The sequence below is a fragment of the Paractinoplanes lichenicola genome (assembly GCF_016785085.1).
Lineage (GTDB): Bacteria > Actinomycetota > Actinomycetes > Mycobacteriales > Micromonosporaceae > Actinoplanes > Actinoplanes lichenicola.
Genome location: NZ_JAENHO010000005.1, coordinates 1 through 114,149, shown reverse-complemented (window position 1 = coordinate 114,149; position 114,149 = coordinate 1). Strand labels below are relative to the sequence as shown.

Sequence of the window (114,149 nt, the reverse complement as noted above, 5' to 3'; positions counted from 1 at the left end):
TCGAGGACGACCACGGGCGGGTCGCCCAGCAGCGCGCCGGCGATCCCGAGCCGCTGGCGCATGCCCATCGAGTAGGCGCCGGCCCGCTTACGGGCGGATCCGCCCAGCCCGGCCAGCTCCAGCACCTCGTCCACCCGGCGTACGGGAATCGCATTGCTCCTGGCCATGGCGAGCAGGTGATTGCGCCCGGTGCGCCCCGGATGCACCGCCCCCGCCTCGAGCAGCGCGCCGACGTGGCGCAGGGGCCACTCGTACGCGGAATAGGATCGTCCATCGAGGAGCGCGCGCCCGGACGTCGGCCGGTCCAGGTCGAGGATCATCCGCATGGTCGTCGACTTGCCGGCGCCGTTGGGCCCGAGGAAGCCGGTGACCCGGCCCGGCCGGATCTCGACGTCGAGCCCGTCGACGGCCACCGTGGCGCCGAACCGCTTCGTCAGTTTCTCCAGTGTCATCAACACGCTGAGAGACGCTAGATGCGCAGGTGGTGCTCGCGCCCGACCCGAACGGCAGCCGCCCGTACTGACGAAAGTAAGGCTTGGTACATGCACTGTTGATCTATCGCGACGAATGTGTGCCCGAGTACGCATGCATCCATCTGTGGGAGATCACCGATATGGGTCACGGTCACGACCATCATCACGACCACGCGCACGAGTCCGCCGGCGGCGACGTTCCCGCGGCTCTCGACCTGAGCATCCCGGACAGCGAACTGTCGCCGTCCGACGTCTCGCGGCGTGGCTTCCTTCGCGGCGCGGGCCTGCTCGGCGCGGGCGCTGCCGCCTCTGTGCTGGCCACCCCGACCGCCGCTCAGGCCGCGGGTCTGCCGCACAGCCACGGCCCGGCCGGTGGCGGCACCGACAAGGGCGGGTTCACCTGGCTCGCCGGCGACCACCACATCCACACGCAGTACAGCTCGGACGCCCAGTACCGGGTGATCGACCAGGCCAAGCACGGCCGCGCGTTCGGTCTCGACTGGGTCGTCATCACCGACCACGGCAGCGTCGCGCACGCCAAGATCGGCGTGGAGAAGGTGAACCCGGACATCCGGGCCACCCGCGAGGAGCTCAAGGACCTGCTCACGTTCCAGGGCCTGGAGTGGAACATCCCGGCCGCCGAGCACGCGACCGTCTTCGTGGCCCCGAGCAAGCACGAGGTCGAGGTTCTCAAGCAGTTCGAGAACAACTACGACGGCAACCTGCTGCCCACCACCAACACCCCGGAGCAGAACGAGGCCGCCGCGATCGCCGGCATCAAGTTCCTCGGCTCCCAGGTGCGGGCCCGCAAGGTCGAGGCCGCCCTGTTCCTGGCCAACCACCCGGCCCGGCGCGGCATCGACTCGCCGCACGAGATCCGCAACTGGCGCGACGCCGACCCGTCGGTCGCCGTCGGCTTCGAGGGCGCGCCCGGCCACCAGGCCGCCGGCATCCCCGCCCCGAACGGCCGGGGCGGCGCGCGCGGCTACTACGACAACAACCCGTCGGCCGCCTCGTTCCCGGGCTACCCGCCGGAGAGCTACCGCACTTGGGGTGGCTTCGACTGGATGACGTCGACCGTCGGCGGCCTCTGGGACAGCCTGCTCGCCGAGGGCAAGGCCTGGTGGATCACGGTCAACTCGGACTCGCACGTCAACTACCTGGACCAGTCGGACCGGGGCCCGGGCAGCGACTTCGAGGCCAACGGCAAATACAACGACCCGGTCTACACCGGCAAGACGCTGACCACGGCGGGTGACTTCTGGCCCGGCTTCTACGGCCGCACCAACGTCGGCGCGTCGTCGTGGGGCTACAAGCAGGTCATGGACGGCCTGCGCGCCGGCCGCGTCTGGGTCGACCACGGCCGCCTGATCAAGGGCCTGGACGCCCGGGTCCGGGTCGGCGGGGACCGCCGCTGGTCGTCCGGCACCCCGCTCGGCGGCGTGCTGCACGTCAAGCGTGGCACCTCGACCGAGATCACCCTCGACATCGACCTGCAGGACGTGCCGAACTGGGCGCAGTTCATCCCGGTGCTCAAGCGCGTCGACGTCATCGTCGGCACGGTCACCGGCCCGGTCGCCGACAAGGACGCCTTCACCGCCCCCAACACCAAGGTGGTCAAGTCGTTCGAGGTCAGCAAGACGTCGGGCAAGCTGTCGCTGACCTACTCGTTCGGCCGACTCGACAAGCCGTTCTACGTGCGCGTCCGCGGCACCGACGCCAAGCGCACCCAGGCCGGCCTGATGGGCGCCGCGGTCGACCCGGTGGGCCCGAAGCTCGACGTGCTCGGCGACGCCGACCCGTGGGGCGACCTGTGGTTCTACACCAACCCGATCTGGGTCCTTCCCAAGTGACCTTGACGGGGGTCAGCTTCGGTCACCGGCAGGTGGCCGAAGCCGACCACTGGATCCTCGCGCTGGATCCGGCGCCCTCCCTTGCCTGTACGCACCTGGTGCAGACGCCGTTCCCGCACGTCGCGATCAGCGTGACGTCGTCCCGGTCCTACGAGACGGCGGATGATCTTCAAGAGGGCGCCGACGCCGCCGCGACGGGGAAGTTCGGGCGAGCCGTGATCTTCCCGGGCTCGGCGGATCTGACCGGTCGGCTCACGGTTGCCGAGCTGCTCGAGCGCACCGCGATCGACCGGGTCGAGGTGCTCGGCTCGGGCGTGGCCGACGACGACGCCGTCGTGGACACCCGCGATTTCGTACGCCCCCAGTACCGCGGCGGCGATCTCGTGCTGGTGACCATGCCGGCCGCCGGCGGGGTGCTCGTGCCGTTCGAAACGCGGGATCCGACCCCCTGCTGCGCCGACCACAAGTAGGCCCTTCTCTACGCTGGGCCCGTGTCACGTAACTCGCTGCAGTCGAAAATCGCCGAAGCACAGGGCGGGGTGATGCTCTTCAGCATCACTCCGCCTCGCCGCGCCACCGCCCCCGAGCGGGTCAAGGAGATAGCCGAGGTCACCGTGCGCCGCCTGGCCGGCCTCGATCTCGACGGCCTGATCCTCTACGACATCGACGACGAGTCGGACCGCAATCCCGACGAGCGCCCGTTCCCCTATCTGCCGACGCTCGACCCGGCGTCGTTCCACACCGACCACCTCGGCGACTGGGACAAGCCCACGATCGTCTACCGCAGCGTCGGCAAATACACCGAGCAGGATCTGCGCGGCTGGCTGTCCACAGCCACCGACGGGGTTCTCACTGTGCTCGTCGGCTCGTCGTCGGGCGCCAAGCCCGTCCGGACGTCGTTGCGCCGCGCGCAGCAACTGCACCGCGAGGTGAGCCCGGGCCTGCCGCTGGGCGCCGTGGTGATCGGCGAGCGGCACGCTCGTCACGGCGACGAGCACCTGCGCATGCTGACCAAACAGGAGCGCGGCTGCACGTTCTTCGTCTCGCAGGTGATCTATGACTTGAACGAGACGAAGAACCTGGTCTCCGACTATTTCTACGCCTGCCGCGAGGCGGAGATCACGCCCCGCCCGCTCATCTTCACGCTCTCGGTCTGCGGCTCCCCGAAGACCCTCGAATTCCTGGCCTGGCTGGGCGTCGAGGTGCCCCCGTGGCTGGCCACCGAGCTGCGCGAATCCGCCGACCCGCTGGCCGATTCCCGCCGCGAATGCCTGGCCATCGCCCGCGACCTCAAGGCCTATTGCGAGCGCCTCGGCATGCCGTACGGCTTCAATGTGGAAAGCGTGTCGATCCGCAAGGCCGAGATCGAGGCCTCCACCGCATTGGCCCGCGACGTCTGCACGCTGCTCCGCTCATAACTCATTCGAGCCGGGCCAACTCCTCGGCGGTCAGTTTCAGCGCACCGGCGGCGATGTTCTGCTCCAGATGGGCCTCGTCGCCGGTGCCGGGAATGGCGAGAACGTTCTCGCCCTGATGAAGCGTCCACGCCAGACGAATCTGATGCGGGGTCACCCCACGCGCCTCGGCCAGGCTGTTCACGGCGGCGTCGGTCACGGCCGTGGCGCCGTCCTCGCGGCTGGGGCCGGCGATGGCGAAGAAAGGCACAAAGGCGATTCCCCGTACGGCCAATGCCCGCGGGAGGTCATCATCGCGGCGCAGGTCGAGGGCGTAGCTGTTCTGGACGCACACGACCGGTGCGATCGCCGAAGCCTCGTCCACGTGCGCCGGCGTCGCGTTGGACAGGCCCAGATGCCGGATCAGGCCCTCGTCGCGCAGGGCGGCCAGGGCCGCGAACCGGTCGGCGATCGGGCCGTCGCGCCGGGTCAGGCGCAGGTTGACCAGGTCGAGCCGGTCCACGCCGAGGCGGCGGAGGTTCTCCTCGACCTGGGCCCGCAGTCGCGCGGGGGTCTCGGCGGTCTCGAACTCGCCCGACGGCAGGATTCCCGGGCCCACCTTCGTGGCGAGGAACAGGCGGGGATCGTACGGGGAAAGGGCTTCTCGGATGAGCTCGGTGGCGAACCTGGCCGCGCCGGTGCCGACCCCGAGAATGCCGCCGGGGGAAACGTAGAAAGCGGCGGTGTCGATGTGGTTGACGCCCAACTCGACCGCCCGGCGCAGCACGCGCACGGCCACGCTCCGGTCGGGACGGGGCGTGAGCCGCATCGAGCCGAAACCCATCCGGTTGACGACCTGATCGCCGAGGGTCCACGTGCCGGCTGCTTCTGCGGTAATCACGGCGCGAACGCTAGTGCCGTCGCTGGCCACGGGCACTCCGCCGCCTGCCCGATACCGGTTTATACGTGTCGTTGCTAACTTGTAAATCACGGAATCCCGTTGTTCCCGGCCGGGTTGTCGCGGTCATGACGACGATCGGTTTTATCGGAAGCGGGAACATCGGCGGCACGGTGGCACGGCTCGCGGTCGCGGCCGGTTACGACGTGGTGGTCAGCAATTCCCGCGGGCCCGAGACCCTGCAGGAATTCGTGGGCGAGCTGGGGCCGAAGGCGCGCGCGGCCACCGCGACCGAGGCTGCCGCGGCCGGTGACCTGGTGGTGGTGAGCGTGCCGTTCAAGGCGCACCCGCAGCTGCCGGTGGGCGAGCTGGCCGGCAAGGTCGTGCTCGACACGAACAACTACTACCCGGAGCGGGACGGGCAGTTCGCGGCGATCGACAAGGGCGAGCTGACCAGCGCCGAGGTCGAGCAGCGGGCGCTCGGTTCGGCTCAGGTCGTGAAGGTCTTCAACAACATCTGGTCGGGTCACCTCGGTGCCCTGGCCCAGCCGAGCGGCGCCGCCGATCGTTCGGCCCTGCCGATCGCCGGGGACGACGCGGCCGCCAAGCAGAGGGTGACGGAGTTCCTCGACACGATCGGTTACGACGCGGTGGACGCCGGCACGCTCGCGGACAGCTGGCGGCAGGAGCCGGGCACCCCGGTCTACGGCCCGCCCTACGGCTCGTACGGCGAACTGCCCGGCACCCCGGCCCCGGCGGCGACGATCCGCGAGGCCCTGGACGCGGCGAAACGCTGAGAGCGCGATCCGCTTTCACGTTCACTCTGCGTACGCGTCGGCGTCGTCACCAGGGGGAACGCGACCTGAGAGCGCTCTCGCGGCCGTTGTCCACAGGCTTGCCTTCGTACGGGGAGGGCCTGCGACGATGGGCGGGTGCTGGTTGCTTTCTCTGTGACACCCCTCGGGGTGGGTGATTCCGTCGGCGATCTGGTCGCCGAGGCGGTGCGTGTGGTGCGTGCCTCCGGGCTGCCCCATCGCACCGACGCCATGTTCACCACGGTCGAGGGCGAATGGGACGAGGTGATGGCCGTCGTCAAGGCGGCCGTCGACGCGGTGGCGGCCAAGGCGCCGCGGGTCAGCGTCTCGATCAAGGCGGACGTGCGCCCCGGGGTGACCGGGGCGCTCACCGCCAAGGTGGAGCACATCGAGCGGGTGTTGCGCGAGTGAGACGCCTGGTGATGTGGGACATCGACTACACGCTGCTGCGGGCCGGCGGCGCGGCCACCGTTGCCTGGCGGGCGGCCTTCGCCGAGCTGACCGGGGTGCCCTGGCGGGCGACGCCGAACTTCGGCGGGCGTACGGACATGGACATCTGCGCCGAGGTCTTCGCGACGCACGGGATCACCGACTGCACGCCCGAGCGGTTCTTCCTGCGCTACGTGGCCGAGGTGGAGCGCGTCAAACACCTGTTCGCCGAGGAGGGTGCGCTGATGCCGGGCGTCCGCGAGGTGCTGGCCCGCCTCGGTGACGACCCGCAGGTCGTGCAGACGCTGGTCACCGGAAACGTGCCCGAGGTGGCGGCGGCCAAGGTCGCGGCGTTCGGGCTCAGCGACGCGTTCGACGCCGGGGTCGGCGGCTACGGCACCGACGACAGCGTGCGCGCCACCCTGGTGCGGCGCAGCCTGGAACGGGCCGAGGCCAAATACGGCGAACGGTTCGATCCCGTCGTCATCGGCGACACCGAGCACGACGTGACGGCGGCGCTGGCGAACGGCGCCTTCGCCGTGGCCGTGGCGACGGGCCGGACCAAGATGGCCGACCTCGTGCTGGCGGGCGCCCACGCCGTGCTGCCCGACCTCTCCGACGTCGACGCGGCCGTCCGCATCCTCACCACCGATGGCCTGACCGCCTCCACACCGCCGGCCTGACCGCTCCTGTATCGCCCGCCCGCTTGCGTCTTTATCTTTACCGCCGGCCCGCTTACGGCACGCTGAGCTCCGGCGGGAAGCCTGTCCAGCGCAGCTCGGGCGGCAAGTGGGAAACGTCGTTGAAGACCAGCGGCGTCGCCCCCGGCCGGCCCGGCCGCCACTGCAGCACGGTGACGCCGGTGTTGCAGGAGTTGAGGCCGAGCCAGCGCTCGGGCGGCGACTGGAGCGCGGCCCGCAGGAACCAGCCGATCTGGAAGTTGTGCGTGATGCAGAGCTCGTCGGCCGCCGGGTTCGCGAACCGGGCCACCATCGCCTCGGCGGCCGCGGGATCCTCCGACGGCTCGGAGTCGTCGAGCTCCGCGGCGACCTCGACCGGCACGCCGGGCAGGGCCGCGGCGACGATCTCGGCCGTCTCGACGGCGCGGGCCAGCGGGCTGTGGCTGATCCGGGTGAGGCCGGCGTTGATCAGCCGCTGCCCCAGCAGCTCGGCCTGACGCCGTCCGGCCGCGGTCAGCCCCGACTCGTCGATAGTCGCCTCGGCGTGCCGGGCCAGCCAAAGCCGTCTCACGTTGAGCTCCGCGGGCCACGGCCGGCCCCGGGCCGCTGGCCGCGGGCGGCTGGCCGGCTCATGTCGGGCTCACCGGGTTGGGGATCGCGCCGCCGAAGCGCCGGTCGCGGCTCGCATACAGCTCGCAGGCATACCACAGGTGGCGGCGGTCGAAGTCGGGCCACAGGGTGTCGAGGAAGACCATCTCCGCGTACGCCGACTGCCAGAGCAGGAAGTTCGACGTGCGCTGCTCGCCCGACGGCCGCAGGAACAGATCGACCGCGGGCACCTCGGGGTGATACAGGTATTTCTCGATCGTCTTCTCGTTGACCCGGTCGGCCTTGAGCTTGCCCGCCGCGACGTCGCGCGCGATCGCGGCCGTGGCGTCGGCGATCTCGGCCTGGCCGCCGTAGTTGACGCAGAACTGCAGGGTCAGCGTCTTGTTGTGCTTCGACATCTCCTGCGCCGTCTCGAGCTCGGAGATCACGCTCTTCCACAGCCGGCCCCGGCGCCCCGACCACACCACCCGCACGCCCAGGTCGACCAGCTGGTCGCGGCGGCGGCGGATCACGTCGCGGTTGAAGCCCATGAGGAAGCGCACCTCCTCGGGCGAGCGCTTCCAGTTCTCGGTGGAGAACGCATATGCCGAGAGGTAGGGGATGCCCAGCTCGATGGCGCCCTCGATGGTGTCGAACAGCGAGAACTCGCCCTGCTCGTGCCCCTTGGTGCGGGACAGCCCGCGCTCCTTGGCCCAGCGGCCGTTGCCGTCCATGACCATCGCCACATGCTTGGGCAGCGCCGCCTTGGGCAGCTCGGGCGGGGTCGCGCCGGACAGGTGCGGGGTGGGCGGACGCGGCGTCATGGGTTCTCCCGTCGATCGACCAGCGGGAGCGAGCGCAGCGCCCGCTCCATGTGCCATTGCAGGTGGGCGGCGACCAGGCCGCTGCACTCGCGGCGCACCGGCGGCTCGCTCGCGTCGGCCACGACCCAGTCGCCCACGGTCAGCGCGTTCATCAGGCCGAGCGTGGCCGGGGCCGGGTGGGCCGCGCCGGGCGGGCGGCAGTCGGGGCAGACCGCGCCGCCGGCCGGCACCGAGAAGGCGGCATGCTGGCCGGCCGTGCCGCAGACCGCGCACTCGGCGATCGCGGGCGCCCAGCCGGCCGTGGCCATCGCGCGCAGCAGATAGGCGTCGAGCACCAGGCTGCTCGAGTGCTCGCCGATCGACAGCGCCTTCAGCGCGCCCAGGGTGAGCTGGAACAACCGCAGCGAGGGCTCGCGCTCGACCGGGGTGAGCCGCTCGGCGGTCTCGGCGATCGCGCTGGCCGCCGTGTAGCGCGGATAGTCGGTGAGGAACTGCTTGCCGTAGAGCGCGACCGCCTCGACCTGGCTCACCGAATGCAGCGAGCTGCCCACCCCCTCGGGCGAGCCGGCGAGCTGCAGGTCGATGTGGCCGAACGGCTCGAGCCGGGCCCCGAAGCGCGACGACGTGCGCCGGACGCCGCGGGCCACCGCCCGCAGCCGGCCGTGGCGGCGGGTGAGCAATGTGATGATGCGGTCGCTCTCGCCGAGCTTCTGCACACGCAGCACGACCGCGTCGTCGCGGTAGAGGTGGCGGCGGTATCCGGCGGCTGGCACCCCGTCATTCTGCCCCCTGGGTGCGACAAGACCGGCTTCCGGGTACGGCCGACCCTGAGCCGGTCTCAGGGTCATCTCGGGGGTCGGTCAGTGACAGGACCGATGGTGCCCGCACCGGGCCGGGTCATAGCGTCATCACCATGACCGCGACACTCGCCCGGCGCGCCGGAGTCATCACCCTGATCGCCGCCACGGCGGCCGCGACCCTGACGGGGTGTGCCGGAGTGATCGGGGCCCGGATGACCTTCGACGACACCGAGAAGACCAAGATCACCGAGATCCGGCTCGACGGTGGCGCCGGCAACGTCGCGATCCGCACCGCCGACGTGACCGAGACGAACATCAAGCGCATCATCCGGCGCAGCACCAGCGACCCCGGCGAGTCCTACCGCCTCGACGGCAGCAAGCTGCTCATCGACAGCTCCTGCGGGCACGACTGCTTCGTGTCGTACGAGATCGTGGCTCCGGCCGGCGTGAAGGTGAGCGGCGAGTTCCGGTCGGGCGACATCTCGCTCGAGGCCGTGGGCGACACCGACGTCAAGATGACCTCGGGCGACGTCAACGTCATGGACCCGGCCGGCAAGGTCAAGATCAGGGCCGGCTCGGGCGACATGCGGGTGATGAACGCCAAGAGCGCCGTCGACATCCAGTCCACGTCCGGCGACATCAACGTGATCGACTCGGCCGGCCCGCTGACCCTCAAGGTCACCTCGGGCGACATCAGCGCGGGGCTTAGCGCGCCGGCCTCGGTGACGGCCCAGACGACCAGCGGCGACGTGCAGGTGCGGGTGCCCACGGGCAGCTATCGGATCGAGACCCGCACCGGCTCGGGCGACGCCAACGTCAGCGGCCTGGTCAGCGACCCCGACGCCAAGAACGTGCTCAATCTGCGCACCGCCAGTGGGGACGCGATGGTCAGCGCGGCATGATCGGGGCATGAGCTTCTATCTGCCCCTCGGCGACGACCAGTTCCGGCCCACCCGCTCGACCGAGAGCCCGTGGGACACCGAGATGCAGCACGGCGGCCCGCCCGCCGCGCTTCTCGGCCGGCTGCTCGCGGTCGAGGGGCAGCGGCTGGCGCGCATCTCGGTCGACTTCCTCGGCCCGATCCCGCGCCGCGACTTGCGGGTCGAGGTCTCCCCGCTCAAGCCGGGCCGGCTGACGACGCTGAACGAGGCCCGCATGGTGATCGACGGCCGGGTCGCGGTGACCGCCCGCGCCTGGCATCTCGCCCCCGGCCCGACCCCGCCGGTGACGACCCCGGCCGACCACGCCGACCCGCTGCCCGAGGGCGAGAACGTCTTCCCCGGCATGGCGGAGTGGGGCTACGGGCTGGCCACCGAGTGGCGGGTGTCGAAGGGCGAGCTGGGCCGGGCCGACAGCGAGACCCACGTCTGGACCCGGGTGCGGATGCCGCTGATCGACGGTCACGAGCTCGACGGCCAGGACCGGGCGCTGATCGTGGCCGACTCGGCGAACGGGCTGTCGGCGGTGCTGCCGATGGACAAGTGGCTCTCGATTCCGCCGACCATGACCACCACGCTGCTGCGCCCGGCCGCAGGCGAGTGGGTGCACCTGGCCTGCCGGACGGCGCTCAGCGACGACGGGCTGGGGCTGACGTCGGGCGAGCTCTACGACTTCGACGGCGCGATCGGGCAGGTCTCGCAGCCCCTCGTCGTGCGGGCCCGCTAGGAGGTGGTGGCGCGGGGCCGCGTGAGGTCGCCGGCGCCCGCGGGGGCCGGGGAGACGGGCGCGACGCGGCGGGTGCGGCCCGGGATCAGCGTGGGGCGGCGGCCGGCCGAGATGTCCTCGACCCAGCCCACGGCCAGCACCACCAGGCCCAGCAGCGCGGCCACCACGGCCAGCCGCCACGAGATGCCGACCCAGCCCTGCACGGGCAGGCCGGTCGCCTCGGCCAGGCGGACCACGGCGATGATCAGCGGGACGTGCCACAGATAGATCGTGAGCGCCCGGGCGTTGAGCACGGTGAGGATCCGGCGCGGGGCGACCTGCGGGGAGACGCCCAGCACGACCAGGATGAACGCGGCCGACCAGAGGGCGTTGGCCAGCGGGATGTCGTTGAGGTCGAGCCCGCGCGGGCCGGGATGGGTCAGCGCCCAGGCCGCACCGGTCGCGGCGAAGACCCCGGCGATCCACCAGCGGTAGCGGGCCAGCGCCGCGCCGCGACCGGTGGCGGCCGCCGCGGGCTGCGCGGGCCGGCGGCGGGCCAGCAATCCGTCGTGGTGGGCGAAGCCGAGCAGCCAGGCCGCGCCGTAGAGGGCCAGGTCACGCACGATCACCGGCGGGGTCAGGCCGGCGAAGGTGATCACGGCCAGGGCCCCGTACGGGAAAGCCAGGGTGGTCAGCGGGAACCGGCGGAACAGGGGCAGGAGCAGCGGCGAGAGCAGGACGAACCACAGGAAATCGCGCAAATACCACATCGCGGCGAGGCCCTGGAGCCAGAAGCCCTCGGCGGGCGGATCGACGATCGGGAACGCCCACAGCAGCACCTGCCAGTCCCACGCCATGCCGACCGCGAGCATCGTGGGGACGGCGACCGCGGCCAGCACCCACAGCGCCGGCAGCAGGCGGTGAAGCCGGCGCTCGACCGCGAACGGGCCGTAACGGTCGAGCGACGCCGCCATCATCGAACCGGCCAGCGCGAACATCACCGACATGGCCGGGAAGACGATCGTGAGGGCCGCCCAGCCGGTCGAGTGATAGACCACGACCCGGACGGTTGCGACTGCTCGCAGCAGATCCAGGTACCGGTTGCGCATGGAACTCGTTGTTACCCAGTCCGAACTAAACCCGCAAACCAGCGTGAATTATCCCATAATCGACGCATTACCAGGTTTAAATTCTCGCCACCTGCATTCGCGAATGATCAAAAACCGAGCTTACGCAGCTGACGGGGGTCACGCTGCCACTCTTTCGCTACCCGGACATGAAGATCGAGATACACCCGGGTGCCCAGCAATTGTTCGATCTCCGCACGGGCGCGACTGCCGACCTCTTTCAACCTGACGCCGCGCGACCCGATCACGATCGACTTCTGGCTGTCGCGCTCCACATAGAGATCGGCATAGATCTTGGTGAGGCCGCCCTCGACCATCATCTCCTCGACGAGCACCGCGATCGAATGCGGCAGCTCGTCGCGCACCCCCTCGAGCGCCGACTCGCGGATCAGCTCGGCGATCAGCACCTGCTCGGGCTCGTCGGTCAGCACGTCGTCCGGGTAGAGCTGCGGCGACTCCGGCAGATGCTTGACCAGCACATCGACCAGCGTCTGGACCTGATGCCCGGAGACCGCGCTCACCGGCACGATCTCGGCGAAGTCGTAGAGCTCGCTGACGGCCAGCAGATGCTTGGCCAGCGTGCCCGGGTCGACCAGGTCGACCTTCGTCACCACCGCGATCACGGTCGCCTTGAGCTCGGCCAGCTCGGACGAGATGAACCGGTCGCCCCGCCCCACCGGCTCGTCGGCCGGGAAGCAGACCCCGATCACGTCGGTCTCGCTCCACACCTCGCGCACCAGATCGTTGAGCCGCTCGCCCAGCAACGTGCGGGGCCGGTGCAGACCCGGCGTGTCGACCAGCACGAGCTGCGCGTTCTCGCGATGCACGATGCCCCGGATGACGTGCCGGGTCGTTTGCGGCTTGTTCGACGTGATAGCGATCTTCTGTCCGATGATCGCGTTGGTCAGCGTGCTCTTGCCGGCATTCGGCCGCCCGACAAAACACGCGAATCCCGCGCGATAAACGTCATCCTGAACAACCCGCCCCGCCTCACGGTGACGATGAGTGCGCGCCGTCCCATTCCCATTTCCCGTACGCGGCGTGACTCCCTCACCGGATGCGTCCCGTGCGGCGCCCTTCGCGCGCCCGTCGCGCCCCCGCTCCCCACCGGCCCGCGGCTTGCGCCCCGGCTCACTCGCGCTTGGGAAGCCGGCCGCCCGACCGCGACCCTGCCCATCCCCGGCCCCGCCGCGCCCACCGGCACCGCTCCGCGCCCCGGCCCCGGCACTCCGACCACCACCGGCTCCACCGCGCCCGCCGCCGGCTGCGCCCCGGCCACCGGCAGCACCGCGCGCGGCCCCGGCTCCGCCCCGGCCACCGGCCGCGTCCTCGGCCCGCCGGGCAGCACGCCGCTCCTGCCGACGGAGCTCGTTGCGCTCCCCCGCAGTCAACCGCCGCCCCTCCCCGGACGAGCCGGAAGCAGAGCTGTCAGAAGAGGAACGCGAACCTCGCTCCCCCGCCGAGCCCGAAAACGACGCTCGGTCACCGGCCAACCGCGAGGAAGAAGCCGAACGCGACGCTCGGTCAGCCACCGAACGCGAAGCCGAACCCGAACGCGACCCCCGATCACCCGTCGAACGCGCCGACCGATCATCCGCCGAACGCGACACCGAACCCGAACGCGAGGCCAGATCACCCGTCGAGCGGGAGGTGGAGGAGGAGCGGGAGGTGGCGGGGTTGGAGGGGGTGGAGCGGGGCTTGCTGTCGTCGTCGGTCATGCCACGCCGATCCCGTTCGTCGCGACAACGGCGAAGTGAATGCCGGGCCTCATGCGGTGACCGTGCCGCGGAGGGCGCCCGTCGGGTCGGCCACGTGGATCGGGGACGTCGGCGCCAGGTCGCGCACCGCGGCGTGCCCCTCGTTCTCCAGTTCGGCCGCCTCGGTGACCACCGCCGCCGCCTCGATCAGGGTGGCGCCGGACGACGCGGCCGACGCCACCGCCAGCTGCAGCGCGCTGACCGACAGGCTGGGCAGCGCCACCGTGGCCGCCGCATAGGTGCGGCCGTCCTGGTCGCGGACCGCCGCGCCCTCGGCCGCACCCACCCGGGCGCGGGCGCTCCGCGCCAGGGTGACCAGCTTGGTGTCCTCAGCGCTCAAGGCGGTGTCGGTCTCAGGCATCAGCGTGCTGTCTTTCCTCTGTCTCGGTGTCGGTGTCGTCAGTCGTGTCGGGCGTCTCGACCGGCTCGATCCGGCGCACCAGCACCGAGTCGATCCGGTTGCGGCGGCCGGTCGTGCCCTCGGCCACCAGGTGCAGACCGCCGACGTCGACCTGGGCGCCGGGGATCGGCACCCGGCCCAGCGTCTGCGCGAGCAGGCCGCCGACCGTCTCGACCTCGTCGGCCGGCAGCTCCACCCCGTAGATCTCGCCGAGATCCTCGATCGGGAGCCGGGCCGTGACCCGGACGGCGCCGTCCTCCAGGTGCTCGACCGGCGGGCGCTCGACGTCGTACTCGTCGGTGATCTCGCCGACGATCTCCTCGAGGATGTCCTCGATGGTGACCAGGCCGGCCGTGCCACCGTACTCGTCCACGACGATCACCACGTGGCTGCGGGCCGCCTGCATCTCGGAGAGCAGGTCGTCGACGGGCTTCGACTCGGGCACGAACGTCGCCGGGCGCATCAGGTCGGCCACCGCCTGCGCCGTCGACGCCGGGTCGCCGTTCTGCGTACGCCTGATGACGTCCTTGAGGTAGAGCACGCCGAGCACGTCGTCGACGCTCTCGCCGATCACCGGGATGCGCGAGAAGCCGGACCGCAGGAACAGGTAGAGCCCCTGCTGCAGCGTCTTCGGGGCCTCGATCCACACCATCTCGGTGCGCGGCACCATCACCTCGCGGGCGATCGTGTCACCCAGCGCGAACACCGAGTGGATCATCTCGCGCTCGCCGTGCTCGACGACGCCGCGCTGCTCGGCCAGGTCGACCAGCTCGCGCAGCTCGACCTGGCTGCCGAACGGCCCCTCGGGGAAGCCCTTGCCCGGCGTCACCGCGTTGCCGATGAGGATCAGCAGCGACGCCAGCGGGTTGAGCACCTTGCCGAGCCAGCGCACCAGCGGCGCGGCGGCACGACCCACCGCGTACGCGTGCTGGCGCCCCACTGTGCGCGGCGCGACACCGACCACGACGAAGCTGACCACGGTCATCGTGCCCGCGGTGACCAGCGCCGCCGTCCAGCCGATGCCCCAGCTGTCGACGGCCACCAGCGCGATCAGCGTCGTCGCGGTGAGCTCGCACAGCAGGCGCAGCAGCAGGAGCAGGTTGAGGTGGCGGACGACGTCGGAGGCGATCGCGGCCAGCGCCGAGGCGCCCCGCTCGCCCTCGCGGGCCATCTCGGCCGCGCGGGCCGTGGAGACCGAGCCCAAGGCGGCGTCGGCCATCGAGGCCAGGCCGGCCAGGAAGACCAGCGCGACGGCGACGACGATCAGCTGCACGTCCGGCAGGCCGGCGGAGGCCGCACCTGCCGCGAATGTATTGGCGGGGTCCACGGCTAGCCGGCCCGTCCGGCCCGCCAGCTCTGGAGGAGCCTGTTCTGCAGGGCGAACATCTCGCGCTCCTCCTCGGGTTCGGCGTGGTCGTAACCGAGCAGGTGCAGCGCACCGTGCACGGTCAGCAGGTGCAGCTCGTCGGCAGCCGAGTGACCGGCCGCGGCGGCCTGCTTCGCGGCCACCTCGGGGGCGAGCACGATGTCGCCGAGCAGCGCCGGCTCCCCCGTGCCCGCCTCGCCGGGACCGTGGTCGACGCTGCCCTCGTCCATCGGGAACGCGAGCACGTCGGTCGGGCCGTCACCACCCATCCAGCGATGGTTGAGCTCGGCCATGTAGTCGATGTCGACGAGCAGGATCGACAGCTCGGCGAGCGGGTTGACCCCCATCTCGTCGAGGGCGTGCCGGGCCACCGCGAGGATCGCGTCGGTGTCGACCTCGACTCCCGACTCGTTGGCGATCTCGATGGACATAGCGGTGCGATTACCCCTTGATTCAGCGCCTACGCCCGGGACGGCCACCGCTGGCGGCACGACCGGGGACGGCGTGGACGGATTGTGTGGCGGCCTGCTCCTGATCGGCGTCGTACCGCGCGTACGCATCGACGATCTCGGCGACCAGCCGGTGACGGACGACGTCGGAGCTGGACAGCTCGGCGAAGTGCACGTCCTCGACATTCTGCAGGATCTCACGAACGATCTTGAGACCGCTGGTCGTGCCGCCCGGCAGGTCGACCTGCGTGACGTCACCGGTGACCACGATCTTGGCCCCGAACCCCAGCCGCGTCAGAAACATCTTCATCTGCTCGGGAGTCGTGTTCTGCGCCTCGTCAAGAATGATGAACGCGTCGTTGAGGGTGTTGTGGGTGACGATCAGGTCGTCGGTCACGTAGAGCGAGTCCTCGGCCGCGACCTGGATGCAGACGGTCTCGGTCTCGCCCTCGGGCTCGATCGAGTGGATGAACCGCATCGGACGCCCGCTGCCGGCCAGGGCGTACGTCTCGCGCTTGCGCTCCAGCCGGAACGGCTCCACGGTCTCGGGCAGCCGGATCTCCAGCACGTACGCATCGTGCCGGTATTCGACCGGACGCCCCTTGGCCAGGCCCGGCTTGCGACCGGCGGCCGGCCTCGCCCGCCAGGTGACTGTGCCGCCGAGTGAGCGGACCAGGAAGATCACGTCGTCGCGGAGCCGCTCGGAGCAGGTCGTGTATTGCACGCGGCACGTGCGACCGGCCTGCGTGACCGGCCCGCCGTCGTTGTCGAGCAGGCCCTGCAGCATTGCGAGGCGCACCGCGGCGCTGTTCATCAGGTAGCGCTCCGGTACGAACTTGGTGTCCGACCGGGTACCGGCCAGTTCCAGCTCGCGGAGCACGGCGGTGACCGGGTTGGCGGTGATCACCCCGCCGCGGCCGCCTTCCGACCGCCGCAGGATGTAGTCGACCTCCGTCTTCCGGGACAACGTGATCCCGGGCAGGGCCGCGTCGAGCGCCTCGGCCAGCTCGGGGTCGTTGGTCGCGAACGACGGCGTGGTCGCCGTAGTCAGGCAGCCGTCACCGAGTAACAGACCCAGCGCGTACGGGTCCATCGGCACGTCCTGCGGAACGAACTCCACCGCGTCGACCAGCGGAAGCTGATACCGGTGGACGGCGCCGCGGCGCAGCTTGCCGATCATGTCCTGCGTCTGCAGCACCCGCGCGGGACGACCGTGGCTCCGGTCGTCGACTGTGCGAACCGTCCAGAGGTGCTCGCCGCAGGCCAGCGTCGACGCACCGTCCTGCGTCGTCACCCGATAGACCTGCTTCTTCCCCTGGGGGAAGACGCCGAGCACGGGTGTGGGCAGTCCGTCCGAGCCCACGACCAGGTCGCCGACTTGCAGCTCGCCGATCTGCCGCCAGCCGTCCGGAGTCAGCACGTTGGCCGTGAGTGGTTGCGCGCGACCCCGCATGTAGGCCAGGGGGGCGACCTCGATCGTGCCCGCGGCCATCAGGCGGGGGATCGACTCGGGGTCGAGCATGTCGTGCAGCGCGTCGTAGAGCGGGCGCAGGTAGGGGTCGATCTTTTCGTTGAGCGTGCCGGGCAGGAAGCCCAGCCGCTCGCCGGCCTCGACCGCGGGGCGGGTCAGGATGATGCGGCTGACCTGCTTGGCCGTCAGGGCCTGGACGGCCTTGGCCATCGCCAGATACGTCTTGCCCGTGCCCGCGGGGCCGATGCCGAAGACGATCGTGTTCTCGTCGATGGCGTCGACGTAGCGCTTCTGACCCAGGGTCTTGGGCCGGATCGTCTTGCCGCGCCGGGACAGGATGTTGAGGGTGAGGACCTCGGCGGGCCGTTCGGCCGTCGCGTCCTCGAGCATGGCCGCGGTGCGGCGCACGGAGTCGACGCTGAGCGTCTCGCCCCGCTCGATGAGCTCGATCAGCTCGGAGAAGAGGCGTTCGGCGGTGGCGTTCTCGGCCGGGTCACCGGTGATGGTGATCTCGTTGCCGCGCACGTGCACGTCACTGGCGAGAGTTCGCTCGATGAGCCGCAGGATCTCGTCCTTGGCACCCAGCAGGTTCACCATGATCTTCGGGTCGGAAACCGAGATCTTGGTCTGCACCCGCGCCGCGCCGTCGGAGCCTGCGCTGGAAGGGTTCGGCGTACCGGTCATAGGGCGGCCCTGAGGGCCTCCGCCACCTGCTCTCACACTCTTCGTCGCCCGGGGTGGACGGCGTACTGAAGGATCGGCCCATCGTATCCGCTCCGCCGTCCCAACGCCGATGCCATTATCGCCGGAAATGGGACGGCCTCACTCACGCGTGATTCATGAATAACCGTCGGAGGCCAAGCCACCGTCGAAGCCCTCCTGCGCCCGGGTCACGCGATAGGTCGCCCAGTGCATCCGGACGACGGCACCCGACTCGTCGCGGGTCAGCCGCAGCAGCTCCCCCGTCTCGCGCCCGCTGACCGTACGCAGCACGTCCGCCTGCCCCGGGACCGGCTCGAAGATCGACGGCGGCGAGTCGACCGGCAGCTCGGCCAGCTTGGCCCGCAGCGCCCCGTCGTGCCAGGAGAAGACGAACGGGGTGCCTTCGCTGTACCAGTGGCCCAGGATCGACCGGTACTCCCGCGGCGCCGGAGCGGCGATCGTCCACGGCTTGATGTCGGCCGGGTCCAGCTCGACGGCGAGCCGGAGCAGCTCGTGCACGACGTCGCCGATCACCCGCGAGGTGCCGGACGACCCGAGCACCGCCGCGCCGAGCCCGTCCGGCACGCCTTCCCCACCCCGCCGCCCGTACGCGGAGGCCAGGAACCCCGGCATCGCGCCGTCGTGCCCGACGTGGGTGGCCCAGCGCGACTGCGGCTCGATGATCAGGCCGAGCCCGAAGCCGGCCTGCCAGACCGAGTCGTGCGTCACCGTGGCCGGGAAGCGCATCTCGTCGACGGTCGACGCGCCCAGCACCTTGCCGTCCGGGTCGACGGTGGCCGGGTGGGCCAGGAAGGCGCCCCAGGTGGCCATGTCGCCCGCGGTGCTCCACAGCTGGGCGGCCGGGCCGACCCCGCCCAGGTCGGTTTGCGGCTCGGGGCGGGCCGCGTCGGAGAAGTCGTCCACCACGTAGCCGACCGCGGACTGCGCCGGCGGGTTCAGCGTGGTCGCGGTCAGCCCCAGCGGCCCCAGCACCCGGTCGGCCACGATCTCGGCCCAGGTGCCGCCGCGCAGCTTGGCGACGAGCTGGCCGAGCACGGCGAACCCGAGGTTGGAGTAGTGGTAGCGGCGGGCGTTGGGCAGCACCCGCTCGGCCCGGTCGAGCTGCGCCAGCACCTCGGTGGCGTCGGGCGCCCGCAGCGTGTCCCAGATGTCCCCGTACGGCTCCCGCTGGAACCCGGAGGTGTGCGACAGCAGCCGCCGGATCAGGGCGTCGCCGTGCGCCGGCACGGGCAGGTGCTTGGCGATCGGGTCGTCGAGGTCGAGCAGCCCCTCGTCGCGGCACTGCAGCACGAGCACGGCGGTGAAGGTCTTGGTGATCGACCCGATCCGGAACCGGGTGTCGGCGCCCAGCGGATGATCGGGGTTGCCGGAGTCACCGACGGTGAACACCCACGGCTCACGGTCGGCCCGGTGCAGGGCCACCGAGATCGCCGGGACGCGACCGTCGGCCTGGGCCTTGCGGACGACCCGCTCGTAGCGGGCGGAGGCGGTCACCGGACGGCCGGGGTCAGGCAGTGGTTCTCCATCCTGGCGATCTTAAGGTGGGCACCGACAGGCATTGAGGATGGGAGCGCTTCCATGACGGATGTCGAGCACCTGATCGCGCGGTTGACCCTCGAGGAGAAGGTGTCACTGCTCGCCGGCCAGGACTTCTGGTCGTTGCCGGCGATCGAGCGGATCGGGTTGCGCTCGCTGGTGATGTCGGACGGGCCGATCGGCGTACGGGGGGTGGGTTGGGCTCCCGACGACCCGTCGATCGCGCTGCCGAGCCCGACCGCGCTCGCGGCGGCGTGGGACGTGGAGCTGGCCGAGCGGGCCGGGCAGCTGCTGGGGCAGGAGTCGCGCCGCAAGGGTGTGCACCTGCTGCTCGGGCCCACGGTGAACCTGCAGCGCACCCCGCTGGGCGGCCGCCACTTCGAGTGCTACTCCGAGGACCCGCTGCTCAGCGGCGAGATCGCGGTCGGTTTCGTGCGCGGGGTGCAGCGGCACGGCGTCGGCACGACGGTCAAGCACCTGGTCGGCAACGACTTCGAGACCGACCGGATGGAGGTCGACGTCCGGATCGGCGAGCGGGCGCTGCGCGAGATCTATCTGGCGCCGTTCGAGCGGGTCGTCGAGTCGGGCGGCTGGGGCGTGATGAGCGCCTACAACGGGGTGAACGGGCACTCGATGGCCCAGAACGGCCGGATCCAGGACGAGATCCTCAAGCGCGAGTGGGGCTTCGACGGGGTGGTGGTGTCGGACTGGCGGGCCGCGCGCTCGACGACCGGCGCCGCGCTGGGCGGGCTGGACATCGCGATGCCGGCGCTGGAGAGCCCGTGGGGCGAGAAGCTTGTCTCCGCCGTACGGGCTGGGGAAGTGCCCGAGGAATCGATCGACGACAAGGTGCGCCGGGTGCTGCGCCTGGCTCAGCGGGTCGGCGTGCTCGACGGTGGCCCGGCCGTGACACCCCCGGCGGAGCTGGACGGTGACGCGATCGCCCGCGAGGTCGCGGCCCGGTCGTTCGTGCTGGTGCGCAACGAGAACTACACGCTTCCGCTGGAGCCGGCCGCGCTGACCAAGGTGGCCGTGATCGGCGCGCTGGCGACCGACGCCCGGGTGCTCGGCGGCGGCAGCGCCCAGGTCTCCCCGCCGCACGTGATCTCCCCGCTGACCGGGCTCGAGCTGGCGCTGTCGGGTGTGGACGTCGAATACGCGGTCGGCGCCGACCCGCGCCCGTTCCTGCCCGCCGCGCACGGCCCCGGCTGGGCCCCCACCACGGCGACCGTCGGCAGTCACACCCTCGAGCTCGAGACGACCGCGCTGCGCTGGATCGGCTCGCTGCCCGGCGGTCTCGACCCGGCCGACGTCGAGGAGATCCGCCTCGAGACCACGTTCACCCCGCTCGAGGGCGGCGAGCACACGTTCGCGGTCTCCGGATTCGGCACCTTCGAGCTGCTTGTCAACGGCACCTCGCTGTACGAGGGCACCCTGCACCCGCCGGGCGCCACCCGCGCCGACCTGCTGCTGTCCCCGCGCGAGCAGCGGGTCACGGCGACGCTGGAGGCCGGCGTGGCGGTGCCGGTCGTGCTGCGGCAGACGATCGCCCGCGGCCTGGCCCACACGGTGTCGAGCACGCTGGGTCACCGCCCGCCCGGCCCCGACGCCGACGGCCTGATCGCCGAGGCGGTCGAGCTGGCCGCGGGCGCCGACGTGGCCGTGATCGTCGTGGGCACCACCGAGCAGGTCGAGTCCGAAGGCTTCGACCGTACGTCGCTGGCCCTGCCCGGCCGCCAGGACGAGCTGGTGTCGAGGGTCGCCGCGGCCAACCCCCGTACGGTCGTGGTCGTCAACGCCGGCTCCCCCGTGCTCATGCCCTGGTCGGACGAGGTCGCCGCGACGCTGCTGACCTGGTTCCCCGGCCAGGAGGCGGGGGCCGCCCTGGCCGACGTGCTGCTCGGAACAACCGAACCCGGCGGCCGGCTGCCCACCACGTGGCCCCGCCGCGAGGAGGACTGCCCGGTGCTCGCGATCGAGCCGCGCGACGGCGTGGTGACGTACGAGGAAGGGGTCTTTGTGGGTTATCGGGGGTGGCTGCGCTCGGGGGTCGCGCCGCTCTACGCGTTCGGCCACGGCCACGGCTACACGACGTGGCAGTACGACGAGATGACCGTCACCGAGACCGAGGCCGTGATCACGCTGACCAACACGGGCGCCCGGTCCGGTCGCGAGGTCGTGCAGCTCTACGTCGGACCGTCGCCGGTAGACCCGTCGCGGCCGGAACGCTGGCTGGCCGGCTTCGAGAACGTCGAGGCCCTGCCTTCGGAGACGGTGACCGTCCGGATCCCGCTGCCGCCCCGCACGTTCGAGATCTGGGAGAACGACAGCTGGGCGCGCCGCCCGGGCGACTACCGCGTAATCGCCGCCCACGCCCTCGACGACCCCCGCCTCACCGCCAAGCTGACCGTATAGAACCTGGACGGTCGCGAGATCGGCCCTGCCTCACCGCAGGGCCGATCGACCGCCTCGGCGGCCTTCCGAACCGCCTCAACTCTGCTCGAAGATCGCCTCCACACGTTCCAGCAACACCCGCCACTCGCGGTCCAGAAACGTACCGAGCTGCCGTTCGAGCTCTTGCCTGGACGTCTCCTCGAACCAGGCCCGGTTTCGCTGCAAGACACGCTTGACGTAGCCGGAGCCACCGCCCCACTCGTTGGCGTTGTCGATCCAGAACTGCGCAGCCGTACGAAGCTGGTTCCGGTAGAGACTCAGACCGTTGAGTTGCACCTTTCGCAGCAGATCCTCGTAGGCCGCAGCCATCAGCCGGTTCGCCTGGAACAGCAGCTCGCGCGCCTCGGGCATGGACTCCGACAACGTGTCGCACACGCCGGAGAACTCGGTGACCGACTCTTGCAGAGAGAGGACCGCGAGCCTCCGAGCGCCGTGACCGAGCTGGTGCGAGTAGCTCAGGGAGCGCCACTCACCGTTGCGGCGGATCGTCGCGTTGACCGTGCTCGCATGGGCCCGGCTGATCTCGCCGAGCAGCGCATCGTGGATGTGGCCGGCAATCGGCTTCGGTGACGGGTGGAGCTTGATCCAGCTCGCCATGTGCTTTCCGGCCGCACGCTGCACCGCGCGCACCTGCTCACGGGCGGCGTTGTCCAGCAACGACTGTGTCCGCGCAAGCACCTCGTTCAGCTGACTGCGAAACTCGGCTCGCGTACGACGAACTTGCTCACGCAAGAAATCTCGCAGCAGATCGGCGTCGTCCTCGCGGGAGTTGAAGAACAGCGTGGGGGCGTCGCCGAGACGGTACGGCGCCAGCGCGGTGCTGACCTGCTCACCCTTCAGCTCGTACCCTTCCTCGCTTGTCATGACGCCGACGCCGGTCTCGTCCTTGACTGCCATCGCCTCGTCCGGCCGGGCAAGGACCAGCAGGCCCGCATTTGTGTCGATCTGCGGGTTATTGATCTCCCGAGCCCGCCGCAGCAGGTGCTGGATCGATTGGGACGGCGCGTCATTGAATCCCGAGCAAAGGATCGACACAGTGTGCGGATCCTCGAGCAGCGCCTCAAGGTCTGCCCGGGCCAGGGGTTGGTCGATACCGCGAGTGTCGATGATTCCGATGTCGAGATCGTCGATCTCGATCAAGGCGGGAACGACGATGTCGATCCGGCTCGGTAGTGAGAACTCAGGATGCCGACCGTTGTTGATGGCCTCGAAGGTCTGACGCAGCCATTCGAGCGGCGTCGCCGAAGTCGACGCGCTGTGCCACGCGTCGCGCCGGTCGCGCCGGTGCAGGGCCATACGTGCCAGCACCTCCACCGCGAGATCACGCCGGTCGGGGAACTCGGCAGCTAGTTCCTTCGCCGGGTCGGTCCGGATCGACTTGCCATCGGGCCCCTTTGTGCGCTTCTGCGTCAGGCCGGCCATGTTGCGGATCGCCCGCTCCAACTCCCGAGGGACGGCCGCGGTGATCTCCTCTTCCTCGGCCGGCGCGCTGCCTTGCAGTATCTGGTCGACGAAGTCGTCGACGTCGGAGCGGATCTCGTCCAGCGGCCGGGGCTCGACCTTGATGCCGTAACCCGGTCCGCGACCCAGCCCCACCTCGCACAGCGTGATGCCACCGGCGCCCGTCTCCAATACCGAAAACGTGCGACCCTGCGCATTTGTGACCTCGAGGCCGGTCGACCGGCAGATCGCGGTCGACTTGCCGATGCCAATGCTGCCGATGAACGCGATTTGGTGCTCGCGGCGCAGGAGGAGCTGCGCCAGCCGCTCCACGTCCTTGACGTACTCGTCGAGGCGGGCGCGGAATGCGGGATGCGCCTCGGCCCCCGAGCCGGCGGTGACCAGCCCGGCCACCATCTCCTCGGCGCGCCAGAGCAGCTGCTGGTCCGGGTGGTCAAGCGGCGGCCGCGGCAGGTGCCGCCAGTTACGCGCGAGGACCGCGGCGAGTTCTGCTGCGTCGTCGGTGCCGATCGCCGCCAGCAGCGCCTTCAGCTCATCATCGGACACGGTACGGTCGCCGGCCTCGACCCGCGACAGAACGGCCTGACTCCAAGTCACTCTGCGAGCCAGGTCGGCCTGCTTCAGCCCGACTCGCTCGCGCAGCTGCGCGAGGCGATGCCCCACCTCAACATCGCCGACATCCTCGCTGCCCATGGCTACCCCTCTCCGCTGCCCAAGACAAGCTTGCGGCAACGTTTCCGGAATAACAAGAATGCATTCTGCGCGTAGGCGAATTCATTCCATCTTTCTCGTGAGTATCCTGATGTGGGGCCGCACGGCCGGCCGAACCCCTCCGTAACGCGGCTCCTCTAGGAGCGGGACTGCCACGCCGTCCAGAGCGTCGCGTAGCGACCGCCCGCTCCCACCAGCTGCTCGTGCGTCCCCTCCTCCAACACCGCCCCGTGCTCGAGCACCACGATCCGATCCGCCCCCGCCGCCTGCGTCAGCCGGTGGGCCACCAGCAGTGTCGTCCGCCCCTTGGTAGCCGCCAGCGCCGACTCTTCCAAATCCCGAGCCCCCGCGCTCCCCGCCTCCGCCGTAGCTTCGTCCAGCACCGCCACCGCCGGGTCGAGCAGCACCAGCCGCGCCAGCGCCAGTTGCTGGGCCTGGGCCGCCGTCAGCGGATGCCCTCCCTCGCCCACCACCGTGTCCAGCCCGTTCGGCAACCCCCGAGCCCAGTCCAGCGCCCCCACCCTTTCCAACGCCCCTTCCGCCGCCTCGACCGTCGCCCCCGGGTCGGCCAGCCGCAGGTCTTCGATCAGCGGCCCGGCGAACACGTGCGTCTCCTGGCTGATGATGGCCACGATCCCCGGCGCGAGCTGGTCGACCGGCACCCCGCCCACGGTGGCCGTTCCGCTCGCGGGGCGCAGGATCCCGGCCGCGATCGAGGCGACCGTCGTCTTGCCGGCCCCGGTCGAGCCGACCAGCGCGACCCGCTCCCCCGGCTCGACCCGCAGGTTGATGCCGCGCAGCACGGGCACCTCGTCGTCGTAGCCGAAGGTCACCTCGCGCAACGCCAGGTCGGCGCGCGTGGGCGTACGGGTGCCTGCCGGGGGCACCGGGAGCGTGCCCACGCCGACCAGCCGGGCCAGTCCGGCGCCGGCCGCCTGGATCTCGTCGAGCGTGAACAGGATCATCGAGACGGGGTTGAACAGCCGGTGGAACAGCACCGCGGCCGCGGCCGTCTCGCCGACCGTGACACCCGAGCCCGTACGCACGTAGCAGAACCCGGCGACCAGGATCGTCGCCAGGCCCAGCAGCTCGGCCCGGCTGATCCGGCCGACGAACCGGGTGAACAGCGCGAACACGCCGACCGAGAGGTCCCGGGCGCGGGCCGAGGCGTCGTCGATGGCGTCCAGGTGCCGGCCCTCCAGCCGATACGCGTGGACCGTGCGCACGCCCTGCAGGCTCTCCATCAGCAGCTGGGAGCGGGCGCCGACCGCGGCCCGCTCGGCGGCGTAGATCGGCGCCGATCGGGGCAGATACCAGCGCAGCGCGAGCAGGTAGGTGGGCATGACGGCGAGCCCGGCCACGCCGAGCCGCCAGTCCAGGCCGAACATCGCGGTCACGCTGAGCACGGCCAGGAACAGCGCCGAGATGACGGTCGGCAACACCTCGGCCGCGGCCGCGCCGACCGCGGCCACGTCGGCGCCGACCCGGGCCAGCAGGTCGCCGCGCCCGGCCCGGTCGAGGGTGTGTGCGGGCAGCCGCAGCGCGACCCCGACGGTCTGTTCGCGCAGGCTGGCCAGGATCCGTTCGCCGAGCCGGGTCACCAGGGTGGTGGTGGCGCCGGCGGCGACCCCGCCGAGCAGGGCGATCGCGGTGACGAGCACGCTGATCGGCAGCAGCGCGGCCGAGGCGGCGCCGTCGCGCACGAGGTCGACGAGCATCCCGAGCGCGGTGACCGGCACGACCGAGGCCCCGGCCGCGCCGAGCCCGGTGGCGACGGTGAACGCGACCTCGGCCCGGCGCGATCGCAGCTGCCGGCACAGCCAGCCCCACGTCTGCCGCGGGGTCGCCACCGGTAACGCATGGCTCACCGCAGCACCGCCGTCCGGTAGTTCTCGTCGGTCGCGGCCAGCGAGGCGTGCGTGCCGGTGGCCACGACCTCGCCGTCGCGCAGCACGACGACCCGGTCGGTGATCGCCAGCAGGGCCGGCGAGGTGGTGACCAGCAGGGTGCCCAGGGTCGAGCCGGGGCCGTGCCGCAGGGCGCGGATGCCGCGCGCGATGGCCTGTTCGGTCACCGCGTCGACCGCCGTGGTCGGCTCGTGCAGCACCAGCAGCCGGGGGCAGGCGAGCAGGGCGCGGGCCAGGGCGAGCCGTTGCCGTTGCCCGCCCGAGAGGGCCGCGCCGCGGTCGGCGATCGCGTGGTCCAGCCCGTCCGGGTGGGCCGCCACCACGTCGTCGGCCGCGGCGGCGCGCAGCACCGCGGGCAGCGACTCCTCGGCCGCGTCGATCAGGTTGTCCCGTATCGTGCCGGTGAACAGCTCGGGCAGGTGCGGCGCGACCAGCACGTCGGGCGAGCCGTCGTCGAACAGGGCCACCAGGGCGCCGGCGTCCGGCGCGGCCACCACTCCGACACACTCACCCCGTACGGGGGGAATGGGGTTGTCGCCCGTGGGTGGCTCGGCGGGCACCAGGTCGAGCACGGCCTGGATGCGTCCGGCCGACGCGCGGGACGAGGCGAACCAGCCCGCCGCGGCCGAGAGGGTGGCGAACGGCTCGCCCAGGAAAGCGGCCAGGCCGATCACGGTCACCAGCTCACCCGCGGAGATCCGGCCGGTCAGCGCGAACCAGCCCGCCAGGATCGCGATGCCGCAGGCCACCAGCGTGCTGACGGTGTCGGAGGCGGCCTGGAACCAGCCCAGCGTCTTCGCGGCCCGCAGGGTGGCGCCGAGCGACTCGCGGCTGACCTCGCGATAGCGGCGGGCGGCGGCCTCCTGCGCCCCGATCCCCCGCAGCGGCCGCAGCCCGGTGACCAGGTCGGTGGCGACTGACGCGGCCCGGCCCGCGACCTCCTGCCGGGTGGTGATCCGCCGGGTGATCCGGGGGGCCGCGCGTTGCAGGCCGACCAGCACGACCGGGGTGCCGATCAGCACGACCAGGCCCAGCGGCACCGAGATGACGAACAGCCCGACCGCGCTGATGGCCGTGGCGACCAGCGCGCCGAACAGCCGCGGCAGATAGTCGAGCAGATACGAGGTGGTGTCGGCGTCGGTGGCCGAGATCGTGAGCACGTCGCCGGTGCGCACCTCGGTCCGCGGGTCGAGCACCTTGGCCGCCACCTCGAGCCGCAGCCGGTGGGCCTCGTCGGCGATCGCGCGCATGAGCTGCCGGGCGCCGGTGCGGTAGGCCACCGTGAGGAGCAGGAAGAGGGCGCCCAGGACGCCGACCCAGAGGACCAGCATGCACAGGTCCTGGGTGGCGACCGCGCGGTCGACGATGACGCCGATCAGGATCGGGACGACCGCCTCGCAGCCCTGATGCACCCCGCTCAGCAGGCTGCCGGACACGACTCGGCGATGGCTGCGGCGCAGCGCCCGCCAGAGAAGATTCACGCCCGGCCCGCGTGCATCGACAGTCATCAACTACCGACCTTGGCGTGCGGAAACCGTGGGATCAAGACCCGTGACTCTGTGTGATATACGCCATTCTCACGGATAGTAATTTCAGACTACAGTGTGATCCGTCCGATTCTCCCGGTTCGCCCGCCAGGGCTTCCCGGAATGTCACCGAGAGTAGCTGATCCATGACCTACGACCTCGAGGCTTCCGTCCTGCGGCGCCGGACCGCGGCCGCGCTGGCCGCGCACCCCGGCACAGGCCGGTTCGCCGCCCTCGCCGTCGCCTCGTCCGACCCGCTGGCCGACGTCGCCCGCACCGTCGAGCGCCAACTTCGCGAGACCGCGAACGACTACGAGAGCCAGAGCCTGTTCCTCCTCGTGCTCGACCGCGAGACGGGCCTGCCCGCCGGGGTCGGCCGGGTCGTCGAGGGCGGCGGCCGGACGCTCGACGACGCCCCCGACCGCATCGGCCGCGACCTGTCGGTCATCGTCGAGGCCCACGGCCTGCACGACGGCGGCAAGCTCTGGGAGCTGGCCACCCTCGCGGCGCTCGACGACACCGCGGGCCCGCTGCTCCACCGCACCCTGCTGCAGGCCGGGCAGCGCGCCGGCGTCCGGCACGTGGTCGCCCTGCTCGACGAGCGCACCCACGCCGACCTCACGCTGCTCGGCATCCCGTTCGAAGCGCTGGCCGGGTCCGAGCCGGCCGCGCGGGCCGTATACGTGCCGTTCGCCGCACTGGAGCCTGCGATCGCGGCCCAGGCCCGCCGCCTGAGCCGCCCGGTCGGCCCGTTCGCCGGCGAGCTCAAGGCCCGGGGCCTGCGCCGCCTGCTGACCCGCCGGGCCGCCGCCCGCGTCTGCGACCAGGTCGCCACCGGCGCCGGCCTCGACGAGCACATCCAGCTGCCGGGCCTGGAGCGCCGCCGCTACCGCAGCCTCAAGACCAAGCGCTGATCACCAGCGACCCAGCCGGGCCGACAGCACCGACAACGCCGCCACGCCCGCCGTCGAGGTGCGCAGAACCTCGCGCCCCAGCCGGACCGGCGTCGCCCGATCGAAGGCGGCCAGCTCGGCGTCGCTGATCCCGCCCTCCGGCCCCACCACCAGCACGATCTCCCCCGATGCGGGCAGCGGCACCGTGGTCAGCCGCTCGGTCGCCTCCTCGTGCAGCACGAAGGCGGACGCCCCGAGCCGCGCCGCCACCTGCTTGGTCGAGCAGTCCGGATCGCCGCCGACCACCGGCAGCCAGGGCCGCCGGGCCTGCTTGGCCGCCTCGCGCGCGGTCGCGGCCCACTTGTCGCGCGCCTTGAACCCGCGGTCGCCGCGCCACTGGGCCACCGACCGCGACGCCGCCCAGGGCAGGATCTCGTCCACACCGATCTCGGTCATCGCCTGCACGGCCAGCTCGCCCCGGTCGCCCTTGGCGATGCCCTGCACGACCACCAGCCGCGGGTCGGGCGCGGGCACCACCGACCGGGCGCCGAGCGAGACCGAGACTGTGCCCTTGCCGACCGAGTCGACCTGGCCGGTGGCGAGCGTGCCCCGGCCGTCGCTCAGCAGCAGGGTCTCGCCGGCGCGCAGGCGCTGCACGGTGGCGGCGTGATGCCCCTCGGGGCCGTCGAGCACGAACGAGTCGCCGGCGGGCAGGGCGTCGACCAGGAACATCGGGGCGGACACCCCCGCACGCTATCGAACCGGCGGAGTGCCCGGCACGACCAGCCCGCTCTCGTACGCCGCCACCACCGCCTGGGCCCGGCTCGACAGCCCGAGCTTGCCCATCAGCCGCTTCACGTGCGTCTTCACCGTGGCCTCGCTGAGCACGAGCCGCCCGGCGATCTGGGCGTTGCTCAGCCCGTTGCCGACCAGCCGCAGCACCTCGGTCTCGCGCGCGGTCAGCTCGTCCAGCCGCGAGGTGTCGAAAGACCTCTGCCCGTACGTCTCCACGAGCCGCTGGGTGATCCGAGGGGCGAGCAGGATGTCGCCGTCGACGATGGTGCGCACGGCCGTGATGATCCGCTGGGGTGGCGTGTCCTTGAGCAGGAACCCCGACGCGCCGTCGCTCAGCGCCGTGTAGACGTACTCGTCGAGGTCGAAGGTGGTCAGCACGATCACCTTGGGCGGCGGCAGGGCCGCCGACGCGAGGATCCGGCGGGTCGCGGCCAGCCCGTCCAGGCCCGGCATGCGAATGTCCATCAGCACCACGTCCGGCCGTGTCTCGCCGGCCAGCGCGACCGCCTGCTCCCCGTCCGCGGCCTCACCCACCACCTCGAGCCCGTCGGCCGCGCGGAACAGGGCGACCAGCCCGGCCCGGATCAGCGGCTGGTCGTCCACGACAAGCACCCGGATGCTCATGCCGGCAACCTCAGCAGCACCTCGAACCCGGTGATGGCCGGCCCCGCCGAGAGCACCCCGCCGTAGAGCGCGGCCCGCTCCCGCATGCCGCGGATGCCATGACCGGCCTGGAACGAGCCGCCTACGCCGTCGTCGCTGATCCGCATGGTCAGAGTGTCCTCCCCGTAGTCGAGCGCGACCCGGGCCTGCGCGTCCGGTCCCGCGTGTTTGAGCACGTTCGTCAGCGATTCCTGCACGGTTCGATAGGCGCACAGGTCGGGGCCGGGCGGCAGCGGCCGGCTCTCCCCGGTCACGGCGAGCTCGATCGCCAGCCCGGCGTCCCGCATCCGCGCCACGAGGTCGGGCAGCAGCTCCAGGCCCGGCTGCGGCCGCAGGTCGGCCTCGTCGTCGTGGTCGATCCGCAGCACGTCGAGCAGCCGCCGCATCTCGAGCATGGCGTCGCGCCCGGCGTCGCCGACCGTGGCCATCGCGGCCTTGGCCGTCGGCGGATCGGTGTCGACGACGAACTCGGCCAGCCCGGCCTGCAGCGTGATCACCGACATGTGATGGGCCACGACGTCGTGCAGCTCGCGGGCGATCCGGACGCGCTCCTCGGCCACCGCCCGGGCCGCCTCCGCCGCGGCCAGCTCGGCCCGCCGGCTCCAGCGGCGGGTGGCCTCGCCCAGCGCCCACGCGCCCACCAGCACCAGGCCCGACTGCATGACCTGGGGCCACGCCATCTCGTCGCGCTGCGCCACCCAGGTGACCATGAGCAGGGCCACGGTCGCCCCGAGACACAGCGCCGCCACGGAGCGGGGACGCAGCATCGCCACCGAGAACATGGCGACCAGCAGGCCGATCCCGCCGCTCGGGAAACCTTCGCCGCCGACCAGGCCGGCCACGCCCAGCGCGGCCGCGATCACGGCCAGGGTGAGCACGGGGGCCACCTGGCGCAGGGCGATCGGGGCGACCGACAGCACCGCGAGCACGATCAGCGCGACGCTTGGCGGGCCGGTGCTCCAGCCGTACAGGGTGGCCAGGGTCAGCCCGGTGAACAGCGCCGCGAGCAGCACGTCCACGAGCAACGGTCTTCGCACGCGGCCCACGCTAGCCAGGGCCGCCCCTAGGGGCATCGACCGGCGGGGGTATCCGCGTCTACCCCCACGGGGGTAACCGGAGTTCCCGTCCTCGGGGGACGAGATCGGTCGATGTCTTCCCTAGCGTCGTCGGCATGATGAACTTGCTGGCAACGACGATGGTGGCGGCGACGCTGACGGTCCCCGGCGGCGGCCCGGCCGCGACCCTGCAGCGGCAGGCCGACGAGCTGCGCCGCCAGGGCGCCCCGGCGGTGCTGCTCGAGGTGGACACCGACCGGCGCGACATCCGGGTGCGCAGCGGTGACGTGCCGTGGCGGGCGCATTTCCGGATCGGCAGCTTCACCAAGACGTACGTGGCCGCGACGCTGCTGCAGCTGGTCGGCGAGGGCAGGCTGAGCCTCGAGGACAAGGTCGACAAGTGGCTGCCCGGGCTGGTGCGCGGCAACGGCAACGACGGGCGGCAGATCACCGTGCGCCAGCTCCTGCAGCACACGAGCGGCCTGCCCGACTACCTCGCGGGCATGCCCTACCTGTTCGACCAGAAGCTCTTCGAAGAGCACCGGTACGAGGGGATCACCAGTCTCGAAGCCGTCAAGTTGGCCATGACGTTCCCGCGCGAGTTCGCGCCCGGCACGAGTTGGAACTACTCCAACACCAACTACATGCTGGCCGGTCTGATCATCGAGAAGGTCACCGGCCACACCTGGCGCGCCGAGGTCCGCGACCGGATCGTGCGCCCGCTCGGGCTGACCGAGACCACCCTGCCCGGCAACAACCCGAACGTGCCGAATCCGCATGCGACCGGCTACGAGCGCTTCCCCGGCCCGGACGCGACGCCCGAGGACCCGGACTACGGCGAGCCGATCGACGCGACCCGGCTCAACCCGACGTGGGGCGGCGCGGCCGGCGAGATCATCAGCACGGTCGACGACGGCAACACGTTCCTGCGCGCGCTGATGCGGGGCCGGGTGCTCAAGCCCGCCCAGCTGGCCGAGATGAAGCGTACGGTCGCCGTCAGCGACGAGTTCCGGGCGAACTGGCCGGGCGCCCGTTACGGGCTGGGGCTGGTCTTCGTGCCCAACTCGTGCGGCGGCTCGTGGTCGCACGGCGGCGACATCCACGGCTACAAGACCCGCAACGGCGTCAAGCCCGACGGCTCCCGCAGCGTCGTCGTCACCATCAACACCGACTCGCTCAAGCGCGACGCGGGCGTGCCCAAGCCGGCCCATGATGTCACGCTCGACATCATCGACACAGCTCTCTGCAAGTAACCCGATCGGTGGGTCGCCCCGGGCCGGGAGCTCTGCTTAGCCTGGCCTCATGCGGTTGCATGTCGCGGTAATCGACGACCACGACCTGGTCCGGGGCACGCTCGGCGCCGACCCGCGGCTGCGGGTGCTCGACCCCGGGGCGACCCAGGGCGACGTACGGCTGCTCGACCCGCTCGGCGCGGGGCCGCCGGAACGCGTACGGGAAATGCTCGCCGACGATGTGCCCACAGTGGTGCACACAGCCGGCGCGGACGCCCGGGCCAAGGTCGCGGCGTGGGCGAGCGGGGCCAACGACGTGGTCGCCAAGGGCCTGGGCGCCACCCACCTGGCCGACACCCTCTGCACCGCCGTGACCCACCCCTTCCATCTCGGCGCCGGGCTGGCGCAGGCGATCGTCGAGGTGACCGGCCGCGACGGGCTCCCGGTCGAGGCGCGGCTGGGCGAGGTGCTCGGCCAGGTCAGGCGGGGCCGGCGGCTCACCGCGGCGATGCGGCACGCCGGGCTCAGCGGCTCCCAGTACGAGGCGGAGATCCGGGCCCTGCGCGACATGATGCGCCGGACCGGGCTCGAGCTGACGCCGGCCCCGACTCCACGCGACGCGCTCGTCCTCTACGCCGAGGGGTGCGGCCTGCCGGAGATCCAGCAGCGCCTCGGCGTCGGCCCGGACACGCTGGCCGCCCTGCTCGGCCCCGTCCCCGACCGGCTGCGCGCCGACCTGAACGCCCTCAACCCCGATCGCTAGGCTTCCGGTTGGCGCGAATCCGGGCGATCGCGTCGTCCCACTCGTCGGGCTCGTCGGGCTTGCCCGAGCGCACCACGAAGTAGTCCGCGTCGGAGATCACCGCCCACACCAGCGTCAGCACCACCCCGAACGCGACCGCCGTGCCCACGCCCTGCGCGACGTCCTCGAACCACGAGTAGAACGCCGGATAGAGCGCCGCCTGCACCTGCTGGACGCGGTCGCCGATGGTCGCGGCGGTCATCGTCTCGAAGTAGTCGCGCAGATATTTGGGCTGGCTCGCGTCGGCCCCGATCGTCATCAGCCCGACCAAAAAGATCCCGAAGGCGCCGCCCAGGGCCCAGCTGCGCGCCCACCGCACTCCCTTGAGGATCAAAGGCGCGAGCCCACCGTACGCGAGACCGGCCGCACCCAGGACGATCAGCGTGACCGCGCCCCGCCCGTCCCGGATCAGGGCGGGCGGGATGATGCCGTACTCGGTCTCGATGTCTTGCAGCAGGGACCGGAGCCGATCCGCCTCGGGCGAGGCCCACCAGACGAGATCGAGAACTCCGGCCGTGATCAGCAGTGCGCCGGCCGGCACCATGAGCCAGGCCAGCAGGGTCGCCGTCCGCACAGTGCGGGGCGCTTGACTCCCCGTCATGCCCCGGATGCTAGACCCTTCAGCCCCAGTTCTGGGGGGCCTGCTGGCGCGTGGTCACATTGATGCGGTTGAAGAAGTTGGTCACCGCGATCCACAGCACGATCGCGGCCAGCTGCGGCTCGTCGAAGTGCTTGGCGGCCTCGTCCCAGATCGCGTCGGGCACCGCGTCCGGGTTGTCGGCCAGCCGGGTGGCGTGCTCCGCGAGGGCCAGCGCGGCCCGCTCGGCGTCGCTGAACCACGGCGTCTCGCGCCACACGGCCACCGTCATCAGCCGCTCGTCGGTCTCGCCGTTCTTGCGGGCGTTGCGGGCGCCCGACTCGACGCAGGGCGCGCAGCCGTTGATCTGACTGCCCCGCAGGTGCACCAGCTCGAGGATCGCCGGGTCGACACCGGCCGAGTGGGCCGACTTGTAGAGCAGGTTGATCGCCTTGATCGAGTCGGGCAGAAAGGAAGCGGGGTTCGCCATCCGAGCCTGCATGATTCTCTCCTCCGAGATTTTCGCGGCGACGCGTCACATCGGCGCGTTCCGGTCCGTCGGAGGTGCGACGAACCGGCCCGGCCCGATGTGACCGATGTGACGCAGGCCACAAACCAGGAGGCGACGATGACCCCGTACGAGCGTTTCGAGGCGAACCGGCCCCGGCTGCGCGCGGTGGCGTACCGGATGCTCGGCTCGGCGGCCGAGGCCGAGGACGCCGTGCAGGAGGCGTGGCTGCGCCTCGACCGGACCGGCGCCGGCCACATCGACAACCTGGACGCGTGGCTCACCACCGTCGTCGGCCGGGTGTGCCTGGACATGCTCCGCTCCCGCGGCTCGCGGCGTGAGTCTGTCCTGCCCGAAACCGAACCCGCCCGCACAACCGGCCCCGAGGACGAGGCGATGCTGGCCGACTCGGTCGGGCTGGCGCTGCTGGTCGTCCTGGAGACGCTCACCCCCGCCGAACGGCTCGCCTTCGTGCTGCACGACCTGTTCGCCGTGCCGTTCGAGGAGGTCGCCCCCATCGTCGGCCGCACCCCCGACGCCGCCCGCCAACTCGCCAGCCGGGCCCGCCGCCGCGTCCGCGCCCAGCCCGAACCCCCGGAACGCCCAGCCGGCCGCGAAATAGTCGAAGCCTTCCTCACCGCCTCCCGCGACGGCGACTTCGAGACCCTGCTGAGCCTGCTGGACCCCGACGTCCGCCTGCGCATGGACGAGCAGTTCCACAACCTGCCCACCGAACTGCACGGCGCCCGAACCGTGGCCCAGTTCTACGTCGGCCGCGCCCAGGGCGCCTTCCCCGCCCTCATCGACGGCACGCTGGGCTTCCGAGTAGCCCCGAACGACGACACGATGCTGGTCGTCACCCTCACCGTCACCGACGGCCGCATCACGTCCTTCGAGGCCACCACCAACCAGGACCGCCTGCGCGAGATGGAGATCCTGCCCCTCTGACCCGCCACGCTCTTTTCTCAAGAAGATCAAGAGCCTGATGTCCCAGCGGGGTGGCGGGTGACGGACCGTCGCTCCCGCGGGGACCGCGGCGGCTTTCGCTGGCCGCTGACGCGTCCAAACCACGAAACCCACCCCGGCGACGTGAGTGAGTGGCCACGCCCAAAAGCCAACCCCGGCGTGAACTGCCACTCGCCGCAAACCCGTTCCCACCGACGGGCTGCCGATCCGACAGTGTTCGCCGCGGTCGAGCGGCCCGTCCGACGACGCGGTGATTGCCGGCCGACGCGCATGCCGGGTCTCGTCGATCAACGGCTCGGGTCATCGCCGGCCACCGAACTCAGCGTGGGCCAGCACTGGCCTGCCGCCGACTTCGCGCCTTTCACCAGCGAGCGAGCCGGGTTGGGGTATGGCGTGACCACTCACGCACGTCGCCCGGGTGGGTTTCGCGTTCTGGACGCGTCAGCGGCCAGCGAAGCCCGCCCGGGTCCCCGCGGGAGCGACGGTCCGTCACCCACCACCCAGCCGGGACATCCGGCTCTTGATCTTTGTGAAGGGGCTCAGCCGTCGCCCGGGAAGAGGAGCATGCGGCCGCTCTTGATCTTTGTGAGGGGGCTCAGTCGTCGCTGGGGAAGAGGAGCATGTCGGCGACGAAGGCGGTGATCCGGTTTTCGTGGTCGCGGCCGATCCATGTGGGGTAGGCGCCGTCGCCCCAGCCGCTGGACCAGGCGATCATCTCGCCCGCGGCTACTGAGGCGAAGCGGGGGTTGCGCAGTTCGAGGGACTCCCATTCCTCGCTGAGGCGTTCGCGGTTGGCCTCGTCGACGAAGCAGGCCATGCCCGCGTCGACGCCGAAGCCGAAGAACTCGCCGTAGCCGAGGTCGAGCGGGTCCTGTCCTTCGCGCAGCGCCAGCTCCCAGCGGACCGGGCGGCGGTCGCTGACGTCGAGGCGGGCCGCGGCGACCCGGCTGTGGTTCTCGTCGTCGGTGAACGTGGCCAGGCTGATCGTGACCGGGTAGGTGCCGGGCGAGACCGTCATCAGGAACGGCTCCTCGCCGTAGTCCAGCGAGGACGGGTCGGCCGCCACCAGTTGCCCGGAGGGCAGGTTGAGTTTGCCGGCCGGGTGGGTCGAGATGCGCATGCGGCGTTCGCCGACCGTGCGTTCGGCCCCGTCGCGGAAGAGGGTGCTCAGCGCGCGGGGCTGCAGCGGGCGGGGCGGGAACCAGGGGCGCTCGGCCGAGGTGCGGCTGGGCAGGCTGTGTGCGGTCGCTTCGGTGATCCGGTGACGGTCGCCGGGTTCGCGGGGCAGGACGCAGACCTCGTTGAACGGCGCCACGCAGGCCTCGGCGTGCACCCGGGAGGCGCGGTCGAGCAGGGCGCTCCAGCGGCCGAAGGCGGGCAGCGGCAGCCGCGGCGGGGTGAAGCCGTCGTCGCTGAAGGTGCTGCGGCCGCCCCGCTGACCGGCCGGCTCGATGTCGTCGCTGCGGCGGCCGCCGATCTGCCAGGTCGTGCGGTGCCGGGCCGAGGAGTCGTCGGCGGGGCTGGCCCACGTCGTCGACTCGCGCAGGAACAGGTCGCCCTCGGGGGCGCGGCGCAGCTCGTGGGAGACGACCCGGTGACCGCCCGCGTCATATCTGAGCACCGCGCAGTAACCCTCGGTCCATGAAATGTTCAGCACGGTGTGTAAGCGATCGCCGGCGAGCAGCACCACGGAGTACGGCTCGCCGGCGGAGTCGCGGGACTCGGCCTGATCCTGGGTCAGCGGGTTGACCAACCCGTTGTCCCAGCCCTCGCAGTACGCCGCCGCCAACGTCGTCTCCATGAGGCGCGATCTTATTCAGGAACGGCGGGGTTTATCTGCCCCTTGACCGCGTACGAGAGCGTGGCGAGAGCGAATTGAGAGAACAACCGTGCGTCAGCGGGACGCCAGGGATCGACCCGCGTGAGTAGCGGCCTCGTGCGCGGCCTTCTTCAGCAGCTCGGCGGTGTCGCGCAGCGACTCCATGGCCGGGTTCACGGCGGCCAGGGTGAGCTCGCGCTCGATCAGGGTGAGGTCGCCGCCCCAGATGTCCTCGACGACCCGGCGCAGGTATGCGGTGTTGTGGTCCCAGCCCTCGCGCGGGGTGCCGGGGCCGTAGCCGCCGCCGCGGGTGGTGAGCACGATGACCGGCTTGCCGTCCAGCAGCCGCTCGTCGGGGCTGGTGGCCCCGGCCATGACCAGGTCGATCCAGGCCTTCACGTGCTGCGAGATCCCGTAGTTGTAGAGCGGCAGGGCGAGGATCGCGGCCTCGGCGTCGCGGACCTCGGCGGCCAGCTGGTCGGCCAGGGCGGTCGCCTCGCGCTGCGCCTCGGTGCGCTGCTCCGCGGGGGTGAACTTGGCGTGGATGGCGTTCGCCCAGGCGTCGGCCGGCAGGGGCGAGGCGCCGAGATGCCGGCGGACGAACGCGGCGCCGGGGCGGACGGCGGTCCACTCCGCCTCGGCCACGTCGGCCAGCTCGCTCGAGGCCGACACGGGGCCCTGGATGCTCGAGTCGATGCGCAGAACGGTCATGATGCCTACTCCCTAGCGGGTTGAATGTTCAATGACGATGCTGACACCTCGGTGTTGAACATTCAAGTGCGCGGGGGCGGTATTCTTCCGGTCGTGAGCACCGACACGTCCGACGAGCGGGTGGCCCAGGAGGCGCCCTGGCTCGACAGTGAGGAACGCGCGGCGTGGATGACGCTGATGGCGATGGTGATGACCCTGCCCACCGCCATCGAGGCCCAGCTCAAACGCGACTCGGGCATCAACTTCTTCGAGTATTCGATCCTGTCGTCGCTGTCCCGGCCGCAGGAGCACGCGGTGCAGATGAGCAACCTGGCGCACATGTCCGGCGGCTCGCTGTCCCGGCTGTCGCACGCGGTGAGCCGGCTCGAGAAGCAGGGCTACGTGCGCCGCCGCACCAACGAGGCGGGCGAGGGCCGATGCATCGAGGCCGTGCTCACCCCGGAGGGCTACGCCGCGCTCGTGGCGGCCGCGCCGGGCCACGTACGGGAGGCTCGTCGCCTGGTCTTCGACAATCTGACCCCGGCTCAGGTGCGTCAGTTGCAGCGCATCGCGCACGAGATCACCGCGGTCGCCGCGCCCGCCACGAGCCGGCACATCGACTCCGAGATCGAGGCGGCCGACCGGGCCGAGCAGGGACGCCCGATCCCAGGCTGCTGAGAAAAGGCTGCTGAGAAAAGGCTGCTGAGAAAGCTAACCGTCGAGGCGGCTGCGGGCGCGGTCGACCAGGGTGGGCAGCAGCTCGGCCCGCCACATCTCCAGGTGGACGCTGCCGTCCGACATCCCGGCGCCGTGGGCGAACTCCTCGCGGAACACCCAGGGCGCGGTCTCGGTGGCCAGGTCGCAGCGGGCCACCCGGTCGAAGGTCGCGATCAGCAGCCGCTCCACCTCGCCCACCGACGGCGGCAGGGCCAGGCCGGTGAGCTGCTCGCACATGGCGCGCCAGACCCACGGGTCGCCGCGCAGACCCCACCGCACGGGTTCGGGGTCGAAGAGATCGGTCACCAGCCTCACCGGATCAGCGTGGCACGACCGGAGGGTAACCGCACCGCGAGAAATTCTCAGACTGTGACGGTGGGGACGGCTGCGGTCAGTGACCAGTCGTGGCCGATGTCGGCCGCCGTGCGCAGCAGCCGGGGCAGGTGCTCCTCGACCAGGGTCTCGAGCGTCGTCTCGGCCGCGTGCACGGTCACGTTGATCGCGGCCACCACCCGCCCGTCCCCACCCCGTACGCCGGTGGCGATCGACCGGATGCCTGGCGCGAGATCCTGATCGGCCAGCGCCCACCCCTTGGCCCGCACCTCGCGCAGCGACGCGTCGAGCTCGGCCGGCGCCGGCTCCCAGCGCGCGGTGATGCCCGAGCGGGACGGCTCGGCCAGCACGGCGGCCAGCTCCTCGGCGGGCAGCGCGGCCAGCAGCACCTTGCCCATCGAGGTGGCCGGGGCCGGGAACCGGGTGCCGATCGTGACCGCCAGCGTGACGATCTTCGGCACGGCCACCCGGGCCACGTAGACGATGTCGCCCCCGTCGAGCTGGGCCATCGACGTCGACTCGTTGGTCAGCGCGACCAGCTTCTCCATGTGCGGCCGGGCCACGTCCCACATGTTCTGCGCGTTCACGTACGCCATCCCGAGCTCGAGCACGCGCGGGGTGAGCGCGTACCCCCGGCCGTCGGCCCGCACGTAGCCCAGCGCCTCCAGCGTGATCAGGATGCGGCGCACGGTGGGCCGGGCCAGCCCCGTGTGACCGGCGATCTCGCTGAGCGTCATGGCCGGCGTGCCCGGACGGAAGGAGCGCAGGACGTCGAGGCCGCGGGCCAGCGCCTCGATGAAGTCGGGTCCGGCGCCCCTTCCGATGTCCGTCATGGAACGGGACCCTACTTGGTGTACTGATACGGGTTGTGCAGGATCCGGGCCTCGGGGATGTCCGGGTTCATGCCCTGCTTCCAGGCGTCCTCGCCCAGCGTCGCGCGCAGGTGGTCGATCGTCGCGGTCACCTTGCCCCGGGCGGCGGCCAGGTCGGCGTCCACGAGCTTGCCGTCGCGCTTGACCGTCCGGCCGCCGATCACGACAGTGTGCACGTCACCGCGGGCCGCCTGGAAGACCACATGCCCGTACGGGTTGAGCAGGGGGAACATGACCGGGGAGGCGTCGTTCTTGATCAGCACGACGTCGGCCTGACGGCCCGGGGTGAGCGCCCCGATCGCCGAGTCCAGCCCCAGCGCCTTCGCCCCGCCGCGGGTGGCCCAGTCGACGACCTGCCCGGCCCGCAGGTGGTGGTGGGTGACCGTCTCCTGCTTGCCGTGCGCTTCGAGGTGCTCGCGGGCCCGGTCGGCGCTGAGCGTGCTGCGCATGGCCGAGAACAGGTCGCCGCTCCACCACACGCTGGTGTCCATCGACAGCGACACCGGAATGCCGTGGCGCCGCAGCTGCCAGGTGGGCGGGTAGCCCTGACCGGCGCTCTGCTCGCTCTCGGTCGACACCGACACCGAGCCGCCGGTGGCCGCGATCCGGTGGTAGGAGTCGCTGGAGAGCGTGGCCGCGTGCACGTAGACGTGGCCGGGGCTCATGAAGCCGCTGTCGTGCATGAGCCGGATGCCGTCGTCGTTGGTGGCGCCCCACACGCCGGCGTGCGTCGTGACCGGCACCCCGAGCTCGCGCGCGACCTCGAAGGCGGCCTTCTCGGGGAAGGCGGGGTCGCCGGTGACGTCGAACGCCAGCTGGAACCCGGCCAGCTTGCCCCCGTCGACGCGGCGGCGGTAGAAGTCCTGGAACTCGGCCGACGTCGCCCACTCCCACGGACCCTGCTGAATGTTCCCGTACGCCAGCACGAACCGGCCCGGCACGGCCTCGAGCGCGTCGACCGCGGCGTCGGCGTGGTCGACGCTCTGCAGGCCGTGCGACCAGTCGACGGTCGTGGTGACGCCGGAGTCGATCGCCTCGAGCGCGCCGAGCAGGTTGCCGGCGTAGATGTCCTCGGGCCGGAAGTGTTTGCCCGACTCGAGGTAGTACCAGACGAAATACTGCGTGAGGGTCCAGTCGGCGCCGTAGCCGCGCATCGCGGTCTGCCACAGGTGCCGGTGGGTGTCGACCATGCCGGGCATGAGGATGCCGCCGGAGGCGTCGATCTCCTCGTGGCCGTCGGGGGCGGTCAGGTTCGGCCCGATCTCGGCGATCTTGTCGTCGACGATCAGCACATCGGCGTTCTCGAGCACGGTATGCGAGTCGTCCATCGTCAGAACCAGGCCATTACGGAAGATCATCGCGCATCCTCTCCTGGATTTCCGGACTGGTGTCCGCTCAGCGGTCAGCCGGAGTGGCGTCAGTGTGCTCCCGGCCACTTGCGCGGTCAATAGTTTGTTTCGGCTTTATGAAGCGCCCGTTGACACGCGGGGTGCGCCGGAGCAAGCTGTCCGGGCGGACGAGTGTCCGCAGAACGGGCGGTACGCATGACTGAGCACGGACCTCTGGCCGGCCTCCTGGTCGCGGACTTCTCCCGGATCCTCGCCGGGCCGTACGCGACGATGCTGCTGGCCGACCTCGGCGCACAGGTGATCAAGGTGGAGGGCCCGGGCGGCGACGACACCCGCACCTGGATGCCGCCGGTCCGCGACGACGTGTCGACGTACTACCTCGGCATCAATCGCAACAAGCGGTCGATCGCGCTCGACCTCAAGAACGAGGCCGACCTGGCCGACGCGCGCGAGCTGGCCCGCCGGGCCGACGTCATGATCGAGAATTTCCGGCCGGGCGGGCTCGCGCGGTTCGGGCTCGACTACGACACCGTGGCCGCGGCCAACGAAAAGATCGTCTACGCCAGCATCAGCGGCTTCGGCACCGGCGCGGGCGCTGGCCTGCCCGGTTACGACCTGATGGTGCAGGCCATCTCCGGGCTGATGAGCCTCACCGGCGATCCGGACGGCTCGCCCTACCGGGCCGGCATCTCGGTCTTCGACGTCATGGCGGGCATGCACGCCAACATCGGCATCCTGGCCGCCCTTCACCACCGCGCGGCCACCGGGCGCGGCCAGCACGTCGAGGTCAACCTGCTCAGCTCGGCGCTGTCCGGGCTGGTCAACCACTCCAGCGGGTTCGTCGCCGGGGGCACGATCCCGTTCCGCATGGGCAACGCGCACCCCAGCCTCTTTCCGTACGAGCCACTGCCCACCGCCGACGGCGAGCTGATCGTGATCGCGGGCAACGACGGGCAGTTCCGCAAGCTGTGCCAGGTGCTCGACCTGCCCGGCCTGCCCGACGACCCGCGGTTCGGCCGCAACCAGGACCGTACGGCGAATCGCGAGGCCCTGCGCCCGATTCTCGTCGAGCGGCTGGCCACCCGGACGAAGGACGAATGGTTCCGCGACCTGCTCGCGGCGGGCGTCCCGTGCGCCCCGATCAACACGATCGACGGCGGCGTCGCGTTCGCCGAGGAGGTCGGGCTCGACCCCGTGGTCACCACCCGCGGCGTGCCCGGCATCCGCAACCCCATCACCTTCAGCGAGACCCGGCCGCGGTACGAATTGGCGCCGCCCGGGCTTGACGAACACGGCGAGGAGATCCGCAAGTGGCTGAGGAGCTGAGCTTTCCGACCGGCCTCGGCACGTCGACCCCCGAGACCATCTCGCTGCTCGGGCAGGACCTGGCGGCCGACCTGATGGGCCAGGTGGGCTTCGGCGAGCTGGCCTTCTGGCTGGTCGCCGGGCGCCGGCCCACGGCGGGCGAGGTCCGCGTCTTCGAGGCGGTGCTGGTGGCGCTGGCCGATCACGGGTTCACGCCCACCGCGATCGCGGCCCGGCTGACCTATTTGTCCGCTCCCGACTCGCTGCAGGGCGCCATGGCCGCCGGGCTGCTCGGCGGCGGGTCGCGCTTTCTCGGCGTGACCGAAGACTGCGGGCAGTTCCTGGCGGCCACTCTGGTCGGCGCCGGCGTGGAACGGGACTACGACGTGATCGCACTGGAGGCGGTCCGTCAGGCCAAGGCTTCAAAACGTTTCATTCCCGGCCTGGGTCACCCCGTGCACAAAGATCTCGACCCGCGGACCCCGGTGCTGATTCGGATCGCTACCGAGGAGGGCGTCTACGGGCCCCACCTGCGATTGTTCGAGGCGATCGGACGGGTGCACCCCGAGGTGCTGGGGAAACGGTTGCCACTCAACGGGGCCGGGGTGTGCGGCGCGGCGCTGGCCGACCTGGGTCTGCCCACCGACCTGCTGCGGGGGTTCGCGTTGCTGGCCAGGGCGGCCGGACTTTTGGGACAGATCGCTGAGGAGCGGCGTAATCCCATCGCGATGGATATCTACCGAACTGTCGACCGAAATGCCGTCTACGAGCCCCGGAAGGATTGAGGCATGGCCAGCATCGTCGCGGTCATCGCGTCCACCCACCACCCGTTCTACTATCGCGCCAGCACGGCCACCGGCGAGGACCGCCCGCCGTTCGCCGACGAGTGGACGCGCAAGATCCTGGCCTTCCGCGAGACCCTGACCAGGGCCAACCCGGACGTGCTGGTGATGGTCGGCTCCGACCACTTCCACCAGCTCTGGCTCGACAACATGCCGCAGTTCCTGGTGGGCAAGGCGCCCTTCTACGACGCCAACTGGTACAACGAGGAGCGCGAGTTCGGCCTGCCCAGGATGCTGCTCAAGGGCCAGGAAGACCTCTCGGCGCACATCCTGCGGGCCGGGCTCGACGACGGCTTCGACCTGGCGTTCAGCAACGAGCTGCGGATCGACCACAGCATCACCTGCCCGATCATCACGCTGCGGCCCGAGGCCGACCTGCCGATCGTGCCGATCTACACGAACATCTTCGCGCCGCCGCTGCCCCAGCCGTCGCGCTTCGTCAAGCTGGGCGAGTCGATCCGGCGCATCATCGAGAGCTGGCCGTCGCACCTGCGGGTCGCCGTCATCGGCACCGGGCACCTCTCGCTCGAGCTGGGCGGGCCCCGGCAGTTCGGGCCGCACGGTCCCGACCCGGAGTTCGACCGGCGCGCGGTCGAGTGGATCGCGACGGGCGACCTCGACAGTTGCCTGCGCGAGGTGACGCTGGACAGCCTGCACTCGCCGGGCAACGCCACCCACGGGTTCATGGACTTCATGCTCATGATGGGCGTGGCCGGGGCCGGCGCGAAGGCCGACTACGTCGACACCCTTGACCTGTTCCACACGATGGAGGCCTACTTCACCTGGTATCCCTCAGCCGGAGGCGCGCTGTGAGCAAATATCTGCTCAACAAGTTTCTCTACACCGTGGACCGGGATCCCGACCTGGTCGAGCGGTATCGCTCCGAGCCGCGCGAGCTGGTCACCTGGTGGGAGGACGCGCGGGCAAACACGGTGCTGAACTGCATCAACGGCGAGTCCAGCACCTGGCTGCGGTTCACCGACGACGAGCGGGCGGCCCTGATCGCCCATGACCACGTGCGCCTGTTCGAGCTCGGCGCCCACCCGTTCCTCACGCTCACGCTGTTCATCGCGATGTTCGAGCGCGACAACACCGAGCCGCTGGAATATCAGAAGGCGTTCGGGGCCCGCCTCGCGCACTTCGACATGCCGTACCCGGACATCGCCACATGATCCCGGCGGCCGTGCTGCGGGTGTGCGGCCGGCCGCCGTCGATCGAGGAGCGGCGGCCGCCCGTCCCGCATGCGGGCGAGGTGCCGATCCGCGTGGCGGCGGCCCCGATCACCCCGCTCGACCTGCTCTGCGCGTCGGGCACCAGCTACTTCGGACAACCCGCGACCCCGTACGTTCCCGGCGTGCAGGGGGTCGGCCGGCGCGACGACGGCACCCCGGTGTGGTTCGCGACGTCGGCCGGCATGCGACCGGGCGACGGCAGCATGGCCGCCGAGGTCGCGATTCCGTACGTGGATGTCGTGCCCCTGCCACCGGCGGCGCCGCTGACCCTGATCGCCGCGCTGGGCCTGTCGGCCGTGGCCGCGCACGCCGCCCTGACCCGCACCGGCGGGCTGGCCGAGGGCGAAGTGGTCGTGGTGCTCGGCGCGGGCGGGGTCGTCGGCCAGGCCGCGATCCAGCTCGCCCTGCTCGGCGGCGCGTCCCGGGTGATCGCCGTGTCCCGCTCCGCCGACGCCCTCGACCGGGCCCTCTCGCTGGGCGCCGCCGATGCCGTCGCCCTGCGGCCCGACGACGACGCCACCTCCCTCGCCGAGCGCCTGCGCGCCGTGGCGGGGCTGGTCGACCTCGTGCTCGACCCGGTCTTCGGCGTGCCCGCCGCGGCCGCGCTGCGCGTGCTGCGCCCCGGCGGCCGCATGGTCAACCTGGGCAGCTCGGCCGGCGCCACCGCCCCGCTCGACTCGGCCACGCTGCGCAGCGGCTCGCTCAAGATCCTCGGCTACACCAACAACGGCCTGTCGGTCGGCGAGCGTGCCGACTCGCTGGGCGTGGTGGCCGAGCACGCCACGGCCGGGCGGCTCACCGTCGCCCACGAGGTGGTGCCGTTCGGCGAGGTGACCGAGGCGTGGTCGCGCCAGGGCTCCGGACGCGCCGTGCTCTCCTTCAGTGCTCCTTCTTGATCACGAAGTAGGACCCGCGGATAGTGCCGGCCAGCTTCGACTTCTGCCGGGCGAACTTGAACGAGCCCAGCTCCTCGGGCACGTCCATGCCGTCCGACAGCTTGAACCCGACCGCCCGCTTCCCACCCTCCGCCAGCCCGTACATCACGTTGATCGACAGCCCGCTCTCGTAGAACACGTACGCCATCCGCGTGTTGTCGACCTCGAACGCGGTCGCCTCGAGCGGCTTGGACGCGATGACCAGGCCGCGCTCCTCCTCGAGGATCCGGCTCACCCACTCGACGGTCGCCGCGGCCTCGGCAGCGGGCTCGACCGTGAACACGTGGTCGAACTTGTTCTTGAAGTACCGGGCCTCGTTCGCCCGCAGCCCCGCCAGCGCGGGCGCAACCGGCGACGACTCCAGCCCGACGGTCGACACGGTGGTGAAATCCACGATGTAAGCCATGACAGGTGTCCTCACGCACATGCCGTCCCCCTCGTGGGAACGCCTCTACTCCTCTGACGGATTCTGCGCGCAAGGTGTGACGGCGGTCCCCGATTCGCTGGTCAACCGCTGGTGAGAGTGCGGACACGGCCTTCGCGGCCGAGCGCCCGGAACCAGCGGGCGGCGTCACCCACCCCGGCCGAGCCGCCCAGCCCGGCCGCGGCCAGCCCGGCCGGTCGCCACCCGGTGGCCAGCAACTCGGTCCACTGACGGCCGCTGAGGGTCAGCACCTTCAGCGCGGGCAACGTGGCGATCACGCCGATGTCCGGCACGGTCGCCCCGGACAGATCCAGGCGGACGAGGCCGGGCAGCGTGGCCAGGCCGGCGATCGGTGCGGGTTCGGCGTTGCCGCTCAGCACGAGATCGACAATCGTCGGCGGCAACGCGGTGAGATCCCACCGTGCCGCCTGGACGTCCAGGTGTTCCAGGGGCAGCCCCGGGGGCAGCGTCAGCTTGGCCTTCCCGCGAACGACCATCGAGCGGAGGCTGGTGAAGGGCGCGAGGTCGGCGGGGCGGATCCGGGCATCGGTGCGCAGCACCACCCCCTGGGCCGTGAGCGGCAGGTCCCGGAGCCGGTCCACCCTGATCTCGGGGTCGGGCGGTGACGGGCGCTCGTCACCCAGCGTCGTGATCGCCCGGCGCAGCAGGTCGGTGATCGAGGCGGCGACGTAGGCGACCGGCGCCCACACGTCGCGCCCGTGCGTGACGACCTGGCCGGCGCGACCCCGCGGCCCCGGGTCGAGGTCGACGGCCGCGAAGTTCATGCCGTAGTCGCGGGCGAACGTCACCCAGCCGCTGCTCGACGACACCCGGCGCACATGCCCGGCCGGTACGCAATCGAAGATCACTGCGTCGTCGAACGGGCCGTCCTGGTAGCCGGGATGGTTCTGCCGGTTCCACTCGACGACCACGTGCAGCGGCGCGAGCACGAACGGGTCGAGCAGCCCCGACTCGTCCCGGTCGTCACCGACCAGCCGGTAGAGGGCCCGCAGATCCTCCGGCAGCCGCACCCCCAGCTCCCGTTCGGCGGCGACGATCTGCTCCTCGGCGTGGCCGGGCGCATACCCCCGCGGATGGTGGCGCGCGGTGAACTCCCCGACCAGCCGCCCGACCTCGGCCAGCACGGCCGGGTCGGTGCCGCGGGTGCCGGCGACGCCGGGTTGCCGGGCCGGCGGCCGCTCATGCCCCGGCAGGCGGAACTCCTCGTCCAGCACGATCCGGGCCGGCAACGACGGCACGTCCCGCGACCAGTGGATCGTGTACGTCCCGTCCGGATCACCGATCATCTCGAGAACCAGACGACCGGCGGCCACCCCGCGCAGCGCCTCCTCGGCGTGGTTGAGGTCCAGATTGTTCCAGCGGCCGAGCAGGGCCGGCTCGCCCGCCAGCGTGTAGGTCTGGCTCTGGCTGCCGTGCGAGTGCACGGTGGCCAGCTGATAGCCGGGCTGCCGCAGGCCCGCTACGAACGCCCGGCCCAGGCGGTGCAAAGCAGCGTCGATCTCGGTCACCGCGGGGTTGGCCTTTCGGGGCGTAACCACTCACTCAGGTCGCCGGGGCGGGTTTCGCGTTTTGGACGCGTAGCGGCCAGCGAAAGCCGCCCCGGTCCCCGCGGGAGCGACGGTCCGTCACCCACCACCCCGCTGGGACATCAGGCTCTTGATCTTTTTAATGGCCGTTGAAGGCGTCCCGCATGCGGCTGAAGAACCCGCCCTGCTTGCTCAGCTCGGCGATGTCCTCGCCGCGGGTCTTGGCGAAGTCACGCAGCATGCGTTCCTGATCGCCGGTGAGCTTGGTCGGCGTCTTGACGTCGAGGTGCACGAAGAGGTCGCCGCGGCCCTGGCCCCGCAGGTGGGGCACGCCCTTGCCGCGGATGCGCAGCGTGGACGCGGGCTGGGTGCCGGCCTTGACCTCGATGCCCTCCTCGCTGTCGAGCGTCTTGATCGTCAGGCGGGTGCCGAGCGCGGCCGCGGTCATCGGGAGCGTGACGCGGCAGTGCAGGTCGTCGCCCTTGCGCGAATAGACGTCGTGCGGGCGCTCGTGGATCTCGACGTAGAGGTCGCCGGGGGTGCCGCCGCCGGGGCCGACCTCGCCCTGCTGGGCCAGGCGGATGCGCATGCCGTCCTCGACACCGGCCGGGATCTTGACGGTGAGCGAGCGGCGGGTGCGCACGCGGCCGTCGCCGGCGCAGGTCGGGCAGGGGTGCGGGATGACCGTGCCGTGACCCTGGCAGGTCGCGCACGGGCGGGACGAGACGACCTGGCCCAGGAACGTGCGCTGCACGCTCTGCACCTCGCCCCGGCCGCCGCAGGTGTCGCAGGTGGCCAGGTGGGTGCCGGGGGCCGTGCCGGCGCCGGAGCACTGGGTGCACAGCACCGCGGTATCGACGGTGATCGGGGCCTCGACACCGAACGCCGTCTCGACCAGGTCGAGCTCGAGCCGCAGGATCGCGTCGGCCCCGGGACGGGTGCGCGGGCGCGGGCCGCGGGCGTTGCCGCCGGCAGCCGTGCCGAAGAACGCGTCCATGATGTCCTGGAAGCCGACGAACGGGCCGCCCGCTCCGCCGGGCCCACCGGCTCCGCCGCCACCGCCGGGGGCGAGCGGGTCGCCGCCGAGGTCGACGATCTGCCGCTTCTGGTCGTCCGAGAGCACCTCGTACGCCGCGTTGATGTCTTTGAACTTCTCGTGCGCTTCCGGATCGGGGTTGACGTCCGGGTGGTACTGCCGAGCCAGTTTGCGGTAGGCGCGCTTGATGTCGTCGTCGGTGGCTTCCCGGCTCACACCGAGAATGCCGTAGTAGTCCTTGGCCACGGGCTCCGCAATCCTCGTCAGTTCTGTGCTAGAAGGTCGCCCACGTAGCGGGCCACCGCGCGCACGGTCGCGATGGTGCCGGGGTAATCCATCCGGGTGGGACCGAGCACGCCGAGCCCACCGACGATCGTCGCACCGGGCCCATACCCCGTGCTGACGACGGACGCCGACCGCAGGTTGTCGATCTGGTTCTCGTCGCCGATCCGGACCCGGGTGGTGCTCGGTTCCAAGTCGCCGATGAGCTTGAGCAGGATGACCTCTTCCTCGAGGGCCTCGAGGACGGGGCGCAGCGTGCCCTGGAAGTCCAGCACGCCCCCACGTGTCAGATTAGCCGTGCCCGCCAAGGCGAGGCGTTCCTCACTGCGCTCGACGAGCGTCTCGAGCAACACTGAGGCCAGACAGGCCATGGTGGCGCGGCTGTCGGGGCTGCAATCGTCGACCAAACCTTGCACGAGCGGCGGCGTGTCGGCCAGCTTCTGCCCGGCCAGTTTCTCGTTGACCCGCCGGCGCAGGTCGGTCACGTCGTCGGGCGGGACGGGCGAGGGCAGCTCGACCAGGCGCTGCTCGACGCGGCCGGTGTCGGCGATCATCACGAGCATGAGCCGCGTGGTCGAGATCGGCACCAGCTCGAGGTGGCGCACCGACGAGCGGGCCAGCGACGGATATTGCACGACGGCGACCTGGCGGGTCAGCTGGGCCAGCAGGCGCACCGTGCGGTGCACCACGTCGTCGAGGTCGACCGCGCCGATCAGGAAGCGCTCGATGGCCCGGCGCTCGGCCGGGCTGAGCGCCTTGACCTTGGAGAGCCGGTCGACGAAGAGCCGATAGCCGGCGTCGGTGGGCACCCGGCCGGCGCTCGTGTGCGGCTGGCGGATGTATCCTTCCTCCTCCAGCACGGCCATGTCATTACGCACCGTAGCCGGGGAGACGCCGAGCTGATGCCGCTCGACCAGGGATTTCGACCCGACGGGCTCCTGCGTCTCGACGTAGTCCTCGACGATCGCCCGCAGCACCTCGAGCTTGCGGTCATCCAGACTCACAATGACCCCTCCCTCTCTGGCACTCGTAACGACAGAGTGCCAGTCTACGTCGCCGCCGTCGGGAGCGCGATGATCGAGTGGAGTGTCTATTCGCCGACTCGATCAGCGAGTCGCTCTCGACCGCATTGAACTGCGGCTCTACGGTGTCAGCCATGACTGAACCACCTCGCCCGCCCGGTGAAGGTAATCCGTACGACCCGACCACACCGTTCAACCCATATGCGGCTAACGACCCGACTTCCGGTTCGACACCGCCTCCGCCGCCTCCGTACGGCTCTCCGCCGCCGACCTCGGGTGGCCCCTATGGCGCGCCCTACGGTTCGCCGCCGCCCTCATCGGGTGGTCCTTATGGAGCGCCCCCGCCCACTTCGGGCGGCCCCGGCTATGGTGGCCCGCCCCCGCAGTACGGCTATCAGCAGCCGCCCACCGGCTACGGCCCCGCGCAGAACCAGGACGACAAGACCTGGATCATGATCGCTCACTTCGGCGGCGCGCTGGGCGCCCTCGTCGGCGGCGGGCTGTCCGGCTGGATCGTGCCGCTGATCGCGATGCTGGCCAAGGGCAACCAGTCGCCCGCCGTACGGGCCGAGGCGGTCAAGGCGCTCAACTTCCAGATCGTGTGGTCGGTCGTCACGCTGATCGGCTGGGCCACCGCCTGCGCCGTCATCGGCTTCGTGATCATCCCGATCGCCGCGCTGATCGCCATCATCTTCGGCGTGATCGCGGGCGTGAAGGCCAGCAACAACGAGCCGTACAACTACCCGCTCTCCATCAACCTGATCAAGTAAAGAGCGTCACACCACGTCTCTGATCACGGCATCGGCCAGCAGCCGGCCCCGCAGCGTCAGGATCAAAAGCCCTTCCTCGTACGCGGCGGGGTCGAGCAGCCCGTTGGCCAGCGCCTGCTTGGCCCCGACGGCGTCGACCCGGTCGAGCCCGATGCCCTCACGCAGCCGCACCCGCAGCATCACGTCCTCGACGTGCCTGTCCTCGTCCGTGAGCAGCTCACGCCCCTGGCCCGGCGAGAGACCCTGCAGAAGCCTTCCCGCGTACGCCGCCGGATGCTTGACGTTCCACCAGCGCACCCCGCCGACGTGGCTGTGCGCGCCCGGCCCGAGCCCCCACCAGTCGGCGCCGGTCCAATAGAGCAGGTTGTGCCGGCAGCGGGCGTCGTCGCTCGTGGCCCAGTTGGAGACCTCGTACCACTGGAAACCGGCCTCGCTCAGGGCGGCCTCGGCAGCCAGATAGCGATCGGCGGCCACGTCGTCGGACGGGTACGGAATCTCCCCGCGCCGCATCCGGGCGGCCATCCGCGTGCCGTCCTCCACGATCAGGGCGTACGCGCTGACGTGGTCCACGCCCGAGTCGATCACCGCCCGCAGCGAGGTCGCGAAGTCGTCGGCCGTCTCGCCCGGGGTGCCGTAGATGAGGTCGAGGTTGACATGCTCGAACCCGGCCTCCCTCGCCTCCGCGGCAGCCTGCGGCGCCCGGCCGGCGGTGTGCTGCCGATCGAGGATCCGCAACACCCCCGGCGCGGCCGACTGCATGCCCAACGAGATCCGGTTGAAGCCGTGCCCACGCAGCCGCCGCAGATATTCGGGATTGACTGACTCGGGATTGGCCTCCGTAGTGACCTCGGCGTCGCTCGCCAGCCCCCACGTCTTGTCGATCCCCTCGAGAATCCGCCCGAGATCGTCAGCACTCAACAGCGTCGGCGTGCCCCCACCGAAGAACACGGTGTCGACAGCCCCACCACCAGCGCTCGCGGCACTTGAGCCCGCGCGCAGACCCGCCACGCCCTGGCCCGCGCCACCCCCGACATCCCAGCCCGCACCAGCCGCGCCGCCCCGGCCCGCACTGCCTGAGCCCACACCGCCCGCGCTGCCCCGGACCGCGTTGCCCTGGAAGCCCCAATGCTTGCCCGATTTATCCGGATTTATCACGCCCCGGGCGAGCTTGAGCTCCTGCAGCACCGTATCGGCGTACGTATCGCGCGAAACGCCGCCACCCAGCTCGGTCGCCGTGTACGTGTTGAAGTCGCAGTATCCGCAGCGGCTCGCGCAGAACGGCACATGCACGTACACCGCGAATCCGTTTTTTCCGACCTGCGCCGTCGCCGAGTCGGGTAGCGACCCGTCCTGCGGTACGGGTTCGCCATCGGGAAGTGCGCCGGCCATCCATCAAGTGTGCACGCTCCCCGTTAGGGTTCCGCCATGGCTCTGGTCCGTACCGTCACCGACGCCGGGGTGACCACCATGACCCTGGACTCCCCCGCGAACCGCAACGCCCTGTCCACTCCCCTGATGCGCGAGCTGCTCGACGCGCTCGCCGCGGCGGTCACCGACACGTCCGTACGGGCGATCGTGCTGACTCATACGGGCAAGGTTTTCTGCTCCGGCGCCGACCTCAAGGAGACCGCCGAGGCCCGCGAGAACGGCCGCGTCCCGGCCGAGATGATCGCCGACGTGCTGGCCGCGCTGTGGGAGTTCCCCAAGCCGGTCGTCGCGCGCGTCGGCGGTCCGGCCCGCGCGGGCGGTCTCGGCCTGATCGCGGCGGCCGACATCGCCGTCTGCGCGCGCGAGGCCACGTTCGCCTTCTCCGAGGTGCGCCTGGGCGTGATCCCGGCCGTGATCAGCGCCACCGTGCTGCCCCGGCTGTCCCCACGCGCGGCGGCCGAGCTCTATCTGACCGGCGACGTCTTCGACGGTGTCCGCGCGGCCGAGATCGGGCTGGTCAGCGCGGCCGTGGCAGCCGAAGACCTCGACGACGCCGTACGCCGCTATTGCGCCAGCCTCGTGCTGGGCGGCCCGCTCGCCCTCGCCGGCGCCAAACAACTGCTCCGCCGTACGCCGATCCGGGCCGAACTGGCCGAGCTGGCCTCGCGGTCGGCGGGTTACTTCAAGTCGGCCGAGGGGCGCGAGGGTGTGTCCGCGCTGCGCGAGAAGAGGCCCGCGAGCTGGGTTCCCGCCGCTCCCGCAGCCGACGGGTGACGCGGATCGGGTGACTTCGTTGACTACTCTTGTCGCCTACCTACTACGCCTGGGGGTGTGAGTGCGCAAGTCACCGATCGTGGCGCTCGCGATCGTCGCGCTCATCGGTGCGCTCGGCGTCTTCGTCGTCGTGAACACCTTCTCCGACGGCATCAAGCTCCCGAAAATCGGCCCCGAGTGCACCGTACGGGCCGAGGGCGAGGTCACGCTCGACTACGTGCAGATGGCCAACGCCGCCACCATCACCGCCGTGGGCCTGCGCCGGGGCATGCCCGAGCGGGCCGTGGTGATCGCGCTGGCCACCGCGTTCCAGGAGTCGAAGCTGGAGAACCTCGACGACGGCGACCGCGACTCGGTCGGCCTCTTCCAGCAGCGGCCCAGTCAGGGCTGGGGCACGATCGAGCAGATCAAGGACCCGCGGTACGCGGCCAACAAGTTCTACGCGTCGCTCAAGAAGGTCAAGGGCTACGAGAAGATGCGGGTCACCGACGCCGCGCAGAAGGTGCAGCGTTCGGCGTACCCCAACGCGTACGAGAAATGGGCCGACGAGTCCGCGGTGCTGGCCCGCGCCCTCACCGGCGGCGCGACCGGGGCCGTGGAGTGCAGCGTGAGCGGCACCCCGGTGCTGCGCGGAGCCGAGGCGGCGGCCGCGCTGATGGACGGGCTGCGGCTCGACTGGGGCAAGGGCCTGCCCGAGTCGGCGGCCGCCAAGCAGGACGGCGGGCTCACGGTCAAGGTCGCCAATCCCAAATCGGGCTGGCGGTATGCCCACTGGCTGGTCGCGCACGCCTCGGCCACGGGTCTCGAACGGGTACGTTTCGGCGATCTCGAGTGGCACGCCCCCGACGGCAAGTGGCAGGCGGTAACCGCGGAAAGTGCCGCCGGCACGGGCCGGGTCGTCGCCGAAGTCTTCAACTGACGTCGTGTTTTTCGGCGATGGCCCGAAACTTCCGGCCCCGGTCTTGGTTACCCGCGGTGATGACGGGCGATTCGGGTGCGCAGTTGCGTAGCGTATACATCGACATGGACAGACAGCTACCACCCTGGTACTAAGTAGGACGTGTCAAGGGCGATCGAGTGGATACTCCTGGGTGCCGGCAGCTGCACGGCGATCATCGTGGGCCTGCGCTGGCATCGCCCGGCGCGGGTCGTGCCGTGGCTGCTGCTGGCGGGTGCGATCGCCGCGCTGGCAATCGGCGACGTTTTCTACGCATTTGACGAGATGCCCTTCGCGACGGGCTTCTACCTCGCCATGTTCGTGCTCGTAGCGGGCGCGTTACTGCAGTTCACGCAGGGCGGCTCGGTGCTGGTCGACCGGGCCCGGCTGATCGACCTGCTGGCCTTCGCCTGCGCGGCGCTGCTGATCGTGTGGGTGTTCGTGATCGGCGACAACGGCTTCGCGGGCGAGATCGCGGCGTCCGACGTGATCGGCTCGCTGCTGCTCATCGCCGTCGCGATCCGGCTCAACCTGGCCGTGCCCGGCAACGTCGCCGCGATGCTGCTGCTGGCCGGCTCGGTCGGGTTGCTGGCCGGTGACGTGCTGTACCCATTGTTCCCCGGTGAGGCCGCCGAGTCGGGTTACCGTGTGCTCTACGTAGCCTGGGGCCTGGCCGCGCTGCACCCGTCGATGGTCCGCCTGACCCAGCCGATGACCCCGAGCACACCCCGCTGGCGCGGCCGCTGGGCGGCCCTGCTGGGCGCGTCGGTGGCCACCCCGCCGATCGTGCTGCTGATCGAGGCGCTGCAGGGCGAGGTCAACGACGGCGTCCCGATCGCGATCGCCGGCGCCATCACGCTCACGCTGACGATCACCCGCCTGGCCGACTCGGCCACCCTCAACAGCCTGGCCCTGGGCCGCGAACAGGGCCTGCGCGGCGCCAGCACGGCCCTGGTCGCCGCGGCCGACGTCCCCGCGGTCGACGAGGCCGTACGCCGGGCCGTCGCCGCCCTGCTCCCCCACGACGCCGTCGGCCGCGTCGTCTTCGCCCCCGACGACCGCCGACTGGCCGCCGAGGCCCTGCCGCCCGCCCCACCCGGCCGCCGCCGCACGTGGTGGGTCGACGGATCCGCGCCCGTAGAAGCCTCGTCCTCGGTCGTCATCGACGCCGGCATGCCTTTCTGGCGTCGAGGCCGCGATTTGTTGAATCGCCGCTTCGGCGGCTGGTTCCGCTCGGGATCGGCCGGCCAGGCCGGCGAGGAGGCGACACTCGTCTGCCCGCTCTGGCTCGAACCACTCGCCGTGGCCCGCCCCAGCGGCGGCGCGCTGGTGCTGACCGGCCGCCGGGACGCTCTCACCGCCGCCCACGACGCGCTCGAGGTGCTGGCCGGACAGGCCGCCCTGGCCCTCGACCGGATCAGCCTGGTCGAGGCCGTGGGCCGCCGCGACAGCGACCTCTACCTGCGCGCAGTCATCAGCAACACCGCCGACCTGATGCTCGTGCTGGACGAGGACCAGCGCATCCGCTACGCCAGCCCCGCCCTGCACGACCTGCTGGGCGAAGACAACATCTCCCCCCTGGCCACCCTGGAAGATTTGGTCCACCCCGACGACCGCGGCCAGATCCGCCGCGCCTTCACCACCGGCGGCGACGGCACGATCTTCTGCGCCCTCCGCCGCCCCGACCACAGCCAAACCCTGGTCGAAGCCACCTACCGCGACCTCCGCGGCGACCGATTGGTGCAGGGCTTCGTGGTCACAATGCGCAACGCCGGCGACCCACAAGACACCATCGACCGCATCCCCCACCGCGACCAACTCGACGAGCTCCCAGCCTGGATCAACCGCCGCAGCGCCCAACACAAGTTCCGCTACTGACGGCCCCATCGCCCGGCACAGATCCAGCCGCCCCAAGACGCCGCAAGCCCGACTTCACCCACCCTCGCTCCGCCGTGCCATCGCTCCGCCCTGTGCCGGTCTGCCCCTCGCCCCGCCCTCGCCATCACCCCGACCCTTGCCTCGCTCCGCCCTGTGCCGGTCTGCCCCTCGCCCCGCCCTCGCCATCACCCCGACCCTTGCCTCGCTCCGCCCCTGCCTCGCCGCGCTCTGGCCTCGCTCCGCCCTGCCTTCGCCCGGCCTGGCCGCGCTCCGCCCCGTGCGTGCCCACCGCACACACACTCGCCTCGCCCCGGCCCTCGCCCGCCCCCACCCACGGCCTCTCTTGTAAGTGAGTACTCACAAACCTCGGACACCAGCCTCGTAAGTGAGTACTCACAAACCACCAGTTCGAGCAGACCGAACATAAGTAAGCGCTCACAACCTCCGGCCGGAACTGCATCTTATGTAAGTGAGTACTCACAAACTTCGATCTGAACTTCGACCCCGCGCCGCCAGCCAAGCCCGCGCCGCTCGATCCATGTAAGTGAGTACTCACAAACACAGCAGGTGGAACAGCCCGCGGAAGCGCCCAAAGCCCGCCCTGCTTCGAAAGCGACGAAGCGCCGGACCATACGGTCCGGCGCTTCGTTTTGGTCAGCGATCGTCGATCGCCCGTCGTCAGCGGTGGATGCGACGGCGACCGCCGTAGCCGGCGACCAGAGCCACACCGATCGCGGCCAGCACGACCTGGAACAGGATCTCGATCCAGTCGACACCCGCGGTGTCGGCCACGCCGGTGGCGCGAGCCAGCACGGTGCCCAGCAGCGCCGCGACAACGCCGATGACCAGGGTCAGCCAGATCGGGATGTTCTGCTTGCCCGGTACGACCAGGCGGCCCAGGGCGCCGATGATGAGACCGACGATGAGGGCGGTGATGATGCCGGTGACAGTCATTGGGGGTTCCTCTCGGGGGTGAAGCAGTTGTTGCGTCCGTCGAGCCCCAGAGTTCCCGAGTGGCCGAAAACCCAAACCGCCTTATTTTTTGTTTGCTCCCTTGGTGTCCGGACCGTCAGATGTCGACAGGGCGGCGATGAACGCCTCCTGCGGCACCTCGACCCGGCCGACCATCTTCATCCGCTTCTTGCCTTCCTTCTGCTTCTCGAGCAGCTTGCGCTTGCGGCTGATGTCACCGCCGTAGCACTTGGCGAGCACGTCCTTGCGGATGGCGCGAATCGTCTCGCGCGCGATGATGCGGCTGCCGATGGCGGCCTGGATCGGCACCTCGAACTGCTGCCTCGGGATGAGTTTCTGCAGCTTCGAGGCGATGGTGACCCCGTACGAGTAGGCCTTGTCCTTGTGGACGATCGCGCTGAAAGCGTCGACGGGCTCACCGTGCAGCAGGATGTCCACCTTGACCAGGTCGGCCACCTGTTCGCCGGAGGGCTCGTAGTCGAGTGACGCGTAGCCCTTCGTCTTGCTCTTCAGCTGGTCGAAGAAGTCGAAGATGATCTCGGCGAGGGGCAGTGTGTAGCGCAGCTCGACCCGCTCGGACGAGAGGTATTCCATGCCGAGCAGGCTGCCGCGCCGGCTCTGGCAGAGCTCCATGACCGCGCCCACGTAGTCGTTGGGCACCAGCACCGTGGCCCGCACGACCGGCTCGTGGATCTCCGAGATCTTGCCGTCGGGGAACTCGCTCGGGTTGGTGACGACCCGCTCCTCGGCGTCCTCGGTGTAGACGCGATAGACCACGTTGGGCGCCGTGGAGATCAGGTCGAGGCCGAACTCGCGTTCCAGCCGCTCACCGATGATCTCGAGGTGGAGCAGGCCGAGATAGCCGACGCGGAAGCCGAAGCCGAGCGCGGCCGACGTCTCGGGCTCGTACGTGAGCGCGGCGTCGTTGAGCTTGAGCTTGTCGAGCGCGTCGCGCAGCGCCGGGTAGTCGGAGCCGTCGATCGGGTAGAGACCCGAATAGACCATCGGCTTCGGGTCTTTGTAGCCGCCGAGCGCCTCCTGAGCCGGGCGGGCGTTGCCGGTCACGGTGTCACCGACGCGGGACTGGCGGACGTCCTTCACGCCGGTGATCAGATAACCCACCTCGCCCACGCCGAGCGCGCCGGCCTTCTCCATCTCGGGCGAGACGACGCCGATCTCGAGCAGCTCGTGCACGGCCCCGGTCGACATCATCTTGATGCGGTCGCGGGCCTCGATGCGGCCGTCGATGACCCGGACGTACGTCACCACGCCGCGGTAGACGTCGTAGACGGAGTCGAAAATCATCGCGCGGGCCGGGGCATCGGCCTCGCCGACGGGCGCCTGGAACTGGCGGACGATCTCGTCGAGCAGGTGGTCGACGCCGACGCCGGTCTTGCCGGACACCCGCAGCACGTCGTCGGGCTCGCAGCCGATCAGCTTCGCAAGCTCCTCGGCGTACTTCTCGGGCTGCGCGGCCGGCAGGTCGATCTTGTTGAGCACCGGGATGATGTGGAGGTCGTTCTCCATCGCCAGATACAGGTTGGCCAGCGTCTGCGCCTCGATGCCCTGCGCGGCGTCGACCAGCAGCACCGCGCCCTCGCAGGCGGCGAGTGAGCGGGAGACCTCGTACGTGAAGTCGACGTGGCCCGGGGTGTCGATCATGTTGAGAACGGCGGTCTCACCCTGTTGGCCGCCCTCGCGCACCGTCCACGGCATGCGGACGGCCTGCGACTTGATCGTGATGCCGCGTTCCCGCTCGATGTCCATGCGGTCGAGATATTGCGCACGCATCTGACGCGGGTCGACGACCCCGGTGATCTGCAGCATGCGGTCGGCCAGGGTCGACTTGCCGTGGTCGATGTGGGCGATGATGCAGAAGTTGCGGATGCGACCGGGGTCGGTGGCACCGATCACGTTCACGCCGGGGTCGAGCGGTCCAGGCACGATCTTCCGTTCTTGTCAGGATCATCGGGGGCCGGTCATCCCACCGGCGGCATCTATCGTCCCACGCCCGCGGCGATGCCCGGTTGTCACCCGCACAAGCGGCACTCAGACCCGCTCGAGCGGCGCATGCGGAGCCGGCGGCAACTCGGCCGTGATCAGGTCGCCCGGCCGCACCGGGCCGCCCCGCAGGACGACCGTCATGATGCCGCCCTTGCGTACGACGTTGCCGTCGGCATCCTGCCCGATCAGCTCCTTGAGCAGGCCCTGCCGCAGCCCGTTGATCTGCGCGCACGGGTTCCGCAGGCCGGCCACGATGAGCGCCGGTCGCGGGTCGTCGCCCGGCTCCCGCTCGACCGCGGCCCGCACCGCCGCGGCCGCCCGCGCGGTCGCGTCGTCGAGCGTCGCCGCCTCGGCCGCCGCCAGCACCGCATCGAGCACCTCACCCGAGGACCCACCCACGCCGTCAGCGAAAGAAGTGCCGGGTGAACCGAAGCGCAGGATCGTGCCAACCGGCAACCCGAGCAGGTCGATCCCCCGGGTCGTCACGTTCTCGCCCAGATTGCCCGGCCGGACCTCGTAGCCTTTGGTCTCGACCTCGTCGAACAGCTCCTCGTGGATCAGGTGCACCTGCCGCAGATTGGGCTGGGTCGGATCGGCCCGCACCCGCGATTGATGCCGCACGTGCACCCCGGAGTGCGAGTCGCCCTCGATGCCCAGCCCCGCCACCAGCACGATCTCGTCATGCACCGGCTTGGTGAACGAATACGTCTCGTTGCGGCTGACCGACGACACCGATCCTCGAGAAGTCTCCATGTCCCGAAGTCTCGCCAACCTCGCTCCCCCGGATCGACCGATTTTCCCACCGCGACCCGCCGACCGGGGCGGGCTAGAAGGGGGGCGGCAGGTGGAAGGGGCGGCAGGTCAGGCAGCGGCGGCGGGGGCGGCTCCGGCAGCGGGCCAGCAGTCAGCTCGGGCAGCAGGCAGCAGGTCAGTCGGGTGGGGCCAGGAACAACGCCGACAACTTGGGGAGGCGGCGCTGCATCTCCTCCTCGTTGTCGAAATCCCACAGGTCGCCCACCTCGGGCCGGGTCACCGGCCGATCGCCCTCGGGCAGCGGCGACCCGGTGGCCTGCTCATAAGCGTCGGCCGCGATCGAGAGCACCTCCTCCGCCTCGAACACGGCGCCGGTGTCGGCCGCGGCCTGCACAACGGCCACGTCGGCCAGCGAGTCGGGTGACTTCACCGAGCGAGCCACCGCGTCGCGACCGTGCGCGATCAGCCAGCCGCGGAAGCTGTCGAAGCCCTCCTCACCGCAGCCACCGTTGATCAGATAGGCCGCGGCCCACAGATCCTGGGTGCCGGAGGCGACCATGACCTTGTCGAGATGCCGCCCCCAGGCCACGATCTCTTCGGGATCGCGGGTCGCCAGGTCGGCCGCGGCGCGTTTGGCCACATCGGCGGGCGAGGCGGGCCGATCGGCGGTCGCGCGGCTGATGACCGCCCAGAAGTCATCGGTTCTCATGACGACGATCCTGCCAGTGGGGTACGACAAAACCGGGAAAGGCAGGATGGGACGGTGCGGTCGATTTCGCTTCCCGAAGTGCCGTACGGCGCCACCGCCGTACGGCCGGACTGGTCCGATCTTCCGGAGAGCCTGCGCCGGGCCGTCGCGTCACGCCTGGGCGCCCCGGTCGAGGCGGCACGCAGCGCCGGCGGCGGCTTCACCAGGGCCTTCGCGGCCGTCCTGACGACCTCGTCGGGCCTGACCGCCTTCGTCAAGGCCGCCCCGCTGCGGGACCCCACCTCCGAGTGGTATTCCCGTGAGGCCTACATCACGTCCCGCCTGCCCGCCGAGGTGGCCGCGCCCCGGCCGCTCTGGACGATGGTCGAGTCGGACTACTTCGTCCTCTGCCTGGAGCCGATCAACGGTCACGTCCCGGCGCTGCCGTGGTCGCCGCCCGAGCTGGAGGCGGCGCTGTCCGCCTGGTCGGAGGCCGCGGCCGCCCTGGCCACCCCGAGCCGCGAGCTGCTCGAGGCCGGCGTGCCCCCGCTGCCCGAGATCCTGCGCCGCGAATACTCCTGGTGGACCGAGATCGCCGCCGGTCGCGAGCCGATGCCGCGCACCGCCCACGGCACTGTCGCGCCGACCCGGCTGGCCCACCTGGCCCGGCTCGAGCAGGAGCTGCCCGAGCTGGTCGCCGGTGACGCGCTGATGCACGGCGACCTGCGGGTGGACAACGTCCTGATCGACCGGTCGGGCCGGGCCCGCCTCTGCGACTGGACCTGGCCGACCCGGGGCGCGGCCTGGTTCGACACGGTGACGCTGCTGGTCACGGCTTTCGCGAGCGGGCTCGACGCGGACGCGTACCTGGCGGGCTGGGACGCCCCGGCCGAGGGCGTGGACGGGGCGCTGGCCGCGCTGGCCGGCTATTGGCTGGTGCGGGCGGACGGCGGGCCGAGCAGCGCGTCGCCGCACAGCCGGCAGCATCAGCGGTTCAGCGGGGAGCAGGCGCTGGCCTGGCTGGCCGAGCGCCGCGGCTGGTGACTCGGGGCCGCCGAGGTCGGCGCACGATGGCTCGTTTTGGCGGCTCGTGAGCGTGCTGGTAGGCTGGCTAATCGCGTGTGGTGAGGTCTTTGCCGCCGCGGAGACCATTTTTCCGAACACCTAGTCAGGACAAGGCTGTCGCGTGGCGAACATCAAGTCCCAGATCAAGCGCAACCGGCAGAACGAGAAGGCCCGGCTGCGCAACAAGTCGGTCAAGTCGTCGCTGAAGACCGTGATTCGCAAGCTTCACGAGGCGAGCGCGGCCGGCGACACGCAGACCGCGACGACGCTGCTGCGTGACGCCTCTCGTCAGCTGGACAAGGCCGCGAGCAAGGGCGTCATCCACAAGAACCAGGCGGCGAACCGCAAGTCGGCCATCGCCAAGCGCGTCGCCGCGCTGTCTGCCTGACGTTCCGCAGTCGCACCCCGGGCATCGCCGGGCCATTCGTGGTCCGCTGCGGTGCCCGGTGTTGTTTGCCGTCGGTGTTACCTTGGTACCGTGGTAAGCATCGAGAGGACCCAGACCGGCGTGCGGCTCGAACGCAACACGCTCAAGGTGCTCAAGGCCCTGGCCGAATACCTCGACATGTCGCTCGGGGAGCTGCTGGAGGGCATGACCCTGCACGCCTTCGAGGGCAAGGCGCCGTTCACCCCGGAGACCCTCGCCAAGATCGACCAGCTCAAGGCCGTGTACGGCCTGAGTCTGACCGCGTCCGACGCCCACCGGCTCAAGGAGCGACAGTGACCAGCGCGACCGGCAGTTTCACCGTCCCGCTCACCCCGAGCGAGGCCTTCGTCCTGTTCACGCCGCGAGGCGAGCGCGCCTGGGCCGAGGGCTGGGACCCCCGCTTCCCGGCCCCGGTCGACGACGACACCACGCCCGGCACGGTCTTCACCACCGACGCCGGCGGCCGCCGTACGACCTGGGTGGTGACGGGCCGGACGGCGGGGCAGGCGATCAGCTACGCCCGTGTGGCGCACGGCGCGACGGCCGGCACGGTCGCGGTCACCCTGCGCCCCTCGACGGGCGGCACGGAGGTGACAGTGACCTACGACCTGACCGCCTTGACCGCCGAGGCCGAGCCGGCCGCCCGCGACTTCTTCGACGGATACGCCGCCTATCTCGAGTCGTGGCGCGTCGCGATCGACGCCCACCTGACCTATTCGTAGCGGCGCGTCGCCGACTGCCGGATCCACTGCTGCTGTGCCTCGGCCCGCTCCACCCACGGCCGCTTGATCGGGGCGCCCCGCTCCCGGCTGATCATGCCGGGCAGGCGAGTGGTGGCGTCGTCGGACGAGCGGCGCTCCTCCTGGGGGATCGACGCGTGCTCGACCAGCGGCCGCACGCCCACCGGGGCCGCGACCGGGGCCGGGGTCAGCGCGCCGGCGATCAGGTCGTTGAGCTTGACCATGATGGCGACCGTGATCGGCAACACGATCACGCCCCACCAGCTCACCAGCTCGGCCAGCGCCAGCAGGATGCCCAGCGCGACCGCCCCCTCGAGAAACACGAAGCAGAGAAAGCCGTTGGGCGTCAGGAACCGGAGCCGCAGCATCCGGGCATACATCGGCCGGTGCACGTCGGGCTGCCCGGGGCGGCTCATCGCGCCCCACCCGCGCGCCGGGCGGCGGCCACCGCGAAGACGGCCTGCTCGAGCGCGAAGCCGCGATCTTCCGCGCCGCCCTTGACCGCGGCGTTGCAGGCGGCCGCGGCCTGCATGGCGTCGACCAGCCCCTCGGGCGTCCAGCCGCGGCTGCGCTCCTGGGCCCGCTGGATCTTCCACGCGGGCATGCCGAGCGAGCTGGCCATCTGATAAGGGTTCCCGCGTCCGGCCGAGGCAACCCGGGCCACCGTACGCACCCCGTCGGCGATCGCGTCGGCGATGGGCACCGGGTCGACGCCCACGTGCAGCGCCCACCGCAGGGCCTCGAGCGCCCCGGGCACGTCGCCGATCATCGCCGCGTCGGCCACCGTGAACCCGCTCACCTCGGCCTGGCCCTTGTAATACCGCGCGACGACCGCCTCGGTGATCCTGCCGTCGGTGTCGGCCATCAGCTGCGAGCAGGCGGCAGCGATCTCGCGCAGGTCGTTGCCCACGGAGGCGAGCAGCGCGGACGCGGCCGCCTCGTCACACTTGCCCCCGTTGCGGCGGAACTCGTCGCGCACGAACGCTATCCGCTCCCGATCGCCCTTGAGCTTGGCCGCGGGCACGACGGTGGCGCCGGCCGAGCGCAGCCCGTCGGCCAGGGCCTTGCCCTTGGCGCCACCCAGGTGGGTGACGATCAGCGAGACCTCGGGGTCGGGATTTTTGGCGTAGGCCAGCAGGGCCGTGATCAGGTCCTTCTTGGCATCCTGACCGCTGCGGAGGACCAGAACGCGCCGCCCGCCGAAAAGTGACGGGCTCAGCATCTCGGCGATTTCGCCTGGCAGCAGGGTGCCCGCCTCGTATTCCCGGACGTCGGCGCCGGGCTCCGCGGCCCGGGCGTCGTCGACCGCGGCCGTGACCGCGCGCGCGACGAGCAACTCCTCATCGCCTTGGACGAGCAGCAGCGGGGCGGGAGGGGCGGTGTTCACGCCCAACATCGTTGCACGAAGGGCTGACGTTTCCGCGAGGCTCACTCCTTAGCGCAGAGTCGTGGATCAGGGAATGCGAAAGCAGACATATCGGCGCCCGGCCATGCTCCGGGACTGCCGATCAAGGCTCGATCAGGCTGGATGTCTGATCAGCGGGACAAGTCGGACCGATCGGCCATCGACCGGCATCGTCCGTGACAAGGACGACCTGAACGGCCTAACCCGGGCGTGTCGGCAATTCCGCGGGCAGCATCGACCCGACCCAGGCGTCCACCCGTACGCCGCGATGCACCAGCCGCCCCCGGAGGATCGCCTCGACCCGGAACCCGGCCTTCTCCGCCACCCGCCGGGACGCGTGGTTACCCACCTCGGCCCGCCACTCGATCAGCCCGAGCCCGAGCGTGTCGAAGCCCCACCCGCACAACGCCCGCAACGCCTCCGTGGCCACGCCCCGCCCGCGCGCCGCCGGATCCATCCAGTAGCCGACCTGCGCCGCCCCGGCCCCGTCGAGCCCGAACCCGACCCGCCCGAGCCGCGTCTCCCCGTCGACGACGACAAACTCCGCCCGGGTCCCCGCGTCCCACCCCGCGACCGCCATCTCGCGGACGAAGAACGCGGCGTCCGGCCGCCGATACGGCACCGGGATCTGCACGAACTTCTGCACGAGCGGGTCCAGCGAAACCTCGTACACCCAGGGAATGTCGCTCTCCTCGAACGGCCGCAACCGAAGGCCACCCGCGATGATCGTCTCGCGCCTCATCCCGGCATTGTCCGTCAGGGCACCTGCGGATCGCCGCGCGCGACGACGGCCAGCCCGCGTCCCGTGACCACGGCGGCCAGGTCACCCAATTGATCCGTACGCAGGACGCGTGCCCCGCCCCGGGCCAGCCGGGCCAGCAGCGGCCCGTTCGGATGGCCGTAGTCGTTGTCCGCGCCGACCGACACCAGGGCCACCGACGGCCGGATCTCGTCGAGGAACCGCGGGCTCTGATAGCTGCTGCCGTGGTGCGCGACCTTGAGCACGTCCGCGCGCAGAGCGTCGGCACCCAGGTGGGCGAGCATGTCCTCCTGCTCCTCGGTCTCGGCGTCACCGGGCAGCAAGACCGTCCGGCCGTCCACTTCGGCCCGCAGCACCAGCGAGTTGTTGTTGGGGTCCGAGTTCGTGCCGCGCATCGGCTCGACGGGCCCGAGCACCCTCAACCGCACATTCCCGACCCCGTACGTCCACCCGGGCCCCACGGCGTGCACGGCCACCCGCCCGGCGGCGCTCGCGACGGCAGCTCGGCCCGCGGGCGGGTCCGGCCAGTCCGGCCCGACCAATCCGCCCACCTCCCGCCCGCGGAAGACGCCCGTGACGCCGCCGATGTGGTCGACGTGGAAGTGGCTGACCACGAACAACACCACCTGCCGGATCCCGAGCCGGCGCAGGCAGTGATCGACGGCGTTCGGCTCGGGCCCGGCGTCGACCACGACCGCGCGGCCGGTTCCCGCGGGCAGGACGATCGCGTCGCCCTGGCCCACCGCGCACGCCACGACCAGCCAGCCCGGCGGGGGCCAGCCCGAGGCCAGAAGCCGTACGGGCAACGCGCCCAGCACTCCCCCGAGCGCCACTACCGTGACCAGCTTGCGGATGAGCGGCCGTCGGGTGGCCACCAGCAGCCCCACGGTGATCACGGCCAGCAGCAGCGCGCCGGTGAGCCCGCCCGGCCACGGCAGCGCCCCCGCCGGCACCCGGGCGCCGTAGGTCGCGACCAGCACCAGCCATTGTGCCGGCCAGTGCCCGAGCCACGCGGCGAACTCGGCGCCGGCCGGCCACACCGGCGAGATCACGGCCGCGGCCACCCCCAGCAGCGTCGCCGGGGCGATCGCGGGCACGGCCAGCAGGTTCGCCGGGACGGCGACGATGCTGATCGCCCCGGACAGCCCCGCCACGACCGGCCCGCACACCACCTGCGCCGCCGCGGGCACCGCGAGCGCCTCGGCCAGCCCCGGCGGCCAGCCCCGGGCCCGCAACCCGTCCCGCCACACCGGCGCGAGCAGCAGCAGACCCGACGTGGCCAGCACCGACAGCGCGAACCCGACGTCCGAGGCCAGCTCGGGGTCGTACAGGATCAGCACGGCCACACCCGCCGCCAGCGCCGGCAGGGCCGCCCGCCGCCGCCCCGACGCGAGCCCGATCAGCCCGATCGCCCCCATCGCCGCGGCCCGCACCACGCTCGGCGAGGGCCGCGCCAGAATGACGAACCCCACGAGCGCCACCGCACACACCACCGCGGTGATCACCGGCCCGGCCCGGGTCCGCCGCACCGCGAACAGCACCACCCCCAGCACGATCGCCACGTTCGCGCCCGACACGGCGTTCAGATGCGTCATCCCGGTCGCCCGGAAGTCCTCCTCGAGCGCCGGATCGAGCCGGCTCGTGTCGCCCACGATCAGCCCCGGCAGCAGCCCGCCCGGCCGATCGGGCAGCGGCTCGCAGGCCCGCTGCAACCCGGCCCGCAACGCCCCCGCCGCCCGCTGCGCCCACGACGGCCGCCCGATCACCTGGGGGGCCTTGCGCACCGAGGCCACCACGGCCCGGAGATCCCCGCCGCGGGGCGGCATCAGCTTGCCCTCGGCCGCGACGCGCTGCCCCGGCAACAGCCCCCGCCACCCCGGATCGCTGCCCAGCACGAGGGCCCGGGCCGACATTCGCAGCGTCACCCCGTCCTCCGCCCGCACGGACAGAAGATCAACGGCCACGATGTACGTCGGAGGCATCGCCGAGGAGCTCTTCAAGGCCCGCGGATCGTCCCTGACCACGAGCTCCATCCACACCGGATCGCCCGCCCGGATCAACTCCACGAGCGGCCCGGCCTCCCGCACACTCACCCGGGCCCCGGTCGCCACCGCCCCGCAGGCGACCCCCAGCAGCACAGCCAGCCCCACCCAACGCCCGGCCCGTGGTCGGGCCTCGCCACGCCGCATCCAGACGATCAGCACAACGGCGAGCCCGGCCGCGCCCGCCCCGATCAGGATGCCCGTGCGCGCGGACAGGTAGAGAGCAGCCAGCGCCGACATCCACACCGCCACGGCGAACCCGGCCAGCCGAAGATCGGGAGCCTTGTCCGCCTTGCGGTCCTCGGCCTGGCCCGTCATACCGTGACCAGGTCTTTCAGTTGCTCGTAGCGGGCGTCGCCGATGCCGTCGACCTTGCGCAGGTCGGTGACTGCCTTGAAGCCGCCCTGGGCGTCGCGGGCGTCGAGGATCCGCTGGGCCAGCACCGGGCCCACGCCCGGCAGACCGTCCAGGTCGGCCAGGGTCGCCGTGTTGAGATTGACCAGGCCGCCCGGGTTTCCACCGGCCGGGGCGGCCGGACCGGTCGGCAGCGTGACGCCCGGCGGGGGTGTCACGCCGACCATGATGAGCTCGCCGTCCACGACCTTGCGGGCGAGGTTGAGCACGGAGACGTCCACTCCCGGCTCGGCGCCGCCCGCCGCGGTCAGCGCGTCGGCCACCCGGGCGCCGGGCGCGAGCTTCACGAGACCGGGCTTGCGCACCTTGCCACCGACCGCGACCACGACCTCGGCGGCCGCCGACGCCGACCCCCGGCCGGAGACCGGCACATTCGCGGCGTCCGACTCGGCCACGTTCAGCGGGGGCGGCGCCACCGGATCGACCCGCGGCCGGGACCGCCAGGCCAGCACGGCCGCGATCAGCACCACGACGGCGGCGACCGCGGCCAGCGCCCGAACCCCGCGCCGCCCGGGATCGAACGCGCCCATCCCGAACCGCCGCCCGCCCTCACCGGACCCGCCGCCGAAGGCCCCCGCCGCGCTCAACTCCGGCGGCTCCTCCGGCTCCGGCAGAGTCGACGACGTGAAGGCGAACCGATCCCGCTCCGGATCGAACACGTAGTTCTCCGACGCCGGCTCCGGCAGTGTCCAACCAGGCGGCGGAAGCGGCCGCCCGGCGGCCGGCGGGTAGGGCTCGCTCTCGGGCATCACATCACCCAGATGCGATTCCCGGAGGCCACCCACCACACGCTGCGCTCCGGTAACGCCACGCAGAGCCACCACAACCGGCGGCGGTGAGACAACCCCGGGCACACCAACCGTCGGCGGTCCCGCGACTTGCCGCACCCCGAACGCACTCTCGCCACCCTCCGGACCAACGTCCCCCGACAACGCCAGGCCGGCCCGGCTCCCAAGACCAGCCTGGATCGGGAAAGCGGCCTGGCCGCCGGGAACGGTTTGACCGGTCGAGGCAGGCGGCGCGGTGGGGACGGCCGGCGAAGCGAGAACGCCCGGCGGAGTGGGGACGGCGGGTGAAGTAGAAACACCCGGCGGAGCCGGAATGACGGGCGACGCAGAAGCACCCGGCGGACCAGGAACGACCGGCGACACAGGAACACCCGCCAGAACAGGAACGGCCGGTGAAGGCAGTAAGACCGACGGAGAAGGATCGGCGGGTCGGGTAGGAACGACCGGCGGATGGGGAACGGCCGACGGCGAGAAGGCCGACGAAACAGACGTGGTTGCCGCGGGCGTCATCGGTGTCTCCGTGGAGGGGGCTGGCGCAGGGCGCGCAGGCGGCGGCGTGGACCACGGGGTGCCTGGGCGATAGGCGTCCGCCTGCGCCGGGACAGGCGGCGGGCCGCCCGGCTCAGGAGGGCTCTCAGCCGCGGCGGGACCGGGTGGGTGAAATACGGCGCTGGGCGCCGCCTCCAGGTCTACGTCGTCGGGCCAGGCCGGGATGATGTCCGACCACTCCAGCGGGTCGCCGACCTCGGCCAGCCCGGCCAGACCCTCCGCATATGAGGAGGGCGCCGGATCATGCACGCCGGCCGAGGCGTGGACGGGCCAAGCAGGGAGAGCTTCAGCCGGGTGGGTGGCTGAAGGAGGGGCCGGAAAGCCGGCGGCCGATACAGGGCGGGTGGCCGAGGGATGAACCGCCGCGGGCTGGGCAGGGAAGGTGGGGTGGGAGGGTGTGGCGTGGGTGGGGAAGGATGGGACGGCGTGTGGAGTGGCGGGGGCTGGAGGGGCGGCTGCCGCAGCCGGCAGCACTGTCCGCAGCCTCTGCGCTATGGCTTCGTCTGTGGGGTTCCGCTCTCGCACGTTCAGGAAGCTAGGCAAAACGGCGGGATCTTGCCCCGGCCCCTGTGGACAGAGGTGCATTGTGGATAACTCGGCGATCTTGGCCACGCGTGATATGGCGGACCGGCTGAGACAGGCCGGTTGTGTGTTCGCCGAGGAGGAGGCCGCCGTCATCGCCGAGGCCACTTCGGATCCTCTGACCAGGCAAGACATGGTGGAGCGCCGGGCCCTCGGGGAGCCGCTGGAGCAGGTCGTGGGTTACGCCGATTTCGCCGGGGTCCGCGTACGGCTGAGGCCCGGTGTCTTTGTGCCCCGCGTCCGGAGCGAGCTGCTGGTGCGCCTGGCCGCCGAGCACGGTCCGCGGCTGGTCGTGGATCTCTGCTGCGGTTCGGGCGCCCTCGGCCTAGCCGTCGAGCGGCTCCGCCCGGGGATCGAGCTGCACGCCGCCGACCTCGACCCCAACGCCACCCGGTGCGCCCGCGACAACGGCATCGGCCGCGTCCACGAGGGTGACCTCTTCGACCCGCTCCCCCACACTCTGCACGGCCGCGTCGACGTGCTCATCGCCAACGTGCCCTATGTCGCCACCGCGCATCTTCCGCTGCTGCCGGCCGAGGCCCGCGATCACGAGCCCTCGATGGCCCTCGACGGCGGCGAGGATGGCCTTGATATCTTTCGCCGGGTAACCGGGAGCGCTCCCAAATGGCTCGCCCCGGGCGGCCTGCTGCTCTCCGAAATCACGGAAGCGCAGCAAATGGCCGCTCTGGCGGCGATACGGGGCTCGGGCCTGGACGGCGACGTCATCTACGACGAAGATCTCGATGCGCGAGTGGCCAGGGCCCGCAGAAGCTGAGCAGAGAGGACGCCGGAGTGGGAAGGATTGCCCGAGCCAGGCTGGCCGCTCAGGTGATGCGGCGCCTGCGGCGGGCCGGCTGCACGGAGGTCCGCTACGACTCGCGAGCGTTCCAGGTCCGGTTCACCCCGAATGTAGAGAAGCAGCCGGCCATCCTCGACCTGGCACCCCTGCTCCGCGGCCCCAGGAAGGGCCGCAAGAGGCGCATCCAGGCGTACATCTCCGGCCTGAGCCCCGACCCCATCCCGCGGGACTGGCAGGCCGCCCGCCCGCTGCTCCGCCCGGTCCTCAGGGGAGCCACCCCGGGCAACCCGATCAAGCGGCCGGCCCTGCCCTATCTGTCCGAGTACGTCGTCATCGATCACCCCCAGGCGATGACCTACGTGACCGACGACCAGCTGCAGACCTGGCACGTACGGGCGGATGAGGTCTTCAAATCGGCCCGCGACAACCTCGAGGGGGCCACCCTCCAGGGCACCCCCACCGAGCTCATCCGCTTCGTCGACGACGGCGACGCGTACTGGACCTCGCATCTTCTCCTGGAGCACTGGCTCCAGCGCCTCGAGCCCCAGGTCGGCGGCCCGCCCGTGGCCTTTGCCCCCGAGCGCGGCACCCTCCTGGTCACCTCGGCCGACGGCCCCCACCTCCGGGCCGTCTTCGCCCAGGCCGAGGAGCTCTACGCGCGATCGTCGAGGCCCATCACCCCGGTGGCGTACGTCAGTGACGCCCAGGGCTGCACGGTCCCGTTCACGGTGGCCGAGGACGACCCGCTGCACCACACGGTCCAGCGGGCCGAACGCATCCTGGCCGTCCAGGAGTACGCACGTCAGGCCACCCACCTGACCGAGCCCGCCGCCGAACTGGTCCTGGTCGGCGACGACGAGACGGGCTGGCGCACGCAGGCCGTCTGGGACGAGAAGGCCCTGCTCCCCACGGCCGACGAGGTGCGGATCGGCGACCGGACGATCCCCTGGCCCGAGCTGGACGTGGAACCGGTGCCCGGGCTGGAGCCGATCAGGTGGCAGGCCGCCGGTGCACCACAATCCCCGCCACCCCAGGGCCCACATGCGCGGCGACGACCGCGCCGATCTCGGTGATGTAGCAGTCCCGCAGCCTGTCGCCCAGCCGCATCGCCACATGGTCGGCCAGCGCGGCCGCCCGGTCCGGTGACTGCAGGTGATGGACGGCGATGTCGACCAGCCCGTCCCCCGACGCCTCCACCGCGAAGTCCACCAGCTTCGCGAGCGCCCGCCCGGCCGTACGCACCCGGTCCTTGACGACGATCGCACCGTCGGCCACGTGCAGGATCGGCTTGACCGACAGGGCCGTGCCGACCAGGGCCGAGGCCGCGTTGATGCGCCCGCCCCGCCGCAGGAACTCGAGCGTGTCGACGTAGAACAGCGTGCTCACCCGTTCGGCGTGGGTGACGGCCTCACCCCGTACGGCGGAAAGGTCTTGACCCTGACCCGCCGCGGTGGCCGCGGCCAGGGCGGCGAACCCGAGACCCATGCCCGTCGTGCCGCTGTCGACCACCTCGACGCGGGACCCGAACTCGGCCGCGGCCAGCGCGGCGGCCTCGTGCGTGCCGGAGAGCCGGGCCGACAGGTGGATCGAGACGATGCCGTCGGCGCCCGCGTCCAGCAGCTCACGATAGGCGGCCGCGAACTGGGAGGGAGCGGGCCGGGACGTGCTCACGGCGGCCCGCCGCTCACCCAGGGCCCGCGCGACCTCGGCCGGTTGGATCTCGATGCCCTCGAGCCCGTCGGCGCCGTTGATGACCACCGTGAGGGGCACGACGGTCAGCTCATACGAACCCGCGAGCTCGACGGGCAGGTACGCGGTGGAGTCGGTGACGACCGCGACGGGCATGCGGGCACGGTAGCCGATCGAAACATGCCCAGGTGAGCGCGGGGGTCACCCCTTCTCGACGGACGTCACGATGAACGGCACACCCTGCTGGCAGGTCGACATCATGCCGGGCTCGGAACGACCGGAGATCTTGACCTTGCTGCCCACGGCGGCGTCGGTGCGCATCGCCGGGTCGTCGAAGATCAGCAGGTGGGAGCCCTCGGCGTCGCTGAGGAGCAGGCAGTTCGGCTCGACTCCGGCGGTCACCGTGCCGGTGATGGTCTTGGCGCCGGCGTTGGGCCGCCCCGAGGGCTCGCCGGCCGGGCCGGTGGTCTTGGCGGTGGGCACGGGCAGGTCGACCACGTCCGACGCCGAGGGCGAGGGCGCCGGGGCGGCGGCGCCGGTCTCGCTCGCGTTGTTGGCGCAGCCGGCCGCGACGAGCAGCAGGAGCAATACGGCGGGAACGGTACGAGTCACCATGATGCTTGGACGCTACCGGATCATCGGCGGTTCCCCCGCGCGAAGGATTCAGCGGGCCGGAGGGGTTCAGACGGGCGGCGGCACCGGCCGGTCGCTGAACGGGCCCACGTTGTAGGCCGCGACCTGCCAGCCACGCTTGTCGTCCAGGGTGAGCTCGACCCAGTGACAATTCTGCAGGGCACGCAGGGTGCGCAGCTGCTCGATCGGCCAGCCGAGCAGGTGCCCGATGCCCTGCCGGGCGCCGGCGCCGTGCGTCGCGACCACGACCGTGCCCCCGGGCGCCTGGGCGGCCGCGTCACGCAGCCCGTCGGCCACCCGCCGGCCCAGCTCCTCGAGGGTCTCGACGTCGCCGCCGACCTCGTGACCGGCCGTCCAGCGGGCGTGCTGCTCGGGGAACGTCGCGGCGACCTCGGGCATGGTCAGCCCCTGCCAGGCGCCGAAATAGCGCTCGCGGAGGCGTTTGTCGTAGCTGATCGACAGCCCGGTGAGCGCGCCGAGGGCCGCGGCCGTGTCGGACGCGCGCTTGAGGTCGCTCGAGACGAGCGCGTCGGGTTTCAGCTTGACCAGGATCTCGGCCGCGTCGACGGCCTGCTGGCGGCCGAGCGCGTTGAGCTCGACGTCGGTCTGCCCCTGGACGCGGTTGGCGGCGTTCCAATCGGTGTTGCCGTGCCGCCAGACGATCAAGCGCGTCACGACGCGTCGGCCTCGACCATGTCGCGGTCGACGAACGGGACCGTGGGGCAGTCCTTCCAGAGCTTGTCGAGGGCGTAGAACTCGCGCTCCTCGACGTGCTGGATGTGGACGACGATGTCGACGTAGTCGAGCAGCACCCACCGGCCCTGGCGCTCGCCCTCACGACGCACGGGCTTGGCCTTCTCGGGCAGGTTGAGCAGGGCTTCCTCGATGGCGTCGACGATCGCGATGACCTGGCGCTCGTTGGACGCCGAGGCGATCACGAACGCGTCGGTGATGTAGAGCTGGTCGCCGACATCGATCACGACGATGTCTTGCGCCTTCTTGTCGGCGGCGGCCTGTGCGGCCGTCATCGCCAGTTCAAGAGCGCGTTCGCTGACGGGCAAGAGTGTCCCCTCGGTAGGGTTTCTGGTCCTTCAAGCCTCTCACACCGGTGTGACATTCCCCGAGCCCCGATAGAGGCCCCGCTTGTTGATGTATTGCACGACACCGTCGGGCACCAGATACCACACCGGTTCGCCCTTGGCCACGCGCTCGCGGCAGGCCGTAGACGAAATGGCCATGGCCGGCACCTCGATCAGGGTGACGCTGTCCTCCGGGAGGTGATCGTCGGTGAGCTCGAACCCCGGGCGGGTCACCCCGACGAAGTGCGCGGCGGCGAACATCTCGAGCGCGTCCTTCCAGCCCAGGATGCGGTTGAGCGCGTCCGCGCCGGTGATGAAGAACAGCGACGCGTCGGCGCCGTAGACCGCCCGCATGTCGCGCAGGGTGTCGATGGTGTAGGTGGGACCGTCGCGGTCGATGTCGGCCCGGCTGACGTGGAAGCGCGGGTTCGACGCGGTGGCGATGACCGTCATCAGATAGCGGTCCTCGGCCGGCGAGACCCGGCCCTTCTCGTACGGGGAGCCGGTGGGCACGAAGACGACCTCGTCGAGGTCGAAGCGGGCCTGCACCTCGCTCGCGGCGACGAGGTGACCGTGGTGGATGGGGTCGAACGTCCCACCCATGATCCCGATCCGGCGTTGTGGCACGAGACGAATATAGATCAACCGTCGAGGCGTTTACGGACGGCTGTGAGCAGATCATCCGCGGTGAACGGCTTCTCGAGCAGCGCCACCCCCGGCTCGAGCGTGCCCTCGGAGTGCAGGACAGGCTGGGCGTAACCGGACATGTAGAGCACCCGTGTGTCCGGCCGGGCGATCACCAGCCGCTCGGCCAGGTCCTTGCCCAGCATTCCGGGCATCACCACGTCGCTGAGCAGCAGGTCGATCGAGCCCTCGTGCCGGGCCGCCAGCGCCAGCGCCTCAGTGCCGCCCTCGGCCGCGATCACGCGGTAGCCGGCGCCGGAGAGGATCCGCCCGGCCACGTCGCGCAGGCCCGCCTCGTCGTCGACGACCAGCAGCGTCTCGCCGCGCCCGTCGGTGATGATCGGGTCTGCGACGACGCGGGCGGAATCCCCCAAAGCCGGCGGCAGCAGCACGGTGACGGTGGTGCCCAGCCCCGGCGACGACGAGATGCCGACCTCGCCCCCGGCCTGGGTGACGATGCCGTAGACCATGGCCAGGCCCAGCCCGGTCGCCTCGCCGCTGGGCTTGGTGGTGAAGAACGGCTCGAACGCCCGGTCGGCGACGTCGGCGCTCATCCCCCGGCCCGAGTCGCTGACCCGCAGCCGCACCCGGCCGTCGTCGCAGCCGGTGTCGATCACCAGATTGCCGCCCGCGGGCATCGCGTCGCGGGCGTTGTGCGCGAGGTTGACCAGCAGCTGCTCGATCTGGGCGGGGTCGCAGTGCACCGGCGGCAGGCCCGCGCCGGGCCGGACGATCAAGGCCACGCGCTCCCCGATCGTGCGGCGCAGCGTCTCCTCGAGCCCGGCCACGAACTCGTTGAGGTCGAGCCGCTCGGGCCGCACGACCTCGCGCCGGGCGAACGCGAGCAGCTGGTGCGTGAGGTGGGTGGCCCGCTCGCCGGCCCGGATGACCTGCCGGGCGTCGGCCGCGATCATCTGCACGTCGGGCCGCTCGGACTCCGCCTCCTCGACGACGAAGCTCGCGTAGTTGACGATCACGCCGAGGATGTTGTTGAAGTCGTGCGCGACCCCGCCGGCCAGCTGCCCCAGGCTCTCCAGCCGCTGGTTGCGCACATCCTCGGTCTGCTCCACGCCCCACCCTAACGGGGGAAACCCGGACCAAAGGTCAGAAGCGCGCAGCCAGGGCCCTCCGCAGGTCGTCGTCGGCGTCGAGCACCACGCGCCGCAGGATCGGGTCGAGGTCGTCGTCGGCCAGCAGCCGGGCCGCCAGCTCCCGCGTCTCCGGCTCGACGACCACGTTCGGGTAGGCCGCCCCGGCCGTCCGCTCGGCGCTCATGCCGTTGCGGATCCGCAGCATCTCGGGCATCTCGGCGAAGTAGCGGGCCACGTACGGCCGGACCAGGTCGATCTGCTCGGCCTGCCAGAAGCCGGAGGCGGTCATCTCGACGAGCCGGTTCGACAGCTTGGCGTCCGAGATGATCGACGCCCACGCGGCCGCCTTGGCCTCGGCGTCCGGGCGGGCGGCCCGGCAACGGGCGGCCCACTGCTCGCCGGTCGCGCTGCGGTCGCGGGCGAACTCGGCGTCGATCACGTCGGGACCGGCCGCGCCCAGCACCGCCAGGCGATAGACGATCAGCCAGCGCAGGTCGGCGTCGACGGCCAGCGCCTCGGGCACGTCGCGCCCGGCCAGCCAGTCGTGCAGGCGGGCGGCGTCGACGGTGGCGCCGATCAGGCCGCGGGCGGCGGCCAGCTGGCGCGACCCGCCCGGCTCGGAGGCGGCGAGCAGCCGGTCGGCGGCCTGCGCCACCAGTTCGAGAGCGGCCGGGCGGGTCTCGGGGGTGGAGTAGCGGTCGACCAGGCTGCGGGTGGCCCGCAGCACGTCCTCGACGATGACGACCTCGGACTCCACCGGCAGCGCGGCCAGCACGAGCGTGACCAGCTCGGCCACCGGGCGCTCGCCGTCGACGACCGCGTCGAGCGTGGCCGCCCAGAGCACCGCCCGGGCCAGCGAGTCGCCCAGCAGCGGCAGCAGGGCGGGGACGGCGGCCTCCGACTTCTCGTCCAGCCGGATCTTCGCGTAGGTGAGGTCACCGTCGTTGAGCAGCAGCAGGTCGGCCACCGGCTCGCCGGTCAGCTCGGGCACCTCCGTACGGCCGGTGGCCGCCACCTCGACCTCGACCAGCTTGCGCCGGTGCACCGTGCCGTCGGGGCGGCGATCCCACAGGCCGATGCCGAGCCGGTGCGGACGCAGCGTCGGGTGCGCGTCGGGCGCGGTCTGGAGCACCGCCACCGAGGCGTAGGCGCCCCCGGAATCCGAGACCGTCAGCCGCAGCGTGTTGACCTGGGCCCGGCGCAGCCACACGTCGGCCCAGGCGGTCAGGTCGCGCCCGCTCGCCTCGGAGAGCGCGCCCAGCAGGTCGGCCAGCGTCGCGTTGCCGTACGCGTGCGCCGCGAAGTGCGCGTTCACCCCGGCCCGGAACGCCTCGTCGCCCACCCACGCCACCAGCTGTTTGAGCACGGCAGCGCCCTTGGCGTACGAGATGCCGTCGAAGTTGAGCAGCGCCTGGTCGGTGTCGGCGACCTCGGCCGGCGCCACCGGGTGGGTCGAGGGGTGCTGGTCGGCCCGCAGCCCCCACGCCTTGCGGTGCATGGCGAAGGTCGTCCACGTGCCCGGGAAGCGGGTCGCCTCGGCCGCGATCCGGGTGCCCATGTATTCCGCGAACGACTCGTTCAGCCACAGGTCGTCCCACCAGGCCATGGTGACCAGGTCGCCGAACCACATGTGGGCCATCTCGTGGGCGATCACGTTGGCCCGGTGCTCGCGCTCGGCCTCGGTGACCGCCGAGCGGTGGATGAACTCGTCGCGGAACACCACGAGCCCCGGATACTCCATCGCGCCGAAGTTGAACTCGGGGGCGAACGCCTGCTGGTAGTGCCCGAACGGGTAGCGGATGTCGAAGATCTCGTGGAAGCGGTCGAGGCACTGCTTGGTGATCTCGAAGATCTCGGCGGCGTCGGCCTCGAGCGCCTCGGCCAGCGCGGCCCGCGCGTACAGGGCCAGCGGGATGCCGTCGTGCGAGTCGGTGACCTCGTGATACGGCCCCGCGATGAGCGAGCACAGATAGGTCGGGATCGGCTTGGTCGGCGCGAACTCCCAGCGCCCGTCCCGGCTCGACACCAGCGGCCCGTTCGCCGCGACCCGCCAGCCGGCCGGCGCGGTGACGCTGATCCGGTACGACGCCTTGAGGTCGGGCTGGTCGAACGCGGGCAGGATCCGGCCCGCATTGTTGATGAACATGTGCTGGTAGAGATACGTCGAGCCGTCCGCCGGGTCGGCGTATTTGTGCAGGCCCTCGCCGGTGTTCGAGTAGCGCATGACGGCCTCGACGGCGAGCTCGTTGGCCGCGGCCAGGCCGGTCAGCTCGATCCGCCCGTCGGTCAGCACCGACTCGGGCAGCGGCGAGCCGTTGAGCGTCATCTTGGTCACCGAGACGGGCTCGAACTCGAGGAACGTCGAGGATCCCTCCCGGGCGGCGAAGCGCACCACCGTTCGCGCGCCGAAGGTGTCCCCCTCGGCGGTCAGGTCGAGGTCGACCTCGTACTCGTGGACAGCGACGGTGGCGGCCCGGGCGGTAGCCTCGGCGCGGGTCAAGCTCGGCATCCGACCATCATCCGATATGCGCCGGATCGCTGCTATCGTGGGTTCCATGCGCATCGCGAATCTCGCTTGGTGGCTGCCCTGACGGGCGGCTCACCCACACGCGCATTCATCTTCGCGGCCGCCCCTCCCGGGCGGCCGTTGTCATGTCCCGGGCAAGGGCGTCCCTGACCCCGGAGGACAGTCATGACTCGTCGGCTCACCGGCTTCCAGCCCACCGGCAACCTGCACCTCGGCAACTTGATCGGCGCCATGCGTCCGCTGGTGGCGGCGCAGGACAGACCCTCGATCGCGATGATCGCCGATCTTCACGCGCTCACGATGGAGCACGATCCCGAGACCGTACGGGCGAACACGCTCACCGTCGCCACCGTGCTGCTCGCCGCGGGGGTCGACCCGCAGCGCACCGCGATCATCGCCAACTCCCAGGTGCCCGAGCACACCGAACTGCACTACCTGCTCGAATGCGTGACCGGCTACGGCGAGGCGGCCCGCATGATCCAGTTCAAGGAGAAGTCCGGGGCGGGCGGCACCGTGCGGCTGAGCCTGCTCACCTATCCCGTGCTGATGGCGGCCGACATCCTGGTCCACGACGTCGACCAGGTCCCGGTCGGCGAGGATCAAAGTCAACACCTCGAGCTCGCCCGTACGATCGCCACCCGCTTCAACGCACGCTACGGCGCGACCTTCGTGGTGCCCGAGGGCATCCGCCCCGAGTCGGCCGCGCGGATCATGGACCTGGCCGACCCCGCCCGCAAGATGAGCAAGAGCGCGCCCTCCCCCGCCGGCCGGATCGGGCTGCTCGACCCGCCCGAGACGATCCGTAAGGTCATCTCGCGGGCGGTCACCGACACCGCGGGCGTTGTGCGGCACGACCGGGAGGGCCAGCCCGGCGTCACCAACCTGCTGGAGATCCTGCGGGCCTGTTCCGGCCGCGAGCCCGGCGAGCTCACGTCCTACGGCGCGCTCAAGCGGGAGGTGACCGACGCCGTCGAGGCGGTGCTCGCGCCGATCAGGGCCCGCTACGCCGAGCTGTCCGAAGACCCTTCCCACGTACGCGAGGTGCTCGCCAAGGGCAAGGCGTCCGTGCAGCCGCGGGCGACCGAAACCGTACGTCGTACCCGCGCCGCCATTGGCCTATTGGACTAACGCCACCAGGCGCTTCTCGAGCACGTCGCGGCCGGCCACCAGGTGGTAGCCGGACGACTGGAACAGGGCGATCGCCGCGGGCGACAGGGCGGCCGTCAGGCGCATGACGGGCCGGCTCGCGGCGAGCGCCTCCTCCTCGATCGTCACGATCATCTGCCGGGCCAGCCCGCGGCCCCGGAAGGACGGGCGCACGTAGAGGCGGTTGAGCTCGGCCACGTCCGATTCCGGCAGCGGCTGCCAGGCTCCGCAGGCCACGGCGCGGCCGTCGACGAGCCCGACGAAATACGCGGCGCGGTCGTCGGGCCGGAACGCCGAACCACCCTCGTGCTGCTGAGCCGCGACGAGGGCGGCCAGCTCGGGGTCCAGGGGCGGCCTGGCTTCGATCAACACGCCCGTGACCCTAAGCAACCTCCCTTTCCGGATGGTTGCGTGAAGCTGGCCTACGCCCTATTCGTCGGTGTCGTCCTCATCAGTAACCAGGACGGGACGTTGCGCGTTCGACACCGTCGTGACCGTGCCGTCGGGCGCCATGTGCAGCAATTCGTCGTCCGAGCGGACCCGGCGGGCCTTGCGGGCGGCGAGCCGGTCGGCGGCCGAGGCGCGGTGGTTCTCGTCCTCGAGGCGGATGTCGGTGCCGCGCGGGCCCGACACGTACTCGCCGGCGTTGGGCTGCCAGTCGAACTCGCGCTCGCCGATCCGCACCGGGTCGCCGGCCTGGGCGCCCTTCTTGCCCAAAGCCTCCTCGACGCCGAGCCGGTCGAGCCGGTCGGCCAGGAAGCCCACGGCCTCGTCGTTGTCGAAGTTCGTCTGGCGGACCCAGCGCTCGACCTTGGCCCCGCGCACCACGAAGACGCCCGCCTCGTCCTGTTCGATCGTGAAGCCGGAGTCGTCGACCGCCTTGGGCCGCACGATGGTCCGGCTCGGCTCGGGCGCGGGCTTCTCGAGGCGGTGCTGGGCGACCGTCTCGGCCAGCGCGTAGACCAGCTCCTTGAGACCCTCGCGGGTGACCGCGCTGACCTCGAAGACGCGATAGCCCCGGGCCTCGAGGTCGGGCTTGACCATGTCGGCCAGGTCGCGGCCGTCCGGGATGTCGATCTTGTTGAGCACCACGAGCCGGGGCCGTTCCTCCAGCCCCCCGTACGCCGCGAGCTCCGCCTCGATCGCGTCGAGGTCGGCCAGCGGGTCGCGCTCGATCTCGGGCGCCGCGGCGTCGAGCACGTGCACCAGCACCGACGTGCGCTCGATGTGCCGCAGGAACTGCATGCCCAGGCCCTTGCCGGTGGCCGCGCCCGGGATCAGGCCGGGCACGTCGGCCACGGTGAAGGTCTCGTCGCCGGCCTGCACCACGCCCAGGTTGGGCACCAGCGTCGTGAACGGGTAGTCGGCGATCTTCGGCTTGGCCGCGGAGATGACCGAGATCAGCGACGACTTGCCGGCCGAGGGGAAGCCGACCAGGCCCACGTCGGCCACGCTCTTGAGCTCGAGCACGGCGTCGAGGCCGTCGCCCGGCTCGCCCAGCTCGGCGAAGCCCGGCACCTTGCGGCGGGTGTTGGCCAGCGAGGCGTTGCCCCGGCCGCCCCGGCCGCCGCGGGCCACCTCGAACGTGGTGCCGGCGCCGATCAGGTCGGCCAGCACCTCGCCGTCGGCGGTCAGCACGACCGTGCCGTCGGGCACCTTGAGCACCAGATCTTTGCCGTTGGCGCCGTCGCGGTTGGCGCCCGCGCCGCCGCCGCCGTTGGACGCCTTGACGTGCGGGTGGAAGTGGAAGTCGAGCAGCGTGTGGATCTGCGGGTCGACCACCAGCGTGATCCCGCCGCCGTGCCCGCCGTTGCCGCCGTCGGGACCGCCGAGCGGCTTGAACTTCTCGCGGCGGACCGAGACGCAACCATGCCCGCCGTCACCGGCCTGCAGGTGCAGCACGACGCGATCGACGAACGTGGTCACTGCGCAACTCCTTGAGGAAGAAAAAGCAAAGCGGGCCGCGGACCCGGAGGTCCGCGGCCCGCTCAGAGCAAACTTACTCCGCAGCCGGAACGATGCTGACGGTCTTGCGACCGCGCTTCGTGCCGAACAGCACATTGCCGGTCGCGAGCGCGAACAGCGTGTCGTCGCCGCCGCGGCCGACCAGGTCGCCCGGGTGGAACTTCGTGCCGCGCTGGCGGATCAGGATCTCGCCGGCGCTGACCAGCTGGCCACCGAAACGCTTGACACCGAGCCGCTGAGCGGCGGAGTCACGACCGTTGCGGGAGCTGGATGCACCCTTTTTGTGAGCCATGAGTGGTCCTACTTCCCGCTCTTGATGCCGGTGACCTTGATCTTCGTCAGCGGCTGACGGTGCCCCTGGCGCTTGTGGTAACCGGTCTTGTTCTTGAACTTGTGGATCCGGATCTTCGGACCCTTGGTGTGCTCGGCGATCTCGCCGGACACCGTCACCTTGGCAAGCTTGGCCGCGTCGGTCACCAGGTTGTCACCGTCGACGAGGAGGACTGCGGCGAGCGTCAGCGAGTCGCCGGGAACACCCGCGAGCTTCTCGACCTCGATCACGTCGCCCTCGGCAACCTTGTACTGCTTGCCGCCGGTCTTGACGATCGCGTACATCGGACGCGGACTCCCTGAGACTTACGCAGCGCGGAACGCTGCTTGGCGGATGGTGCAAGTTTTCGGCACACGCCCCGCAGGGGCCGGCACGAGAACATGGCGCACAGAAAAGCGCCGTCCGAAAGCGTACTTCATGAGTGGGGCCGATCCCAAACCGGGGCCACACGCAGGCCCAGGTCAGGCCTTGCCGCAGGCCTTGTCCAGCTTAGCGGTCAGCCCGGCCATCCGGTCGGTGTCGAGCTTGGCGACGTCGCCCTTCAACGCCTTGACCTCCGCACTCATCGCGGTCAGGGCCTTCTTGAGCGGCGCGTCGGTGGTCAGCCCGGCCATGTCGGCCAGCGCGAACGAGAAGTTCTCGACGTCCCGCGCGATCTTCTTGTCGGCCTGCTGCTTGGCCGCCGTGCCGTCGGCCGCCGCGTCGATCTTCAGCTTCATGTCGGCCACGAAGAGCTCGCCGAAGCTGACGGTCGCCCGCTCGGCCTGGGCGCAGATCTGCTTGGTGTCGGCGGAGAGCGCCGCGTCGGCCGCGGCCGCGACGGAGGGGTCGACCGGCGCCGGCGGGACGGCGGAGGCGCCGGTGGCCGGGACAGCGGCCGGAGCGGCGGCGTCGGAGCTCGCGTCGCCGGAACAGGCGGCGGTGAAGGTCAGGGCGCTCAGGGCGACGCACACGGCGAGGCCCTTGCGCGGGGAGATGCGGCGCATGGGGGGTCGGTCTCCTCGGGGAAAGGGGGGATCCCGAGAGAGTAACCGACATCACGACAAGAGCGGCCCGGTCAGTTAACTTTCTTTACCGAACCGCTCCCCGTCGATCAGCCTTCGATCAGGGTCGCGTACGCCTGCGCGCGCCACCCCGCCGCGAGCGGCGCCGTCCCCCGGCGCCCGCACCCACGGGCTCGTCGTCGTCCTCGTCGTCCTCGTCGTCGTCGGCCGCGTCCGGGTCGTCCGCGCCGGTCAGCCGCAACGGCTCCGGCTCGGGCGCGGGCGGGGCGGCCGACTCGTACCGGGACAGGTCGTACCCGCTGATGTCGTAGTCGTCGGCGGGGTCGGCCTTGGTCAGCGCCGGGCGACCGGTCACGATGCCCGAGCCGGCCACCGGAGGCAGCCCGGCGGTCTCGGCCACCGGGTCGTCGCCCTCCGGCTGCCGTGCGGGCTCGGGCGTGGCCTCCACCGCGAGCGCCGGCTCGGCCTCGACGACGACGGTCTCCTCGACGACCGGCTCGGTCACCGCGGTCTCGCCGCCACCGCCACCGCCGCGCCGCCGCCGTGACTTGCCCGCCGGCTGCTGCTGCTGCGCCGGAGCCTGCTCCGTCCGCGCCGCCGCCGCGACCGCCTTGACCTGGTTGCCCGCGCCGCCGCCGTTGGTCCGCTTCTCCGGCACCGGCTCGGTGTGGATCAGCACGCCGCGGCCCTTGCAGTGGTCACAGGTCTCGCTGAACGCCTCGAGCAGCCCCGACCCGATCCGCTTGCGGGTCATCTGCACCAGGCCGAGCGAGGTGATCTCGGTGACCTGGTGCTTGGTGCGGTCGCGGCCCAGGCATTCGGTCAGCCGCCGCAGCACCAGCTCGCGGTTGCTCTCGAGCACCATGTCGATGAAGTCGATGACCACGATGCCGCCGAGGTCGCGCAGCCGCAGCTGCCGGACGATCTCCTCCGCCGCCTCGAGGTTGTTGCGGGTCACCGTCTCCTCGAGGTTGCCGCCGGCCCCGGTGTACTTACCGGTGTTGACGTCGACCACCGTCATCGCCTCGGTGCGGTCGAAGACCAGGTGGCCGCCCGAGGGCAGGAACACCTTGCGGTCCAGGCCCTTGAGGATCTGCTCGTCGATCCGCTGGTCGGCGAAGACGTCCCCGCCGCCGGTGTAGCGGTGCATGCGCTCCAGCAGGTCGGGCGAGACCGAGTTGAGATAGTTCTCCAGCTCGCCGTACGCCGTGTCGCCCTGCACCACGAGCTCGCGGAAGTCCTCGTTGAAGAGGTCACGCACGACCCGGATGACCAGGTCGGGCTCCTCCGAGAGGGCGACCGGCGCGTGGCCCTCGGCCGACTTGCGCTGGATCTCCTCCCACTGCGCCTGCAGCCGCTTGACGTCGCGGGCCAGGTCGTCCTCGCTGGCGCCCTCGGCCGCCGTACGCACGATGACGCCGGCGCCGTCGGGCACGAGCTTCTTGAGCACGTCCCGCAGGCGCTTGCGCTCGTTGTCGGGCAGCTTGCGGCTGATCCCGGAGGCGTTGCCGTTGGGCACGTAGACCAGGTGCCGGCCGGAGAGCGCGATGTGGCTGCTCAGCCGGGCGCCCTTGTGCCCGATCGGGTCCTTGGTCACCTGCACCAGCACCGAGTCGCCCGAGCGCAGCGCCTGCTCGATCGAGCGGGCCCGCCCCTCGAGCCCGGTGGCGTCCCAGTTGACCTCGCCCGCGTAGAGCACGGCGTTGCGGCCCCGGCCGATGTCGACGAACGCCGCCTCCATGCTGGGCAGCACGTTCTGCACCTTGCCGAGGTAGACGTTGCCGACCATGGTGCCGGAGGTGCTGCGCGACACGTAGTGCTCGACCAGGATGCCGTCCTCGAGCACGGCGATCTGGGTGCGGTCGGGCTTCTGGCGCACGACCATCACCCGGTCGACCGCCTCGCGACGGGCCAGGAACTCCGACTCGCTCAGGATCGGCGGCCGGGTGCGGCGCTGCTCACGGCCGTCGCGGCGGCGCTGGCGCTTGGCCTCGAGCCGGGTCGAGCCCGAGACGCCCTGCACCTCGTCCGTACGCCGGGGCTCGCGCACCCGCACGACGGTGTGCACGCCGTCCTCGATGCCCCCGGTCTCGGCGTCGGAGCCCGAGCCCTTGCGGCGGCGGCGACGGCGACGACGGGTCACGCCCTCGCCGTCCTCCGACTCCTCCTCGTCCTCGGACTCCTCGTCCGCGGACGCCTCGGCGCCGTCCTCGTTCTCGTCCTGCTCGCCGTCCTCGGCCGGGCCCTTGCCCCGGCCGCGGCCACGGCGGCCCCGGCGACGGCGGCGACGGCCCGCGGCCGCGTCGTCGTCATCCTCGTCATCGCCCTCGGCGCCGTCCTCGACGTCGTCGGCGCTCTCGTCGGCCTCGTCCACCGTCTCCTCGGCGGGCGGGGCGGTCACCTCGGCGACCTCGGCCTCGGCGGGCTCCTCGGCCGCACCGCGCCGGCGACGCCGGCCCCGGCGGGGCGCCTCGGCCGGCTCCTCGACGGCGATCGGCAGCTCGGCCACCTCGGCCTCGGGCGCGGACACGGCCTCGAGGGTCTCGGCGGGCTCGGCGGCCGCGGGTGGCTGGGTGGCGCCGCGGCGGGAGCGGCGGGCCGGAGCCGGGGCCGACTCGGTGGCCTCCGGCGGCATGAACAGCACGGCGGGCGGGAGGGCGGCCGCGCGGCGTCCGCGACGCGGGGCGGGCTTCTCCTCCTCGACGAAGTCGGCGTCCAGCGGGATCACGCCGATGATCGGCGTGCCCTCCGCGGTGGCCTCCTCCTCGGCGGTCTCGTCCTCGACCGTGGGCTCCTCGCCCTCGACCAGGGCCTCGACCCGCACGGGCGGGGCGGGCGGCTCGGCGATCGGTGTGGTCTCGGCCGGCGCCTCGGCGGGCTCTTCCGCCACGACGGGCGCGGCGGCCTTCTTGCGGCTGCGGGTGGCCTTCTTGACCGGCGGCGCGACCTCGGCCTCGCCCTCCTCGGGCGGAGCGGCGGGCGCGGCGGCCGGGGCGGCCTTCTTCCGGCTGCGGGTCGCCTTCTTCACCGGCGCGGCCGGCGCCTCCTCGGCGGCCGGCGACGAGGCCGCGGCCTCGTCGGCCTGGCCCGGCTCCGCAGCGGCGGCCGGCGCCGCGGCTTTACGACGCGGGGCCCGCTTGCGCGCGGGGGTGGTGGTGGCGGCGGTCTCGGGCGGAGTGGAAGCTCCGGCCCCTTCGCCGCCCTGGTCTCCCAAGTTGTCTTGGGGCTCGTTATCGAGCATGGGGCGCTCTCCAGTTCTGGCGGCCCCGGGCGCGTTTGAGCGCTGCCACGCAGGGTCGCCGCAAGTTTTTCGGTCCCACCGGGTGAGCGGAGGGCTGCCGAAGTCTGTCAACCGGACGCCGGCTGCGGCCAGCGCCCTCCGACGAAGCGTGCCTTAAACCGGAAGGGCCGGATCACGATCCGCGTCCAACGGATCGATGATCTCCCCCTGTGCGGTGAGCGTGCCCTGGGCCAGCCGGGTCACCCGTGGGGGCACCGGCGGCTCCAGGCCCGCCGCTACGCGCAGGCCGGAAAGGACGTCATCGGGTCGCACGGCGGGCGTCACCTGTCGTACGACAAGGTCGATTATCGCACACGGTGCGCCGTCCGCCTCGGAAGGTATGGCGGACTGCTCGGTCACATCGATGCTCGTCACTGCCTGACGGGCGTCGAACGAGCGCCGGCCCTGCTTGGTCATGCGCTCGACCAGCACCTCGTCGAGATCGGTGAACGCCTTGACGGCCGCCGCGGCGTCCGCCGGATCGACCCCGGGCAGCTCCAGGAGCCACCGCGAGGCGTCGATCCGGTCGGCCAGGCTGCCCGCCCCGGCCACCACCGCGTCGAGGATGTCGAGCCCGGGCGAGAGCGCGGCGTCGAGGGCCAGGCGGAGCTGCTCGGGGTCGACCTCGCGCTGCAGGCCGATCTCGAGGTATTCCGCCTCGCTGCCGACGCCGGTGGGCGCCGCGCTCGCATACGAGATCTTGGGGTGGGGGGTGAAGCCCTGGGAGAAGGCGATGGGCACGGCCCCGCGCCGCAGCGCCCGCTCGAACGCCCGTGCGAAGTCGCGATGCGAGGTGAACCGCAACGGGCCGCGCTTGGCGTAACGGAGACGGATGCGCTGGACGATCGGGGCCTGCCCGCCGACGGGCTGATTCTTCGCCATGTCAGGCCGGCACCCGCAGATTGTTCACCGGGGTCAGCGGGAGCAGCTTCTTGCCGGTGGGGCCGATCTGGATCTCGGTGTCCATCGACGGGCAGACGCCGCAGTCGAAGCACGGGGTCCACCGGCAGTCGTCCTGCTCGTACTCGCTCTTGGAGTCCTGCCAGTCCTGCCAGAGCCAGTCCTTGTCGAGGCCCGAGTCGAGGTGATCCCAGGGCAGCACCTCGGCCTGCTCGCGCTCGCGGGTCGTGAACCAGTCGAGGTCGACCCCGAACTGCGGGAGCACCTCGGCGCAGGCCTCGACCCACCGGGCGTACGAGAAGTGCTCGCTCCAGCCGTCGAAGCGGCCGCCCTTCTCCCAGACCCGGCGGATGACCGCGCCGACCCGCCGGTCGCCGCGCGAGAGCAGGCCCTCGATCAGCGACGGCTCGCCGTCGTGATAGCGGTAGCCGATGGCCCGGCCGAGCGACCGGTCGGAGTTGATCTCCTGCTTGAGCAGCTGGAGGCGGGCGTCGATCACCTCGGGACGCTCCATCGGCGCCCACTGGAACGGGGTGTGCGGCTTGGGCACGAACCCGCCGATCGACACCGTGCAGCGGATGTCTTTGGTGCCCGCGGCGATCCGGCCGGCCTTGATCACCTCGTGGGCCATCCGGCCGATCTGCAGCACGTCGTCGTCGGTCTCGGTGGGCAGGCCGCACATGAAGTAGAGCTTGACCTGCCGCCAGCCGTTGGAATAGGCGGTGACGACCGTGCGGAGCAGATCCTCCTCGGTCACCATCTTGTTGATGACCTTGCGGATGCGCTCGGAGCCGCCCTCGGGCGCGAAGGTCAGGCCCGTCCGGCGGCCGTTCTTCGACAGCTCCTGGGCCAGGTCGATGTTGAAGGCGTCGACGCGGGTGGACGGCAGCGACAGCGAGACGTTGGTGCCCTCGTATTGCTCGGCCAGGCCGGAGCACATGTCGCCGATCTCGGAGTGGTCGGCGCTGGACAGCGAGAGCAGGCCGACCTCGCTGAAGCCGGAGAACTCGAGGCCCTCCTTGATCATCTGGCCGACCGTGGTGATCGACCGCTCCCGCACCGGGCGGGTGATCATGCCGGCCTGGCAGAACCGGCAGCCCCGCGTGCAGCCGCGGAAGATCTCCACCGCATACCGCTCGTGGACCGTCTCGGCCAGCGGGACCAGGGGCTTCTTGGGGTAGGGCCAGGCGTCGAGATCCATGGTCGTGCGCTTGGCCACGCGGAACGGGACGTCGGGGCGGTTGGGCACCACACGCTGGATGCGGCCGTCGGCGAGGTAGTCGACGTCGTAGAAGCGGGGGACGTAGATGCTCTCGGTGCGGGCGAGACGCAGCAGCAGCTCGTCGCGGCCACCCGGGCGGCCCTCGGCCTTCCACTCCCGGATGATGCCGGTGATCTCGAGGACGGCCTCCTCGCCGTCGCCGAGCACGGCGGCGTCGATGAAGTCGGCGATCGGCTCCGGATTGAAGCTGGCGTGGCCGCCGGCGAGGACGATCGGGTCGTCGTCACCACGGTCGGCGCTGTCCAGCGGGATGCCCGCCAGCTCGAGCGCGGAGAGCATGTTGGTGTAGCCGAGCTCGGTCGCGAACGAGAGCCCCAGCACGTCGAACGCCTTGACCGGGCGATGCGCGTCGACGGTGAACTGCGGGACGCCGTGCTCCTTCATCAGAGCCTCGAGGTCGGGCCACACCGCGTAGGTGCGCTCGGCCAGCACGTCGTCCTGCTCGTTGAGCACCTCGTAGAGGATCTGGACGCCCTGGTTGGGCAGACCCACCTCGTACGCGTCGGGATACATCAGCGCCCACCGGACCGTGGTGGCGTCCCAGTCCTTGACGACGGCGCCGAGCTCGCCGCCCACGTACTGGATCGGCTTGCTGACCCGGGGCAGCAGCTGCTCGAGCTGCGGGAAGACGGAACGTACGCTCATGGGCCTCTAGGGTACGCGGGCTAACCCGTAAGATCCGCCGCGGCCCTGTCGAGATCGGTGGCCAGCACGTCCTCGCGGAAGGCGCACAGCTGGAGGGTCATCCGGGCGGCGCCGGTCTCCCCCACCACCAGCCGGGCCGGGATCGCATGGTCGTGGCAGTCGCCGATCAGCGCGTCGAGCAGGCGGACCCCGGCGCTGTCGAGGAACGAGACGGTGGTCAGGTCGATCAGCACCTTCCCGGCCTTCTCGATCCGCTCGATGATCGCCTTGCCGATCTCGGGCGCGTTGGCCAGGTCGATCTCGCCGGTCAGCGAGACCAGCTCGGCATCGCCGAACGTCGAGAACGTGACCCAGCGCTCCAGCTGCCCCATGGGCACCGGACGCCCGCCACGCGTGAACTCCATTACGACGCCTCCCGGCGGCCCCGTCGCATCGTGACCGTGGTGCCGTCGCTGCGGTCGAACAGCACCTGATCCATGGATTCCCTGATCAGCTGCAGGCCCCGGCCGCGAGACACGTCGCTGACCGGGCCACGCCACGTGCCCCGATCGGTGACCCGAACCTCGACCGCATCGTCAGTCACTGTCGCCACGACATCGATCATCCCGAACGGGTCGTCACGATAGCCGTGCTCGATCGCGTTCGCCACCGCCTCGGAGCAAGCGAGCAGCACGGCGTCGCGGCACTCCGGTTCGACCTCGTGGGCGACCAGCCAGGCCCGCAGGTCGGCGCGGAGCAGGGCGATCTGCAGGCGGTCGGCGCCGATGGAGCGCTCGATGCGCTCCTCGGTGCCCAGCGTCACGCAGAGCATGCAGACGTCGTCGGTGTGGTCGCGCCCGACCAGGGTGTCGGCCAGCCCGGCCGCGAGCCCCTGCAGCGGCGCGTCCCGGCGCCTCGCGTACTCGCGGGCCAGCAGCTCGAAGCCCTTCTCGATGGACCGGCTGCGCCGCTCGATCAGGCCGTCGGTGTAGAGCAGCAGGCGACTGCCGGCGGGCAGCTTGCGGCGGTGCTCCGTGCGCACCCGGTTGCCGGCCTTGGAGCCGAGCGCGGCCGAGCGGGCCTGCAGCAGGTATTCCGGTGATCCGGCCGGCTCCTGCAGCAGCGGCGGAAGATGGCCGGCGCACGAATACGCCACCTCGCCGGAGGTCAGGTCGAGCTCCACGTACGCCACCGTGGCCATGCGGGCCGCCTCGACCCGCTCGACGAATCGGTCCAGCCCCTCGATCAGCCGCGCCGGGCCGGCCTCGTTCGACGCCAGGGCCCGTACGGCGCTGCGCAGCTGGCCCATCGTGGTGGCGGCCTCTATTCCCCGGCCGACCACGTCGCCGACCACCAGGGCCAGCTTGTCGCGGGTGATCAGGAAGGCGTCGAACCAGTCGCCGCCGACCTCCAGATCCTGCGCGGCCGCCTGATAGTGGGTCTCGACGGCGAACCGGGGGTCGCCGCCCGGCAGGTCACCGGCGAGCAGGCTGCGCTGCAGCGTCCGGGCGATCTGCCGCTCCTGCTCGTAGAGCCGGGCGTTCTCGAGCGCGAGCCCGGCCCGGTCGGCCAGCTCGACGAGGAACGCGCGCTCGGCCGCGAGGCCCCGCCGGTCGGGCGCCATCCGCAGGGCCAGCGTGCCCAGCACGAGCCCGCGGGCGGTCAGCGGCAGCACCGAGCAGTCCAGCTGGTCGCCGTCGGCCGGGAACTTCGGCTCGCCGCTCGCCGCCACCTTGCCCAGGCGCTGGGTGAGCAGCTCCTCGTCGGGGCGCGGGCCGCCGCCGGTCTCGACGACCGGGTTCGCGCCCACCTGCAGCCGCACCTCGGCCCAGTCGGCGATCTCGGGCACCACCCGGTCGATCAGGCGCCGGGTGCGCGGCAGCAGCCGGTGCAGCTCGTCGAGCGAGCGGGTGGTCTCGGCCAGGAAGATCGACCGTTCCTCGCGGCGGCGGACGTCGTCGTAGAGCCGGGCCCGGTCGAGCGCCTGGCCCGCCTGCTGGCCGAGCAGGCGGACGACCCGCAGCTCGCCGTCGGTCAGGACGCGCTCGCCCTTGAAGCTGAACGCGAGCACACCCAGCGTCTCGAGCCCGGCGTGCTCGTCGGCCGGGCCGGTGGTCAGCGGCAGCAGCACCACGGTGTTGCGGCCCGAGCGGCGCATGCTCTCGACCAGGTCGGGAAAGTGCTCGCGGGCCTCGGCGACCGACGCGACGACGTGCAGGTCACCGCGCTCGGCGACCCGGGCCACCGCCCGCGCCGAGGTGCGGGCCATGTCGTCCCAGTTGCCGGTGGTCGGGTCGGTCGAGGCGACGGCGTAGATCGTGTCGCGCTCGGGGTCGACCAGATAGATGCTGCTGCTGGCCGCGCCGAAGGCGGACTCGGGCGCGCGCACCACGGCCTCGGCCACCTCGGCCTCGGTCGGCGCGGCGGCCAGGTCGGCCACGATCTGCTGCAGCACCCGGACCCGGCGCTCGGAGGCCTCGGCGACCTGCCGCGCCAGCAGCAGCTCCTTCTCGTACTGCCGGCGCTCGCTCGCGTTGAAGACCGTCGTGCGGATGGCCCGGGGCTGCCCCGCGGCGTCGCGGCCCAGCACCGAGTTGACCAGGGCGGGCAGCTGCCGGCCGTCGGCGCAGACCAGGTCGAAGGCCAGCTCGTGCACCTCGTCCTGCATGCGCAGCAGCGGCGCGTAGTGGGTCTCGTGATAGATCTGCCCGCCCGAGGTGAGCAGGTCGCGGAAGCGCCGGTGGCCGACCAGCTCTCCGCGGGTGAAGCCCGTCCAGCTCAGGAACGTCTGGTTGACCCGGACGATCGTGCCGTCGGGAAGCGTGGTCAGATACCCGCACGGCGCGTGCTCGTACAGGTCGTCGGGGTCTTCGTCCCAGGGTGCGCGCAAGTCCTGCGTCACGTCCGGGCCACCAGGGTCACTCACGGTCCGCCGCTTCTAAAGCCAAGCCTTCATGGCGTTGATCGTCTCTTCCGGCGCGCTCAGGTTGGGACAGTGTCCCGTCGCGTTCAGCTGAACGAAGGTGCTCCCGGCGGTGTGCTTGTGGACGTAGTCGCCGACCACGGCCGGCGCGATGACATCGTCCATACACTGCAGGATCAAGGCCGGCGTACGCAGTTTGAGCAGGTCGTCGCGGTTGTCGGAGAGGAACGTGACCCGGGCGAACTTCTTCGCGATCTCGGGATCCGTGCGGCAGAAGCTGTTGGTCAGCTCGGCGCCGAGCTCGGGCCGATCCGGGTTCCCCATGATCACCGGCGCCATCGTGCTCGACCAGCCGAGATAGTTGCTGTCGAGCGAGTCGAGCAGCCCGTCGATGTCGGGCCGGTCGAAGCCGCCCACGTAACCCTCGGCGGGCTCGTTGATGTAGCGCGGCGAGGGACCCACGAGCACCAGGCGCGCGAACCGCTCCGGCTCTTTGATCGAGGCCAGCACGCCGATCATGGCGCTGACCGAGTGCCCGACGAAGACGACGTCCCACAGGTCGTGCTCGTGCAGGATCTCGAGGATGTCGTCGGCGTAGCCGTCGAGCGAGGAGTAGCGGTCGTCGTCATAGGCCGACAGGTCGGATTTTCCGTTGCCGACGTGGTCGAAAAGGACGAGCCGGTGCGAGTCCGCGAAGGCGGGAGCGACGAGGCGCCACATGTTCTGGTCGCAGCCATAGCCGTGGGCGAACACCATCGGCTGACCGGCGGAATTTCCGGTCAGGGTGACGGCATTTCTCTGTGTCGTTCTCATGTCCCGGTAACCATACGGCTCCGAAGCGTCTTGCACATCGCCCAGGTTGTCCGGCATTTGTATCGCGAGTCCGGTCCCAGGACCGAGGCCGCGGGTGGCACACCGCCTCTAACCTGGGAGTTGACCGCCCCGCCGGGGACAACCCGGCAGTGAAGGAGATCGACGGATGGCCGACCCGCAGCCGGAGGAAACTCGACCGGCGAACGGAGTGCCCGACCCGACCCGGGTGGACACCGGCTCGGAACCCTCCACGGTGGACGCGCCGGTGCGCTGGAGCGGCTCGGCGGCCGTGCCCGAGCCGGCCCCCAAGAAGCAGTGGTGGCGGCGCAACGAACCGCCGCAGGCACCGCCGCCGGCCGAGCCGCACGATCACTGGGCCACCACCCCCGCCGTCGACCCGTGGGCCGATCAGGACACGCCGTGGGACTCGTTCGCGGTCGACCTGACGGGCACCGAGGCCGAGGCGGCGACCCCAAAACCGGCCCCGCCGCTGCCCCCGCCGCAGCCGCGGACGCCGGACCCCACCCGAGTCGAGCCGCCCGCGGCTCCGGCCCCGCCGCCTCCCCCGCCGGTCAGCAAGCCGATCAACCGGCCGCCCGCCCCGGCGCCGCAGCCGCCCACCACGAACGCGCCGAAACTCTCGCGCAAGGAGCGCAAGCGGCTCAAGAACGCCCCGCAGGCCACCGCCAACCGCCTGCCCGTCCAGACCCGGCCGCCCACGCCGCCGGGTCCGCCGCCCGGCCCGATCGTCAACGGCCGCCCCCTGCCGGCCGCGCCGCCCTGGGCCCCGCGGCAACCCGCCCGCCCGCTGCCCCCGCCCCGCCGCAAGCGCCGCTGGGGCCGCCGCCTGGCCCTGCTGAGCCTGATCGGCGTGGTCTGCTGCTGCGGCCTCCCGTTCGCCTGGACGCAGTCGTCCGCCGCCGACCAATATCCGGTGACCGCCGCGCTGCCGGACTCGTTCTCCGACCTGCGGCTGCGCGACACCGAGGAGACCGGCCCGAGCGGTTTCGCCGGCGTCTACCGCGACGCCCGCGGCAAGCGGGTCACCGTGTTCGGCGAGACCGGCTTCCGGCTCACCCCGGGCACCGACGTGCGCACGCGCATCGAGCAGGCCGCCGCCGAATACGACCTGAAGGACGTGCAGTCGTTCGACCTGGGCGAGTTCGGCGCGCACGAGCGCTGCGGGGCCGGCCGCGACAACGGCACCTCGGTGGTCGTCTGCACCTGGGCCGACCACGGCAGCTCGGCCACCGTGCTGCTGACCCGCCGCTCGATCAGCGACAGCGCCGAACTGGTCGCCCGGCTGCGCGAAGAAGTGCTGACCGCCGGTTGATCGCGGCCATCCAGGGCACGATGGCGGGATGACCGCACGCTGGCTGTTCGCCGATCAGCTCGGCCCGCACTTCCTCGACGCGCCGGGGCAGGAGGCGCTGCTCGTGGAGTCGAAGGCGGTGTTCCGGCGCCGCGCGTTCCACCGGCAGAAGGCCCACCTGATCCTGTCCGCGCTGCGTCACCGGGCCCTCGACGACAACGTCCGGCTGATCAAGGCGGAGACGTACGCCGAGGCGATCACGGAGAAGGTGACCGTTTGCCACCCCACCTCCCGGGCCGCCCGCGCCCTGGTCACCCGGCTGCCCAGCGTCGTCGAGATGCTGCCGCCGCGCGGCTTCGTGACCGCCCCGGCCGACTTCACCGCCTGGGCCCGCGGCCGCGACCACCTGCGCATGGAGGACTTCTATCGGGACGCCCGGCAGCGGCACGGCCTGCTGATGGACGGCGAGGAGCCGGCCGGCGGCAAGTGGAATCTCGACCACGACAACCGGGAGCCGCCGCCGCGCAACACGAAGACCCTGGACGTCCCCGAGCCGCCCGCGATCGTCGAGGACGAGATCGACGAGCAGGTGCGGGCCGACCTCGACCGCTGGGAGCGCGACGACGGCATCGAGTTCGTCGGCCGCGACGGCCCTCGGCTGTTCCCGGCGACCCGCCGCGAGGCGCTGGCCCGGCTCCGGCATTTCGTCACCCACCGGCTGTCCCCGTTCGGCCCGTACGAGGACGCCATGCTGGCCGGTGACCTGTGGATGAGCCACAGCCTGCTCAGCGCGCCCATCAACCTGGGGCTGCTCGACCCGCTCGAGGTCGTCGAGCGGGCCGAGAAGGCGTACCGGGAAGGAAGTGCGCCGCTGGCGAGCGTGGAGGGGTTCGTGCGGCAGATCGTCGGCTGGCGCGACTTCATCTGGCATCTGTACTGGTATTTCGAGCCGGACTACCGGGCCTCGAACGAGCTGCGGGCCCGCAAGGAGCTGCCGCGCTGGTTCGCCGACCTCGACGCGGACGCGGTCGAGGCGCGCTGCCTGTCCGACGTGCTGGCCGGGGTGCGCGACCGCGGCTGGGTGCATCACATCCCGCGGCTGATGGTGCTGGGCAACTACGCCATGCAGCGCGGCTGGCGGCCCGGGGCGATGGCCGACTGGTTCCACCGCAGCTTCGTCGACGGCTACGAGTGGGTGATGACGGCCAACGTGATCGGCATGAGCCAGTTCGCCGACGCCGGCCGGATGAGCTCCAAGCCGTACGCGGGTGGGGGCGCCTACATCAACCGGATGAGCGACTACTGCGGCGGCTGCCGGTACGACCCCAAGGTGCGGGTCGGCGACGACGCGTGCCCGTACACGGCCGGCTACTGGGCCTTCCTCGCGCGCAACGAGCAGGCGCTCACCGGCAATCACCGCATGCGGCAGCCGCTGAACGGCCTGCGCCGGCTCAGCGACGTCGAGGCGCTCGTCGAGCAGGAGCAGGCGCGCGGGTCACGGGCGCCCTAGGCCCTACTCCTTCGCGGGCTTGGCCGGGGCGTAGCGCGGCACGTACTCCTGGCCGGTCAGCTTCTGGATCTCGGCCATCAACTCGTCGGTCAGCGTGCGCAGCGAGGTGCGGTCGTCGGCGCGGCCCTCGGGGTCGATCGGCTTGCCGAACTTGACCGTGACCACACCGCGGGCCGGCTTGGGCAGGAGCTGACCGATGGGCTGCACCTTCTCGGTGCCGATCATGCCGACCGGGATGATCGGCACCCCGGCCGCCACCGCGAGCCGGGCCGCACCCGTACGGCCGCGATAGAGCTTGCCGTCGGGCGAGCGCGTGCCCTCGGGATAGATGGCGACCGCGTCACCCGCCTTGAGCACCGGGATCGCGCCGTCGAAGGCGGTCAGGGCGGCCCGGCCCCCGCCGCGCTCGACCCGGATGGCGCCGAGCCCGTGCATCAGGTTGCGGTTGAGCCAGCCCTTGACGCCGGTGCCGTCGAAGTAGTCCGACTTCGCCCAGAAGGCCAGGTGGCGGGGCTGCGCCGAGCCGAGGAAAAGCTCGTCGGCGACGGAGAGGTGGTTGCCGGCGAAGATCACGCCGCCGGTCCTGGGGATGTATTCGAGACCCTCGACGCGCGGGCGCCAGCCGAGCATCATCGCGTTGCCGACGGTGAGCTTGCCGATCGTGTAGAGCAGCGGCAACTGAGGTTCCTCCGGGGACAAAGGACGAGCGCAAACGTGTGGGGAGCGCGGTCAGGTTACCGGAGGGAAACCCGGAAGTCCCTGTCGATCCCGCCGACCGGCCCGGACATTCTTCGCAGAGGCGGCAAATGCCCGGGCCGAGTAGCTGGATTCACACGGCTTTGGCCACCCGTACGGTCACCTGATCGCCCTCGCCGACCTCGCCGGCGAAGCCACTCTCCCCAGCTTCCGCCGTCGCGAGCAAGGTCGCCAGGGTTTCCCCGGCCACGAACTCGCGGTGCGCCTCGACGGCGGCCCGTACGGGTTCGGCGGCCGAGACGACCAGCGAGATCCGGTCCGACACGTCGAGACCGGCGTCGCGCCGGGCCTGCTGCACCACCCGGATCACGTCGCGGGCCAGGCCCTCGGCCGCCAGCTCGCCGGTGACCGCCGTGTCGAGCACCACGACACCCCCGCCGGCGGGCAGCGGCGCCGAGTTCTCGACGTCCGCGGCGACCAGCTTGAGCTCGTACTCGCCCTCGGCCAGGGTGACGCCGGCCGCGACCGGGGCGCCGTCCACGAGCTGCCACTCGCCCGCCTTGACGGCCTTGATGACCTGCTGCACCTGCTTGCCGACGCGCGGGCCGAGGACCCGGGGCACGACGGTCAGCACCTGCTCGCAGTACGCGGCCACGTCGTCGGTGAACACGACCTCCTTGACGTTGACCTCGTCGGCCACCAGGTCGCTCAGGCTCCGCAAATTCACCGCGTCGGCGGTGGCCACGGTCAGCTTGGCCAGCGGCAGCCGGACGCGCAGGCCCCGGGCCTTGCGCAGCGACAGGGCGGCCGAGGCGACCTCGCGGATGGCGTCCATCGAGGCGACCAGGTCGTGGTCGGCCGGGAAGTCCGCGGCGGCAGGCCAGTCGGTCAGGTGCACCGAGCGGCCGCCGGTCAGGCCGCGCCAGATCTCCTCGGCGGTCAGCGGGGCGAGCGGGGCGACCACGCGGCACAGCGTTTCGAGCACCGTGGCCAGGGTGTCGAACGCGTCGGTGTCACCCGCCCAGAACCGGTCCCGCGAGCGGCGGACGTACCAGTTGGTCAGGGCGTCGAGGAAGGACCTGACGCTCGCCGCCGCGCCCGAGATGTCGTACTCGTCCATTTGGCGCTGTACGTCGGTGACGAGCTCATTGGTCTTGGCCAGCACATAACGATCGAGCAGGTCCGGGGAATCTGTCCGAAACGTTGCGACGTGCGACGAAGCGTTGGCGTAAAGCGAGAAGAAGTACCAGACATTCCAGAGCGGCAAGAGGACCTGCCGTACGGAATCCCGGATCGCCACCTCGGTGACCGGCATGTCCCCGCCCCGCAGCACCGGCGACGACATGAGCATCCAGCGCATGGCGTCCGACCCGTACGAGTCGAAGACCTTGTAGACGTCCGGATAGTTGCGCAGCGACTTGGACATCTTGCGCCCGTCCTCGCCGAGCAGGATGCCGTGGCTCAGGCAGTTGCGGAACGCGGGCCGGTCGAACAGGGCCGTGGCCAGCACGTGCATGGTGTAGAACCAGCCGCGGGTCTGGCCGATGTATTCGACGATGAAGTCGCCCGGGTAGTGGTGCTCGAACCAGTCCTTGTTCTCGAACGGGTAGTGCACCTGCGCGAACGGCATCGACCCCGACTCGAACCAGCAGTCGAGCACCTCGGGCACGCGCCGCATGGTCGACTTGCCGGTCGGGTCGTCCGGGTTGGGGCGGGTCAGCTCATCCACGTACGGGCGGTGCAGGTCTTCGATTTTGACCCCGAAGTCCTTCTCCATCTCGGCGAACGAGCCGTAGACGTCGACCCGCGGGTAGTTGGGGTCGTCGGACTTCCAGGCCGGGATCGGCGAGCCCCAGAACCGGTTGCGCGAGATCGACCAGTCGCGCGCGTTGGCCAGCCACTTGCCGAACGAGCCGTCCTTGATGTGGGCCGGCGTCCAGGTGATCTCCTGGTTGAGCTCGACCATGCGGTCGCGGAACTTCGTGACGGCCACGAACCACGACGACACCGCCTTGTAGACCAGCGGAGTGTCGCAGCGCCAGCAGTGCGGGTACGAGTGCGTGTAGCCCTCGTGCCGCAATACGACGCCGTTCTGCTTGAGCACGGCGATGATCGGCTTGTTGGCCTCGAACACCTGCACGCCCTGCCAGTCGGGCACGAGCGCGGTGAAGCGGGTGTGGTCGTCGACGGTCACGATCGTCGGGATGCCGGCCGCGTTGCAGACGTTCTGGTCGTCCTCGCCGAAGGCGGGCGCCTGGTGCACGACGCCGGTGCCGTCCTCGTCGCTGACGTAGTCGGCCGCGAGCACCTGGAACGCGTTCGGCCCGCCCTGCTCGACCAGAAAATCGAACAGCGGCGTGTACTTCCGCCCGGCCAGCTCGCGCCCGGTGACGCTGCCGACCTTCTCGAAACCCTCAAGTTCTTTCCCGTACGCGGCCACGCGCCCCGCCCCCAGGATGACCTTGCGGCCCTCGGGGTTGGCCAGGATCGCGTACTCGATGTCGGGCCCGACGGCGAGGGCCAGGTTGGACGGCAGGGTCCACGGCGTGGTCGTCCACACCGCGATGTCCTCGCCCGTCTCCAACCGGAACGTGACCGTCAGCGCCGGGTCGGTGCGATCCCGATAGACGTCGTCCATCCGCGTCTCGGTGTTCGACAGCGGCGTCTCGCACCGGAAGCAGTAGGCCAGCACCCGGAAGCCCTCGTAGACCAGGCCCTTGTCGTGCAGCGTCTTGAACGCCCACATGACCGACTCCATGTAGCTGGGGTCGAGGGTCTTGTAGTCGTTCGAGAAGTCGACCCACCGGGCCTGACGCGTGACGTACCGCTCCCAGTCCTTGGTGTAGGCCAGCACCGAGCTGCGGCAGGCCTCGTTGAACTTGTCGATGCCGAGCTCGACGATCTGCGCCTTCGTGGTGATGCCGAGTTGCTTCTCGGCCTCGACCTCGGCCGGCAGCCCGTGGGTGTCCCAGCCGAAGCGGCGCTCCACGTGCTTGCCCCGCATGGCCTGATAGCGCGGCACCAGGTCCTTGACGTAGCCGGTGAACAGGTGCCCGTAGTGCGGCAGCCCGTTGGCGAACGGCGGGCCGTCGTAGAAGACGTACTCGTTGCTGCCGTTCGTGCCGGCCGGACGCTGCTCGACCGACGCCTCGAACGTCTTGTCGGCGGCCCAGTGCTCGAGGACGGCGCGCTCGACGGCGGGCAGGTCGGGGCTGGCCGGCACGCCCGCGGCGTCGGTGTGCTTCGGATAGGCCATGGTCGGTGGTTCTCCTCGTAGCAGTCGTCGGACTGCGAGGACGAGCCCTCAGGCCCGCGGTACCACCTCGCTTGACGGATCTCTCCGCCCGCTCATTTTCGGGTCGCCCCCGCCCGGCTCTACTAAGACCGTCAGGTCCGTTCTTCCGGAAGCTCCCCGGTGATGGCCGGATCGTCGCCTGCGCTCAGACAACGATACCGGCCGTCGCCGTATTTCAGCGCCTCGGGGCGGGCAGGGTCGTGCTCCAGAGGGACACGCCCTCGCGGTCCCGCAGGTTGACCGTGAACGCCTTGGTCTCGGCGTCGATCTCCACCTCGCCGAAGTGCTGGAAGCCGTCGGCCGGGGACGTGTTCGCCGCGGGCGGGGCGTGCACGAAAGCGGTCTGCGGGCCGAACGTGGCGTCGAGCGCGTTCGGGCCGAAGGCGCCGGCGTGGGCCGGGCCGCTCACGAACTCCCAGAACGGCGTGAAGTCCTGAACCGCCGCGCGGGCCGGGTCGTAGTGGACCGCCTGCGTGTAGTGCACATCCGCGGTGAGCAGCACGATGCCGGTGACGCCACGCCGGTGGGCCGACTGCAGCACCTGGGCGAACTCCAGCTCGCGACCCTTCGGCGCACCCGGGTCGCCCTGGGCCACGCCCTCCTGCGCGGTCGCGCCGTCCGGCACGACCAGGCCGAGCGGCAGGTCGTTGGCGATCACCTTCCAGGTCGCGCGCGACTCGCGCAGCCCCCGGATCAGCCACTCCCGCTGCTCCCGCCCGAGCAGCCCACGGTTCGGGTCGGCGTACGTGTTGCCGTCGTTGACGTCCTTGAACGTGCGCATGTCGAGCACGAAGATGTCGAGCAGCGGCCCGTACGAGATCTTGCGGTGGACCGGGCCGCTCCGCATCGGCGTCGGCACCCACTCGTGATAGGCCTGCCGGGCGCGCTCGGCCAGCACGTCGACCCGCTTCTCGGTGTAGCGGGCGTCGTCCAGGATCTCCCCCGGATACCAGTTGTTGGTGACCTCGTGGTCGTCCCACTGGTTGATCTGCGGAACCTCGGCCGCGAACGCCTTGTAGGCGTCGTCGAGCAGGTTGTATGCGTACTGGCCGCGATACTCCTTGAGCGTCTCGGCGACCTTGAGCTTCTCCTCGGTGATCAGATTGCGCCAGATCCGCCCGTCGGGCAGCGTCACCGACTCGACGAGCGGCCCGTCGGCATAGACCGTGTCCCCGCTGTGCAGCAGGAAGTCGGGCCGGCGGCGGCGCATCGACTCGAAGAGCTTCATTCCCCCGTACGCGGGATCGATGCCCCATCCCTGCCCGGCCACATCACCGGTCCACACGAAACGAACATCCTGACGCCGTACGGGTGCTGTGCGCAGCGACCCGCTGACCGGCGCGCCGAACAGACCCGGGCGCTCCAGGCTCTCAGCTCGTACGCGGTAATAAAGCCGCTCGCCCGCGGGCAGGCCCCGCAGGGTCAGCTTGCCGGTGAAGTCGGTCGCCGGCGTGACCACGGGCCCCCGCAGCACCCGCGCGCCACGAAAATCGGGCCGCTTGCTGACATGCACCCAAAGCCGCCCCGGCCGATCGGCGCGGCTCCACACCACGGCCGACCCGGCTAAGGCATCACCACTCTGCACGCCATGAGTGAGCACGGGCCGAGACCCGGCCGACGAGAAGGCCGGCGCCCCACCGACCAAACTGACCACACCACCGGCCACACCGGCCCGAAGCAGATTCCGTCGCGAGATCGAAGTCATGACTCTGATGCCTATCGATCCCGCATGACTCCCGGATGGCCAACCCCTGAACACCACCCCGTGATCCCCTCAACCCCGAGCGATCTCCCCAAGGCTCATGAAGTACCGCGAATGCGTGCGCCGAATGTCCTCGCGCGAGTCCGCGCTCAGCACAACGATCTCGACATGGCTCGGCCGCCCTTCCCGCTCAGCCGCGAAACGCGCCTCCAACGCCTCGTCGCCGTCCAGGAACTCCCGCTCCTCGAGCAACTCTCCATGCAGCCGGTCAAAAATCAGCAGGTAGTGCTTCATCGAGGCCTCCCTTCCCGCTCCGCCGCATCAGCCAAGGTGGCGAACGCCGTCCGGACGATCTCCACGGCTCGGCGGCGGTCCCAGGCGGCTTCCCCGTAGTCGGAGCCTACCGCCCGAGCCCCGTCGGCCACCTTCGCTTTTGCGTCCACGAACTGCGCCTCAGTGATCGCTATGTCCTGACTGAACGAGAGGAAATCGGCGACCATCTGGCCCCTGATGTCCCAGGCGCCGTCCGCCCGGTCGTTCCGATCGGGCTCGCCGTCATAGCGGATCTGGCGGCCCCACAGGTCGGCCAGTCGCTCGAACATCTGCGCCCACAGGTGCTGAAGCTCCGTTCGGAACTGAATTTCGACCGGCACGCCGTCGATCTTCGCGACGACATGCACCGCCCGATAGCCGGATCGCGGGTCAGCGCGCCGATCGATGACCGACTGCCCGAAACCCCGCCGCTCGAGAGCCTCGCAAAAGGCCTGCACAGCCTGGTCCTGCTCGATCAAATCCGCATCCAGAACGACGCGGGATCCCGCCAGATCTTGAATGGTCCGCAGGCTCGACCGCCGATCGCGGCGCAGTTTCCCGACAATCGTGCCCGTTATCTTCAGCCGGCTGACCGGATGGAAACCCAGCTCACGTAGAAGCGCGTTGACGATCTGCAAGGCCTCCCGGTAGGCGGCCAGAACCGCTTTGAGGAGCTCAAGGTCGGGAGGCTCGGGTTCCGGCGCGTCGCGCAACCGTTCACCCAGCTTGCCCATTTGGGTTTTGCTGATCGGGAGGGCCACCACCCCGTACACACTAGTCGCATGTAAAGGGTGAGGGAAATCGATCATGCCGTGATGCATCTAGGATTCGGGGTGTGATCCGGATCGAGATTGATGAGCCGACTCTGTCGCGGACACGGATTGCGATCAGCCCGTTGGCCGAGGTGTTCTGCAGTCTCAGCCTGCTGCAACGCAACCCCGGAACCGTGCCCTGGCCGTACGAGGGGTGGGCCCGCCGCGCCCGGGGCATGACCGAGACGGTGTCGCTCTATCTGTCGCTGCCCTCGGTGTCGCCCGACTTCCTCTGCCCGCCACCTCTCACGGCGATGCCGACGATCGCCGAGCAGCTCGACCAGCTGCGCTCCACGCCGGCCGCGGTGATCGAGCACGAGATCGGCAAGCACTACCCGGACGGCGACGTCCTGCCGGGGCTGCGGCCGTTCCTCGACGATCGGCAGGCGGCGCTCGACCGGCTCGCCGACGGCGTCCGGGCGTACTGGGACGCCGCGATCGCCCCCTATTGGCCGGCCATGCGGGCCGCGCTCGACGAGGAAGTGCTGCTGCGGGCGCGGGCGCTGGCCGCCGACGGGCCGGACGCGCTGCTGTCCCAGCTGCACGAGCGGGTCCGCTGGGAACGGCCCGTGCTCACCCTGGTCAAGCCGCTGGAGCAGGCGTTCGAGGCGGTCAACCAGCGGCTGCTGCTGGTGCCGCTGATCTTCTCGCGGGGCGCGCTGCTGTGCTCCTGCGACCAGCCCGACCTGGTCATGGTCACGTATCAGTCGCGCGGCGCCGCGGTGCTGGCCGAGACGCCCGTGCCGCCCGCCGACGACCGCCTCGCCATCCTGCTGGGCCGCGGCCGCAGCGCCGTGCTGCGCGCGCTGACCGTCCCGGCCACGACGACCGGCCTGGCCACCGCCCTCGGGCTTGCCCCGAGCACGATCTCGGAACACCTCGCGGGCCTGCTCGCGGCCGGGGTCGTGCACCGCCGCCGGGCCGGGCGCCGGGTGCTCTACGGGCTCGAACCGGCCGGGACGGCCCTCGTGACACTGCTCGGCGAGGATTCGGCCCGCACCGAATTCGTTTCCTAGACCGCGGTCGATTCCCTAGCGTTCCGCGCATGGGGAGCGACTACGCCATCGAGGCAGAAGACTTACGCCGGACGTACAAGGCGCGCACGGGCTGGCTCAAGCCGAAGCGCACCGAGGTCGAGGCGGTTCGCGGGGTGACGTTCACGGTCGGCCGGGGCGAGCTGTTCGGGCTGCTCGGGCCGAACGGGGCCGGCAAGACGACGACGATCAAACTGCTCAACACGCTGCTCATCCCGACCTCGGGCACGGCCCGGGTCTGCGGGCACGACGTCGAGAAGGACACCCGGGAGGTACGCCGGCGGATCGGCTACGTCTTCGGCGGCGACCGCGGGCTCTACGACCGCCTGTCCGCGCTGGACAACCTGCGCTACTTCGCCGAGCTGTACGGGGTGGCGCCGCGCGACCAGAAGCGCCGCATCGCCGAACTGCTCGACCTGGTCGGGCTGGCCGGGCGCGAGGGCGAGCGGGTCGAGGGATATTCGCGGGGCATGCGGCAGCGCCTGCACATCGCGCGGGGGCTGCTGCACTCGCCCGACGTGCTGTTCCTCGACGAGCCCTCGATCGGGGTCGACCCGGTGGCCGCGCGCGAGCTGCGGCGCACGGTGGCCGACCTGGCCGCGACGGGCACGACCGTGCTGCTCACGACCCACTACATGGCCGAGGCCGACGAGCTGTGCGACCGGATCGCGGTGATCGCCGACGGGCAGATCCAAGCCCTGGGCACGCCGGCCGAGCTGCGCCACCGCGCGGACGGGCGCCGGGTCGTCGAGGTCGAGGCGTACGGCGTGCCCGAGAGCGCGGTGGAGTCGCTGCGCGGGCTGCCGGGCGTACGGGAAACCGCAGTTGAGGCTCGTGGGGCCCTGCAACTGCTGACCGTCCACTCCGACGCTCACGTGGATGTGCAGGGTGACGTACTGCGTGAGCTGGCCGGGATCCGGCTCGGCCGGGTGAATAGCCGGGAACCCACGCTCGAGGACGCGTACGTCGCGATCGTGAGCGCGGCATGAGCGTCCTGCGAGTGCTCACGGTGGGCACGCTCATGCACATCAAGCAGATCAGCCGCTCCCCCTTCGAGATCGCGATCACCCTGATCGTGCCGATCGTGCAGGCCACCCTGGCGGTCTATCTGTTCCGGGCCGGCGGCGAACAGCATCGCCTGCTCGAGGCCGCGGTGGGCGCCGGCGTGATGGGCATCTGGTCGTCAGTGCTGTTCGGCTCGGGCGGCGCGATCCAGAGCCAGCGCTGGCTGGGCACCCTAGAAATGATCATGCTGGCCCCGCGGCGGCCCGTCCTCGTCATCCTCCCCATCACGATCGCCACGGGCCTGACGGGCATTTACGCGCTGCTCGCGACACTGGTCTGGGGGCGTTTCCTGTACGGCATCAGGCTCGACTTCGCCCACCCGCTGGCGTTCGTCGTCGCGGCCGTCGTCTGCGTGCTCGCGCTCGGCATGTTCGGCCTGCTGCTGGCGGCCACGTTCGTGCTCATGCGCAACGCGAACGCGCTGGCCAACACGCTCGAGTATCCGGTCTGGCTGGTCTCGGGCATGCTCGTGCCGATCACCGTGCTGCCCTCCTGGACCGGCCCGATCGCCGCGATCCTGCCCACGACGTGGGGCGCCCGGGCCCTGCGCGAGGCCACCAGCGGCGGCCCGGTCTGGCCGTCGGTCGCCGTCTGCCTCGGCATCAGCCTGCTCTGCCTCGCCTTGGGCGGCCTGGCCCTTACGTACGTCGAACGCCGCGCCCGCGCCGCAGCGACGCTGGCCCTCGCATGACCCCGCCGCCCGCCGCCCGCCGCCCGCCGCCGACACGTTAGTAAGTCCGAACTCACATGCCGCGGGATCGCCCCCTCTTCGCGATGTGAGTACTCACTTACCAGCCGCAGGCCGCACCCCACCCAACGATGTGAGTACTCACTTACCAGCCGCAGGCTGCGCCTCTCTTCGCGATATGAGTACTCACTTACCAACTACGAACCGCACGCCTGCCCGCGATGTGAGTACTCACTTACCAGCCGCAGACCGCACCCCACCCCACCCCACCCCACGATGTGAGTACTCACTTACTGAGCCACCCCGAAAGGCGCCTCGCATGAAGACGCTGCGTTTGATGACCGTCGGCGGCACGATCGCGTACCGGGCATTGTTCAATTGGACGACGCCGGGCATGTTCGTCGGCACGTTGCTGGTCGGCCCGCTGTTCCAGCTGCTCTTCTTCGCCTATCTCGGGCGCCAGCTGCAGGTCGCCGACGACCGGTTCTACATCGTCGGCAACGCGGTGCTCACCGCCTCGCTGGCCTGCGTCTTCGGCGGCACCATGGCGGTCGCCAACGAGCGCCGCTTCGGCACGCTCGGGCACGTGCTGCTCTCCCCACGCAGCCGCACCGCGATTTTCTGGGGGCGAGTTCTCCCGTACGCGGGAAACGGTCTTCTGATCGCCGTGGTCACGCTCGCCGTCGGCGCGCTCCTGCTCGGGCTGCGGATTCCGCTCGGCGCCCTGCCGGGGCTGTTGCTGGCCATGGCCGCGGGGTCGCTGGCCTGCGGGTTCTTCGGGTTGACGCTGGGCGCGCTGGGTCTACGGTTCCGCGACGTGTGGGTGGTCTCGAACGTCTCGGTCGCGCTGTTGCTGCTGCTCACCGGCGTGAACGTGCCGGCCTCGGGGCTGCCCGGCTGGATGGTGACGGTCGGTCACTTCCTGCCGATCACGCACGCGGCGGAGGCGGCCCGGCGGCTCGCGGCCGGAGACGGAATGGCCGCGGCCGCGCCCGCGCTCGGCCAGGAATTGCTGGTCGGGGCGGGTTATGCGGTCGCGGCCGTCGCGTTGCTGAAGATCTTCGAGGTCGAGTCCCGGCGGCGGGCCTCGCTCGACGCGCTTTAGATCTTGGGGAACCAGAGGGCGAGCTCGCGCTGGGCGCTCTCCGGCGAGTCGGAGGCGTGCACCAGATTCTCCCGGTTCGACAGCGCGAAATCGCCCCGGATCGTGCCGGCGGCCGCCTTGCGGCCGTCGGTCGAGCCGATCATCGCGCGCACCACCTCGATCACCTCGTCGCCCGCGAGCACCAGCGCGACCAGCGGCCCGGAGGTCATGAACTCCTTCAGCGGCGGATAGAACGCCTTCTCCACGTGGTCGGCGTAGTGCTGGTCGGCGAGCGTCGCATCCATCGTGCGCAGCTCCAGTGCCTCGACCACCAGGCCCTTACGCTCGAACCGGCCGAGGATCTCGCCGAGCAGTCCGCGACGGACCGCGTCGGGCTTGAGGAGCACGAGCGAACGCTCGGTGGGGCTGGACAACTAGTCCTCCATGGGTGCTAAGGGGCTACGTTCAGCCTATCGGTACCGCGAATGCGGCGAGCGCCAACGCCGGTACTACCGCACTTTCGCTCACACTGAGCCGGGCAATAACCTGACGGGGTAGAGCGGGAGGTCCACATTGGCAAACCAGACCGGACGTCCGATCGCGCCGGCACGGAAGCTGGTCGCGGCGGTCGCGGGCACGATCGCGGTCTTCGTGGTCGCGCTGGGATTCGGCATGTCCAGCCTCGGGGTGATCATCTTCGGGGTCGCGCTGCTCGGCCTGGCGGTGGCCCTCGGGGTGGTCAATGTGGTGCGCCGCGGCGCCCGGGCCTGGGTCGCGGGCAGCGCCGAGGTCCGGTCGATCACGCCGCCACCGGCCACGACGTCCGTCTACGGGCGGGCCCGGATCCAGGCGGTGATCGTCGCGCCCGGCCTGCCGACGAGCGAGGTCGAGATCAACGAGTCCCGCATCCCGGTCGTGAAGTGGCCCGAGCCCGGCGACACCCTGCCCATCACGGTCGACGTCGACGACATGCGCCGCGTCAAAATCAACTGGGACGAGGCCTCCCCCCGCGAGCGCGGTGAGAATCCGCCCCCGCCCCCGGCCGACTTCGACGACGAGCCCGACGCCGACCTCGACGCCGACCTGCTGGGCGACCTCGAGCCGCCGCCGTGGACCAACCGCGACAGGTCCTGGTCGCGCGACGACGGCGACCCGCCGCCCCCGCCGCCGCCCGGCAGCTCCCCGCCGCCTCCGGGGCCCCCGCCGTCGTCCGGCGGTGGCGGCTCGCGCCTCGAGTCCGGCCTGGATTCCGAGGAGTATTCGGAGAGCCCGGTCGTGGTCCGGGACACGCCGGCGGGCCCGATAGTCGAGGGCGAGTTCGTCAACCACGACGACAAGCCGTCCCCTCTTCCGCGCCGCGCCGCGGCCTCCCCCGGCTTCGCCTCGGACACCGACCCGGACATTTCGGACGAGCCGGACCGCTTTGCGGCAGCCGACCCCGACCGCTTTGGGGCGGCCGACCCCGACCGCTTTGGGGCGGCCGACCCCCCTCGTGGCGGCTATGGAGACGCCGACGATGCTCGTGGCGGCTATAGCGATGCCGACCCCGCTCCTGGCGCCTATGACGACGCAGACCCTGACCGTCCTGGCTACTCGGGCGCCGGTTCCGATCGGCCGGGTTACTCCACGGCCGGTCCCGCGCCGACTTCCACCGCGACCGTCGGGGCCGCCGCGGCCGGTGCCGCTGCTGGTGCGGCTGCTTCCCGACCGGCCGGTTCGCGGCCCAGCCCCCGCGCCCGGGGCGGCGCCGCCACAGCCACCGCCGAGCACCACTCCCCCTCCGGGCCACCGCCCCAGCGCGAGCCCCACCCCGACGACGCGCTGGTCACCGACATCCCCCTGGACGACCCGCCGCCGCCCGGTCGCGCCGCGCCGCAAGATCGGCCCACGGCCCCGTACGGTTCCACCCCGGAGGATCCGCCGCCCCACCAGCGCCCCGAGCCCACCGCGACGTCGACCCCGCCGAGCCCGTCACGGATCGGATCGTTCCCGACCGCGCCCGACCCGACCACTCCGCCGCCGACCGCGCCACCCCCGTCCGGTCCCCGCCCGACGGCACCCACCCCGGTCTCCCACGACGAGATCGACCTCCCCCTGGACGGCGATCCCGACCCGGCGCCCGAGTCCACGCCGGCGGCCGCCCAGGCCAGGTCGGAAGACCTGATCGCCCCGCCCGTCGACGACACGGCCCACATCCACCCGTCCACCCGGTTCATCTCCAACGCGGCCCACGAAGCCGCCATGCCCCAGCCCGAGATGACCAACCCGGCCCCCCGCCCACGCCCCCACTCCGAGCCGACAGAGCACGAGAACACACGCCCCACCCCGACCGCGTACGGCAGTCCCCGCCCCGAGTCTGCGGACCACGACGACGCGCGCCCCGAGCCGACCGCGTACGGGACCCCGCGTCCCCAACCGTCGGACCACGACGACACTCCGACCCAGCCAATCGCCTACGGCAGCCCCCGTCCCCGGCCGTCGGACCAGGACGATGAGCCGACCGCCTACGGCAGCCCACGCTCCCAGCCATCGGACCAGGACGACGAGCCGACCCAGCCGGTCGCCTACGACAGCCCGCATCCTCAGCCGTCGGGCCGGGACGACGAGCCGACCCAGCCGATCGCGTACGACGGCCCCGAGCCGGCGATGGAGGGCCACGCCTTCACGGGCCGGCGTCGCCCGACGCCAACAGACTCCACGCCCGACGACGAGCCGACCCAGCCCCTGTCCGAAGCCGGCCGTGTCGAGCCGGACGAAGCCGACCGCGACCAGGAGCACGAGGCGCCGGAGCCCGAAAAACACACCGGCCGTTTCGCCACCGCAGTCGGCGCGGTAGCAGCAGCCGCCGCGGCCGCGGTCCGAATGGTCAGCAAGTCCGACCGCGACGACGAGCCCCCACGGGCGGCCGACGAGGAGGTGTCCTCGCGTCCCACCCCCAACATCCCGGTGAGCGACGACGACACCCGCGCTCCCGGCGATGCGAAGCCGGCCCCCTCCCACGGCGCGGCCCCGACCGCCGAGGCGGCACCGTTCTTCGAGTCCTCCCTTCTCGACGAGGAAGACTCGACCCGGCTGCCCTCCCCAGGCGCCCCCAGCACCGCGGCACCGACAGCCACAACAGCAGCCCCCACTACGGCACCGTCGGACACCACTGCGGCTTTCCCAGCCGGAGCAGCTACCCGCGCCCCCGGCGCCGCTTCGGACACCAGCGCAGCCTTTCCCGCCGGAGCAGCCACCCGCACACCCGGAGCGCCGTCAGACACCACTGCAGCCTTCCCAGCCGGAGCAGCCGCCCGCACCTCCGGAGGGCCTTCGGACGCCGCAGCCGCCTCCGCAGCCGGAGCAGCCGCCAGCGCCGCAGCGGGGGCCGGTTTCGCCGCCGCCCGCGGCACCAACGGCACCCCATCGGTGTCCGACCCCACCACAGGAGCCCGCTCCACACCCCTAACGGCGAGCACCGGACCCGCCCAACAGCCCGAATCCGAAGTCGGCCCGAGAGCCGGAAGCGGAGCCGGCGACGAAAGCAAAGCCGGGGGTAGGGCCGAGAACGAGGCACGGGCCGGGTCAGGAAGCGGAGCCGGAAACCAAGCTGACGCGGGGGCCGGGCCGGAAAGCGGAGCCGGAAGCGCGGCCGGGCATCCCGGCGGCGGCACCCACCCGAAGCCGTCGCCCGCGGCGGCAGCCCTGGCCGCAGCCGCAGCCGCCGCGGCGGCCCAAGACCGGGACCGCGACCGAGGCCCCTGGGCCGACCTGGCCGGCACCCCCGAGCCCGACGACACCACCGCCGACGTGATCACCGCGTACCCGAGCGCCCGTCCCGGCCCCGCGGGTGCGATCTACGGCGTCGGCATCACCGTGCTGGTCACCGACCTCGCCCGGTCCACGGCGTTCTACCGCGACATCCTCGGCTTCTTCGAGATTGACGGCGGCGACGGCAGCGCCGTGCTGGCCTCCGGCGACACCCGGCTGGTGCTGCGCACCGTCCACGACCTGTCGACCGAGGCCGGCCGCCTGATCTATCTCAACCTGGAGGTCGGCGACGTCGAGGCGGTCTATCAGGAGCTGGTCGGCAAGGGGGTCGAGTTCGTCCACCCGCCGCAGCCGGTCAACCGGGGCGACCGGCTCGAGCTGTGGTCGGCCGCGTTTACCGACCCCGACGGCCACAACATCGCCATCACCCAGTGGCGGGCCATCCACTGACCCGAAGAAGACGCGCAGAGGGCCAGCCTATCCGAGGATGGTCCTCCGCACGTACAGGGCATAGACCCAGGCCGCGCCGAAGAACAGGCCCAGCACCGCCAGCGACCAGTGAAAAAGCCCGCTGGCCAGCAGCAACACCTGCAGCACGGTGCCCGCCGTCCAGGCCCAGGAGCGGCGCATCATGCCCGCGAGCAGCGCCGCCAGCACGGCCAGGACGATCACCGACGCGATGCCCCAGCCGTTCAGGTCGCCGCCCATGATCCGGATCGGCTGGATGCCGAGCAGCAGCACGATGGACTCCAGCACGAGCGTCCCCGCGCCCAGACCCCGTACGGCGGCCTGGGGGTTCTTCAGCCCCGAACGCGGAGCCTCGTCACCGGGCGAGGGCGAGGTCATCGCTTGAGCAGCTTCCGGGCGTCGGCCACCGTGACCACCGAACCCGTGATGATCACTCCGACGCCGCTGAGCTCGCCGGACGTGTCCTCCTCGGCGATCACGACGGCCTCCTCGATCGCGTCCGGCATGGTCTGCGCGACCGTCACCCGATCCTCGCCGAAGATGTCCGTCGCCAGCTGCGCCAGCTCGTCGACCGGCATCGACCGCGGCGAGCTGTTCTGCGTCACCACGATCCGCGCGGCCACCGGCTCGAGCAGGTCGAGCAGCCCCGACACGTCCTTGTCGCCGAGCACTGCCACCACCGCGACCAGGTGCCGGAACGAGAACTCCTCCTCCAGCGCGCTGACCGTCGCCGCCATGCCGTGCGGGTTGTGCGCCCCGTCGAGCAGGATCGTCGGCGCGCTCCGCACCCGTTCGAGCCGCCCGGGCGAGTCGACCTGCGCAAAGCCTTCCCGTACGAGGTCCAGCTCCAACTGCTTGTTGGGCCCGGCCCCGAGGAACGCCTCCACCGCCGCCAAGGCCAGGGCCGCGTTCTGCGCCTGGTGCGCCCCGAAGAGCGGCAGGAAGATCTCGTCGTACACCCCGCCGAGCCCCTGCAGCGTGAGCAGCTGCCCGCCGACGGCCTGGGTCCGCTCGATCACGCCGAACTCGCTGCCCTCGCGGGCCAGGGTCGCGCTCATCTCGGCGCAGCGCTCGAGGATGGGCCGCATGGCCTCCTCGGTCTGCAGCGCCGAGATCACGGTCGCGCCCTTGTGGATGATGCCGGCCTTGGCCCAGGCGATGTCCTCGATCGTGTCGCCGAGCCACTCGGTGTGGTCGAGCCCGATCGGGGTCATCACGCACACCCCGGCGTCGATGACGTTGGTCGCGTCCTCCTCGCCGCCCAGCCCGACCTCGACGACCGCGATGTCCACGGGGGCGTCGGCGAAGGCCGCGTACGCCAGCGCGGTGGTCATGTCGAAGTAGGTCAGCGACTCGGTGTTGCGCGCGTCGATCAGCTCGGCCAGCGGCGCGACCTCGTCGTACGTGGCGGCCAGCCGCTCCTCGCTGATCGGCTCGCCGTCGAGGCTGATCCTCTCCCGTACGGTCTCGAGGTGCGGGCTCGTGTAGCGCCCGGTGTGCAGGCCGTGCGCCCGCAGCACCGCGTCGATCATGCGGGCCGTACTGGTCTTGCCGTTCGTGCCGGTCAGGTGGATCGCCGGGTAGGCCCGCTGCGGGCTGCCGAGCACGTCCATCAGGTCCCGGATCTTCTGCATGTCGAACGCCATGCGGGTGAAGCCGCGCTCGTTGAGCGCGGCGTCGACCTCTGCGAATGTGCTCATGCCGTAGGCAACGCTTCGAGGGCCGCGGCAATTCTCGCCAGATCAGCCTCGGCCGTCGCCAGCCTGTCCTTGATCTTCGCGACGACCTGCTCGGGCGCCTTGCCGATGAACGACTCGTTGCCGAGCTTGCCCCGGCACTGGGCCGCTTCCTTCTCGGCGGCGGCGCGGTCCTTCTCGAGGCGGGCCCGCTCGGCCGCCACGTCGATCGTGCCGCGGGTGTCGAGGTCGACCGTGATCGCGCCGGACACCGCGAGCGTCGCCGTGGCCGTGAACTCGGGGCCGGGCTTGTCGAGCCGGGCCAGCGAGCGGATCAGCGGCTCGTGCGTGTCGATGCCGACGTTGCCCAGGCCGGTGAGCGCCGCGGAGACCCGCTGGCTCGGCTTGAGCCCCTGGTCGGAGCGGAACCGCCGGACCTCGGTGACCACCTTTTGCAGGGCGGCCAGCTCCTCCTCGGCGGAGTCGTCGATCAGCTCCTTCTCGGCCGCCGGCCACTGCGCCTTGACCAGCGTCTCGCCGCCGGTAAGGGCGATCCACAGCTCCTCGGTGACGAACGGGATGACCGGGTGCAGCAGCCGCAGCAGCTGGTCGAGCACATGACCCAGCACTCTCTTCGAGGCCTCGGCGTTCCCGGAAGCCAGAACCGGCTTGCTGAGCTCGAGATACCAGTCGCAGACGTCGTCCCACGCGAAGTGGTAGAGGGTGTCGCAGACCTTCGCGTACTCGTACGCCTTGAACTGCTCGTCGACCTCGCCGATCACGTGCTGCAGGCGCGACAGGATCCACTTGTCGATCGCCGACAGCTCGTCGACCGGCGGCAGCTCGCCCTCGACCGTCGCGCCGTTCATCATCGCGAACCGCGTGGCGTTCCAGAGCTTGTTGCAGAAGTTGCGCGAGCCTTGGCACCACTCCTCGCTGATCGGCACGTCGGAGCCGGGGTTGGCCCCGCGGGCCAGCGTGAAGCGGGTGGCGTCGGCGCCGTAACGGTCGATCCAGTCGAGCGGGTCGACCACGTTGCCGAACGACTTCGACATCTTCTTGCCGTGCCCGTCGCGGACCATGCCGTGCAGGTTGACCACGTTGAACGGCTGCACGTCGTCCATCGCGTAGAGCCCGAACATCATCATCCGGGCGACCCAGAAGAACAGGATGTCGTAGCCGGTGACGAGCACGCTGGTCGGATAGAACTTGGCCAGCTCGGCGGTCTGCTCGGGCCAGCCCATGGTCGAGAACGGCCACAGCGCCGACGAGAACCAGGTGTCGAGCACGTCCTCGTCCTGGGTGTAGCCGGCGGGCGGCTCCTCGTCCGGCCCGACGCAGACGGTCTCGCCGTCCGGCCCGTACCACACCGGGATGCGGTGGCCCCACCACAGCTGACGCGAGATGCACCAGTCGTGCATGTTGTCGACCCAGGCGAAATAACGCTTGGACAGCTCGGCCGGCTCGATCGTGACCCGGCCGTCCCGTACGGCGTCGCCGGCCTTCTTCGCCAGCGGGCCGGTGTTGACGAACCACTGCAGCGAGAGCCGCGGCTCGACGGTGGTCTTGCAGCGCGAGCAGTGCCCGACCGAGTGCACGTACGGCCGCTTCTCGGCGACGATCCGGCCCTCCTCGCGCAGCGCGGCGACGATCGCGGGACGGGCTTCGTAGCGGTCGAGGCCCTCGAACGGGCCGTGCACGGTGACGACCGCGCGCTCGTCCATCATGGTGATGCTGGGCAGGTCGTGCCGCTGACCGATCTCGAAGTCGTTCGGGTCGTGGGCCGGGGTCACCTTGACCGCGCCGGTGCCGAAGGACGGGTCGACGTGCTCGTCGGCCACGATCGGGATGCGCCGCCCGGTGAGCGGCAGCTCGATCTCGGTGCCGACCAGGTGCTTGTAGCGCTCGTCGTCGGGGTGGACGGCCACGGCGGTGTCGCCCAGCATCGTCTCGGCCCGGGTGGTGGCCACGACGATCGAGTTGTCACCCTCGCCGTAGCGGATCGAGACGAGCTCGCCCTCGTCGTCGGTGTGCTCGACCTCGATGTCGCTGAGCGCGGTGAGGCAGCGCGGGCACCAGTTGATGATCCGGTTCGCGCGATAGATCAGCTCGTCGTCGTAGAGCCGCTTGAAGATCGTCTGGACGGCGCGGGACAGCCCCTCGTCCATCGTGAACCGCTCGCGCGACCAGTCGACGGAGTCGCCCAGCCGGCGCATCTGCCCGAGGATGGCGCCACCCGACTCGGCCTTCCAATCCCAGACCTTCCGTACGAAGTCCTCGCGTCCGAGGTCGTGCCGGGACAGCTGCTGCGCGGCGAGCTGACGCTCCACCACGTTCTGTGTGGCGATGCCCGCGTGGTCCATGCCCGGCAGCCACAGCACCTCGAAGCCCTGCATCCGCTTGAGCCGCGACAGGGTGTCCTGGATGGTGTGGTCGAGGGCGTGCCCGACGTGCAGCGAGCCGGTCACGTTGGGCGGCGGGATGACGATCGAGAACGCGGGCTTGTCGCTCGCCGGGTCGGCGGTGAAGTAACCCTCGGTTACCCACGTCTCGTACCGCCGCTGCTCTACCTCGCCCGGCTGATACTGGGCGGAGAGGCCGCCGGTGGGCCGGCTGTCGGGGGTGCGGTTCTGGGTCGTCTCGGTCACCCGACAAGTCTACGGATGCCGCGCCGGAACCCCGAATTCGCATCGCCTCTGCTTGCTACGCTCCTGCAATGCCCGAGCCCGGCCCCAATCAGATCGACATCGGCACTCCGCCGCCCCACGATGCACCCTCTGTTGACGACGGCGCCGAGGGTCAGGCCAAACCCAAGACCCGTTTCCCCGTACGGCGTGTGTTGATCGTCGGCGTGCTGGCGATCGCGACGGCCGGCGTGGTGACGCTCGGCTTCACCAGCTGGCGCATCATCGCCCAGAAGGACGCCACCCTGAGGGTCCCGCCGCAGATCGGCAACCTCCGCGTCGACGGCTCGGAAAATGGCGTCTCCACGGCCGACTATCTGCAGACGGCCCTGGCCGCCGAGGTCGATCTCGACCGTACGGTCGCCGCCGTCTATCAGGAGACCGGCGACAAGGACGTGCTGTTCCTCGGGGGCACCGGCCTGATCTGGACGCCGTCGCGCGATCTCGAGTCGGCGATGTCGCTGATCTCCGACAAGGAGGGGGCGGTGACCGGCCTCCGCTCCGTCGACCCGGGGCCGCTGGACGGCGTGATGAAGTGCGGAATCACCAAGACCCCGGACGGCGACCTGACCGTGTGCGGCTGGGCCGATCACGGCAGCCTGGCCATCGCCATGTTCAACAACCGCACCGAGGCCGAGGCCGCCGGCCTCATGCGCACCATTCGTGACGCCGCGGAGACCCGCTAACGCGCATACAAAAATGGCCGCACCCTGACGGGTGCGGCCATTGTTTTTGGAGCCTGAAAAGCAGTAGGCCCACCCCGTGTGGGGTGGGCCTACTGTTTCACGTTGAGTCCGGCGGCGTCCTACTCTCCCACACCCTCCCGAGTGCAGTACCATCGGCGCTGGAGGGCTTAGCTTCCGGGTTCGGAATGAGACCGGGCGTTTCCCCTCCGCTATGACCACCGAAACAGCTGTCAGCGTGACGAACAATCCAACAGACTCGCCGTCGCCGGCGTTTCTGGTTGTTCGTTTGCTGTGAATCACACAGTGGACGCGCTCATAAATTTAGGGTGGTTAAGCCCTCGGCCTATTAGTACCGGTCGACTGAACCAGTTACCTGGCTTACATCTCCGGCCTATCAACCCAATAGTCTCTTGGGAGCCTTACCCACTCAAGGTGGTGGGATACCTC

101 protein-coding genes, 2 rRNA genes and 4 pseudogenes (1 of these 107 running past the window's edge) are annotated in these 114,149 nt (G+C 71.1%); 38 read left to right on the top strand and 69 right to left on the bottom strand.

The genetic code is table 11. From position 1 onward, the window contains the following. Positions 1 to 452: pseudogene (locus JKJ07_RS17845) on the bottom strand (ABC transporter ATP-binding protein); its annotated part reaches 193 nt to the left of the window's first position; the annotation flags it as partial. Positions 453 to 550: 98 nt separating this feature from the next. On the opposite strand from JKJ07_RS17845, the gene JKJ07_RS17840 reads away from it, so the two are divergent. The 3 genes from JKJ07_RS17840 to JKJ07_RS17830 are packed head-to-tail and all read left to right on the top strand — an operon-like array spanning position 551 to position 3,744. Then, positions 551 to 2,326 carry a PHP domain-containing protein gene (locus JKJ07_RS17840; protein ID WP_236029298.1) on the top strand — a complete coding sequence of 592 codons (1,776 nt, stop codon included), beginning with the start codon at positions 551 to 553 and terminating at the stop codon, positions 2,324 to 2,326. Further along, entirely contained in the window at positions 2,323 to 2,796 is a 474-nt protein-coding gene (locus JKJ07_RS17835; protein WP_307834312.1) for a hypothetical protein, read from the top strand. The genes JKJ07_RS17840 and JKJ07_RS17835 overlap by 4 nt, the downstream gene beginning before the upstream one ends. A 21-nt stretch (positions 2,797 to 2,817) precedes the next feature. Beyond that, positions 2,818 to 3,744 (top strand): methylenetetrahydrofolate reductase, encoded by a 927-nt coding sequence (locus JKJ07_RS17830; RefSeq protein ID WP_307834311.1) that lies wholly within the window; start codon positions 2,818 to 2,820, stop codon positions 3,742 to 3,744. Position 3,745: 1 nt separating this feature from the next. Here the strand turns inward: JKJ07_RS17830 and JKJ07_RS17825 are convergent, their stop codons facing one another. Then, a complete protein-coding gene (locus JKJ07_RS17825; RefSeq protein WP_307834310.1) occupies positions 3,746 to 4,621 on the bottom strand; it encodes an aldo/keto reductase in 876 nt (291 codons plus the stop codon). Positions 4,622 to 4,746: 125 nt separating this feature from the next. Here JKJ07_RS17825 and JKJ07_RS17820 point away from each other — a divergent pair, with 125 nt between their 5' ends. The 3 genes from JKJ07_RS17820 to JKJ07_RS17810 all read left to right on the top strand — a co-directional run bounded on the left by JKJ07_RS17820 (position 4,747) and on the right by JKJ07_RS17810 (position 6,545). Further along, positions 4,747 to 5,415 (top strand): NADPH-dependent F420 reductase, encoded by a 669-nt coding sequence (locus tag JKJ07_RS17820; RefSeq protein WP_202992721.1) that lies wholly within the window; start codon positions 4,747 to 4,749, stop codon positions 5,413 to 5,415. 135 nt (positions 5,416 to 5,550) lie between these two features. Then, positions 5,551 to 5,844: an MTH1187 family thiamine-binding protein gene (locus tag JKJ07_RS17815; RefSeq protein ID WP_202992720.1), complete on the top strand. Its 294-nt coding sequence runs from the start codon at positions 5,551 to 5,553 to the stop codon at positions 5,842 to 5,844. After that, the gene (locus JKJ07_RS17810) at positions 5,841 to 6,545 is read left to right on the top strand and encodes an HAD family hydrolase (RefSeq protein ID WP_307834309.1); all 705 of its coding nucleotides are present in this window, start codon (positions 5,841 to 5,843) and stop codon (positions 6,543 to 6,545) included. Before JKJ07_RS17815 ends, JKJ07_RS17810 begins: the two co-directional genes overlap by 4 nt. A 52-nt stretch (positions 6,546 to 6,597) precedes the next feature. On the opposite strand, the gene JKJ07_RS17805 is transcribed toward JKJ07_RS17810, so the two are convergent. Genes JKJ07_RS17805 through recO form a run of 3 tightly spaced genes read right to left on the bottom strand, consistent with a single transcriptional unit; the run spans position 6,598 to position 8,727 of the window. Beyond that, on the bottom strand, positions 6,598 to 7,113 hold the full coding sequence (locus JKJ07_RS17805) for a phosphoglycerate mutase family protein (protein ID WP_202992719.1): 516 nt from the start codon (positions 7,111 to 7,113) through the stop codon (positions 6,598 to 6,600). Between the two features lie 58 nt (positions 7,114 to 7,171). Continuing rightward, positions 7,172 to 7,954 carry an isoprenyl transferase gene (locus JKJ07_RS17800; RefSeq protein WP_202992718.1) on the bottom strand — a complete coding sequence of 261 codons (783 nt, stop codon included), beginning with the start codon at positions 7,952 to 7,954 and terminating at the stop codon, positions 7,172 to 7,174. After that, positions 7,951 to 8,727, bottom strand: coding sequence for a DNA repair protein RecO (recO, locus tag JKJ07_RS17795; RefSeq protein WP_202992717.1), 777 nt, complete (start codon positions 8,725 to 8,727; stop codon positions 7,951 to 7,953). The genes JKJ07_RS17800 and recO overlap by 4 nt, the downstream gene beginning before the upstream one ends. A 140-nt stretch (positions 8,728 to 8,867) precedes the next feature. Between recO and JKJ07_RS17790 the strand changes: the two genes are divergently transcribed. Together JKJ07_RS17790 and JKJ07_RS17785 are read left to right on the top strand one after the other, a co-directional pair. After that, positions 8,868 to 9,656: a DUF4097 family beta strand repeat-containing protein gene (locus JKJ07_RS17790; protein WP_202992716.1), complete on the top strand. Its 789-nt coding sequence runs from the start codon at positions 8,868 to 8,870 to the stop codon at positions 9,654 to 9,656. A 7-nt stretch (positions 9,657 to 9,663) separates the two neighbouring features. Continuing rightward, entirely contained in the window at positions 9,664 to 10,419 is a 756-nt protein-coding gene (locus JKJ07_RS17785; RefSeq protein WP_202992715.1) for a thioesterase family protein, read from the top strand. On the opposite strand, the gene JKJ07_RS17780 is transcribed toward JKJ07_RS17785, so the two are convergent. The 8 genes and pseudogenes from JKJ07_RS17780 to JKJ07_RS17750 all read right to left on the bottom strand — a co-directional run bounded on the left by JKJ07_RS17780 (position 10,416) and on the right by JKJ07_RS17750 (position 19,185). Next, positions 10,416 to 11,507, bottom strand: a complete 1,092-nt coding sequence (locus tag JKJ07_RS17780; protein WP_202992714.1) for an acyltransferase family protein — start codon at positions 11,505 to 11,507, stop codon at positions 10,416 to 10,418. The two genes, JKJ07_RS17785 and JKJ07_RS17780, sit on opposite strands and share 4 nt — an antisense overlap. A gap of 107 nt (positions 11,508 to 11,614) precedes the next feature. Continuing rightward, positions 11,615 to 12,487 (bottom strand): annotated as a pseudogene (gene era, locus JKJ07_RS49940) (GTPase Era); the annotation flags it as partial. An 805-nt stretch (positions 12,488 to 13,292) separates the two neighbouring features. Beyond that, positions 13,293 to 13,643, bottom strand: coding sequence for a cytidine deaminase-like protein (locus tag JKJ07_RS17770; RefSeq protein WP_202992712.1), 351 nt, complete (start codon positions 13,641 to 13,643; stop codon positions 13,293 to 13,295). Then, entirely contained in the window at positions 13,636 to 14,955 is a 1,320-nt protein-coding gene (locus JKJ07_RS17765) for a hemolysin family protein (RefSeq protein WP_438871425.1), read from the bottom strand. The genes JKJ07_RS17770 and JKJ07_RS17765 overlap by 8 nt, the downstream gene beginning before the upstream one ends. 56 nt (positions 14,956 to 15,011) lie before the next feature. Continuing rightward, a complete protein-coding gene (gene ybeY / locus JKJ07_RS17760; RefSeq protein ID WP_184953150.1) occupies positions 15,012 to 15,479 on the bottom strand; it encodes an rRNA maturation RNase YbeY in 468 nt (155 codons plus the stop codon). Positions 15,480 to 15,501: 22 nt separating this feature from the next. Further along, positions 15,502 to 15,864: pseudogene (locus JKJ07_RS49935) on the bottom strand (PhoH family protein); the annotation flags it as partial. 1,074 nt (positions 15,865 to 16,938) lie between these two features. Next, a pseudogene (locus JKJ07_RS49930) lies at positions 16,939 to 17,652 on the bottom strand (PhoH family protein); the annotation flags it as partial. 153 nt (positions 17,653 to 17,805) lie between these two features. Next, positions 17,806 to 19,185, bottom strand: coding sequence for a serine hydrolase domain-containing protein (locus JKJ07_RS17750; protein WP_202992709.1), 1,380 nt, complete (start codon positions 19,183 to 19,185; stop codon positions 17,806 to 17,808). A gap of 84 nt (positions 19,186 to 19,269) precedes the next feature. On the opposite strand from JKJ07_RS17750, the gene JKJ07_RS17745 reads away from it, so the two are divergent. Then, positions 19,270 to 21,642, top strand: coding sequence for a beta-glucosidase family protein (locus tag JKJ07_RS17745; protein ID WP_202992708.1), 2,373 nt, complete (start codon positions 19,270 to 19,272; stop codon positions 21,640 to 21,642). 75 nt (positions 21,643 to 21,717) lie between these two features. On the opposite strand, the gene JKJ07_RS17740 is transcribed toward JKJ07_RS17745, so the two are convergent. The 3 genes from JKJ07_RS17740 to JKJ07_RS17730 form a co-directional block, all read right to left on the bottom strand. Then, positions 21,718 to 23,835 (bottom strand): helix-turn-helix domain-containing protein, encoded by a 2,118-nt coding sequence (locus JKJ07_RS17740; protein WP_202992707.1) that lies wholly within the window; start codon positions 23,833 to 23,835, stop codon positions 21,718 to 21,720. Positions 23,836 to 23,990: 155 nt separating this feature from the next. Beyond that, positions 23,991 to 25,721 carry an ABC transporter ATP-binding protein gene (locus JKJ07_RS17735; RefSeq protein WP_202992706.1) on the bottom strand — a complete coding sequence of 577 codons (1,731 nt, stop codon included), beginning with the start codon at positions 25,719 to 25,721 and terminating at the stop codon, positions 23,991 to 23,993. After that, on the bottom strand, positions 25,718 to 27,268 hold the full coding sequence (locus JKJ07_RS17730) for an ABC transporter transmembrane domain-containing protein (RefSeq protein WP_202992705.1): 1,551 nt from the start codon (positions 27,266 to 27,268) through the stop codon (positions 25,718 to 25,720). Before JKJ07_RS17730 ends, JKJ07_RS17735 begins: the two co-directional genes overlap by 4 nt. Positions 27,269 to 27,432: 164 nt before the next feature. Here JKJ07_RS17730 and JKJ07_RS17725 point away from each other — a divergent pair, with 164 nt between their 5' ends. Continuing rightward, positions 27,433 to 28,200: a hypothetical protein gene (locus JKJ07_RS17725; protein WP_202992704.1), complete on the top strand. Its 768-nt coding sequence runs from the start codon at positions 27,433 to 27,435 to the stop codon at positions 28,198 to 28,200. Here JKJ07_RS17725 and JKJ07_RS17720 read toward each other — a convergent pair whose 3' ends face one another. Genes JKJ07_RS17720 through JKJ07_RS17710 form a run of 3 tightly spaced genes read right to left on the bottom strand, consistent with a single transcriptional unit; the run spans position 28,201 to position 30,674 of the window. Next, positions 28,201 to 28,923: a 16S rRNA (uracil(1498)-N(3))-methyltransferase gene (locus JKJ07_RS17720; RefSeq protein ID WP_202992703.1), complete on the bottom strand. Its 723-nt coding sequence runs from the start codon at positions 28,921 to 28,923 to the stop codon at positions 28,201 to 28,203. Positions 28,924 to 28,932: 9 nt separating this feature from the next. Further along, positions 28,933 to 29,598: a response regulator gene (locus JKJ07_RS17715; RefSeq protein WP_202992702.1), complete on the bottom strand. Its 666-nt coding sequence runs from the start codon at positions 29,596 to 29,598 to the stop codon at positions 28,933 to 28,935. After that, positions 29,595 to 30,674 carry a sensor histidine kinase gene (locus tag JKJ07_RS17710; protein ID WP_202992701.1) on the bottom strand — a complete coding sequence of 360 codons (1,080 nt, stop codon included), beginning with the start codon at positions 30,672 to 30,674 and terminating at the stop codon, positions 29,595 to 29,597. Before JKJ07_RS17710 ends, JKJ07_RS17715 begins: the two co-directional genes overlap by 4 nt. A gap of 134 nt (positions 30,675 to 30,808) precedes the next feature. Between JKJ07_RS17710 and JKJ07_RS17705 the strand changes: the two genes are divergently transcribed. Together JKJ07_RS17705 and JKJ07_RS17700 are read left to right on the top strand one after the other, a co-directional pair. After that, positions 30,809 to 31,945 carry a serine hydrolase domain-containing protein gene (locus JKJ07_RS17705; RefSeq protein WP_202992700.1) on the top strand — a complete coding sequence of 379 codons (1,137 nt, stop codon included), beginning with the start codon at positions 30,809 to 30,811 and terminating at the stop codon, positions 31,943 to 31,945. Positions 31,946 to 31,994: 49 nt separating this feature from the next. Continuing rightward, positions 31,995 to 32,687 (top strand): hypothetical protein, encoded by a 693-nt coding sequence (locus tag JKJ07_RS17700; protein ID WP_202992699.1) that lies wholly within the window; start codon positions 31,995 to 31,997, stop codon positions 32,685 to 32,687. Here the strand turns inward: JKJ07_RS17700 and JKJ07_RS17695 are convergent. Beyond that, positions 32,671 to 33,327 carry a hypothetical protein gene (locus tag JKJ07_RS17695; protein ID WP_202992698.1) on the bottom strand — a complete coding sequence of 219 codons (657 nt, stop codon included), beginning with the start codon at positions 33,325 to 33,327 and terminating at the stop codon, positions 32,671 to 32,673. The genes JKJ07_RS17700 and JKJ07_RS17695 overlap by 17 nt on opposite strands. Positions 33,328 to 33,346: 19 nt before the next feature. Then, entirely contained in the window at positions 33,347 to 33,805 is a 459-nt protein-coding gene (locus tag JKJ07_RS17690; RefSeq protein WP_202992697.1) for a carboxymuconolactone decarboxylase family protein, read from the bottom strand. A gap of 96 nt (positions 33,806 to 33,901) precedes the next feature. On the opposite strand from JKJ07_RS17690, the gene JKJ07_RS17685 reads away from it, so the two are divergent. Beyond that, a complete protein-coding gene (locus tag JKJ07_RS17685; protein ID WP_438871414.1) occupies positions 33,902 to 34,759 on the top strand; it encodes a sigma-70 family RNA polymerase sigma factor in 858 nt (285 codons plus the stop codon). A 613-nt stretch (positions 34,760 to 35,372) separates the two neighbouring features. Here JKJ07_RS17685 and JKJ07_RS17680 read toward each other — a convergent pair. Further along, positions 35,373 to 36,578 carry a DUF4241 domain-containing protein gene (locus JKJ07_RS17680; protein ID WP_202992696.1) on the bottom strand — a complete coding sequence of 402 codons (1,206 nt, stop codon included), beginning with the start codon at positions 36,576 to 36,578 and terminating at the stop codon, positions 35,373 to 35,375. A 93-nt stretch (positions 36,579 to 36,671) separates the two neighbouring features. After that, on the bottom strand, positions 36,672 to 37,307 hold the full coding sequence (locus JKJ07_RS17675; protein ID WP_202992695.1) for an FMN-dependent NADH-azoreductase: 636 nt from the start codon (positions 37,305 to 37,307) through the stop codon (positions 36,672 to 36,674). Positions 37,308 to 37,400: 93 nt separating this feature from the next. Between JKJ07_RS17675 and JKJ07_RS17670 the strand changes: the two genes are divergently transcribed. Beyond that, positions 37,401 to 37,964 (top strand): MarR family winged helix-turn-helix transcriptional regulator, encoded by a 564-nt coding sequence (locus tag JKJ07_RS17670; protein ID WP_202992694.1) that lies wholly within the window; start codon positions 37,401 to 37,403, stop codon positions 37,962 to 37,964. 33 nt (positions 37,965 to 37,997) lie between these two features. Here JKJ07_RS17670 and JKJ07_RS17665 read toward each other — a convergent pair whose 3' ends face one another. From JKJ07_RS17665 to JKJ07_RS17655, 3 genes are read right to left on the bottom strand one after another with little or no spacing between them, the layout of a single operon-like run. Beyond that, positions 37,998 to 38,318 carry a hypothetical protein gene (locus JKJ07_RS17665; protein WP_202992693.1) on the bottom strand — a complete coding sequence of 107 codons (321 nt, stop codon included), beginning with the start codon at positions 38,316 to 38,318 and terminating at the stop codon, positions 37,998 to 38,000. A 47-nt stretch (positions 38,319 to 38,365) separates the two neighbouring features. Further along, positions 38,366 to 39,169, bottom strand: a complete 804-nt coding sequence (locus JKJ07_RS17660) for an IclR family transcriptional regulator domain-containing protein (RefSeq protein WP_202992692.1) — start codon at positions 39,167 to 39,169, stop codon at positions 38,366 to 38,368. An 11-nt stretch (positions 39,170 to 39,180) separates the two neighbouring features. Continuing rightward, on the bottom strand, positions 39,181 to 40,566 hold the full coding sequence (locus JKJ07_RS17655) for an amidohydrolase family protein (protein ID WP_202992691.1): 1,386 nt from the start codon (positions 40,564 to 40,566) through the stop codon (positions 39,181 to 39,183). 186 nt (positions 40,567 to 40,752) lie between these two features. On the opposite strand from JKJ07_RS17655, the gene JKJ07_RS17650 reads away from it, so the two are divergent. The 5 genes from JKJ07_RS17650 to JKJ07_RS17630 are packed head-to-tail and all read left to right on the top strand — an operon-like array spanning position 40,753 to position 44,832. Then, positions 40,753 to 41,883 (top strand): CaiB/BaiF CoA transferase family protein, encoded by a 1,131-nt coding sequence (locus JKJ07_RS17650; RefSeq protein ID WP_202992690.1) that lies wholly within the window; start codon positions 40,753 to 40,755, stop codon positions 41,881 to 41,883. After that, entirely contained in the window at positions 41,868 to 42,647 is a 780-nt protein-coding gene (locus JKJ07_RS17645) for a citryl-CoA lyase (protein WP_202992689.1), read from the top strand. Before JKJ07_RS17650 ends, JKJ07_RS17645 begins: the two co-directional genes overlap by 16 nt. 3 nt (positions 42,648 to 42,650) lie before the next feature. Continuing rightward, the gene (locus tag JKJ07_RS17640; protein ID WP_202992688.1) at positions 42,651 to 43,517 is read left to right on the top strand and encodes a DODA-type extradiol aromatic ring-opening family dioxygenase; all 867 of its coding nucleotides are present in this window, start codon (positions 42,651 to 42,653) and stop codon (positions 43,515 to 43,517) included. Beyond that, on the top strand, positions 43,514 to 43,876 hold the full coding sequence (locus tag JKJ07_RS17635; protein WP_202992687.1) for a hypothetical protein: 363 nt from the start codon (positions 43,514 to 43,516) through the stop codon (positions 43,874 to 43,876). The genes JKJ07_RS17640 and JKJ07_RS17635 overlap by 4 nt, the downstream gene beginning before the upstream one ends. Next, positions 43,873 to 44,832, top strand: a complete 960-nt coding sequence (locus tag JKJ07_RS17630; RefSeq protein WP_202992686.1) for a quinone oxidoreductase family protein — start codon at positions 43,873 to 43,875, stop codon at positions 44,830 to 44,832. The genes JKJ07_RS17635 and JKJ07_RS17630 overlap by 4 nt, the downstream gene beginning before the upstream one ends. On the opposite strand, the gene JKJ07_RS17625 is transcribed toward JKJ07_RS17630, so the two are convergent. From JKJ07_RS17625 to hrcA, 4 genes are all read right to left on the bottom strand, one after another. Beyond that, entirely contained in the window at positions 44,816 to 45,277 is a 462-nt protein-coding gene (locus JKJ07_RS17625; protein ID WP_202992685.1) for a DUF8821 family protein, read from the bottom strand. The two genes, JKJ07_RS17630 and JKJ07_RS17625, sit on opposite strands and share 17 nt — an antisense overlap. Positions 45,278 to 45,378: 101 nt before the next feature. After that, complete coding sequence (locus JKJ07_RS17620; protein ID WP_202992684.1) at positions 45,379 to 46,854, bottom strand: SMI1/KNR4 family protein; 1,476 nt, start codon at positions 46,852 to 46,854, stop codon at positions 45,379 to 45,381. A gap of 127 nt (positions 46,855 to 46,981) precedes the next feature. Further along, positions 46,982 to 48,124 (bottom strand): molecular chaperone DnaJ, encoded by a 1,143-nt coding sequence (gene dnaJ, locus JKJ07_RS17615; protein ID WP_202992683.1) that lies wholly within the window; start codon positions 48,122 to 48,124, stop codon positions 46,982 to 46,984. 17 nt (positions 48,125 to 48,141) lie between these two features. Continuing rightward, positions 48,142 to 49,164, bottom strand: coding sequence for a heat-inducible transcriptional repressor HrcA (gene hrcA / locus JKJ07_RS17610; protein WP_202992682.1), 1,023 nt, complete (start codon positions 49,162 to 49,164; stop codon positions 48,142 to 48,144). Positions 49,165 to 49,316: 152 nt separating this feature from the next. Here hrcA and JKJ07_RS17605 point away from each other — a divergent pair, with 152 nt between their 5' ends. Beyond that, on the top strand, positions 49,317 to 49,952 hold the full coding sequence (locus JKJ07_RS17605; protein ID WP_202992681.1) for a DUF4870 domain-containing protein: 636 nt from the start codon (positions 49,317 to 49,319) through the stop codon (positions 49,950 to 49,952). A gap of 6 nt (positions 49,953 to 49,958) precedes the next feature. On the opposite strand, the gene hemW is transcribed toward JKJ07_RS17605, so the two are convergent. Next, positions 49,959 to 51,341: a radical SAM family heme chaperone HemW gene (gene hemW, locus JKJ07_RS17600; protein WP_236029295.1), complete on the bottom strand. Its 1,383-nt coding sequence runs from the start codon at positions 51,339 to 51,341 to the stop codon at positions 49,959 to 49,961. A gap of 36 nt (positions 51,342 to 51,377) precedes the next feature. On the opposite strand from hemW, the gene JKJ07_RS17590 reads away from it, so the two are divergent. The 3 genes from JKJ07_RS17590 (at position 51,378) to JKJ07_RS17580 (ending at position 54,969) form a co-directional block, all read left to right on the top strand. Further along, positions 51,378 to 52,154 carry an enoyl-CoA hydratase-related protein gene (locus tag JKJ07_RS17590; protein WP_202992680.1) on the top strand — a complete coding sequence of 259 codons (777 nt, stop codon included), beginning with the start codon at positions 51,378 to 51,380 and terminating at the stop codon, positions 52,152 to 52,154. A 61-nt stretch (positions 52,155 to 52,215) separates the two neighbouring features. Next, entirely contained in the window at positions 52,216 to 53,073 is an 858-nt protein-coding gene (locus tag JKJ07_RS17585; RefSeq protein ID WP_202992679.1) for a hypothetical protein, read from the top strand. A gap of 141 nt (positions 53,074 to 53,214) precedes the next feature. After that, complete coding sequence (locus JKJ07_RS17580; protein ID WP_202992678.1) at positions 53,215 to 54,969, top strand: PAS domain-containing protein; 1,755 nt, start codon at positions 53,215 to 53,217, stop codon at positions 54,967 to 54,969. Positions 54,970 to 55,647: 678 nt separating this feature from the next. Here JKJ07_RS17580 and JKJ07_RS17575 read toward each other — a convergent pair. The 4 genes from JKJ07_RS17575 to JKJ07_RS17560 form a co-directional block, all read right to left on the bottom strand. Beyond that, positions 55,648 to 55,923, bottom strand: coding sequence for a GlsB/YeaQ/YmgE family stress response membrane protein (locus tag JKJ07_RS17575; protein WP_202992677.1), 276 nt, complete (start codon positions 55,921 to 55,923; stop codon positions 55,648 to 55,650). Between the two features lie 81 nt (positions 55,924 to 56,004). After that, positions 56,005 to 57,885, bottom strand: a complete 1,881-nt coding sequence (lepA, locus tag JKJ07_RS17570; RefSeq protein ID WP_202992676.1) for a translation elongation factor 4 — start codon at positions 57,883 to 57,885, stop codon at positions 56,005 to 56,007. 105 nt (positions 57,886 to 57,990) lie between these two features. Further along, on the bottom strand, positions 57,991 to 58,698 hold the full coding sequence (locus tag JKJ07_RS17565) for an MOSC domain-containing protein (protein ID WP_202992675.1): 708 nt from the start codon (positions 58,696 to 58,698) through the stop codon (positions 57,991 to 57,993). Positions 58,699 to 58,873: 175 nt separating this feature from the next. Then, positions 58,874 to 59,407 carry a DUF4240 domain-containing protein gene (locus JKJ07_RS17560; RefSeq protein ID WP_202992674.1) on the bottom strand — a complete coding sequence of 178 codons (534 nt, stop codon included), beginning with the start codon at positions 59,405 to 59,407 and terminating at the stop codon, positions 58,874 to 58,876. 54 nt (positions 59,408 to 59,461) lie between these two features. On the opposite strand from JKJ07_RS17560, the gene JKJ07_RS17555 reads away from it, so the two are divergent. The 4 genes from JKJ07_RS17555 (at position 59,462) to JKJ07_RS17540 (ending at position 61,600) form a co-directional block, all read left to right on the top strand. Then, complete coding sequence (locus JKJ07_RS17555; RefSeq protein ID WP_202992673.1) at positions 59,462 to 60,430, top strand: phosphotransferase; 969 nt, start codon at positions 59,462 to 59,464, stop codon at positions 60,428 to 60,430. 142 nt (positions 60,431 to 60,572) lie between these two features. Then, positions 60,573 to 60,839, top strand: coding sequence for a 30S ribosomal protein S20 (rpsT, locus tag JKJ07_RS17550; protein WP_202992672.1), 267 nt, complete (start codon positions 60,573 to 60,575; stop codon positions 60,837 to 60,839). A gap of 90 nt (positions 60,840 to 60,929) precedes the next feature. After that, on the top strand, positions 60,930 to 61,175 hold the full coding sequence (locus tag JKJ07_RS17545) for a hypothetical protein (RefSeq protein WP_202992671.1): 246 nt from the start codon (positions 60,930 to 60,932) through the stop codon (positions 61,173 to 61,175). Further along, positions 61,172 to 61,600 carry an SRPBCC family protein gene (locus JKJ07_RS17540; RefSeq protein WP_202992670.1) on the top strand — a complete coding sequence of 143 codons (429 nt, stop codon included), beginning with the start codon at positions 61,172 to 61,174 and terminating at the stop codon, positions 61,598 to 61,600. The genes JKJ07_RS17545 and JKJ07_RS17540 overlap by 4 nt, the downstream gene beginning before the upstream one ends. On the opposite strand, the gene JKJ07_RS17535 is transcribed toward JKJ07_RS17540, so the two are convergent. From JKJ07_RS17535 to JKJ07_RS17515, 5 genes are all read right to left on the bottom strand, one after another. Further along, positions 61,591 to 62,034: a hypothetical protein gene (locus JKJ07_RS17535; protein ID WP_202992669.1), complete on the bottom strand. Its 444-nt coding sequence runs from the start codon at positions 62,032 to 62,034 to the stop codon at positions 61,591 to 61,593. The two genes, JKJ07_RS17540 and JKJ07_RS17535, sit on opposite strands and share 10 nt — an antisense overlap. Then, entirely contained in the window at positions 62,031 to 63,014 is a 984-nt protein-coding gene (gene holA / locus JKJ07_RS17530) for a DNA polymerase III subunit delta (protein WP_202992668.1), read from the bottom strand. Before holA ends, JKJ07_RS17535 begins: the two co-directional genes overlap by 4 nt. 208 nt (positions 63,015 to 63,222) lie before the next feature. Continuing rightward, positions 63,223 to 63,765: a GNAT family N-acetyltransferase gene (locus JKJ07_RS17525; protein WP_202992667.1), complete on the bottom strand. Its 543-nt coding sequence runs from the start codon at positions 63,763 to 63,765 to the stop codon at positions 63,223 to 63,225. Positions 63,766 to 63,779: 14 nt separating this feature from the next. Next, a complete protein-coding gene (locus tag JKJ07_RS17520) occupies positions 63,780 to 66,143 on the bottom strand; it encodes a ComEC/Rec2 family competence protein (RefSeq protein ID WP_202992666.1) in 2,364 nt (787 codons plus the stop codon). Continuing rightward, on the bottom strand, positions 66,140 to 66,988 hold the full coding sequence (locus JKJ07_RS17515) for a ComEA family DNA-binding protein (protein WP_202992665.1): 849 nt from the start codon (positions 66,986 to 66,988) through the stop codon (positions 66,140 to 66,142). Before JKJ07_RS17515 ends, JKJ07_RS17520 begins: the two co-directional genes overlap by 4 nt. A gap of 1,192 nt (positions 66,989 to 68,180) precedes the next feature. Between JKJ07_RS17515 and JKJ07_RS17510 the strand changes: the two genes are divergently transcribed. After that, positions 68,181 to 68,933, top strand: a complete 753-nt coding sequence (locus JKJ07_RS17510) for a putative protein N(5)-glutamine methyltransferase (RefSeq protein ID WP_236029291.1) — start codon at positions 68,181 to 68,183, stop codon at positions 68,931 to 68,933. Between the two features lie 17 nt (positions 68,934 to 68,950). After that, complete coding sequence (locus tag JKJ07_RS17505; RefSeq protein WP_307834308.1) at positions 68,951 to 70,030, top strand: DUF1444 domain-containing protein; 1,080 nt, start codon at positions 68,951 to 68,953, stop codon at positions 70,028 to 70,030. Here the strand turns inward: JKJ07_RS17505 and JKJ07_RS17500 are convergent. The 7 genes from JKJ07_RS17500 to pepN all read right to left on the bottom strand — a co-directional run bounded on the left by JKJ07_RS17500 (position 69,948) and on the right by pepN (position 76,642). Then, entirely contained in the window at positions 69,948 to 70,802 is an 855-nt protein-coding gene (locus JKJ07_RS17500) for a DegV family protein (RefSeq protein ID WP_202992664.1), read from the bottom strand. The genes JKJ07_RS17505 and JKJ07_RS17500 overlap by 83 nt on opposite strands. A 45-nt stretch (positions 70,803 to 70,847) precedes the next feature. Then, complete coding sequence (locus JKJ07_RS17495) at positions 70,848 to 71,261, bottom strand: hypothetical protein (protein ID WP_202992663.1); 414 nt, start codon at positions 71,259 to 71,261, stop codon at positions 70,848 to 70,850. Positions 71,262 to 71,327: 66 nt separating this feature from the next. After that, the gene (locus JKJ07_RS17490) at positions 71,328 to 71,954 is read right to left on the bottom strand and encodes a histidine phosphatase family protein (protein ID WP_202992662.1); all 627 of its coding nucleotides are present in this window, start codon (positions 71,952 to 71,954) and stop codon (positions 71,328 to 71,330) included. Continuing rightward, entirely contained in the window at positions 71,951 to 72,340 is a 390-nt protein-coding gene (gene rsfS / locus JKJ07_RS17485; RefSeq protein ID WP_202992661.1) for a ribosome silencing factor, read from the bottom strand. The genes JKJ07_RS17490 and rsfS overlap by 4 nt, the downstream gene beginning before the upstream one ends. A gap of 39 nt (positions 72,341 to 72,379) precedes the next feature. Beyond that, positions 72,380 to 72,985, bottom strand: a complete 606-nt coding sequence (gene nadD, locus JKJ07_RS17480) for a nicotinate-nucleotide adenylyltransferase (protein WP_307834307.1) — start codon at positions 72,983 to 72,985, stop codon at positions 72,380 to 72,382. Between the two features lie 14 nt (positions 72,986 to 72,999). Continuing rightward, positions 73,000 to 74,112: an ATP-binding protein gene (locus JKJ07_RS17475; RefSeq protein ID WP_307834306.1), complete on the bottom strand. Its 1,113-nt coding sequence runs from the start codon at positions 74,110 to 74,112 to the stop codon at positions 73,000 to 73,002. 34 nt (positions 74,113 to 74,146) lie between these two features. Then, the gene (pepN, locus tag JKJ07_RS17470) at positions 74,147 to 76,642 is read right to left on the bottom strand and encodes an aminopeptidase N (protein ID WP_202992660.1); all 2,496 of its coding nucleotides are present in this window, start codon (positions 76,640 to 76,642) and stop codon (positions 74,147 to 74,149) included. Positions 76,643 to 76,825: 183 nt separating this feature from the next. On the opposite strand from pepN, the gene trpS reads away from it, so the two are divergent. Then, positions 76,826 to 77,788: a tryptophan--tRNA ligase gene (gene trpS / locus JKJ07_RS17465; RefSeq protein WP_202992659.1), complete on the top strand. Its 963-nt coding sequence runs from the start codon at positions 76,826 to 76,828 to the stop codon at positions 77,786 to 77,788. Here the strand turns inward: trpS and JKJ07_RS17460 are convergent. The 11 genes from JKJ07_RS17460 to JKJ07_RS17410 all read right to left on the bottom strand — a co-directional run bounded on the left by JKJ07_RS17460 (position 77,777) and on the right by JKJ07_RS17410 (position 90,928). Continuing rightward, the gene (locus JKJ07_RS17460) at positions 77,777 to 78,178 is read right to left on the bottom strand and encodes a GNAT family N-acetyltransferase (RefSeq protein WP_202992658.1); all 402 of its coding nucleotides are present in this window, start codon (positions 78,176 to 78,178) and stop codon (positions 77,777 to 77,779) included. The two genes, trpS and JKJ07_RS17460, sit on opposite strands and share 12 nt — an antisense overlap. A 57-nt stretch (positions 78,179 to 78,235) precedes the next feature. Continuing rightward, a complete protein-coding gene (obgE, locus tag JKJ07_RS17455; protein WP_202992657.1) occupies positions 78,236 to 79,732 on the bottom strand; it encodes a GTPase ObgE in 1,497 nt (498 codons plus the stop codon). Between the two features lie 73 nt (positions 79,733 to 79,805). Next, positions 79,806 to 80,063, bottom strand: a complete 258-nt coding sequence (gene rpmA / locus JKJ07_RS17450) for a 50S ribosomal protein L27 (RefSeq protein WP_184953201.1) — start codon at positions 80,061 to 80,063, stop codon at positions 79,806 to 79,808. An 8-nt stretch (positions 80,064 to 80,071) separates the two neighbouring features. After that, entirely contained in the window at positions 80,072 to 80,386 is a 315-nt protein-coding gene (gene rplU, locus JKJ07_RS17445) for a 50S ribosomal protein L21 (RefSeq protein WP_184953202.1), read from the bottom strand. A 177-nt stretch (positions 80,387 to 80,563) separates the two neighbouring features. Further along, positions 80,564 to 81,088: a hypothetical protein gene (locus JKJ07_RS17440; protein ID WP_202992656.1), complete on the bottom strand. Its 525-nt coding sequence runs from the start codon at positions 81,086 to 81,088 to the stop codon at positions 80,564 to 80,566. A 118-nt stretch (positions 81,089 to 81,206) separates the two neighbouring features. Further along, a complete protein-coding gene (locus JKJ07_RS17435) occupies positions 81,207 to 84,347 on the bottom strand; it encodes an Rne/Rng family ribonuclease (protein WP_202992655.1) in 3,141 nt (1,046 codons plus the stop codon). 153 nt (positions 84,348 to 84,500) lie between these two features. Further along, positions 84,501 to 85,268, bottom strand: coding sequence for a TIGR03936 family radical SAM-associated protein (locus JKJ07_RS17430; protein ID WP_202992654.1), 768 nt, complete (start codon positions 85,266 to 85,268; stop codon positions 84,501 to 84,503). A 1-nt stretch (position 85,269) separates the two neighbouring features. Further along, the gene (locus tag JKJ07_RS17425) at positions 85,270 to 87,213 is read right to left on the bottom strand and encodes a TIGR03960 family B12-binding radical SAM protein (RefSeq protein WP_202992653.1); all 1,944 of its coding nucleotides are present in this window, start codon (positions 87,211 to 87,213) and stop codon (positions 85,270 to 85,272) included. A gap of 20 nt (positions 87,214 to 87,233) precedes the next feature. Continuing rightward, complete coding sequence (locus tag JKJ07_RS17420; protein ID WP_236029286.1) at positions 87,234 to 87,617, bottom strand: STAS domain-containing protein; 384 nt, start codon at positions 87,615 to 87,617, stop codon at positions 87,234 to 87,236. Next, complete coding sequence (locus JKJ07_RS17415; RefSeq protein ID WP_307834305.1) at positions 87,617 to 90,118, bottom strand: SpoIIE family protein phosphatase; 2,502 nt, start codon at positions 90,116 to 90,118, stop codon at positions 87,617 to 87,619. Before JKJ07_RS17415 ends, JKJ07_RS17420 begins: the two co-directional genes overlap by 1 nt. A 12-nt stretch (positions 90,119 to 90,130) precedes the next feature. Then, positions 90,131 to 90,928, bottom strand: coding sequence for an alpha/beta fold hydrolase (locus tag JKJ07_RS17410; RefSeq protein WP_202992652.1), 798 nt, complete (start codon positions 90,926 to 90,928; stop codon positions 90,131 to 90,133). 166 nt (positions 90,929 to 91,094) lie between these two features. Between JKJ07_RS17410 and JKJ07_RS17405 the strand changes: the two genes are divergently transcribed. Continuing rightward, entirely contained in the window at positions 91,095 to 92,261 is a 1,167-nt protein-coding gene (locus tag JKJ07_RS17405) for a hypothetical protein (protein ID WP_202992651.1), read from the top strand. Positions 92,262 to 92,289: 28 nt separating this feature from the next. Beyond that, the gene (locus tag JKJ07_RS17400; RefSeq protein WP_202992650.1) at positions 92,290 to 93,750 is read left to right on the top strand and encodes a cryptochrome/photolyase family protein; all 1,461 of its coding nucleotides are present in this window, start codon (positions 92,290 to 92,292) and stop codon (positions 93,748 to 93,750) included. 3 nt (positions 93,751 to 93,753) lie between these two features. Here JKJ07_RS17400 and JKJ07_RS17395 read toward each other — a convergent pair whose 3' ends face one another. From JKJ07_RS17395 to JKJ07_RS17375, 5 genes are all read right to left on the bottom strand, one after another. Continuing rightward, entirely contained in the window at positions 93,754 to 94,428 is a 675-nt protein-coding gene (locus JKJ07_RS17395; protein WP_202992649.1) for a lysophospholipid acyltransferase family protein, read from the bottom strand. A gap of 151 nt (positions 94,429 to 94,579) precedes the next feature. Then, positions 94,580 to 97,702, bottom strand: coding sequence for an isoleucine--tRNA ligase (gene ileS / locus JKJ07_RS17390; protein WP_202992648.1), 3,123 nt, complete (start codon positions 97,700 to 97,702; stop codon positions 94,580 to 94,582). Between the two features lie 214 nt (positions 97,703 to 97,916). Beyond that, positions 97,917 to 99,446: an alkaline phosphatase D family protein gene (locus JKJ07_RS17385; RefSeq protein ID WP_202992647.1), complete on the bottom strand. Its 1,530-nt coding sequence runs from the start codon at positions 99,444 to 99,446 to the stop codon at positions 97,917 to 97,919. Between the two features lie 69 nt (positions 99,447 to 99,515). After that, the gene (locus JKJ07_RS17380) at positions 99,516 to 99,737 is read right to left on the bottom strand and encodes a hypothetical protein (protein WP_202992646.1); all 222 of its coding nucleotides are present in this window, start codon (positions 99,735 to 99,737) and stop codon (positions 99,516 to 99,518) included. Beyond that, positions 99,734 to 100,519 carry a RelA/SpoT domain-containing protein gene (locus JKJ07_RS17375; protein ID WP_202992645.1) on the bottom strand — a complete coding sequence of 262 codons (786 nt, stop codon included), beginning with the start codon at positions 100,517 to 100,519 and terminating at the stop codon, positions 99,734 to 99,736. The genes JKJ07_RS17380 and JKJ07_RS17375 overlap by 4 nt, the downstream gene beginning before the upstream one ends. A 71-nt stretch (positions 100,520 to 100,590) precedes the next feature. Here JKJ07_RS17375 and JKJ07_RS51760 point away from each other — a divergent pair, with 71 nt between their 5' ends. The 4 genes from JKJ07_RS51760 (at position 100,591) to JKJ07_RS17355 (ending at position 104,459) form a co-directional block, all read left to right on the top strand. Next, on the top strand, positions 100,591 to 101,583 hold the full coding sequence (locus JKJ07_RS51760) for an ArsR/SmtB family transcription factor (RefSeq protein WP_202992644.1): 993 nt from the start codon (positions 100,591 to 100,593) through the stop codon (positions 101,581 to 101,583). Positions 101,584 to 101,612: 29 nt separating this feature from the next. Continuing rightward, positions 101,613 to 102,590 carry an ABC transporter ATP-binding protein gene (locus tag JKJ07_RS17365; RefSeq protein ID WP_236029284.1) on the top strand — a complete coding sequence of 326 codons (978 nt, stop codon included), beginning with the start codon at positions 101,613 to 101,615 and terminating at the stop codon, positions 102,588 to 102,590. Next, a complete protein-coding gene (locus JKJ07_RS17360; protein ID WP_202992643.1) occupies positions 102,587 to 103,357 on the top strand; it encodes an ABC transporter permease in 771 nt (256 codons plus the stop codon). Before JKJ07_RS17365 ends, JKJ07_RS17360 begins: the two co-directional genes overlap by 4 nt. A 316-nt stretch (positions 103,358 to 103,673) precedes the next feature. After that, positions 103,674 to 104,459: an ABC transporter permease gene (locus JKJ07_RS17355; RefSeq protein ID WP_202992642.1), complete on the top strand. Its 786-nt coding sequence runs from the start codon at positions 103,674 to 103,676 to the stop codon at positions 104,457 to 104,459. On the opposite strand, the gene ndk is transcribed toward JKJ07_RS17355, so the two are convergent. After that, complete coding sequence (ndk, locus tag JKJ07_RS17350; protein WP_202992641.1) at positions 104,456 to 104,872, bottom strand: nucleoside-diphosphate kinase; 417 nt, start codon at positions 104,870 to 104,872, stop codon at positions 104,456 to 104,458. The two genes, JKJ07_RS17355 and ndk, sit on opposite strands and share 4 nt — an antisense overlap. Positions 104,873 to 105,011: 139 nt before the next feature. On the opposite strand from ndk, the gene JKJ07_RS49920 reads away from it, so the two are divergent. Then, the gene (locus JKJ07_RS49920; protein ID WP_236029283.1) at positions 105,012 to 108,638 is read left to right on the top strand and encodes a VOC family protein; all 3,627 of its coding nucleotides are present in this window, start codon (positions 105,012 to 105,014) and stop codon (positions 108,636 to 108,638) included. A 27-nt stretch (positions 108,639 to 108,665) separates the two neighbouring features. Here the strand turns inward: JKJ07_RS49920 and JKJ07_RS17340 are convergent, their stop codons facing one another. The 3 genes from JKJ07_RS17340 to JKJ07_RS17330 are packed head-to-tail and all read right to left on the bottom strand — an operon-like array spanning position 108,666 to position 112,980. Then, positions 108,666 to 109,034: a DUF4233 domain-containing protein gene (locus tag JKJ07_RS17340; protein ID WP_202992640.1), complete on the bottom strand. Its 369-nt coding sequence runs from the start codon at positions 109,032 to 109,034 to the stop codon at positions 108,666 to 108,668. Further along, positions 109,031 to 110,356, bottom strand: a complete 1,326-nt coding sequence (locus JKJ07_RS17335) for a bifunctional folylpolyglutamate synthase/dihydrofolate synthase (RefSeq protein ID WP_202992639.1) — start codon at positions 110,354 to 110,356, stop codon at positions 109,031 to 109,033. Before JKJ07_RS17335 ends, JKJ07_RS17340 begins: the two co-directional genes overlap by 4 nt. Beyond that, positions 110,353 to 112,980, bottom strand: a complete 2,628-nt coding sequence (locus tag JKJ07_RS17330; RefSeq protein ID WP_202992638.1) for a valine--tRNA ligase — start codon at positions 112,978 to 112,980, stop codon at positions 110,353 to 110,355. Before JKJ07_RS17330 ends, JKJ07_RS17335 begins: the two co-directional genes overlap by 4 nt. A gap of 68 nt (positions 112,981 to 113,048) precedes the next feature. Here JKJ07_RS17330 and JKJ07_RS17325 point away from each other — a divergent pair, with 68 nt between their 5' ends. After that, on the top strand, positions 113,049 to 113,702 hold the full coding sequence (locus tag JKJ07_RS17325; protein ID WP_202992637.1) for a hypothetical protein: 654 nt from the start codon (positions 113,049 to 113,051) through the stop codon (positions 113,700 to 113,702). Between the two features lie 106 nt (positions 113,703 to 113,808). Here the strand turns inward: JKJ07_RS17325 and rrf are convergent. Beyond that, positions 113,809 to 113,925 (bottom strand): 5S ribosomal RNA (rrf, locus tag JKJ07_RS17320). Between the two features lie 103 nt (positions 113,926 to 114,028). After that, positions 114,029 to 114,149, bottom strand: a 23S ribosomal RNA gene (locus tag JKJ07_RS17315); the annotation flags it as partial.

Coding starts and splice junctions, on each gene's coding strand:
- JKJ07_RS17820 (WP_202992721.1), top strand. CDS start 4,747: ATGACGACGATCGGTTTTATCGGAAGCGGGAACATCGGCGGCACGGTG.
- JKJ07_RS17800 (WP_202992718.1), bottom strand. CDS start 7,954: ATGACGCCGCGTCCGCCCACCCCGCACCTGTCCGGCGCGACCCCGCCC.
- JKJ07_RS17790 (WP_202992716.1), top strand. CDS start 8,868: ATGACCGCGACACTCGCCCGGCGCGCCGGAGTCATCACCCTGATCGCC.
- JKJ07_RS17785 (WP_202992715.1), top strand. CDS start 9,664: ATGAGCTTCTATCTGCCCCTCGGCGACGACCAGTTCCGGCCCACCCGC.
- JKJ07_RS17780 (WP_202992714.1), bottom strand. CDS start 11,507: ATGCGCAACCGGTACCTGGATCTGCTGCGAGCAGTCGCAACCGTCCGG.
- JKJ07_RS17770 (WP_202992712.1), bottom strand. CDS start 13,643: ATGCCTGAGACCGACACCGCCTTGAGCGCTGAGGACACCAAGCTGGTC.
- ybeY (WP_184953150.1), bottom strand. CDS start 15,479: ATGTCCATCGAGATCGCCAACGAGTCGGGAGTCGAGGTCGACACCGAC.
- JKJ07_RS17745 (WP_202992708.1), top strand. CDS start 19,270: ATGACGGATGTCGAGCACCTGATCGCGCGGTTGACCCTCGAGGAGAAG.
- JKJ07_RS17740 (WP_202992707.1), bottom strand. CDS start 23,835: ATGGGCAGCGAGGATGTCGGCGATGTTGAGGTGGGGCATCGCCTCGCG.
- JKJ07_RS17730 (WP_202992705.1), bottom strand. CDS start 27,268: ATGACTGTCGATGCACGCGGGCCGGGCGTGAATCTTCTCTGGCGGGCG.
- JKJ07_RS17725 (WP_202992704.1), top strand. CDS start 27,433: ATGACCTACGACCTCGAGGCTTCCGTCCTGCGGCGCCGGACCGCGGCC.
- JKJ07_RS17715 (WP_202992702.1), bottom strand. CDS start 29,598: ATGAGCATCCGGGTGCTTGTCGTGGACGACCAGCCGCTGATCCGGGCC.
- JKJ07_RS17705 (WP_202992700.1), top strand. CDS start 30,809: ATGATGAACTTGCTGGCAACGACGATGGTGGCGGCGACGCTGACGGTC.
- JKJ07_RS17700 (WP_202992699.1), top strand. CDS start 31,995: ATGCGGTTGCATGTCGCGGTAATCGACGACCACGACCTGGTCCGGGGC.
- JKJ07_RS17695 (WP_202992698.1), bottom strand. CDS start 33,327: ATGACGGGGAGTCAAGCGCCCCGCACTGTGCGGACGGCGACCCTGCTG.
- JKJ07_RS17690 (WP_202992697.1), bottom strand. CDS start 33,805: ATGCAGGCTCGGATGGCGAACCCCGCTTCCTTTCTGCCCGACTCGATC.
- JKJ07_RS17680 (WP_202992696.1), bottom strand. CDS start 36,578: ATGGAGACGACGTTGGCGGCGGCGTACTGCGAGGGCTGGGACAACGGG.
- JKJ07_RS17675 (WP_202992695.1), bottom strand. CDS start 37,307: ATGACCGTTCTGCGCATCGACTCGAGCATCCAGGGCCCCGTGTCGGCC.
- JKJ07_RS17660 (WP_202992692.1), bottom strand. CDS start 39,169: ATGACGGACATCGGAAGGGGCGCCGGACCCGACTTCATCGAGGCGCTG.
- JKJ07_RS17655 (WP_202992691.1), bottom strand. CDS start 40,566: ATGATCTTCCGTAATGGCCTGGTTCTGACGATGGACGACTCGCATACC.
- JKJ07_RS17650 (WP_202992690.1), top strand. CDS start 40,753: ATGACTGAGCACGGACCTCTGGCCGGCCTCCTGGTCGCGGACTTCTCC.
- JKJ07_RS17640 (WP_202992688.1), top strand. CDS start 42,651: ATGGCCAGCATCGTCGCGGTCATCGCGTCCACCCACCACCCGTTCTAC.
- JKJ07_RS17630 (WP_202992686.1), top strand. CDS start 43,873: ATGATCCCGGCGGCCGTGCTGCGGGTGTGCGGCCGGCCGCCGTCGATC.
- JKJ07_RS17625 (WP_202992685.1), bottom strand. CDS start 45,277: ATGGCTTACATCGTGGATTTCACCACCGTGTCGACCGTCGGGCTGGAG.
- JKJ07_RS17605 (WP_202992681.1), top strand. CDS start 49,317: ATGACTGAACCACCTCGCCCGCCCGGTGAAGGTAATCCGTACGACCCG.
- hemW (WP_236029295.1), bottom strand. CDS start 51,341: ATGGCCGGCGCACTTCCCGATGGCGAACCCGTACCGCAGGACGGGTCG.
- JKJ07_RS17590 (WP_202992680.1), top strand. CDS start 51,378: ATGGCTCTGGTCCGTACCGTCACCGACGCCGGGGTGACCACCATGACC.
- JKJ07_RS17575 (WP_202992677.1), bottom strand. CDS start 55,923: ATGACTGTCACCGGCATCATCACCGCCCTCATCGTCGGTCTCATCATC.
- JKJ07_RS17565 (WP_202992675.1), bottom strand. CDS start 58,698: ATGGAGACTTCTCGAGGATCGGTGTCGTCGGTCAGCCGCAACGAGACG.
- JKJ07_RS17560 (WP_202992674.1), bottom strand. CDS start 59,407: ATGAGAACCGATGACTTCTGGGCGGTCATCAGCCGCGCGACCGCCGAT.
- JKJ07_RS17535 (WP_202992669.1), bottom strand. CDS start 62,034: ATGAGCCGCCCCGGGCAGCCCGACGTGCACCGGCCGATGTATGCCCGG.
- holA (WP_202992668.1), bottom strand. CDS start 63,014: ATGTTGGGCGTGAACACCGCCCCTCCCGCCCCGCTGCTGCTCGTCCAA.
- JKJ07_RS17525 (WP_202992667.1), bottom strand. CDS start 63,765: ATGAGGCGCGAGACGATCATCGCGGGTGGCCTTCGGTTGCGGCCGTTC.
- JKJ07_RS17520 (WP_202992666.1), bottom strand. CDS start 66,143: ATGACGGGCCAGGCCGAGGACCGCAAGGCGGACAAGGCTCCCGATCTT.
- JKJ07_RS17515 (WP_202992665.1), bottom strand. CDS start 66,988: ATGCCCGAGAGCGAGCCCTACCCGCCGGCCGCCGGGCGGCCGCTTCCG.
- JKJ07_RS17500 (WP_202992664.1), bottom strand. CDS start 70,802: ATGCCCGTCGCGGTCGTCACCGACTCCACCGCGTACCTGCCCGTCGAG.
- JKJ07_RS17495 (WP_202992663.1), bottom strand. CDS start 71,261: ATGGTGACTCGTACCGTTCCCGCCGTATTGCTCCTGCTGCTCGTCGCG.
- pepN (WP_202992660.1), bottom strand. CDS start 76,642: ATGCCGAGCTTGACCCGCGCCGAGGCTACCGCCCGGGCCGCCACCGTC.
- trpS (WP_202992659.1), top strand. CDS start 76,826: ATGACTCGTCGGCTCACCGGCTTCCAGCCCACCGGCAACCTGCACCTC.
- rpmA (WP_184953201.1), bottom strand. CDS start 80,063: ATGGCTCACAAAAAGGGTGCATCCAGCTCCCGCAACGGTCGTGACTCC.
- rplU (WP_184953202.1), bottom strand. CDS start 80,386: ATGTACGCGATCGTCAAGACCGGCGGCAAGCAGTACAAGGTTGCCGAG.
- JKJ07_RS17440 (WP_202992656.1), bottom strand. CDS start 81,088: ATGCGCCGCATCTCCCCGCGCAAGGGCCTCGCCGTGTGCGTCGCCCTG.
- JKJ07_RS17435 (WP_202992655.1), bottom strand. CDS start 84,347: ATGCTCGATAACGAGCCCCAAGACAACTTGGGAGACCAGGGCGGCGAA.
- JKJ07_RS17430 (WP_202992654.1), bottom strand. CDS start 85,268: ATGGCGAAGAATCAGCCCGTCGGCGGGCAGGCCCCGATCGTCCAGCGC.
- JKJ07_RS17425 (WP_202992653.1), bottom strand. CDS start 87,213: ATGAGCGTACGTTCCGTCTTCCCGCAGCTCGAGCAGCTGCTGCCCCGG.
- JKJ07_RS17420 (WP_236029286.1), bottom strand. CDS start 87,617: ATGGAGTTCACGCGTGGCGGGCGTCCGGTGCCCATGGGGCAGCTGGAG.
- JKJ07_RS17410 (WP_202992652.1), bottom strand. CDS start 90,928: ATGAGAACGACACAGAGAAATGCCGTCACCCTGACCGGAAATTCCGCC.
- JKJ07_RS17405 (WP_202992651.1), top strand. CDS start 91,095: ATGGCCGACCCGCAGCCGGAGGAAACTCGACCGGCGAACGGAGTGCCC.
- JKJ07_RS17400 (WP_202992650.1), top strand. CDS start 92,290: ATGACCGCACGCTGGCTGTTCGCCGATCAGCTCGGCCCGCACTTCCTC.
- ileS (WP_202992648.1), bottom strand. CDS start 97,702: ATGGCCTATCCGAAGCACACCGACGCCGCGGGCGTGCCGGCCAGCCCC.
- JKJ07_RS17385 (WP_202992647.1), bottom strand. CDS start 99,446: ATGACTTCGATCTCGCGACGGAATCTGCTTCGGGCCGGTGTGGCCGGT.
- JKJ07_RS17380 (WP_202992646.1), bottom strand. CDS start 99,737: ATGAAGCACTACCTGCTGATTTTTGACCGGCTGCATGGAGAGTTGCTC.
- JKJ07_RS17365 (WP_236029284.1), top strand. CDS start 101,613: ATGGGGAGCGACTACGCCATCGAGGCAGAAGACTTACGCCGGACGTAC.
- JKJ07_RS17360 (WP_202992643.1), top strand. CDS start 102,587: ATGAGCGTCCTGCGAGTGCTCACGGTGGGCACGCTCATGCACATCAAG.
- JKJ07_RS17355 (WP_202992642.1), top strand. CDS start 103,674: ATGAAGACGCTGCGTTTGATGACCGTCGGCGGCACGATCGCGTACCGG.
- JKJ07_RS17340 (WP_202992640.1), bottom strand. CDS start 109,034: ATGACCTCGCCCTCGCCCGGTGACGAGGCTCCGCGTTCGGGGCTGAAG.
- JKJ07_RS17335 (WP_202992639.1), bottom strand. CDS start 110,356: ATGAGCACATTCGCAGAGGTCGACGCCGCGCTCAACGAGCGCGGCTTC.
- JKJ07_RS17325 (WP_202992637.1), top strand. CDS start 113,049: ATGCCCGAGCCCGGCCCCAATCAGATCGACATCGGCACTCCGCCGCCC.